At 59.8% G+C, this 114,383-nt stretch carries 105 protein-coding genes and 1 pseudogene (1 of these 106 cut by a window edge); 59 read left to right on the plus strand and 47 right to left on the minus strand.

Features of this window, described 5'->3' with window-relative positions:
* Positions 1-74 precede the first annotated feature (74 nt).
* The 6 genes from recC (at position 75) to JH25_RS08230 (ending at position 11,725) form a co-directional block, all read left to right on the plus strand.
* Complete coding sequence (recC, locus tag JH25_RS08255; protein WP_032879473.1) at positions 75-3,527, plus strand: exodeoxyribonuclease V subunit gamma; 3,453 nt, start codon at positions 75-77, stop codon at positions 3,525-3,527.
* Positions 3,524-7,195: an exodeoxyribonuclease V subunit beta gene (recB, locus tag JH25_RS08250; protein ID WP_032881222.1), complete on the plus strand. Its 3,672-nt coding sequence runs from the start codon at positions 3,524-3,526 to the stop codon at positions 7,193-7,195. Before recC ends, recB begins: the two co-directional genes overlap by 4 nt.
* A complete protein-coding gene (recD, locus tag JH25_RS08245; RefSeq protein ID WP_032879474.1) occupies positions 7,192-9,270 on the plus strand; it encodes an exodeoxyribonuclease V subunit alpha in 2,079 nt (692 codons plus the stop codon). Before recB ends, recD begins: the two co-directional genes overlap by 4 nt.
* Before the next feature lie 132 nt (positions 9,271-9,402).
* Positions 9,403-9,969, plus strand: coding sequence for a YfiR family protein (locus JH25_RS08240; protein ID WP_032879475.1), 567 nt, complete (start codon positions 9,403-9,405; stop codon positions 9,967-9,969).
* The gene (locus tag JH25_RS08235) at positions 9,966-11,228 is read left to right on the plus strand and encodes a diguanylate cyclase domain-containing protein (protein WP_032879477.1); all 1,263 of its coding nucleotides are present in this window, start codon (positions 9,966-9,968) and stop codon (positions 11,226-11,228) included. The genes JH25_RS08240 and JH25_RS08235 overlap by 4 nt, the downstream gene beginning before the upstream one ends.
* A gap of 5 nt (positions 11,229-11,233) precedes the next feature.
* Complete coding sequence (locus JH25_RS08230) at positions 11,234-11,725, plus strand: OmpA family protein (protein ID WP_032879478.1); 492 nt, start codon at positions 11,234-11,236, stop codon at positions 11,723-11,725.
* Positions 11,726-11,852: 127 nt separating this feature from the next.
* Here the strand turns inward: JH25_RS08230 and JH25_RS08225 are convergent, their stop codons facing one another.
* Positions 11,853-12,800 (minus strand): LysR family transcriptional regulator, encoded by a 948-nt coding sequence (locus JH25_RS08225; RefSeq protein ID WP_032879480.1) that lies wholly within the window; start codon positions 12,798-12,800, stop codon positions 11,853-11,855.
* Positions 12,801-12,933: 133 nt separating this feature from the next.
* On the opposite strand from JH25_RS08225, the gene JH25_RS08220 reads away from it, so the two are divergent.
* The 7 genes from JH25_RS08220 to JH25_RS08190 all read left to right on the plus strand — a co-directional run bounded on the left by JH25_RS08220 (position 12,934) and on the right by JH25_RS08190 (position 26,232).
* On the plus strand, positions 12,934-14,451 hold the full coding sequence (locus JH25_RS08220) for a CoA-acylating methylmalonate-semialdehyde dehydrogenase (RefSeq protein ID WP_032879481.1): 1,518 nt from the start codon (positions 12,934-12,936) through the stop codon (positions 14,449-14,451).
* A 15-nt stretch (positions 14,452-14,466) separates the two neighbouring features.
* The gene (mmsB, locus tag JH25_RS08215) at positions 14,467-15,354 is read left to right on the plus strand and encodes a 3-hydroxyisobutyrate dehydrogenase (protein WP_032879482.1); all 888 of its coding nucleotides are present in this window, start codon (positions 14,467-14,469) and stop codon (positions 15,352-15,354) included.
* Between the two features lie 928 nt (positions 15,355-16,282).
* Positions 16,283-20,344, plus strand: coding sequence for a BapA/Bap/LapF family large adhesin (locus tag JH25_RS28940; RefSeq protein WP_201772883.1), 4,062 nt, complete (start codon positions 16,283-16,285; stop codon positions 20,342-20,344).
* A 187-nt stretch (positions 20,345-20,531) separates the two neighbouring features.
* Positions 20,532-21,929 carry a TolC family outer membrane protein gene (locus JH25_RS08205; protein WP_050549390.1) on the plus strand — a complete coding sequence of 466 codons (1,398 nt, stop codon included), beginning with the start codon at positions 20,532-20,534 and terminating at the stop codon, positions 21,927-21,929.
* Entirely contained in the window at positions 21,926-24,109 is a 2,184-nt protein-coding gene (locus JH25_RS08200; RefSeq protein ID WP_032879484.1) for a type I secretion system permease/ATPase, read from the plus strand. Before JH25_RS08205 ends, JH25_RS08200 begins: the two co-directional genes overlap by 4 nt.
* Before the next feature lie 50 nt (positions 24,110-24,159).
* Positions 24,160-25,326 carry an HlyD family efflux transporter periplasmic adaptor subunit gene (locus tag JH25_RS08195; protein WP_032803970.1) on the plus strand — a complete coding sequence of 389 codons (1,167 nt, stop codon included), beginning with the start codon at positions 24,160-24,162 and terminating at the stop codon, positions 25,324-25,326.
* 9 nt (positions 25,327-25,335) lie between these two features.
* Positions 25,336-26,232: an alpha/beta hydrolase family protein gene (locus JH25_RS08190; protein ID WP_177327410.1), complete on the plus strand. Its 897-nt coding sequence runs from the start codon at positions 25,336-25,338 to the stop codon at positions 26,230-26,232.
* Here JH25_RS08190 and JH25_RS08185 read toward each other — a convergent pair.
* From JH25_RS08185 to JH25_RS08175, 3 genes are all read right to left on the minus strand, one after another.
* Positions 26,229-29,255 carry a UDP-N-acetylmuramoyl-tripeptide--D-alanyl-D-alanine ligase gene (locus JH25_RS08185; RefSeq protein WP_236648061.1) on the minus strand — a complete coding sequence of 1,009 codons (3,027 nt, stop codon included), beginning with the start codon at positions 29,253-29,255 and terminating at the stop codon, positions 26,229-26,231. The genes JH25_RS08190 and JH25_RS08185 overlap by 4 nt on opposite strands.
* 256 nt (positions 29,256-29,511) lie before the next feature.
* Complete coding sequence (locus JH25_RS08180; protein ID WP_005791371.1) at positions 29,512-29,712, minus strand: hypothetical protein; 201 nt, start codon at positions 29,710-29,712, stop codon at positions 29,512-29,514.
* A 505-nt stretch (positions 29,713-30,217) separates the two neighbouring features.
* Entirely contained in the window at positions 30,218-30,562 is a 345-nt protein-coding gene (locus tag JH25_RS08175) for a cupin domain-containing protein (protein ID WP_003194115.1), read from the minus strand.
* A gap of 368 nt (positions 30,563-30,930) precedes the next feature.
* On the opposite strand from JH25_RS08175, the gene kynB reads away from it, so the two are divergent.
* Together kynB and kynA are read left to right on the plus strand one after the other, a co-directional pair.
* On the plus strand, positions 30,931-31,581 hold the full coding sequence (gene kynB / locus JH25_RS08170) for an arylformamidase (RefSeq protein WP_005791369.1): 651 nt from the start codon (positions 30,931-30,933) through the stop codon (positions 31,579-31,581).
* On the plus strand, positions 31,578-32,435 hold the full coding sequence (gene kynA / locus JH25_RS08165) for a tryptophan 2,3-dioxygenase (protein ID WP_005791367.1): 858 nt from the start codon (positions 31,578-31,580) through the stop codon (positions 32,433-32,435). Before kynB ends, kynA begins: the two co-directional genes overlap by 4 nt.
* An 83-nt stretch (positions 32,436-32,518) precedes the next feature.
* Here the strand turns inward: kynA and JH25_RS08160 are convergent, their stop codons facing one another.
* The 4 genes from JH25_RS08160 to antA form a co-directional block, all read right to left on the minus strand.
* Positions 32,519-33,919, minus strand: coding sequence for an amino acid permease (locus JH25_RS08160; protein WP_005791366.1), 1,401 nt, complete (start codon positions 33,917-33,919; stop codon positions 32,519-32,521).
* Positions 33,920-33,990: 71 nt separating this feature from the next.
* A complete protein-coding gene (antC, locus tag JH25_RS08155) occupies positions 33,991-34,998 on the minus strand; it encodes an anthranilate 1,2-dioxygenase electron transfer component AntC (protein WP_032879489.1) in 1,008 nt (335 codons plus the stop codon).
* A gap of 18 nt (positions 34,999-35,016) precedes the next feature.
* The gene (gene antB / locus JH25_RS08150; protein ID WP_005791362.1) at positions 35,017-35,508 is read right to left on the minus strand and encodes an anthranilate 1,2-dioxygenase small subunit; all 492 of its coding nucleotides are present in this window, start codon (positions 35,506-35,508) and stop codon (positions 35,017-35,019) included.
* The gene (antA, locus tag JH25_RS08145) at positions 35,508-36,899 is read right to left on the minus strand and encodes an anthranilate 1,2-dioxygenase large subunit (protein WP_032879492.1); all 1,392 of its coding nucleotides are present in this window, start codon (positions 36,897-36,899) and stop codon (positions 35,508-35,510) included. Before antA ends, antB begins: the two co-directional genes overlap by 1 nt.
* Positions 36,900-37,212: 313 nt before the next feature.
* Here antA and JH25_RS08140 point away from each other — a divergent pair, with 313 nt between their 5' ends.
* Complete coding sequence (locus tag JH25_RS08140; protein ID WP_032879494.1) at positions 37,213-38,205, plus strand: AraC family transcriptional regulator; 993 nt, start codon at positions 37,213-37,215, stop codon at positions 38,203-38,205.
* Positions 38,206-38,338: 133 nt separating this feature from the next.
* Here the strand turns inward: JH25_RS08140 and JH25_RS08135 are convergent, their stop codons facing one another.
* The gene (locus JH25_RS08135) at positions 38,339-39,214 is read right to left on the minus strand and encodes a LysR family transcriptional regulator (protein ID WP_032879497.1); all 876 of its coding nucleotides are present in this window, start codon (positions 39,212-39,214) and stop codon (positions 38,339-38,341) included.
* Between the two features lie 114 nt (positions 39,215-39,328).
* On the opposite strand from JH25_RS08135, the gene JH25_RS08130 reads away from it, so the two are divergent.
* The 3 genes from JH25_RS08130 to catA are packed head-to-tail and all read left to right on the plus strand — an operon-like array spanning position 39,329 to position 41,729.
* Positions 39,329-40,456: a muconate cycloisomerase family protein gene (locus JH25_RS08130; protein ID WP_032879498.1), complete on the plus strand. Its 1,128-nt coding sequence runs from the start codon at positions 39,329-39,331 to the stop codon at positions 40,454-40,456.
* A 12-nt stretch (positions 40,457-40,468) separates the two neighbouring features.
* The gene (gene catC, locus JH25_RS08125) at positions 40,469-40,759 is read left to right on the plus strand and encodes a muconolactone Delta-isomerase (RefSeq protein WP_032879502.1); all 291 of its coding nucleotides are present in this window, start codon (positions 40,469-40,471) and stop codon (positions 40,757-40,759) included.
* Positions 40,760-40,799: 40 nt separating this feature from the next.
* Entirely contained in the window at positions 40,800-41,729 is a 930-nt protein-coding gene (gene catA, locus JH25_RS08120) for a catechol 1,2-dioxygenase (RefSeq protein ID WP_032879505.1), read from the plus strand.
* A 131-nt stretch (positions 41,730-41,860) separates the two neighbouring features.
* Here catA and JH25_RS08115 read toward each other — a convergent pair whose 3' ends face one another.
* A complete protein-coding gene (locus tag JH25_RS08115) occupies positions 41,861-42,334 on the minus strand; it encodes an Lrp/AsnC family transcriptional regulator (protein WP_032879507.1) in 474 nt (157 codons plus the stop codon).
* A 144-nt stretch (positions 42,335-42,478) separates the two neighbouring features.
* Here JH25_RS08115 and kynU point away from each other — a divergent pair, with 144 nt between their 5' ends.
* Entirely contained in the window at positions 42,479-43,729 is a 1,251-nt protein-coding gene (gene kynU / locus JH25_RS08110; RefSeq protein ID WP_032879509.1) for a kynureninase, read from the plus strand.
* Positions 43,730-43,881: 152 nt separating this feature from the next.
* Positions 43,882-45,288 carry an amino acid permease gene (locus JH25_RS08105; RefSeq protein ID WP_032879510.1) on the plus strand — a complete coding sequence of 469 codons (1,407 nt, stop codon included), beginning with the start codon at positions 43,882-43,884 and terminating at the stop codon, positions 45,286-45,288.
* Here JH25_RS08105 and JH25_RS08100 read toward each other — a convergent pair.
* Positions 45,234-46,124: a LysR substrate-binding domain-containing protein gene (locus JH25_RS08100; RefSeq protein WP_032879512.1), complete on the minus strand. Its 891-nt coding sequence runs from the start codon at positions 46,122-46,124 to the stop codon at positions 45,234-45,236. The genes JH25_RS08105 and JH25_RS08100 overlap by 55 nt on opposite strands.
* 189 nt (positions 46,125-46,313) lie before the next feature.
* Here JH25_RS08100 and JH25_RS08095 point away from each other — a divergent pair, with 189 nt between their 5' ends.
* The 4 genes from JH25_RS08095 to JH25_RS08080 all read left to right on the plus strand — a co-directional run bounded on the left by JH25_RS08095 (position 46,314) and on the right by JH25_RS08080 (position 50,655).
* The gene (locus JH25_RS08095) at positions 46,314-47,078 is read left to right on the plus strand and encodes a sulfite exporter TauE/SafE family protein (protein WP_032879514.1); all 765 of its coding nucleotides are present in this window, start codon (positions 46,314-46,316) and stop codon (positions 47,076-47,078) included.
* A 42-nt stretch (positions 47,079-47,120) separates the two neighbouring features.
* A complete protein-coding gene (locus JH25_RS08090; protein ID WP_032879515.1) occupies positions 47,121-48,017 on the plus strand; it encodes a LysR family transcriptional regulator in 897 nt (298 codons plus the stop codon).
* A 103-nt stretch (positions 48,018-48,120) separates the two neighbouring features.
* The gene (locus JH25_RS08085) at positions 48,121-49,014 is read left to right on the plus strand and encodes an NAD-dependent epimerase/dehydratase family protein (protein ID WP_032879516.1); all 894 of its coding nucleotides are present in this window, start codon (positions 48,121-48,123) and stop codon (positions 49,012-49,014) included.
* Positions 49,015-49,209: 195 nt separating this feature from the next.
* Complete coding sequence (locus JH25_RS08080; RefSeq protein WP_032879517.1) at positions 49,210-50,655, plus strand: SulP family inorganic anion transporter; 1,446 nt, start codon at positions 49,210-49,212, stop codon at positions 50,653-50,655.
* A gap of 57 nt (positions 50,656-50,712) precedes the next feature.
* On the opposite strand, the gene JH25_RS08075 is transcribed toward JH25_RS08080, so the two are convergent.
* A complete protein-coding gene (locus JH25_RS08075) occupies positions 50,713-51,093 on the minus strand; it encodes a lysozyme inhibitor LprI family protein (RefSeq protein ID WP_032879519.1) in 381 nt (126 codons plus the stop codon).
* A gap of 246 nt (positions 51,094-51,339) precedes the next feature.
* Between JH25_RS08075 and JH25_RS08070 the strand changes: the two genes are divergently transcribed.
* From JH25_RS08070 to JH25_RS08055, 4 genes are read left to right on the plus strand one after another with little or no spacing between them, the layout of a single operon-like run.
* The gene (locus JH25_RS08070) at positions 51,340-52,689 is read left to right on the plus strand and encodes a GntT/GntP/DsdX family permease (protein ID WP_228308955.1); all 1,350 of its coding nucleotides are present in this window, start codon (positions 51,340-51,342) and stop codon (positions 52,687-52,689) included.
* Between the two features lie 25 nt (positions 52,690-52,714).
* The gene (locus JH25_RS08065; protein WP_032879520.1) at positions 52,715-53,575 is read left to right on the plus strand and encodes a MurR/RpiR family transcriptional regulator; all 861 of its coding nucleotides are present in this window, start codon (positions 52,715-52,717) and stop codon (positions 53,573-53,575) included.
* A gap of 1 nt (position 53,576) precedes the next feature.
* Positions 53,577-55,040, plus strand: a complete 1,464-nt coding sequence (locus JH25_RS08060; protein WP_032879521.1) for an N-acyl-D-amino-acid deacylase family protein — start codon at positions 53,577-53,579, stop codon at positions 55,038-55,040.
* Positions 55,041-55,069: 29 nt separating this feature from the next.
* Positions 55,070-55,438, plus strand: coding sequence for a glyoxalase superfamily protein (locus tag JH25_RS08055; protein WP_032879523.1), 369 nt, complete (start codon positions 55,070-55,072; stop codon positions 55,436-55,438).
* A gap of 626 nt (positions 55,439-56,064) precedes the next feature.
* Here JH25_RS08055 and JH25_RS29415 read toward each other — a convergent pair.
* The 5 genes and pseudogenes from JH25_RS29415 to JH25_RS08035 form a co-directional block, all read right to left on the minus strand.
* The gene (locus JH25_RS29415; protein WP_370706066.1) at positions 56,065-56,928 is read right to left on the minus strand and encodes a methyl-accepting chemotaxis protein; all 864 of its coding nucleotides are present in this window, start codon (positions 56,926-56,928) and stop codon (positions 56,065-56,067) included.
* 39 nt (positions 56,929-56,967) lie between these two features.
* A pseudogene (locus JH25_RS29420) lies at positions 56,968-57,984 on the minus strand (methyl-accepting chemotaxis protein); the annotation flags it as partial.
* Positions 57,985-58,150: 166 nt separating this feature from the next.
* The gene (locus JH25_RS08045; protein ID WP_032879526.1) at positions 58,151-59,980 is read right to left on the minus strand and encodes a CocE/NonD family hydrolase; all 1,830 of its coding nucleotides are present in this window, start codon (positions 59,978-59,980) and stop codon (positions 58,151-58,153) included.
* 19 nt (positions 59,981-59,999) lie between these two features.
* Positions 60,000-61,427 carry a YfcC family protein gene (locus tag JH25_RS08040; protein ID WP_032879527.1) on the minus strand — a complete coding sequence of 476 codons (1,428 nt, stop codon included), beginning with the start codon at positions 61,425-61,427 and terminating at the stop codon, positions 60,000-60,002.
* A 107-nt stretch (positions 61,428-61,534) separates the two neighbouring features.
* On the minus strand, positions 61,535-62,431 hold the full coding sequence (locus JH25_RS08035) for a LysR family transcriptional regulator (RefSeq protein WP_032879529.1): 897 nt from the start codon (positions 62,429-62,431) through the stop codon (positions 61,535-61,537).
* Positions 62,432-62,614: 183 nt separating this feature from the next.
* On the opposite strand from JH25_RS08035, the gene JH25_RS08030 reads away from it, so the two are divergent.
* Both JH25_RS08030 and JH25_RS08025 read left to right on the plus strand, forming a co-directional pair.
* Entirely contained in the window at positions 62,615-63,838 is a 1,224-nt protein-coding gene (locus JH25_RS08030) for an OprD family porin (RefSeq protein WP_032879531.1), read from the plus strand.
* 104 nt (positions 63,839-63,942) lie between these two features.
* Positions 63,943-64,560 carry an FKBP-type peptidyl-prolyl cis-trans isomerase gene (locus JH25_RS08025; protein WP_014719893.1) on the plus strand — a complete coding sequence of 206 codons (618 nt, stop codon included), beginning with the start codon at positions 63,943-63,945 and terminating at the stop codon, positions 64,558-64,560.
* Between the two features lie 60 nt (positions 64,561-64,620).
* On the opposite strand, the gene JH25_RS08020 is transcribed toward JH25_RS08025, so the two are convergent.
* From JH25_RS08020 to JH25_RS08010, 3 genes are all read right to left on the minus strand, one after another.
* Entirely contained in the window at positions 64,621-64,878 is a 258-nt protein-coding gene (locus JH25_RS08020) for a PA4570 family protein (protein ID WP_005791321.1), read from the minus strand.
* Positions 64,879-65,037: 159 nt separating this feature from the next.
* On the minus strand, positions 65,038-65,379 hold the full coding sequence (locus tag JH25_RS08015; RefSeq protein WP_005791320.1) for a zinc ribbon domain-containing protein YjdM: 342 nt from the start codon (positions 65,377-65,379) through the stop codon (positions 65,038-65,040).
* 181 nt (positions 65,380-65,560) lie between these two features.
* A complete protein-coding gene (locus JH25_RS08010) occupies positions 65,561-66,529 on the minus strand; it encodes a polyprenyl synthetase family protein (protein WP_005791318.1) in 969 nt (322 codons plus the stop codon).
* A 239-nt stretch (positions 66,530-66,768) separates the two neighbouring features.
* On the opposite strand from JH25_RS08010, the gene rplU reads away from it, so the two are divergent.
* The 7 genes from rplU to JH25_RS07975 all read left to right on the plus strand — a co-directional run bounded on the left by rplU (position 66,769) and on the right by JH25_RS07975 (position 72,407).
* Complete coding sequence (gene rplU / locus JH25_RS08005; protein WP_003176051.1) at positions 66,769-67,083, plus strand: 50S ribosomal protein L21; 315 nt, start codon at positions 66,769-66,771, stop codon at positions 67,081-67,083.
* 34 nt (positions 67,084-67,117) lie between these two features.
* Positions 67,118-67,375 carry a 50S ribosomal protein L27 gene (gene rpmA / locus JH25_RS08000; protein WP_003176049.1) on the plus strand — a complete coding sequence of 86 codons (258 nt, stop codon included), beginning with the start codon at positions 67,118-67,120 and terminating at the stop codon, positions 67,373-67,375.
* 192 nt (positions 67,376-67,567) lie between these two features.
* On the plus strand, positions 67,568-68,791 hold the full coding sequence (gene cgtA, locus JH25_RS07995; RefSeq protein WP_032879532.1) for an Obg family GTPase CgtA: 1,224 nt from the start codon (positions 67,568-67,570) through the stop codon (positions 68,789-68,791).
* Positions 68,792-68,900: 109 nt separating this feature from the next.
* Positions 68,901-70,019, plus strand: coding sequence for a glutamate 5-kinase (gene proB, locus JH25_RS07990; protein WP_005791305.1), 1,119 nt, complete (start codon positions 68,901-68,903; stop codon positions 70,017-70,019).
* A 16-nt stretch (positions 70,020-70,035) separates the two neighbouring features.
* On the plus strand, positions 70,036-70,500 hold the full coding sequence (locus JH25_RS07985) for a CreA family protein (protein WP_032879534.1): 465 nt from the start codon (positions 70,036-70,038) through the stop codon (positions 70,498-70,500).
* Between the two features lie 101 nt (positions 70,501-70,601).
* Positions 70,602-71,084, plus strand: coding sequence for a glutathione peroxidase (locus JH25_RS07980; protein ID WP_032879536.1), 483 nt, complete (start codon positions 70,602-70,604; stop codon positions 71,082-71,084).
* A 219-nt stretch (positions 71,085-71,303) separates the two neighbouring features.
* The gene (locus tag JH25_RS07975) at positions 71,304-72,407 is read left to right on the plus strand and encodes an NADH:flavin oxidoreductase (RefSeq protein ID WP_032879538.1); all 1,104 of its coding nucleotides are present in this window, start codon (positions 71,304-71,306) and stop codon (positions 72,405-72,407) included.
* Between the two features lie 49 nt (positions 72,408-72,456).
* Here JH25_RS07975 and JH25_RS07970 read toward each other — a convergent pair whose 3' ends face one another.
* The 4 genes from JH25_RS07970 to cysZ form a co-directional block, all read right to left on the minus strand.
* Positions 72,457-72,636, minus strand: a complete 180-nt coding sequence (locus JH25_RS07970; RefSeq protein WP_032879540.1) for a hypothetical protein — start codon at positions 72,634-72,636, stop codon at positions 72,457-72,459.
* Positions 72,637-72,662: 26 nt separating this feature from the next.
* Positions 72,663-73,208: a hypothetical protein gene (locus JH25_RS28735; RefSeq protein ID WP_164699531.1), complete on the minus strand. Its 546-nt coding sequence runs from the start codon at positions 73,206-73,208 to the stop codon at positions 72,663-72,665.
* Between the two features lie 234 nt (positions 73,209-73,442).
* The gene (locus JH25_RS07965) at positions 73,443-74,621 is read right to left on the minus strand and encodes a glycosyltransferase family 4 protein (RefSeq protein ID WP_032879541.1); all 1,179 of its coding nucleotides are present in this window, start codon (positions 74,619-74,621) and stop codon (positions 73,443-73,445) included.
* A gap of 54 nt (positions 74,622-74,675) precedes the next feature.
* Positions 74,676-75,440, minus strand: a complete 765-nt coding sequence (cysZ, locus tag JH25_RS07960; RefSeq protein ID WP_032879542.1) for a sulfate transporter CysZ — start codon at positions 75,438-75,440, stop codon at positions 74,676-74,678.
* A 294-nt stretch (positions 75,441-75,734) separates the two neighbouring features.
* Between cysZ and trxB the strand changes: the two genes are divergently transcribed.
* Positions 75,735-76,697 (plus strand): thioredoxin-disulfide reductase, encoded by a 963-nt coding sequence (trxB, locus tag JH25_RS07955; protein WP_003194076.1) that lies wholly within the window; start codon positions 75,735-75,737, stop codon positions 76,695-76,697.
* 123 nt (positions 76,698-76,820) lie between these two features.
* Here the strand turns inward: trxB and JH25_RS07950 are convergent, their stop codons facing one another.
* The 6 genes from JH25_RS07950 to JH25_RS07925 all read right to left on the minus strand — a co-directional run bounded on the left by JH25_RS07950 (position 76,821) and on the right by JH25_RS07925 (position 79,814).
* A complete protein-coding gene (locus JH25_RS07950) occupies positions 76,821-77,162 on the minus strand; it encodes a HopJ type III effector protein (protein WP_032879543.1) in 342 nt (113 codons plus the stop codon).
* Positions 77,155-77,451 (minus strand): DUF1244 domain-containing protein, encoded by a 297-nt coding sequence (locus JH25_RS07945; RefSeq protein WP_032879544.1) that lies wholly within the window; start codon positions 77,449-77,451, stop codon positions 77,155-77,157. Before JH25_RS07945 ends, JH25_RS07950 begins: the two co-directional genes overlap by 8 nt.
* A gap of 84 nt (positions 77,452-77,535) precedes the next feature.
* Entirely contained in the window at positions 77,536-77,907 is a 372-nt protein-coding gene (folX, locus tag JH25_RS07940) for a dihydroneopterin triphosphate 2'-epimerase (RefSeq protein ID WP_032857710.1), read from the minus strand.
* 2 nt (positions 77,908-77,909) lie between these two features.
* Positions 77,910-78,470, minus strand: a complete 561-nt coding sequence (folE, locus tag JH25_RS07935) for a GTP cyclohydrolase I FolE (protein WP_005791285.1) — start codon at positions 78,468-78,470, stop codon at positions 77,910-77,912.
* A 20-nt stretch (positions 78,471-78,490) separates the two neighbouring features.
* Positions 78,491-79,201 carry a dihydromonapterin reductase gene (folM, locus tag JH25_RS07930; protein ID WP_032879545.1) on the minus strand — a complete coding sequence of 237 codons (711 nt, stop codon included), beginning with the start codon at positions 79,199-79,201 and terminating at the stop codon, positions 78,491-78,493.
* A 55-nt stretch (positions 79,202-79,256) separates the two neighbouring features.
* Positions 79,257-79,814 carry an antibiotic biosynthesis monooxygenase gene (locus JH25_RS07925; protein ID WP_032879547.1) on the minus strand — a complete coding sequence of 186 codons (558 nt, stop codon included), beginning with the start codon at positions 79,812-79,814 and terminating at the stop codon, positions 79,257-79,259.
* A 212-nt stretch (positions 79,815-80,026) separates the two neighbouring features.
* Between JH25_RS07925 and JH25_RS07920 the strand changes: the two genes are divergently transcribed.
* Positions 80,027-80,983 (plus strand): MerR family transcriptional regulator, encoded by a 957-nt coding sequence (locus JH25_RS07920; RefSeq protein WP_032879548.1) that lies wholly within the window; start codon positions 80,027-80,029, stop codon positions 80,981-80,983.
* 2 nt (positions 80,984-80,985) lie between these two features.
* Here the strand turns inward: JH25_RS07920 and JH25_RS07915 are convergent, their stop codons facing one another.
* Both JH25_RS07915 and JH25_RS07910 read right to left on the minus strand, forming a co-directional pair.
* A complete protein-coding gene (locus tag JH25_RS07915; protein WP_032879549.1) occupies positions 80,986-81,591 on the minus strand; it encodes a hypothetical protein in 606 nt (201 codons plus the stop codon).
* Positions 81,592-81,649: 58 nt separating this feature from the next.
* Entirely contained in the window at positions 81,650-82,117 is a 468-nt protein-coding gene (locus tag JH25_RS07910; protein ID WP_032879550.1) for a PAS domain-containing protein, read from the minus strand.
* Between the two features lie 129 nt (positions 82,118-82,246).
* Between JH25_RS07910 and JH25_RS07905 the strand changes: the two genes are divergently transcribed.
* From JH25_RS07905 to JH25_RS07890, 4 genes are all read left to right on the plus strand, one after another.
* Positions 82,247-82,702 carry a flavodoxin gene (locus JH25_RS07905; protein ID WP_032879551.1) on the plus strand — a complete coding sequence of 152 codons (456 nt, stop codon included), beginning with the start codon at positions 82,247-82,249 and terminating at the stop codon, positions 82,700-82,702.
* A 145-nt stretch (positions 82,703-82,847) separates the two neighbouring features.
* Positions 82,848-83,630, plus strand: a complete 783-nt coding sequence (locus JH25_RS07900) for a class II aldolase/adducin family protein (RefSeq protein ID WP_005791271.1) — start codon at positions 82,848-82,850, stop codon at positions 83,628-83,630.
* Positions 83,630-84,532 carry an alpha/beta fold hydrolase gene (locus tag JH25_RS07895; protein WP_032879552.1) on the plus strand — a complete coding sequence of 301 codons (903 nt, stop codon included), beginning with the start codon at positions 83,630-83,632 and terminating at the stop codon, positions 84,530-84,532. The genes JH25_RS07900 and JH25_RS07895 overlap by 1 nt, the downstream gene beginning before the upstream one ends.
* A 130-nt stretch (positions 84,533-84,662) precedes the next feature.
* A complete protein-coding gene (locus JH25_RS07890) occupies positions 84,663-85,574 on the plus strand; it encodes an SDR family oxidoreductase (RefSeq protein ID WP_032879553.1) in 912 nt (303 codons plus the stop codon).
* 403 nt (positions 85,575-85,977) lie between these two features.
* Here JH25_RS07890 and JH25_RS07885 read toward each other — a convergent pair whose 3' ends face one another.
* Positions 85,978-86,853, minus strand: coding sequence for a helix-turn-helix domain-containing protein (locus tag JH25_RS07885; protein WP_032879554.1), 876 nt, complete (start codon positions 86,851-86,853; stop codon positions 85,978-85,980).
* Between the two features lie 135 nt (positions 86,854-86,988).
* Between JH25_RS07885 and JH25_RS07880 the strand changes: the two genes are divergently transcribed.
* Positions 86,989-87,891: a DMT family transporter gene (locus tag JH25_RS07880; RefSeq protein WP_032879555.1), complete on the plus strand. Its 903-nt coding sequence runs from the start codon at positions 86,989-86,991 to the stop codon at positions 87,889-87,891.
* A gap of 14 nt (positions 87,892-87,905) precedes the next feature.
* On the opposite strand, the gene norR is transcribed toward JH25_RS07880, so the two are convergent.
* Complete coding sequence (gene norR, locus JH25_RS07875; RefSeq protein WP_032879556.1) at positions 87,906-89,450, minus strand: nitric oxide reductase transcriptional regulator NorR; 1,545 nt, start codon at positions 89,448-89,450, stop codon at positions 87,906-87,908.
* 147 nt (positions 89,451-89,597) lie between these two features.
* Between norR and hmpA the strand changes: the two genes are divergently transcribed.
* The 8 genes from hmpA to queC all read left to right on the plus strand — a co-directional run bounded on the left by hmpA (position 89,598) and on the right by queC (position 97,993).
* Positions 89,598-90,779 (plus strand): NO-inducible flavohemoprotein, encoded by a 1,182-nt coding sequence (gene hmpA / locus JH25_RS07870; protein WP_032879559.1) that lies wholly within the window; start codon positions 89,598-89,600, stop codon positions 90,777-90,779.
* Between the two features lie 221 nt (positions 90,780-91,000).
* Positions 91,001-91,507 (plus strand): disulfide bond formation protein B, encoded by a 507-nt coding sequence (locus tag JH25_RS07865; protein WP_032879561.1) that lies wholly within the window; start codon positions 91,001-91,003, stop codon positions 91,505-91,507.
* Positions 91,508-92,299: 792 nt separating this feature from the next.
* Positions 92,300-93,241: a ubiquinol oxidase subunit II gene (gene cyoA / locus JH25_RS07860; protein WP_005791256.1), complete on the plus strand. Its 942-nt coding sequence runs from the start codon at positions 92,300-92,302 to the stop codon at positions 93,239-93,241.
* Positions 93,242-93,244: 3 nt separating this feature from the next.
* Positions 93,245-95,263: a cytochrome o ubiquinol oxidase subunit I gene (cyoB, locus tag JH25_RS07855; RefSeq protein ID WP_005791254.1), complete on the plus strand. Its 2,019-nt coding sequence runs from the start codon at positions 93,245-93,247 to the stop codon at positions 95,261-95,263.
* Positions 95,264-95,266: 3 nt separating this feature from the next.
* Positions 95,267-95,893, plus strand: coding sequence for a cytochrome o ubiquinol oxidase subunit III (locus JH25_RS07850; RefSeq protein WP_005791252.1), 627 nt, complete (start codon positions 95,267-95,269; stop codon positions 95,891-95,893).
* Positions 95,893-96,228, plus strand: a complete 336-nt coding sequence (gene cyoD, locus JH25_RS07845) for a cytochrome o ubiquinol oxidase subunit IV (protein WP_003194051.1) — start codon at positions 95,893-95,895, stop codon at positions 96,226-96,228. The genes JH25_RS07850 and cyoD overlap by 1 nt, the downstream gene beginning before the upstream one ends.
* 11 nt (positions 96,229-96,239) lie before the next feature.
* The gene (cyoE, locus tag JH25_RS07840) at positions 96,240-97,127 is read left to right on the plus strand and encodes a heme o synthase (protein ID WP_005791249.1); all 888 of its coding nucleotides are present in this window, start codon (positions 96,240-96,242) and stop codon (positions 97,125-97,127) included.
* Between the two features lie 167 nt (positions 97,128-97,294).
* A complete protein-coding gene (queC, locus tag JH25_RS07835; RefSeq protein ID WP_032879562.1) occupies positions 97,295-97,993 on the plus strand; it encodes a 7-cyano-7-deazaguanine synthase QueC in 699 nt (232 codons plus the stop codon).
* A 141-nt stretch (positions 97,994-98,134) separates the two neighbouring features.
* Here queC and JH25_RS07830 read toward each other — a convergent pair whose 3' ends face one another.
* Complete coding sequence (locus JH25_RS07830) at positions 98,135-99,013, minus strand: queuosine precursor transporter (protein ID WP_032879563.1); 879 nt, start codon at positions 99,011-99,013, stop codon at positions 98,135-98,137.
* Positions 99,000-99,605 (minus strand): helix-turn-helix transcriptional regulator, encoded by a 606-nt coding sequence (locus tag JH25_RS07825; protein ID WP_005791243.1) that lies wholly within the window; start codon positions 99,603-99,605, stop codon positions 99,000-99,002. Before JH25_RS07825 ends, JH25_RS07830 begins: the two co-directional genes overlap by 14 nt.
* Before the next feature lie 211 nt (positions 99,606-99,816).
* Between JH25_RS07825 and ptaA the strand changes: the two genes are divergently transcribed.
* A complete protein-coding gene (ptaA, locus tag JH25_RS07820; RefSeq protein WP_032879564.1) occupies positions 99,817-100,911 on the plus strand; it encodes a pyoverdine biosynthesis transaminase PtaA in 1,095 nt (364 codons plus the stop codon).
* A 102-nt stretch (positions 100,912-101,013) separates the two neighbouring features.
* Here ptaA and JH25_RS07815 read toward each other — a convergent pair whose 3' ends face one another.
* The 8 genes from JH25_RS07815 to JH25_RS07785 form a co-directional block, all read right to left on the minus strand.
* The gene (locus JH25_RS07815) at positions 101,014-101,730 is read right to left on the minus strand and encodes a hypothetical protein (protein WP_032879566.1); all 717 of its coding nucleotides are present in this window, start codon (positions 101,728-101,730) and stop codon (positions 101,014-101,016) included.
* 94 nt (positions 101,731-101,824) lie between these two features.
* Positions 101,825-103,078, minus strand: a complete 1,254-nt coding sequence (locus tag JH25_RS07810; RefSeq protein ID WP_032879569.1) for a 2-aminoadipate transaminase — start codon at positions 103,076-103,078, stop codon at positions 101,825-101,827.
* Between the two features lie 114 nt (positions 103,079-103,192).
* Positions 103,193-104,206 (minus strand): diguanylate cyclase domain-containing protein, encoded by a 1,014-nt coding sequence (locus tag JH25_RS07805; RefSeq protein ID WP_032879571.1) that lies wholly within the window; start codon positions 104,204-104,206, stop codon positions 103,193-103,195.
* Between the two features lie 409 nt (positions 104,207-104,615).
* Positions 104,616-106,517, minus strand: a complete 1,902-nt coding sequence (locus JH25_RS07800) for an alkaline phosphatase D family protein (protein ID WP_032879572.1) — start codon at positions 106,515-106,517, stop codon at positions 104,616-104,618.
* Between the two features lie 126 nt (positions 106,518-106,643).
* A complete protein-coding gene (locus tag JH25_RS28740; protein ID WP_146097887.1) occupies positions 106,644-106,829 on the minus strand; it encodes a hypothetical protein in 186 nt (61 codons plus the stop codon).
* 141 nt (positions 106,830-106,970) lie between these two features.
* A complete protein-coding gene (locus JH25_RS07795) occupies positions 106,971-109,199 on the minus strand; it encodes an ATP-binding protein (RefSeq protein WP_032879573.1) in 2,229 nt (742 codons plus the stop codon).
* Positions 109,196-109,810 carry a biliverdin-producing heme oxygenase gene (locus JH25_RS07790; RefSeq protein WP_032879575.1) on the minus strand — a complete coding sequence of 205 codons (615 nt, stop codon included), beginning with the start codon at positions 109,808-109,810 and terminating at the stop codon, positions 109,196-109,198. Before JH25_RS07790 ends, JH25_RS07795 begins: the two co-directional genes overlap by 4 nt.
* Positions 109,811-110,004: 194 nt before the next feature.
* Positions 110,005-110,385 carry a response regulator gene (locus JH25_RS07785; protein ID WP_032879577.1) on the minus strand — a complete coding sequence of 127 codons (381 nt, stop codon included), beginning with the start codon at positions 110,383-110,385 and terminating at the stop codon, positions 110,005-110,007.
* A gap of 180 nt (positions 110,386-110,565) precedes the next feature.
* Between JH25_RS07785 and JH25_RS07780 the strand changes: the two genes are divergently transcribed.
* Together JH25_RS07780 and JH25_RS07775 are read left to right on the plus strand one after the other, a co-directional pair.
* On the plus strand, positions 110,566-110,997 hold the full coding sequence (locus JH25_RS07780) for a bleomycin resistance protein (protein WP_032879580.1): 432 nt from the start codon (positions 110,566-110,568) through the stop codon (positions 110,995-110,997).
* Between the two features lie 30 nt (positions 110,998-111,027).
* On the plus strand, positions 111,028-111,402 hold the full coding sequence (locus JH25_RS07775) for a c-type cytochrome (protein ID WP_032879583.1): 375 nt from the start codon (positions 111,028-111,030) through the stop codon (positions 111,400-111,402).
* Positions 111,403-111,548: 146 nt separating this feature from the next.
* On the opposite strand, the gene JH25_RS07770 is transcribed toward JH25_RS07775, so the two are convergent.
* Complete coding sequence (locus JH25_RS07770; protein ID WP_032879585.1) at positions 111,549-111,833, minus strand: barstar family protein; 285 nt, start codon at positions 111,831-111,833, stop codon at positions 111,549-111,551.
* Positions 111,834-112,060: 227 nt separating this feature from the next.
* On the opposite strand from JH25_RS07770, the gene JH25_RS07765 reads away from it, so the two are divergent.
* Together JH25_RS07765 and JH25_RS07760 are read left to right on the plus strand one after the other, a co-directional pair.
* The gene (locus JH25_RS07765) at positions 112,061-112,573 is read left to right on the plus strand and encodes a T6SS effector amidase Tae4 family protein (RefSeq protein ID WP_032879586.1); all 513 of its coding nucleotides are present in this window, start codon (positions 112,061-112,063) and stop codon (positions 112,571-112,573) included.
* Positions 112,570-112,803, plus strand: a complete 234-nt coding sequence (locus JH25_RS07760) for a hypothetical protein (RefSeq protein WP_032879588.1) — start codon at positions 112,570-112,572, stop codon at positions 112,801-112,803. The genes JH25_RS07765 and JH25_RS07760 overlap by 4 nt, the downstream gene beginning before the upstream one ends.
* A gap of 145 nt (positions 112,804-112,948) precedes the next feature.
* Here JH25_RS07760 and JH25_RS07755 read toward each other — a convergent pair whose 3' ends face one another.
* Positions 112,949-113,320, minus strand: coding sequence for a PH domain-containing protein (locus tag JH25_RS07755; protein WP_032879590.1), 372 nt, complete (start codon positions 113,318-113,320; stop codon positions 112,949-112,951).
* Positions 113,321-113,476: 156 nt separating this feature from the next.
* Here JH25_RS07755 and JH25_RS07750 point away from each other — a divergent pair, with 156 nt between their 5' ends.
* Complete coding sequence (locus tag JH25_RS07750; RefSeq protein WP_032879592.1) at positions 113,477-114,112, plus strand: LysE family translocator; 636 nt, start codon at positions 113,477-113,479, stop codon at positions 114,110-114,112.
* 8 nt (positions 114,113-114,120) lie between these two features.
* Here JH25_RS07750 and JH25_RS07745 read toward each other — a convergent pair whose 3' ends face one another.
* On the minus strand, positions 114,121-114,383 hold the 3' end of the coding sequence (locus tag JH25_RS07745) for an NBR1-Ig-like domain-containing protein (RefSeq protein ID WP_005791214.1). It continues 430 nt past the right edge of the window; 263 of the gene's 693 nt are visible here — the last part of the coding sequence; the start codon falls outside the window, past its right edge; it ends in the stop codon at positions 114,121-114,123.

Consider the following 114,383-nt stretch of genomic DNA (forward strand, 5'->3'; position numbering starts at 1 on the left):
TCAGGCTGTGTCCGCCCCATGCACCACAGTGCTAAAGTCCACCCCTCGATTTTGCTTTTCCCAAGGAAGCCGTTATGCCGGACGCGACGTCCCTCAGCCCTGGATTCATGGTGGTTCACGGCAACCGCCTGGACGAACTGCGCAGCCTGGTGGTCAGCTGGATGCGCCGTTATCCACTGGCGCCTTTGGAAAACGAAATCGCGTTGGTACAAAGCAACGGCATCGCCCAATGGCTCAAGCTGGCCTTGGCTGAAGATCCGCAAGAAGATGATATGGGCGGCTGCGGCATTGCCGCAGCAATCGACGTGCAACTGCCTGGCAGCTTTATGTGGCAGCTCTACCGCATGGTCCTGGGCCGTGATGAAATTCCACCCAAGTCCCTGCTCGATAAAGCCCCGCTGACCTGGCGTCTTATGCGCCTGTTACCCGAACTGATTGGCCAGCCGCATTTTGAGCCCCTACAGCGCTTCCTGACTCAAGACACCGACCTGCGCAAACGTTACCAACTTGCCGAGCGCCTGGCCGATTTGTTCGACCAATACCAGGTCTACCGCGCTGATTGGCTGGAAGACTGGGCCGCAGGTCGGCACCAACTGCGCAATGGTCGAGGCGAATCCAAGCCCCTCAACCCTGCCAACTGCTGGCAAGCCGAGTTATGGCGTGCGCTGCTGCTGGATGTAGGAGAGGAGGGCATGGCTGAAAGCCGAGCAGGCGTTCACCAGCGCTTCATCGAGCGCATCAACAGCCTTGAGCAAGCGCCGCCCGGCTTGCCTTCCCGGGTGATTGTATTCGGCATTTCATCACTGCCGGCCCAAGCACTGGAAGCCCTCGCTGGCCTGGCCCGTTTCAGCCAGGTCCTGCTCTGTGTACATAACCCTTGCCGCCATCATTGGTCCGACATCGTCGCCGACAAGGATTTACTGCGTAATGAATACAAGCGCCAGGCGCGCAAAGCCGGTATGCCGGTCACTATCGATCCCCAAACCTTGCACCAGCACGCCCATCCGCTACTGGCGGCCTGGGGCAAGCAGGGCCGTGATTACATCAGTTTGTTGGACAGCTACGATGACCCCAACAGCTACCGCGCCGCATTTCGCGATGGGCGCATCGATCTGTTCAGCGACAGCGAACCCACCACGCTGCTCAACCAGCTGCAGGACGATATCCTCGAACTGCGCCCGCTGAATGAAACCCGCGAACTGTGGCCCGCTGTTGATCTGGAGCATGATACGTCCATCCGGTTCCACATCGCCCACAGCGCCCAGCGCGAAGTGGAAATCCTCCACGACCAATTGCTCCAACGCTTCAGCGCCGATCCAACGTTGCGCCCTCGGGACATCATCGTCATGGTTCCCGACGTCGACAGCTACGCGCCGCACATCCGCGCGGTCTTCGGCCAGCTTGAGCGAAATGACCCACGCTTCATCCCCTATACCCTGACAGACCAAGGCCAACGCGGCCGCGATCCTCTACTGATCGCCGTCGAACATCTGCTCAAGCTTCCCGACAGTCGTTTCCCCGTCAGTGAAATCCTCGACCTGCTCGACGTTCCCGCCCTGCGTGAGCGTTTTGCTATCAAAGAGCGCGACCTGCCCACCCTGCATCGCTGGATCGAAGGCGCCGGTATCCGTTGGGGGCTGAACGCCGAACAACGTGTCGGTTTGGGTCTACCCACAGATCTGGAACAAAACAGCTGGCGATTCGGCCTGCGCCGTATGTTGCTGGGCTATGCAGTCGGCACTGGCATGGCCTGTGAAGGTATTGAGCCCTACGACGAAATCGGCGGCCTCGATGCGGCATTGATCGGCCCGCTGGTCGCCCTGCTCGATGCCTTGAATGATGCCCATCAGGCGTTATCACAACCGGCTGCTCCCAGGGTGTGGGGCGAGCGATTGCAACGCTTGATGCAGCTGTTCTTCCTGCCCAGCAGCGAGCACGATGACTACCTCTTGGGCCAGCTTGAGCAACTGAGAGAGACCTGGCTGGAAACCTGCGAATCCGTTGGCTTGCAGGACGAGTTACCGCTTACGGTCGTCCGTGAGGCATGGCTGGCCGGATTGGATCAGGGTCGCTTGTCCCAGCGCTTTCTCGCCGGAGCTGTCAATTTTTGTACCCTGATGCCCATGCGTGCGATCCCGTTCAAGCTGGTCTGCCTGCTCGGCATGAACGACGGCGACTACCCACGAGCACAACCGCCGCTGGACTTCGACCTGATGGGCAGCGACTACCGTCCCGGTGACCGTTCGCGCCGCGAAGACGACCGCTACTTACTGCTCGAAGCGCTGCTCTCGGCCCGCGACCAGCTCTATATCAGTTGGGTTGGCCGCAGCATCCGCGATAACAGCGATCGCCCTGCCTCGGTATTGATCGGCCAGTTGCGCGACCACCTCGCCAGCGGCTGGCAGCACGCCGGCAGCGATAAGCCGCTGATCGACGCAATGACCCAGGAACACCCGCTCCAACCCTTCAGCGCCCGCTACTTCCATGAAGGCGATCCACTGTTCAGCTACGCCCGCGAATGGCAATTGCTGCATGAAGCGCGGGATGTCATGCCCCCAGCGAATGTATTGCTGCAGCATCAACAGGAAGAACCCCTGAGCCTCGGTCAGTTGCAGGACTTCTTGCGCAACCCAGTCAAACATTTCTTCAGCCAGCGTCTGAAAGTATTCTTCGAAGCCGCAGAAGTGCCTCTGGCTGACGAAGAACCCTTCGTCCTCGACGCACTGCAGCGCTATAGCCTCAGCGACAGTCTGCTAAATGCTGCACTGACCCACCCCGATCACCTCGACCAGGCCCTCAACGCCCAAGCCCTGCGTTTGCAGGGCAGTGGCCTGTTGCCGATGGTCGGTTTCGGTGAGTGCCTGCGTAAGGAGTTGATCGAGCCGTTGCCTGACCTGGTGCAGCGCTATCAACAGCTTCTGGCGCTGTGGCCGACCCCACATACCGGCGCTGAACCTATCAGTTTTGAGTATCGAGGCATTCAGTTGGAAGGCTGGATCAGCGGCTTGCATCGCCGCAGTGATGGCGGCCTGTTAAGCGTTACCACCATCCCCAATAGCATTGGCTCGATCAAGACACGCAAGTGGCATCGCTTGATCCGCCCTTGGGTCAACCATGTGGTGGCCTGCGCCTGTGGCCTGCCATTGAGTACCGGCCTGGTAGCAAGTGACGACACCTTGCTGCTCGAGCCGTTGGATAAACCTACTGCCCAGGAAATCCTCGGCAACCTGCTGCTGGCTTGGCACACCGGTATGAGCACACCGCTGCCCGTTGCAGTAAAAACCGCTTTTGCCTGGCTCGGCCAAACTGACCCCGCCAAGGCCCAAGCCGCGGCCAGCAAAGCTTACGAAGGCGATGGCATCACCACTGACGGCGAACGCCGCGAAACGCCTGCTCTCACGCGGCAATTTCCCGACTACGCGGCGTTGGTCGCCAGTGAGGAATTCGAAGGCTGGTGCGAAACCCTGTATCGCCCGCTCATCAACGCACCATGGCGATCGCTTTCCAGCGCGGAGGCCAGCGCATGATCGGCAAACCCTTGGCCCTGGCATTCCCGCTTAAAGGCAGCCAGTTGATTGAAGCCAGTGCCGGCACTGGCAAGACCTTCACCATCTCCGCGTTATACCTGCGCCTGGTGCTCGGCCATGGTGGTGATGAGTCAGGCTTCGGCCGCGAACTGCTGCCGCCGCAAATTCTCGTCGTCACGTTCACCGATGCGGCCACCAAGGAGCTGCGTGAACGCATCCGCATCCGCCTGGCCGAAGCTGCGCGCTTCTTTCGCGACGAAATCGAACAGCCCGATGCGTTGATCGCCGACCTGCGCGAGCAATACGCTCCGCAGCAATGGCCGGCCTGCGCCAACCGCCTGGACATCGCCGCGCAATGGATGGATGAAGCCGCCGTCTCGACTATCCACAGCTGGTGCCAGCGCATGTTGCGTGAACATGCGTTCGACAGTGGCAGCCTGTTCACCCAGACCCTGGAAACTGACCATAGCGACCTGCTGGGCGAAGTGCTGCGCGATTACTGGCGATTGTTCTGCTACCCGATGCACGACGATGCGCTCAACTGGGTGCGTAACAATTGGGGCGGCCCCGCGGCGCTGATGCCAAGGGTGCGTGCGCTGTTCGGCAGCGAGCGGCCCACCGACGAAAGTCGCGAGCCGGCCGAACTGATCAACGCTTGTTTGCAAGAGCGTCGCGCCGCGCTGACGACCCTCAAGGCACCCTGGCAACAATGGGCGGCCGAGCTGCGCGATATCTGCCTGCAAGCCGTCGCCGCCAAAACGGTCGATGGGCGCAAGATGCAAGCGCGCTACTTCGAACCCTGGTTCGAAAAGATCAGTGCCTGGGCCGCCGATGAAACCCTGGAGCAATTGGACATCGGTACCGGCTTCACGCGCCTGACGCCCGAGGGCATGGCCGAAGCCTGGAAGGGCGAACCGCCGCAGCACCCGGGGATCGAGGCGATGGCCGGCCTCAAAGCCAGCCTCGATGCATTGCCAACGCCCGACGCCGCGGTATTGCAACATGCGGCTGGCTGGGTGGGTAAACGCTTCGAAGAAGAGAAACGTCGCCGCGCTGAAATGGGCTTCGACGACATGCTGATCCGCCTCAACGCGGCCCTTCAGGCAGACGGTGGCGAGCGCCTGGCCAGTGTGATCCGTGAGCAATTCCCGGTGGCGCTGATTGATGAATTTCAAGACACCGACCCGGTGCAATACAGCATCTTCGACAGCATCTACCGCATCGACGAAAACCACCTGGACAGTGGCCTGTTCTTGATCGGCGACCCGAAGCAGGCGATCTACGCCTTTCGCGGTGCCGACATCTACACCTACCTGCGCGCCCGGCAGTCCACCACCGGCCGCCATCACACCCTGGGCACCAACTTCCGCTCCAGCCATGCGATGGTCGAAGCGGTGAACCACGTGTTCCAGCGTGCGGAAACCGGCCGTGGTGCGTTCCTGTTCCGCGAGCCCAACGGCGAGAACCCGGTGCCGTTTCACCCGGTGCTGTCCCAGGGCCGCAGCGAGCACCTGCAGGTTGACGGCCAACCGTTGCCGGCCATGAACCTGTGGCACCTGCCTACCGACCAGCCGATTTCCACCGCGGTTTACCGTCAGCACTTGGCTGCGGCCTGCGCCACACAGATCGTCGCGTTGCTCAATGGTGGGCAGCAAGGCACAGCAGGTTTTGTAAAAGAGGGCAGCCTCAAGGGCGTATTGCCGTCAGACATCGCCATCCTCGTACGCGACGGCAAGGAAGCCCAGGCCGTGCGCGCTGAGTTGGCCAGCCGTGGCGTGCGCAGTGTGTACCTGTCGGATAAGGACTCGGTTTTCGCCGCCCAGGAAGCTCACGACCTGCTGGCCTGGCTCAAGGCCTGCGCCGAGCCGGATGTCGAGCGCCCGCTGCGCGCCGCCCTGGCCTGCGTCACCTTGAACCTGTCCCTGGCGGAACTGGAGCGTCTGAACCAGGACGAATTGGCGTGGGAATCGCGCGTGATGCAGTTCCGTGGCTACCGCGCAATCTGGCGCACCCAAGGCGTGCTGCCGATGCTGCGTCGCCTGCTCCACGACTTCAAGCTGCCTCAAACCCTTATCGCCCGCAGTGATGGCGAGCGCGTGCTGACCAACCTGTTGCACCTCAGTGAGTTGCTGCAACAAGCCGCGTCGGAACTCGATGGTGAACAGGCGTTGATCCGCCACTTGGCCGAACACCTGGCACTGTCGGGCCAGGCCGGTGAAGAACAGATCCTGCGTCTGGAAAGCGATGAGCAACTGGTCAAGGTGGTGACCATCCACAAATCCAAGGGCCTGGAATACGACCTGGTGTTCTTGCCCTTCATCTGCTCGGCCAAACCGGTGGATGGCAGTCGCTTGCCGCTGCATTACCACGATGAACACGGCAAGTCCCAAGTGAGCCTGCGGCCAACGGCCGAGCTGATCGCCCAAGCCGATGACGAGCGCCTGGCCGAAGACCTGCGTTTGTTCTACGTGGCCTTGACCCGCGCCAAACACGCGTGCTGGCTGGGCATTGCCGACCTCAAGCGCGGCAATAACAGCAGCTCGGTCTTGCACCTGTCGGCATTGGGGTATTTGCTGGGGGGCGGGACGTCGTTGGGCGAGTCCACCGGCCTGGCGCGCTGGTTGCTGGATTTACAGGAAGGTTGCCCGGCCATCCGTTATGGCCTTGTGCCGGATATCCAGGACATCCTGTTTCACCCGCCGCGCAATGAAGCGACGTTGCTTGTGCCGTTGCTGCCCAAACGCAAGGCTGCGGAAAACTGGTGGATTGCCTCCTACAGTGCTTTGCGCATTGGCGACAGCATGAGCGCCGCCAGCCTCGAAGCGCCGGAAAGCCCGCAGGCCCAGAAGCTGTTCGATGACGAACGCCTCGACCCCGATGCACCACGGGAAGTGGTGGCGTCCGGCGGTGATATTCACCGTTTCCCACGCGGGCCTAATCCAGGCACCTTCCTCCACGGCTTGTTGGAGTGGGCCGGTGAAGAGGGTTTCAACGTGACGCCCGAGGCCATTGAAAAGGCCGTGGGCGCACGCTGTAACCGCCGCAATTGGGAAGGCTGGATCGTCACCCTCAGCGGCTGGCTGGGGCATCTGTTGCAAACGCCGTTGCCGCTGTACAACGACCACGTGACCCTCAGCGGTCTTGAGCAGTACCAGATTGAAATGGAGTTCTGGTTCGCCAGTCACACAGTCGATGTGCTCGCCCTCGACAAGCTGGTGTGCCGGCACACCCACGGCGGCGTTTCCCGTGTGGCCGCGGAGCCGGTGCTGCTCAACGGCATGTTCAAGGGGTTTATCGACCTGACGTTCGAACACGAGGGGCGCTACTACGTGGCGGACTACAAATCCAACTGGCTCGGCCCCGACGATTCGGCCTACACCCAGCAAGCCATGGAGCAGTCGATCCTTGAGCATCGGTACGACCTGCAATACGTACTTTACCTGCTGGCCCTGCATCGCCAGCTCAAGGCACGCCTGCCCGATTATGACTACGACCAGCACGTCGGCGGCGCCTTGTACCTGTTCCTGCGTGGCACCCAGTCGGTGAGCCAGGGGGCGTATTTCACCCGGCCGCCCCGTGAGCTGATCGAAAGCCTGGACCTGTTGTTCCAGGGCAAGCCAATTGCGCCCAAGGTCGAGCCCGTCTGGGAACAAGGAGTGTTGCTATGAGCCTGTCGCCGTTACCGCTGGAGGAGCTGGCACCGCTGAGTCACGCCACTGACCTGGTGCAGTTGCTTGAGCGTTGGGTCGAGCGTGGCTGGTTGCGGGCCCTGGACAAAGCCTTCGTCGGCTTCCTGCACGAGCTTGATGCCCAGGCCGATCCCTTGGTGCTGCTGGCGGCCGCGTTGACCAGCCATCAACTGGGCCATGGCCACGTCTGCCTGGACCTGTTCGAAACCCTCAAGACGCCGGACTTCGCCCTGTCTTTGCCGCCCGAAGGCGACCTGCACACCGGCGCCATGCTGCTGCCGTCGCAGTTGCTGCACGGCCTGGACGGTGCCCATTGGTGCCATGCCCTGGCGGGCAGCCCACTGGTCGCGCTGGCGGTCGATGGCAGCGACGTGGCCCAGAGCCGGCCATTGGTGTTGTCCGGCAAACGCCTGTACCTGCGCCGCTACTGGACCTACGAGCGACGTATCGATCGCGCCCTGCGCCTGCGCCTCGCGAGCGTGGAGCCCGCAGCTGCCGATTTGCCACAACGCCTCAACCGCCTGTTCGACCAACCGGCGCCGGATGGGGTGATTGATTGGCAAAAACTTGCCTGTGCGCTGGCTACCCGCGGCGCATTCAGTATCGTCACCGGCGGCCCCGGCACCGGCAAGACCACCACCGTAGTGCGCCTGCTTGCGTTGCTGCAGGCGCCCGCCGTGGAGTCCGGCAGCCCGTTGCGCATTCGCCTGGCCGCGCCCACCGGTAAAGCCGCTGCGCGCCTGACCGAATCCATCAGCCAGCAAGTGCTGTCGCTGACAGTGCCCGACAGCGTGCGGGAAAAAATCCCGACGCAGGTCACCACGGTTCACCGCCTGCTGGGCAGTCGTCCCGGTACTCGCCACTTCCGGCATCACCTCGGTAATCCATTGCCGTTGGACGTGCTGGTGGTGGATGAAGCCTCGATGATCGACCTGGAAATGATGGCCAACCTGCTCGACGCCTTGCCATCCTATGCGCGTCTGGTATTGCTGGGCGACAAGGACCAATTGGCGTCGGTGGAAGCGGGTGCGGTACTCGGTGATTTGTGTCGTGATGCCGAAGACGGCTGGTACAGCCCGCACACTCGGCAATGGCTGCAAGCCGTCAGCGGCGAAGACCTCAGTGCCAGCGGCCTGCAAGAAGACCTCGACGGTAGCCATCCCCTGGCCCAGCAGGTGGTGATGCTGCGCTATTCACGTCGTTTCGGCGAAGGCAGCGGCATCGGCCAGCTGGCGCGCTGGGTCAACCAGCAAAATGCCGAACAGGCACGTCAGCTGTTGGCCGCAGGTCGTCATGACGACCTGTTTTGCGTCAGCCTCAAGGGCGAGCATGACTATGCCCTTGAGCGCCTGGTGCTGGACGGCCAGGGCGACGGCGCCCAAGGCTATCGCTACTACCTGAATCTGCTGCAATCGGCACGTCCACCCTTGGATACGCCACGTGATGACGCGGCCTGGACGCATTGGGCGCAACAGTTGCTGCAAGCCTTCGATGCGTTCCAACTGCTCTGCGCCGTGCGCAAAGGCCCTTGGGGCGTTGAAGGGTTGAATCAGCGCATCACGGCGGCCCTGCGCAAAGTACGCCTGATCGAAGGCGACGAGCAGTGGTACGAAGGTCGTCCGGTACTGATGACCCGTAACGATTACGGCCTGGGCCTGATGAACGGCGACATCGGTATCGCGTTGAAATTGCCCGAAAACGAGGGCGGCTCCCACGTGCTGCGGGTGGCCTTCCCACGTAACGATGGCCAGGGCGGCGTACGTTTTGTGCTGCCCAGCCGCTTGAATGATGTTGAAACCGTGTATGCGATGACCGTGCACAAATCCCAGGGCTCGGAGTTCACCCATACGGCGCTGATCCTTCCGGACGCTTTGAACCCGGTGTTGACCAAGGAGTTGATCTATACCGGTATTACCCGCGCCAAGCGCTGGTTCAGCTTGATCGAGCCCCGCGGTGGGGTGTTTGAGGAGGCGGTACGGCGCAAGGTCAAGCGTTTGAGCGGGTTGATGCTGGAGTTGGACGCCGTGCCTGAAAAACTGACTGATAGGTCATGAAATATTTCTGATTCAGATGTCTGATTTTTCTGAAAAAATAGTAGGCCTCGTGTCAGCCGTGCGGCATGGGGTTTCCCGCCGCTGTGCTATCGTTGCGGCATCACCCTGGAAAATACCTGAGAGAAGTGCTGCATGAACGTGGCTGTCTCGCCCACAGAGCGCAGTTTGAGCTGGAGACGGATGTTGCTGGTGGCGGTTCTGTGCCTGCTCGCACCGCGCGTCTGGGCGCAGACGCCGAGCCTCGCCGAGCAGCGCGCCCAGGCGGTCACCCAGGTCGTCCTGGGCATTCTCAGTTATGCGCGATGGCCGGTGGAGCCTGCGCAATTGCGGCTGTGTGTTGTGGGGCCGACTCAGTACACCGATGACCTGGTCAAAGGCACCACCCAGGCCACCGGTCGTCCAGTGCTGGTACGGCGCCTGCTGGTCGATCATCCGGATATCGTCAATGCCTGCGATGCCGTCTACATCGGCAAAATCACCCCCGACGAACGCAACCGCCTGTTTACCTCATTGATTGGCCACCCTGTACTCAGCATTAGCGAAGGGGGCGACCAGTGCACGGTGGGCAGCCTGTTCTGCCTGCGCGTCAGCGATGAGCAGGTGTCGTTCGAGGTCAACCTGGATTCCGTCGCCCGCAGCGGCGTGCGTATCCATCCCAGTGTGTTGCAGTTGTCTCGCCGTCGAGCGCCTGGCTCATGAGCCGCGATAAAGTGCGGCCGACCCTGCGCTCGGTGATTGCCCGCGGGCATATGATTCTGGCGCTGGTGGCGGTCACCCTGGCCAGTGTGTCCCTGACCCTGCTCGGCGTACTTGCCCTGCGGGTTTACGCCGAGCACAACCTGCACCTGATCGCCCGCTCCATCAACTACACCGTGGAAGCGGCTGTAGTGTTCAACGACAGCGCGGCGGCCACCGAAGCCCTGAGCCTGATCGCCTCCACCGAAGAAGTGGCCCAGGCAGAAGTATTCGATATCAACGGCAAGCTGCTGGCGCGCTGGGTTCGCCCGGAAACCGGCATGTTGTCACGGGTCGAGTTGCAAATAGCGCACGCCCTGCTCGAACAGCCCATCAGCCAGCCGATTCTGCGCCAAGGGCAAACCGTCGGCAGCATCCATCTGGTCGGCCACGGTGGCAGCCTGTTGCGCTTCTTGCTCAGCGGCCTGATCGGGATTCTGATCTGCACCGCCCTCAGCGCCTGGGTGGCCTTGCACTTGTCGCGGCGTCTGTTAAATGGCATCACCGTGCCACTGCAACGCCTGGCCGCCGTCGCTCACGCCGCGCGCAGCGAGCGAGACTTTGACCGCCGCGTACCCTCGGCGCAGATCGCCGAACTCGACAGCCTGGGCAGCGACTTCAACGCCCTGCTCGGCGAGATGGAGGCCTGGCAGAGCCACCTGCAAAGCGAAAACGAAACCCTGGCCCACCAGGCCAGCCATGACAGCCTCACTGGCCTGCCCAACCGCGCGTTCTTCGAAGGCCGGCTTATTCGCGCCTTGCGTAGTGCCGCCAAGGTCAACGAGCGGGTGGCGGTGCTGTTTCTCGACAGCGACCGCTTCAAAGACATCAACGACAGCTTCGGTCACGCTGCTGGCGATGCCGTGTTAGTGGCTGTTGCCGATCGCGTGCGTGCGCAACTGCGCGAGGATGACCTGGTGGCACGCCTGGGCGGCGATGAATTTGCGGTATTGCTGGCGCCGCTGCACAAGGCCGAAGACGCCCATCGCATCGCCGATAAAATCATTGCCAGCATGGACGTGCCGATTTCGCTGCCAGGGGGTACTCAGGTGTTGACCTCCCTCAGTATCGGCATTGCCATTTATCCCGATCATGGCGCCACTCCCGGCACCTTGCTCAACGCCGCCGATGCGGCGATGTACCAGGCCAAACGCCTGTCTTCAGGCGGCCAGCAAACGGCGGAGTCGGAGCATCCCGTCGTCAACGTTCAACACAGGAGTTGATTCCCTTGTTCGCTAACACACGCGTTTTATTTATTTCCTTACTCGTCGCCTTCCTGGCCCTCAGCGGCTGCCAGACGCCCCCGCCCAAGGGGCTCACCCCGGCGCAAGTCGCCGTACTCAAGCAGCAAGGCTTCGAGCTGACCGACGAGGGCTGGGCCTTCGGCCTGTCCGGCAAGGTCCTGTTTGGCAGCGACATCGAAACCCTCAATAAACCCAGCACCGACATCGTCGAACGCATCGGCCAGGCCCTGGTAGGCGCGGGCATCGAGCGCGTACGTGTCGACGGCCACACCGACGCCTCGGGCAAAGAACCCTACAACGTGGCGCTGTCCCTGCGCCGCGCCAAGAGCGTGGGCAAGGTGCTGACCCGCGTGGGTATGAAAGAAGAAAACATCCAACTGCGCGGTTTGGGCAGCAGCGAGCCGGTGGCGCCGAATACGACCACAGCAGGCCGCACCGAGAATCGCCGGGTGTCGATTGTTGTGATCGCAGACTAAGCGGGTTCACCTTCCCCCAGCTGAAATGCATTCAATATGTGGGAGCTGGCTTGCCTGTGATGGCGGTTGATCGGTAGATATAGCTTTTGCTGATACACCGCTATCGCAGGCAAGCCAGCTCCCACATTCAGCCTGCAAACCGCATCTCCCGCGTCTGCCCCATCAACAACCCTTGATTCTGCTCAGTCACCTCCCTGATGTAATCCCACAACAACGTAATCCGTTTCAACTTCCTCAAATCCTCCCGGCAATACATCCAGAACTGCCGCGTAATCGCAATCTGCTCTCCCAGCACCGGCAACAAGCGCGGATCCTGCGCCGCCAGAAAACACGGCAATATCGCCATCGACCGGCCCTGCTGCGCCGCCACGTACTGCGCGATCACGCTGGTACTGCGCAGGCTGGCGCTGGCGCCGGGCACCACGTTGGCCAGGTACAGCAGCTCCGAGCTGAAGGCCAGGTCATCCACGTAGCTGATAAACGGATGCTCGGCCAAATCCGCAGGTTTGCGGATTGGCGGGTGTTGGTCGAGGTAGTCCTGGGTGGCGTACAGCTGCAGTTTGTAGTCGCACAGTTTGCAGCACACATACGGCCCGTGTTCCGGGCGCTCCAGGGCGATGACGATGTCGGCTTCGCGCTTGGACAGGCTGATGAAGTGGGGCAGGGGCAGGATGTCTACCGAGATCGCGGGATAAGTGTCGACGAAATGGCTCAACTGCGGGGTGACGAAGAAGCTACCGAACCCTTCGGTGCAGCCCATGCGCACATGGCCGGACAGCGCCACGCCGGAGCCGGAGACTTGTTCGCAGGCCATGTGCAGGGTGCTTTCGATGGACTCCGCGTAGCCGAGCAAACGCTGGCCCTCGGTGGTGAGCACGAAGCCGTTGGTCCGGGATTTTTCGAACAGCAACGTACCGAGCGACACTTCCAGTGAACTGATGCGCCGCGACACGGTGGTGTAGTCCACCGCCAGGCGCTTGGCGGCCACGCTGGCCTTGCGGGTGCGCGCCACTTCGAGGAAAAACTTCAGGTCATCCCAGTTCAGGGCGCCTAGAGAGGTGATGTTTTTTTGCATATTGGACCGGCTTTTATGTGCGTTCTTATTAGAAGTTTGCACATCTATACTCCAAAAACAGTCCGAACGCCTCATTCTTCAAGGCGATTCAACGCCTTGGTTCTCTGCATAACTACAAGATTCTGGAGACCACATGAACGCATCTGCCGATATTTCCGTGCAACAGGTCAAGTTGCTGATCAACGGCGAGTGGGTCGAATCCAAGACCACCGAGTGGCAAGACATCGTCAACCCGGCCACCCAACAAGTGCTGGCCAAAGTCCCGTTTGCCACTGCCGATGAAGTCAACGCTGCCATCGACGCCGCCCATCGCGCCTTTCAGACCTGGAAGCTGACGCCGATCGGTGCGCGGATGCGCATCATGCTCAAGCTGCAAGCCCTGATCCGTGAACACTCCAAGCGTATCGCCGTGGTCCTCAGCGCCGAGCAGGGCAAGACCATTGCCGATGCCGAGGGCGATATTTTCCGTGGCCTGGAAGTGGTCGAACACGCCTGTTCCATCGGCACCCTGCAAATGGGCGAATTCGCCGAAAACGTGGCCGGTGGCGTGGACACCTACACCCTGCGCCAACCTATCGGCGTGTGTGCCGGCATCACTCCGTTCAACTTCCCGGCGATGATTCCGCTGTGGATGTTCCCGATGGCGATTGCCTGCGGTAATACCTTCGTCCTCAAACCTTCCGAGCAAGACCCGTTGTCGACCATGCTGCTGGTAGAACTGGCGTTGGAAGCCGGCGTACCGGCCGGCGTGCTCAACGTGGTGCATGGCGGTAAGGACGTGGTGGATGCGCTCTGTACTCACAAAGATATCAAGGCCGTGTCCTTCGTCGGTTCCACCGCCGTCGGCACCCATGTCTACGACCTGGCCGGCAAACACGGCAAGCGCGTGCAGTCGATGATGGGCGCCAAGAACCACGCCGTGGTGCTACCGGATGCCAACCGTGAACACACCCTCAATGCCCTGGTCGGCGCTGGTTTCGGCGCGGCGGGCCAGCGTTGCATGGCCACCTCGGTGGTGGTGCTGGTGGGCGCGTCCAAGCAGTGGCTGCCAGACCTCAAGGCGCTGGCACAAAAGCTCAAGGTCAACGCCGGCAGCGAAGCCGGCACGGATGTCGGCCCGGTGATCTCCAAGCGCGCCAAGGCACGCATCCTTGAACTGATCGAAAGCGGCGTGAAAGAAGGCGCCAAGCTGGAGCTGGATGGCCGCGATATCAAGGTGCCGGGCTTCGAACAAGGTAACTTTGTCGGCCCGACTCTTTTCTCGGGCGTGACCACCGACATGCGCATCTACACCGAGGAAATCTTCGGCCCGGTGCTGGTGGTGCTGGAAGTCGACACCCTCGATCAAGCCATCGCCCTGGTCAACGCCAACCCGTTCGGCAACGGCACAGGTTTGTTCACCCAGAGCGGTGCGGCGGCGCGTAAATTCCAGAGCGAAATCGATGTGGGTCAGGTCGGCATCAACATCCCGATTCCGGTGCCAGTGCCGTTCTTCAGTTTCACCGGCTCGCGCGGTTCCAAGCTCGGCGATCTGGGCCCGTATGGCAAGCAAGTGGTGCAGTTCTACACCCAGACCAAAACCGTCACCAGCCGCTGGTTTGATGACGACACGGTCAACGATGGCGTCAACACCACCATCAACCTGCGCTGAACCTGGGAGACGAGCATGAAGATTGCATTTATTGGATTGGGCAACATGGGCGCGCCCATGGCCCGTAACCTGATCAAGGCTGGGCACGCGCTTAACCTGTTCGACCTGAACCAGGCGGTACTCAAGGAACTCGCCGAACTGGGCGGCACCATCAGCAGCTCACCGCGTGATGCGGCCCAAGGCGCTGAACTGGTGATTACCATGCTGCCGGCAGCGGCCCATGTGCGCAGCGTGTGGCTGAATGAAGATGGGGTACTCGCCGGCATCGGCAAAGGCATCCCCGCCGTGGATTGCAGCACCATCGACCCGCAAACCATTCGTGATGTAGCGGCTGTGGCAGCGAAACAAGGCGTGGCCGTGGCCGATGCGCCGGTCTCCGGTGGCACCGGCGGCGCCCAGGCCGGGACGCTGACCTTCATGGTCGGCGCCAACCCGGAGCTGTTCGCCACCCTGCAACCGGTGCTGGCGCAGATGGGCCGCAACATCGTGCACTGCGGTGATGTCGGCACCGGGCAAATTGCCAAGATCTGCAACAACCTATTGTTGGGTATCAGCATGGTCGGCGTCAGTGAGGCCATGGCCCTGGGCGATGCGCTCGGCATTGATACGCAAGTGCTGGCGGGCATTATCAACAGCTCCACCGGGCGTTGCTGGAGTTCCGACACTTACAACCCGTGGCCGGGCGTGATCGAAACCGCGCCATCATCGCGTGGCTATACCGGTGGCTTTGGTGCCGACCTGATGCTCAAGGATTTGGGCCTGGCCACAGAAGCCGCACGCCAGGCGCATCAGCCGGTGATCCTCGGCGCAGTGGCCCAGCAGTTGTACCAGTCGATGAGCCAGCGCGGGGAGGGGGGTAAAGACTTCTCTGCCATCATCAATAGCTATCGCAAACCTCAATAAAGGCAAGTTCCGAGAGCCCCCCTTTGGGTGGGTTCTCGGAGGTTGGCTTGTCTATGCGTTCGCAGCATTTCAGGCGCCTTGTGCACCTGCCCCCTCGATATATCCCCTAATACCTGTCCCCATCGTGATTACAACTTTTGCTGCCTCGCATTACGCGAGCTTCGCTGCTATATGCGTTTTTATTACTAATCAACTAACTGGTTCGCATGAGCCTGTTTGAGGTGTGTACCACCTTGAAATAAATTATTACAACTTGAAAAGGTTTGATGGTTTTTCTCGGTTTTTGATCATTGATTCATCATGTGGGTCGCATATGTGGAGTGATTAATTATCATGGTGTGATGATGAAAAAATAATTGATGGGCGTCATATATGTGATGGGCATGACCGTTAATTAGGCGTGCTTAATACCTGTTTAGTTTTCCCTTTGATGTCGGCTATTGCCTCGCTAGTATCTGGCTGGCGGGAGTTTTCAGTTGGGTATGCCTCCACAGTTTTCTCCGCAGTGTTTTATTTTTTCCAGGTTGTGCAGGTGCCTTAAAAATGGCTAGCGAAAGGAAGCGGACAGCGAGTATTGCCGAGCGATCAGCTGCTTTGGCCCACACCGGTCAGGGACTCGACAAGGCCAGTCTCATGGCTCTCCATCTCTCCCGATTGCTTGAGTTGTGGGCTTGCGGGCGTACCCACTCATTGCCGGTGGCGGCGCCTTCCAGGCTTACCTGCCTGTCACATCAATTGCCGCCTGTGAGTCGCGAGTCCGAGCCCATCAACGCGCGACTGCGTGAAGAAACGGGCGTTGGGTGATCGCCACTTAGTCCGAACAGTTCACCAATAACGCAAAAACAAATTTAGCGCTCGACGGTAATCACTGTCGTGGGCATTCGCTCGCGCTGAGCTTTGTGTGTCCATAAATTGAAACGGGTGAGAGATGAAAAATATAACAATTGTCGACAAGGCGACGGGGACGGCGACGGAACATGCCTTGGGAACTACCAGCCTCAAAGGTACCAGCATTGTAAAGTTGCCCTTCGGGCCGGAAAGCGTTCAGTCGTTTCAACAGTCCGGGCAGAATCTGGTAGTCACGCTGAAGTCAGGTGAGACCGTTACGGTTCAGAACTTTTTTGTGGTGGGCGCCGACGGTGCGAAAAACCAACTGGTGCTGGAGGGTGAAGACGGTACTTTGTTGCTTGGCAACTATTCCACGCCTTATTCGGGCTTCACCTTCACTGAGATTTCGACCCTCGACGACCTGGGTGTGGCCGCCATCGCCGCAGACAGTTCCGTTCCGAACTGGGTGCTGTGGGGGCTGGGGCTCCTCGCCGTGGGCGGCGCCGCCGCAGCAATGAGTGGCGGCGGCGGAGGCGGTGGTAACGATTCGCCACCCGCCGCTCCAGGAGCCGCGAGCGGTCTGGCCGTCAACAGTGCGGGCACGCTCCTCACCGGTAAAGGCCAGGGCGGCACGACGGTAACGGTCAAAGATGCCACGGGCAATGTGCTCGGTACCAGCACCGTTGGCACAGACGGTAATTTCCAGGTCAGCCTGGGCACACCGCAGACCAATGGTGAAACGCTGCAAGTCACCCTCAAGGATGCCTTGGGCCAAGTCTCGCCGCCTGCAACTGTTGTCGCCGGTGACACCACGGCACCTGCCGCCGCTTCAGAGTTGGAGGTCAGCCCTGACGGTTTGACCGTCAGCGGTAAGGGCGAACCCAATTCCACGGTGACCATAAAGGATGCCGATGGCAATGTAATCGGCACCGGCACGGTGGGGGATGACGGCAGCTTCCAGGTCACCTTGAACACGCCGCAGACTAACGGCGAAACGCTGAGCGTCATTCTCAAAGACGCTGCCGGCAATGAATCCCCTGCCAGCCCTGTGGTGGCGGGTGATACCACCGCACCTTCCGCACCGACCGACCTGGCGTTGAGCCCCGACGGCGCAACGCTCAGCGGTAAAGGCGAACCCAATGCCACGGTGACCATAAAGGATACCGATGGCAATGTAATCGGCACCGGGGCAGTGGGAGATGACGGCACCTTCCAGGTTACCTTGAACACGCCTCAGGTTAACGGTGAAACGCTTGCCGTCACCTTGACGGACCCTGCGGGGAATGAGTCTGTCCCGACTAACGTGGTCGCCGTTGATATTGATGATACCGACGCGGACGCAGATGCGGATGCCGACGCTGACGCCGACGCCGATGCTGATGCTGATGCTGATGCTGACGCCGATGCTGATGCCGATGCCGATGCTGACGCTGACGCTGATGCTGATGCCGATGCCGATGCCGATGCTGATGCTGATGCTGATGCCGACGCCGACGCCGATGCTGATGCTGATGCTGATGCTGATGCTGATGCCGATGCTGATGCTGATGCTGATGCTGATGCTGATGCCGACGCTGATGCTGATGCTGATGCTGATGCTGATGCGGATGCCGATGCGGATGCCGATGCGGATGCCGACGCCGATGCTGACGCTGATGCCGACGCTGATGCCGACGCCGACGCCGACGCCGACGCCGACGCCGATGCCGATGCGGATGCGGATGCCGATGCTGATGCGGACGCCGATGCCGATGCTGACGCTGATGCGGACGCCGATGCCGATGCCGACGCCGACGCTGATGCTGATGCTGATGCTGATGCCGACGCCGATGCGGACGCCGACGCCGACGCGGATGCCGATGCGGATGCTGATGCTGATGCCGACGCCGATGCTGACGCTGATGCCGACGCCGACGCCGACGCCGACGCTGATGCCGATGCCGATGCCGATGCTGACGCCGATGCCGATGCCGATGCCGATGCCGACGCCGATGCTGATGCTGATGCTGATGCTGACGCTGACGCTGACGCCGATGCTGACGCCGACGCCGACGCCGACGCCGACGCCGATGCCGATGCCGATGCTGACGCTGACGCCGATGCCGACGCCGACCTAGAAGCCTTCGACGACCTCGCCACAAGCGAAGTGACCATCAAACCTGTTACATCCAACACCAACCTGGCGGATATGCGTGTCTTCACCCTGCTGGGTGTTGGCGGGATCATCCTGGGCGATCACACCAAGGCGCAGGAGTTCACGGTTGCCGAAGGTTCCAGCGGCACGCTGAATCTGCAGTTTGCCCAGGCGGATCTGGTTTCGCTGCTGGGAGGCGGTTTCACTGCGGTCCTGGAGGTGAGCGACGGCGCGGGTGGCTGGTTGCCGGTTCAACAGGGCAGTAACGGTTCGGGCTTGCTGGATCTGTTGGGCCTGTTCGGTCAAAGCACCACTGCCGAGATCGAAGGGCTGCAGGCCGGGCAGTACCGCTTCACCCTCCAGCTGGACCCAAACCTGGTCAGCATCGGTGCGGGGGCGACGGCGGTATTGAGCGTCACCAACAACAGCCTGACTGATTTCACTGGCGAAGCCGGTCCCGAAGTCTCCGGCAACGTCATCACCGACCCGGGTGTGGGAGGCACTCCGGATGTGCCGGGCAACGGCGGGCCCGTCAAGGTGCAGGTCGAGGTCGGCGGTGAATTCGTCGATGCGGACGCCACTACCGGCACGGTGCTGCAAGGCCAATATGGTCAACTGACTATTTTTGCCAATGGTGACTACAAGTACACCCCGAACGGCGATGTCGCCAACATCGGCAAAGTGGATGCGTTCGAATACCACTTGGTCAATGGTGCGGGTGGTTCTGCCGCCGCCACCTTGTATGTGCGCATCGACAGCCCAAGTGTCGACGTGACCTGGAACGCAACAGACCCATCGGCTCCAGGCACGGTCAGCCCGGTAGCGAACGATGACCTGGGCTCGGCGCAGATAGCGATCGTCAACCTGGTGACAGAAGCCAACGCGCCGGCCTTGAGCTACAACCTGCCGGCGATCGGCACGGGCTCGGGTACGGGCGAAGTCATCGTCGTGGCTGCCGACTCTACGGCTGTATTGAAGGTCGATGTCAGCGCTTCCGGCTTGACCCTGTTGCCGTCCACCACCGTCAATCTGCAAAAACTGATTGCAGGCCAATGGGAAACGCAACAGACCACCACCCAGTCGTCGCATACGTTCACCGGGCTGGACGCCGGTTCGTATCGGGTCACCGCATCCACAGGCTCGGTGCTGTCATTGTCGACCATCACGGTGGCTCAGACCTTGACTACCACCTTCACCACGCAATTTGTGGCCGGTGAAATGACCAACGCCACCGGCGACTTGTTGGCTGGCAGCCTGGCCGGACCGGATGTGCTCGGTTCGCCATTGACGGTGTTGAGCGTGCTGGTAGCCGGGGCCTATGTGGTGCCTGGGCAGACGGGGGCGCAAGTCGTCGGTGAGCACGGCACGTTGACCGTCTTTGCCGATGGCAAATACGTCTACACGCCGAATGCCGGCCTGACGCTGGATGAGATTGGCCAGGTGGATAAATTCACCTACAAACTCACCACGCCGACGGGTCAGGAGGAGACCGCAGACGTGTACATCCGCATCGACTCGCCAGACCGTGACCTGGTCTGGGACGACGCCAACCCGGGCGCGCCTGCCACTGAGGGTGTCGGCTTTGCCGCAGCCCTGGGGGCGGTGGATCAGGCCGCGGATGACGTCGCCAGCGTTGATGCTCAGCACCACGATGCGGCGGTGGTTGATGACACCGACTTCACCCACGTCGATGCGGGCGCGGGTGCAAACGGGTTGCTGTGGGAAGGGGGGGATGCTGCCATCAACCTCACCGACCTGATCGGCAAAGTCAGCGATGTGCAGAGTATCGACCTGAACGATATCAGCGCAGTGGACCTGACGTTGAGCCTGGAAGACCTGGTGTCCATCACCGGGCCTGAGTCGGATCGCTTGATGATTCAGGGCGACGATCAGGACAGCGTGCACCTGACCGGCGACTGGACTGGCGGTGTGACGCAAGTAGAGAACGGTCTGGAGTACGTGGTCTACACCAGTGCGGAAGATCAGGCCCATCAGCTTTGGGTACAAAGCGGCATCAACGTGGTGTAACGCCACTTCCCGATAACCGGGCCGCAATGCCCGGTTTTCCTTACCAACAAGCTTGCAGCGATGGGCCGTGACTGATGCCAGTCACGGTTCGTTGTTGTCCCCCTCCGGTTTGACAACAGTCAGGTGACTTGCAGTGAGGCATAAGAGTTTGGCCAACCAACTGTCTGCCACGGTTCTGGCAGTCGCAATGATCGCGCCAGGGATTGAGCCGGTCATGGCCACGTCGCTTTTCGACGATGAAGAACCCGTCAACATCATCAGCCCCAGCAACCTGGGCACGAATTTACCGGGAGGGCCAGCGGGCGTCAGCGCACCGGTGGCACCCCAGCGCAACATACCGAGCAACCTCGACCTCATGCGCGCCATTCAGTTGGCCGTAGAGTGGCACCCGGCGATTGCCGAGGCGATCGGCCAGCTGTACCAACAAAACGAGAACGTGAACATCGCCCGGTCCGGGTATTACCCGCAAGTCAGCGGTGGCTTCAATTCGGGCTATGACAGCGGCTTGAGTGGCAATGGCCAAAGCCGAGCGTTTTCGTTGTCGGCGTCGCAGATGCTTTATGACTTCGGCAAGGTTTCCAGCTCAGTGGACAGCGCACTGGCGCGGGTCAGCGGCAGCCAGGCGGCGATCTTGTTGTCGATTGACCAAGTGGCCCGCGACACCTCGTTTGCAATGATCGAACTGCAACGCTCGCAACGTTTGGTGACTGTGGCCCGCGAGCAGATCGAGGGGATTTCGGCGATTGCCGAACTGGCCAAAAAACGCAGCGACATGGGTGCCAGCACCCGTTCCGATTTGATCCAGGCCCGTTCGCGGGTCGAGGCGTCAATGGCCACCCAAATGCAGTTCACCGCGCAATTCAACCGCTGGCGCAGCGCCTTGAGCAGTTTGCTGGGGGCCCAGTCGCCGGTGAACGTGGCCAGCGGCTTTCCTGCCAGCCTGGAACAGTCCTGCGTGGGCGTGGTGCCCGATGCCGCCGTCACCCCGACGTTGCTGATCGCCCAGGCCCAGCGGGTCGATGCCTTGGCACTGATTGCACAGGCGCGTGCCGAAGCCTTGCCCACGGTGTCGCTGGACCCGTCCATCACGCACTACCTGGACAACAACGATGAAAGCAACCTGCCCGGCGGCCGCGATCGCACCCGCTACGGCGTGTTTCTCAACGTGAAGATGCCGCTGTACCAGGGCGGCGCAATCACCGCGCGCAAAACCGCGGCGCAGCAGGCGCTGCGCTCGGCCGAGGCGGCCAACGACGCCGCACGGCTTGCGGTTCGCCAGGGTTTGCTCGAAGCCCGCGACCAGATATCAAGCTTGTCGCAACGTCTGTCGACCCTGGATTTTCGTGAGCGCAGCATCTCCGAAACCCGTGACCTTTATCGCCAGCAATACCTTGAGCTGGGCACGCGGCCGTTACTCGACTTGCTCAATGCCGAGCAGGAAATCCACCAGGCGCGCATGGATCGGGAAAACACGGCGGCAGACCTGCGTCGCCTGAATATCGATTGCCTCTACAACACGGGCGGGCTTCGCACGGCGTTCCATTTGGACAACAGCACCCTGCAGGGTGTGGAGATTCGGCCATGAATGAAGCCGTGAAACTGGATGACGACTTGAGTGCAGCGCCCCTACAGCACACACCGCCGCCGACCTTTGATTACGAGGTATGGCTGGAAGCAATTCTTGGGGTGGCCCGCCATTACCGCCTGGAGTGTTCAGCGCAAAGCGTGCGCCTGGCAGCCCAATGGACCGACAGCGCGTCGGTGGAAGACGTGGTGCGGCGTATGGCGCGTCAGGCCGGGTTGAATTGCGTGATCGGCGACTTTAGCGCCTCGACCCTGATGCAACGCCAGTTGCCGCTGGTGGTGCAGTTTGCGGATGGGCAGGTCGGTGTGCTGGAGCTCATCGGTGAGGATGACAGCATCGGCATCGCCTACAGCGGTGATGGCGGTTTGCAAAGCCGTCTGGGTCGCCGCGAATTGCTTGAGCAGGCACGCAAGACGGTGATTCTGCGGCCAATGCGCGCGGTGCGCGACACTCGCGTCGATGATTACATCAAGCCGTACCAAAAGAACTGGTTCAGTGCCATCGTGCTGCGCGACCTGCGGCCGTATGGCTACGTGATGCTGGCGTCCCTGGTCACCAGCGTACTCGGCCTCGCCGGGGTGCTCTTTTCGATGCAGGTGTACGACCGCGTTATTCCCGCCGAGTCCATGCCCACCCTGTATGTGCTGTTCGGCGGCGTGATGTTGGCGCTGGTCTTTGATTTCATCATGCGCATCACCCGCGTGCGCATCACTGACATGCTCGGCAAACGCGCCGACCTGCGCGTCTCGGACCTGGTGTTCGGGCACGCCATCCGCCTGCGCAACAGCGCCCGACCCAAGTCCACCGGTTCGTTCATTTCCCAACTCAAGGAATTGGAACAACTGCGTGAACTGATCACCTCAAGCACGGCGACCGCGCTGGCAGACCTGCCGTTTTTCCTGCTGTTTCTGGTGATCTATTGGTTGATCGCCGGTCCGTTGGTCGCTGTGCCCCTGGTGGCCGTGCTGTTTCTGGTGGTGCCGGGCCTGCTGGCGCAGAAAAAACTCGCGGCGTTGGCCACTGAGTCGATGCGCGAAGGCGCGTTGCGCAGCGCGATGCTGGTTGAAACCGTACAAGGCCTCGACGACATCAAGGCCCTGCAAGCCGAGCAGCGTTTTTCGCAGCAATGGAACCATTACAACGCCACTTGTGGCGATGCCAGCCTGCGCCTGCGCCTGCTCACCAATAAGTTGGTGGCATGGAGCAACAACGTCCAGGGCTCGGTGTTTGCCGTGGTCGTCGTATTCGGGGCGCCCATGGTCATGGCCAGCGATATGACCACCGGCAGCCTGGTGGCCGCCTCGATCCTGGCCTCGCGCATGATGGCGCCGATGTCGCAGATCACTCAGGTACTCACGCGCTGGCAGCAGGCCAAGGTGGCATTGCAGAGTTTGAACCGCATCATGGAATTGCCGGTGGACCACGCTGAAGGCAGCAAGCGCGTGCATTTACCGCTGGTGCGCGGTCACTATGTGCTCAAACAGGCGGCCTTCCAGTATTGCGACGAAGCGCCGGTGCCGGCGTTATTGGTGGCGGATCTGCAGATCCAGCCGGGCGAGCGCATCGCCATTCTCGGCCGTAACGGCGCGGGCAAATCGACCTTGCTGCAGGCCCTGGCCGGGATGCTCGACCTCAAGAGCGGCAACATCAGCCTCGACGGGGTTGCCCTGGGCCACCTCGACCCGGCGGACGTGCGCCGGGATGTGGGGTTGATGACGCAAAACTCGCGTCTGTTCCACGGCACCCTGCGTGACAACCTGATCATGGGGGCGCCGCATGCATCGGATGAGGAAATCCTCCAGGCCCTGGCGGTAACCGGCGCCGCCGACTTCATCGGCAAATTCGCCGACGGCATGGACCACCTGATCCTCGAAGGCGGCTTAGGCCTCTCTGGCGGCCAGCGCCAATCGTTGCTCTTGTCACGCTTGATCATTCGCCAACCGCATATTGTCTTGCTCGACGAGCCCACCGCGTCCCTGGATGAAGCTACCGAGCGCCAATTGATTCAGAACCTGGATCGCTGGGCGGCCCATCGCACGCTGATCATCGCCACCCACCGCATGAGTGTATTGAGCCTGGTCAACCGCATCATTGTGGTCGACAACGGCCAGGTCATCGTCGATGACAGCAAGGACAACGCCATTGCACGGCTATCCAGACCCAAGGGGAAAAACCAGTGAAAACCCATGCGCTGAAAACAATCCCCCTGCTTGCCAGTGAAGACGAACACATCGGCCGCCCCCACGCGGGCGTGGATGACAGTACGGTGCTGCGCGCTACACGGGTGGTGGCGTGGGTGGCCGTCATGCTTGTCGCGTTTGGCGCCTGGGCCTACGTGTTTGAAGTGGACGAGGTGTCCACCGGCAGCGGCAAGGTCATTCCCACCTCCCGCGAGCAGATCATTCAGTCCCTGGAAGGCGGGATCGTCACGGAGCTGAATGTGGGGGAGGGCGATATCGTCAAACAGGGGCAGGTCCTGGCCAGGCTTGATCCGACCAAGACCGAATCCAACTTCGATGAAAGCGCTTCCAAGTACCGTGCGTCCCTGGCCAGCGTGGCGCGGTTGCAGGCGGAAGTGAACGGCAAGCCGTTGGCATTCCCGGCGGAGCTGTCACGTTACCCGGCGCTGATCAGCGCTGAAACCGATCTGTTCAACACCCGACGCAAAGGTCTTGAGGAATCCCTGGCCGGTGTGCGCTCTTCCCTGGGGCTGGTGCGCAGTGAGCTGGAGATTACCGAGAACCTGGCCAAGGTCGGGGCCGCCAGCAATGTCGAGGTGTTGCGCCTCAAGCGCCAGAAGGCCGAGCTGGAATTGAAACTCAGCCAGGCGCGCTCCGATTACCTGGTGCGCGCCGGTGAGGACCTGGCCAAGGTCAACGCGGATGTGCAGACGCTGTCGTCGGTGATGCGCGGGCGTTCGGATTCGGTAACCCGCCTGACCTTGCGCTCGCCGGTGCGCGGTATCGTCAAGGATATCGAGGTCACGACCATCGGCGGCGTCATCCCTCCCAATGGGCGGCTGATGCAGATTGTGCCGCTGGATGAACAGCTGCTGATCGAGGCGCGAGTCTCGCCCAGGGACATTGCCTTCATCCATCCCGACCAGATGGCCAAGGTCAAGATCACGGCCTATGACTATGCCATTTACGGCGGCATGGACGGTAAGGTAGTGACCATTTCGCCGGACACCATTCAGGACGAAGTCAAACCGGAAGTTTTTTACTATCGGGTGTTTATCCGCACCGATGCCGACACCTTGAAAAACAAGGCCGGCAAGACGTTCTCGATCGTGCCCGGCATGATCGCCTCGGTAGACATCAAGACCGGTCAGAAAACCGTGCTCGACTACCTGATCAAACCGATGAACCGGGCACGCGAAGCGTTGCGAGAACGCTAGGGAGGCAGGATGGGTAGAACGTTCGGCATCGGTGTGCTGTTGGGCCTGACGATGGCCTGTACGTCTTGGGTGCAGGCGTTCGATGAGGCGACGACCCCGCTGCGCTGGAATGCGCCCGCCGACCGCGGCACCTGCACTGAGCCGGGTTCGGCGCTGTGGGTCGAAATTGCCCGAGGCGATGCGTGCATTCGTTACTTCGCTGGCGGCGCCCTGGAGCGTGCGCCCGTGGTGATTGTGATGTTCCACGGTGATCGCACGAGCGAGATGCATCGTGCGCCGCAGGCGATTGCCGGCAACACCCTGGCCGCCAAAGTCAGCCAGGCCACGATGCTGACCAAGCGCGCGGGTGTGCCCCTGGTGATTGTAGCGCGCCCCGGCACCTACGGTTCCAGCGGCAACCACGGGCAACGGCGTCAGGCGCAGGAGTTCATTGCGCTCAATGGGGCGCTGGATCAGTTGCGCGAGCGCTATGGCATTGGGCAGTTCGTGTTGCTCGGGCACAGTGGCGGCGCTACGGTTGCCGCTGCACTGTTGACGCTGGGCCGTACCGACGTGAAATGCGCGGTGATGACCTCCGGTGCTTTCTCGCTGGTGCAGCGGGCGCAGATGATCCGCCAGAGCAAGGGCCTGCCTTCAAGGCCTGGGCGTGACACCAATGGGTTGCTGCACCCTTATGATCCGGCCCGGCACATCGATGGCATTGCCGTCGCACCCGCACGGCAGTTGTATGTGATTGGCAGCCCGGACGATCAAGTCGCACCGTTCGCCCTGCAGGAAGCTTTCTTCCAGGCACTGATGCGGGCCGGGCACCAGGCGCATTTGATCAAGGCGCTGGGCGTGCCCACGGCCTTTCACCAGTTGCGCCATGACATCGGGCTGAAGACGGCGGTGCAGTGCGCGGGCTAGACCGGCACCGCCTGTTCGCGTGAGGTCAACCAATCACACAGCTGCGACAGCCCCGTCCCGCCCGAGCTCTTGACCATGACCCAATCGCCAGGCTGAAACCACGGTTGCGGGTCGTTCGCCAGTGCCTGGTTCAGCGCCTTGGCATTCTCAAACCATTGCACTGGCAGCTCGTCACGCAACGACAGGTACAGCGCGTGCATCAACGGGCCGCACAGCACCACATGCCGTGGCGCCACCGCCCGCAAAGGCTCGGCCATCTCCAGGTGATAACGTTGGGCGTCGGGCCCGAGTTCGAGCATATCCCCCAGCACCAGCACACGGTGCTGCGGTGGGGCAGGCAGATCGGTCATTGAGCGCAGCGCGGCACTCATCGAGCCAGGGTTGGCGTTGTAGGCATCGTTGATCAGTTGGAAATGGCCGCCTGTGCAGGTAATTGACAGGGTATTGCCGCGGCCTTCGACGGGCATGAACGCGCCCAGGGTTTCCAGCGCCTGCTCGACCGCAAGCCCGCGTGCAGACAGGGCCGCCAGTACTCCCAACGCGTTGATTACCATATGCCTGCCGCGCGCCTTCAGACTGAAATTCAAGGGTTGCCCGGCAAGGAGTGCGTTGACGTTTACTTGATGGACTTCACTGTTCCAATCCAGCAAGCGCAGGTCCGCTTCGGGGTGTTCGCCGAAGCTGATCACGTGCAACTGGGCCACCTCGGCGGCTTCGGCGAACAGCTCGTAGTAAGGCATGTCGCGACAGAGTACCGCGTGACCGCCCGGGGCCATGGAGGCGAATATTGCGCTTTTTTTGCGCGCCAGGTTTTCCAGGGTTCCGTGATACTCCAAGTGCGCCGGTGCGATGCCGGTGACGACGGCGATCTGCGGGCGAACCAGCGCCGAGTTGATCGGCATACGCCCAACGGCCATTTCCAGCACCCAGAATTCTGCCGGCTCAGTCATGCTCGCCAGGTTCCAGGCAATGCCATGGGGCAGGTTGGCGTTGGCTTCGGTCTGGCCCACGTTGCCCCAGGGTTTCAACGCCTGGGCAAGCATTGCCACCACAGTGGTCTTGCCGAAACTGCCGGTCACGCCAAACACTGTTCCACTGAAGTGCTGCCGGGCGTGACGGCCCATCTGCAACATGGCCTCGCTGGTGTCGGCAACCTGCAATACCGGCAGCCCACTGCTCAGGTAGGGGGTGGGGTCTACACACAGGAAGGCTGACGGTCGACGTTCGGGTTTGGCCTGGGCCCAGCGTTGCGCCGATTGCGCTTCATTGGGGCCGACCCGGCTGGGATGGCGACTGAGGATCCGCTGCGGCTTGAAGAACTGCATGGAGGGCGTCAGCCCCGTTGCGCGCCAGCCGGGCGGCGGTGGGGTTGCCCACGTGCCCTGGGTGACTTGCGCCAGGGTATCTGCGTTCCAGGCTCGATCCACGCCGGTTGCGGCCTGGACCCAACTGACCTGAGGGGCACCATCAAGCAGATAACGGTGGTAAGCGATCAGCCCGGAAAGATAGTGTTCTACATCGTCGATCCGTACCCGGAACGCGTGATGACGAATAAAGAAGGCCCCGGCGATGCGCGCCGGGTTGGCAAAATACATCGCCAGTTCCGGCCAGAAATAGCCATTGAGCAGGTAGCGCGCGCGATGATGCAGCGCGCGGTAGAACGCGTGCAGATCAATCTCTTCAAGCAGGTGGCGCAGTGATGGTTGCTGGGCGATGCGTGTCAGCATCTGCTGCGCTGCCATCATCAACTCCAGCAACGTCGGAAAGGTGGTGATGCGTTGCTGGACGAACCCCAGATAGCCGGCGACGTTGTTCAGGCCAAAGCGAAAATATTTTTCGTCAGGTCGGTAGCGGGTCAGTTCGTTCACGCAGTAGCTGAGCCAATGGTCATGCTCGCGCCAGTGCTCTTTCTCGATGAAATAGTCGAAGGCTTTTTCCACCACGGCCAGCCAGCGCTCGTTGCGGGTCAGCCCATAGAGACGGATCAACCCGAAAGCGGCCTCGCCATCGTAGTAGATAATCCTAAATGGTTCTTTGACACTCAGGTCATGGGCATGCAAAACGTGCACAAACGCCCCGCTGACAGGATCCTGCATCCAGGCCATGCCGTTGGCGAGGGCTTCAAGAAGCGGCAGGTAACGGCGAGTGCCGGTGACTTCGCTGTACTTGACCAGTGCCAGCAGGCACACCGCATTGCCGCCCAGCTTGATCTCGTTGTCGGTGTCGATGAGAAACGCCGCCACGCTGCCATTGGGCAGCAAGGAGGGCCTGATCAGTACCTCGGCGAGGTGAGTCAGCGAGCGCTCGATCGCTGCCTTGAGCTGTTCATCGCCGGTCAGTGCCCAGGCCTCGATCATCGAGTAAGTGGTGCTTGCGTGGCGTAGCGTGTTGTAGTTTTTGATGGTTCGGTCAAAGCAGGGGAAGTAGCCGTAGATAAACTGCCCGCTGTCTTGCACCTGCGTGCTCAGGTAGCTGGATGCGCTGTTTATACACGCCCGAACATCATCAGGTGCGAGCGCTCCCAGGGCACGCCAGCCGGTTTGCGGCCCGCTGCTGTTAAGGGGGTGGGCGACGCCATCTTCGGCGCAGAACACACCGGTGGTGTTGAAGGTGAACACGCGGGTTTCGGGGGCAAGCGCTGCCACGATGGCTGCGGCCTGTGAGCCGCTGAACCGCCGCTTGGCATAGGTGACGAAGTTATTGGTGTTGAAGGTCGCGTGGGCAATGTCGCTGCCGCCGTACAGGATGGCATTGGCATTCAATTCCTGTTCGGTGATTGCCAGCTGCATATCGGCATCGAATGCAAGGCCGTGCCTGAAGTAATTGCGCTTGTGGCGCCTGAGGCGTTCGCTGAACTTTTCCCAGGTTATTGGCGTCACGTTGAACGCACGTTCGACGCGGATCCATGAACGATCGGTTTTATCAGTCCCTTGGCGTGCAGCGTGGGAGCAGAGACGTTCGAATTCAAGCTCACCCAATTGCCAGGCAGTTTCGAAGTTGTCAGCGGTAATATGAAAAACCACCGCACGGTAGGTACTATCACTTATTGAAAAAAATAAAGTGCAGGTGTGCGGGGCGTCTGTTGAGACAGTCAGCTCGTTAGCGTGTTTGCTCAAAAGAGTGTAGCAAGCGAGCAGTTGCTGTTTCACAGGCGAAACTCTCCATGCATCATAACTTGCCGACGGTTATTATTAATTGACGCTGGGTACGTCAAGAAATGCAAACTTTCTCGCAGCAGAAGTTATTGTCCGTACGTAGGCTGATGTTCGAATTTATATATCAGGAATACATCGAAGAGTCTTCCTTTGCAGGCTCTCGGACAGGTGAAGCCACGAGGTTTTCGTGCTGTTGGAGGTGATCGCGAATCAGTTTGCGAATGACCTGAGAGATAGTAAGGTCAACGTCGTTGGACAAGGACTCCAGCCGTTGTTTGGTCGGCGCGTCGATGAGGATGGTCAGGCGCGTAGTTTTATCAGGCATTTTTCTAGTCCTTTTACATACAAAAGCGCGGTCTCAACTGCCGCGGGCAGCAAGTGATACGAGAAGTGTTGAAGGCTTAGAGCCGTGCAGTCAATACACCGGGATTCTAATTCAACTCTCCTGGCATTTTCTACAGAAGGTGATTGAAAGTTCAGATAATGTGAGCTTCTGCACCTTTTACCTATATCCCTATTATCATGCGATTGTAATCCAATGAGCCTGAATACTAACAAGGCTGCAATGAAATTATACGAAGCAGGCGCAGCTGTCAAAATTAATACTATCTATAACTAAAGTAGTGTATGGGCGCGCTGATAATGTAGGCAGGCGACTTTTTTTCATTATGCCGGTTTTTTTTGGAGTGTTTCGCCGAAAAATACAACTCGAAAAAACGGCTGTTGTTTGTTTTTACTTTTTGTGGTTTGGGGGGGCAGCGGGGCAGTTGGCACGACGCCGGGGCGTTGAAGCAAAAAGGGCCAGGATGACCCTTTTTCAGGTGAAGGGATCAAGCAAAAACGAAGTACTTGCGCACGGTCTCCACTACTTCCCAGGTACCTTTCATGCCTGGCTCCACCACGAAGATATCCCCTGCGCGCAGATGAATCGGCGCCATGCCTTCAGGCGTGATCACGCAGTAGCCTTCCTGGAAATGGCAGTATTCCCACTTCACGTACTCCACGTACCACTTGCCCGGCGTGCAGATCCAGGTGCCCATGATCTTGCTGCCGTCTTCGCTGGTATAAGCGTTGAGGTTGACGGTGTGCGGGTCGCCTTCAAGCTTTTCCCATTTGCAGGCATCCAGGACCGGCAGTGGGTGGGTGTCGCGCAGTACGGTGATGGGCTTGGACATGATGACTCCGAGGCAGGGAAGGGAAAGCTCAACCCTAAGGCCTTGGGCGCTGCGCCAGTGGTCTGAACTCGACATCGGGATGTCCAGAAGCGCAGGTCATGTGATGAACTGGAAATCACCCCCATCCCTGTGGGAGCCGGGCTTGCCCGCGATAGCGGAGTGTCAGGCAATGAAGAGGCTGGCTGCGCCATCGTCATCGCGGGCAAGCCCGGCTCCCACAAGGGGCATGTCTAAACGAAAGATTTGTGCAGTAACTGACCATTTCCTCGCAGTAAGTGCGAAACATTTCCCATCTCACGCCAGATTCGCAAGAAAATTCAGAGCTGGCCCTCGTATCATTCACCCCAGTACCCAGTGAGAGCCTTGCAATGAACCCAATAAAAACGTGGTGGGATATCAGCCCGCCCTTGAGCACGGCGACCCCGACCTGGCCGGGCGATACGCCGTTCCAGGAAGAGCGCGTGTGGCAGTTCGGCCCGGAGTGTCCGGTAAATGTGGGCCGCGTAACCCTGTCGCCGCACACCGGTGCCCATGTGGATGCACCGCTGCATTACAGCGCCGATGGCGCGCCGATTGGCGAGGTTTCGCTGGATGTGTACATGGGCCCGTGCCGGGTATTGCATTGCCTGGGCAGCGGCGCGTTGGTGCAGCCGCATCAGTTGCAAGGGCGTGTGGATAACCTGCCGGAGCGCGTGCTCTTGCGTACTTATCCACAAGCGCCACTGACTGAATGGGATTCGAATTTCACTGCCATCGCCCCGCAAACCATTGAGCTGCTCGCCGGCCTGGGTGTGCGCCTGATCGGTATCGATACGCCGTCCCTGGACCCGCAACAATCCAAGACCATGGATTCCCACAACGCCGTGGCGCGCCATGGCATGGCGATCCTCGAAGGCATAGTGCTCGATGAAGTGCCGGAGGGCGACTATGAACTGATCGCGCTGCCGCTACGTTTTGCCCATCTCGATGCCAGCCCGGTCCGCGCCATTCTCCGCCCGCTCAAGGAGCCCACGCGATGAGCCAATGTCCTTTCTCAGCTGATTACCAACCGCCGGAAGAATGGCATAACGCCGAACTGAATTTTTCCGAGTCCATGAGCTATGGCGATTACCTGGACCTGGGCAAAGTCCTCAGCGCCCAGCACCCGCTGTCGCCAGACCACAACGAAATGCTCTTCATCATCCAGCACCAGACCTCGGAGCTGTGGATGAAGCTGATGCTTCACGAACTCAAGGCTGCCCGCGAACATGTGCGCCTGGGTGAGCTGCCACCAGCGTTCAAGATGCTGGCGCGGGTGTCGCGGATCTTCGATCAACTGGTACACGCCTGGGCCGTGCTGGCGACCATGACGCCGTCGGAGTACAAGGCGATTCGCCCGTTCCTGGGGCAGTCGTCGGGGTTTCAGTCGTTCCAGTACCGTGAGATCGAATTCATCCTGGGCAACAAAAGCCCGGCGCTGCTGCGGCCCCATGCTCATCGCCCGGATTTGCTGCAGCAATTGCAGGTGGCAATTGCCACGCCGTCGCTGTATGACGAAGCGGTCAACCTGATGGTCAAGGCCGGACTGGCGATTGACCCGCAGCGCGCCGAACGCGACCCGACGGCGGCCACAGTGCATGACGACTCCGTGGAGGCGGCGTGGCGCGAGGTGTATCGCGACCCGAATCGGTACTGGGACCTGTATCAGTTGGCCGAGAAGTTTATCGACCTGGAAGATTCGTTCCGCCAATGGCGCTTCCGACATGTCACCACGGTGGAGCGCATCATCGGCTTCCAGCCGGGTACCGGCGGCACAGAGGGCGTGGGGTATTTGCGCAAGATGCTCGACACGGTGCTGTTCCCTGAACTCTGGCGAGTACGTTCCACGCTCTAAACAAAAAAGCCCCGGATCTGCGGGGCTTTTCATTTGGAATGCAGCTAAAAATGTGGGAGGGAGCAAGCCCCCTCCCACAGAGGTTACTGGGTTACTGCAACTTTCCCGTTTCTGATCCGAAACCGATAGGCGATGTAGATAATTCCCACCCACACCGGCATCGCATACACCGACTCGCGAATCCCCGGAATCGCCAGCATCACGCCAATGATCATCACCATGAACGCCAGGCACAGGTAGTTGCTGAACGGGAACCAGAAGGTCTTGAACGACGGTGTCACGCCTTGCTCGCCCATGGCCTTGCGGAACTTGATGTGGGTCAGGCTGATCAGCGCCCAGTTGATCATCAACGAAGCAACCACCAGCGCGAACAGCAACTCCAGCGCACTGTGCGGCGCGACGTAGTTGACCACCACGCACAGCATCGTCACCAACGCCGAAATCGCCAGGGCCCGCAGCGGAACTCCTTGTTTGTTGAGCTTCATCAGCGCCTTGGGCGCGTCACCCTGCTCGGCCAGGCCGAACAACATGCGGCTGTTGCAGTACACGCCGCTGTTGTACACCGACAACGCCGCGGTCAGCACCACGAAGTTGAGGATGTGGGCGGCGGTGTCGTTGCCGATCAGCGAGAAGATCTGCACAAACGGGCTGCCGCTGTAGGCATCGCCCGACGCGCCGAGGGTTTGCAGCAATTGATCCCACGGGTACAGCGACAACAGCACGGTCAGTGCGCCGACGTAGAAAATCAGGATGCGGTACACCACCTGGTTGATCGCTTTGGGGATGACCTTGCGCGGTTCGCTGGCTTCGGCGGCGGTGATGCCGACCAGTTCCAGGCCGCCGAACGAGAACATGATGAAGGCCATGGACATCAGCAGTCCCATGCCGCCGTTGGGGAAGAAACCGCCGTGGCTCCACAGGTTGCTGACCGACGCTTGCGGGCCGCCAGTGCCGCTGAACAGCAGGTAGCAGCCGAGCACGATCATGCCGACAATCGCCACCACCTTGATGATCGCAAACCAGAACTCGGCTTCACCGAAGAACTTCACGTTCAGGGTGTTGATCAGGTTCACCGCAACAAAGAACACCAGCGCGCTGACCCAGGTTGGAATCTCCGGCCACCAGAACTGGATGTACTTGCCCACCGCGGTTAACTCGGCCATGCCCACCAGCACGTAGAGCACCCAGTAGTTCCAGCCGGCCAGAAAACCCGCGTAGCCGCCCCAGTATTTGTGCGCAAAGTGGCTGAAGGAGCCGGCCACCGGCTCTTCGACGATCATCTCGCCGAGCTGGCGCATGATCAGGAACGCGATAAAGCCGGCCACCGCATAGCCCAGGATCATCGACGGCCCCGCCGACTTGAGTACCCCGGCCGAGCCGAGGAACAAGCCTGTACCAATCGCGCCTCCCAAGGCGATCAGCTGAATGTGCCGGTTCTTCAGGCCACGCTTGAGGCCCACCGGGTTAACCATGTCATCCGCCATTAACATTCCCTTCTACTTGTTTTTCTCAAGGGTGATTGCACGCCGCATCGGCCCCTCAGAACTGCTGAGGGTCAGATATTACTCTGCGTAAACTTTTCGTAATACAGCTGAACGCCATCAAGTGCCTGATCCACCAGCCATTGTTGAATGGATTCGACCATTGGAGGGGGGCCGCACACGTACATATCCGCCGATCTGTCCCGCAATTCGGCCAGGTCAAAATGTTCGGTGAGGTAGCCGCGCTTGCCGGGCCATTCGGATGAAGCATCGCTGAGTACTTCGGTGTAGCGAAAGCCCGGGATTGTCCTCGCGTAGTCCTGGATACGCGCCGCTTCGCATAAATCCTCGGCACTGCGCACGCCGTAGTAGAGGTGCACCGGTTGCGAGCAGCCGTTGGCCGCCAGTTCATCGAGCATACCCAGCAACGCCGACAACCCGGTACCGCCCGCCACCAGCACCAGCGGCCGGGTGACATGCCGGAGGTAGAACGCCCCCAATGGCGCCTCCAGCAGCATCGCGTCGCCCGCCTGGCAGCGTTCGCGCAGGTAGTTGCTCATCACCCCATCCGGCAGCAGGCGCACCAGGAACTGCAGTTGGTTACCCGGCCGATTGGCGAAGGAGTAGGAGCGCCAACTGTCGGTGCCGGGCACCGCGACACGAGCGTACTGGCCAGGCAGGAAATCCAGTGGCTGGTCCAGTTGCACCTGCAAGATCGCCGTACTGGTGGAGACCTGCTGCACGTCGCTCACCGTACCGCGTACCTGCACTGGCCCGGATGCATTGCACAGGCTTGAATCGAAGTCGAAGTAGAAGGTGGCGTCGGACTGCACCCGAGTCTGGCAACTGAGCATCTTGCGTTGCTGCAGGTCGAGGCTCGAGAGCGCTTCTTCGTCGACATAGTCCTGGGTGTACTCGCCGGATTCGCAACGCCCCTGGCAAGTGCCGCACACGCCTTCGCGGCAATCGAGCGGGATCTTGATACCGTTGCGCAGGGCTGCATCCAACAGGATTTCATTGGCGCCCACCGGGAAGAACAAGGTCTTGCCATCGGCAAAGCTGAAGGCCACTTTGTGATTCATTGGAAAAACTCCCGGTGCCTATAGGTGATAGAAATCCAGCACCGAGTTGATGGTGTCGTTGAGCAGTAAGGCGTGCTTGCGCATGATCAGCCAGCTGTCGCCCGCAGGCTTCAGGTGGTACGTGGCATGCCCGTAGAACTGCTCGGACGTGGCCAGGCGATAGAACAACGTGTGCCAGTTCAAGCGCACCTCCAACGTGCCGTCAGCCTGCTCCGAAATGCGCAGGTTATTGATCAGGTGCAGAGTGCGCGGCATTGGCGTCGCCGAGGCAGCCTTGCCGGTGCGCAGGCGGAACACGCGGTCTTCCAGGCCCGAACGGTTGGCGTAGTAGATCAACGACATCTCACGTTTTGGGTCTTTGGTGTAGACGTGTTCCGAGTCCCATTGCGGCAAATGGAATTCGCTCTGGGGGTCGAACAACTGCACGTAGGCGTCCCAGTCCTGGGCGTCGCACAGTTCGGATTTACGGTAAAAAAACTGCTCGACCCGGTACTGCAATTGCGCATTCATCACTTCACCTCCCGCAGGCTCAGGGCCCGCTGGTCCAAACCCTTGAGCAGAAACTGTTGCCAATTGCGGTGCTGGTTGACGTACAAGCCTTCGTGGGTGAATTCAGTGCCGGTCATGGCCGGTTGAATGCCGATGGCTTCACTGTTGGGCGTGGGTCCGGTCTCCCAGCGGTGGCTGCCCCGTGATATATCGCTCCAGCGTTCCAGGCGGCCCTGGAAACCGCGCTGGGCTTCGCGAAACTCCACCAGGTCGTCCGGCGTGCCCATGCCCGAGACGTTGAAGAAATCTTCGAACTGGCGAATGCGGTTTTCGCGATCCGCGTCGGACTCACCCTTGACCCCCAGGCATTGGCTGATGATCTCGGTCTTGTTCCAGGCCACTGGGCGGATGATGCGCAGCTGCGAACTGATCTGGTCGAGAAAGAACAGGCTAGGGTAGATGTTCAGGTTGCGCAGGCGGTGCATCATCCATTCGGCCTTTTGCTGGCCATGTTCGGCCACCAGGCGCGGCATGATGGTGGCGTAGCCGGAACGTACGCTGGGGTTGGGCATGTCGCTGAACAACACACTGTGGCCGTTATTGAAGGCGAACCAGCCGTCATCGGTATTCGCGTCGCCGGCGCCGAGCTTGCTGTAGTCCAGCGTTGTGCTTGCGCCTGCGCCGTTCTCGGTATTGACCTGCTGGCGATGCTGCACCGTGGCCACGTAGTTGTAGTGCACGGTGCTGACGTGATAACCGTCCAGCCCGTTTTCGTTTTGCAGCTTCCAGTTGCCGTCGTAGGTGTAGGCCGACTTGCCCGGCAGCACTTCCAGCTCACCGGTCGCCGATTGCGCGACCATCATGTCGAAGAACACTTTGGCGTCGCCGAGGAAATCTTCCAGGCTGTTGGTGCCGTTTACGTCGAGGCTGATAAAGACAAAGCCTTTGTAGCTGTCGATGCGCGCCTTTTTCAGGCCGCGGGTGGCTTTATCAAACCCTTCGGGGTATTCCCCCGGCGCCTTGACCTTGACCAGCCGGCCATCGCTTTTGTAGCACCAGGCGTGGAACGGGCAGGTAAAGGTGGACTGGTTGCCCTTGCCCACCCGGGTGAGGGTGGTGCCGCGGTGCTGGCAGGCATTGATCAACGCGTTGAGCCGGCCTTCGCCGTCGCGGGTGATGATCATCGGCTGGCGCCCGGCACGCATCGTCACGAAGTCGTGGTTATTGGCCAGTTCGCTTTCGTGACAGGCATAGATCCAGTTTTTCTCGAAGATCAGTTCCATCTCCAGGTCGAACAACTCGGGTTCGGTGAACATGTCGCGGGCGATGCGGAACACTTCATCTGCCGGGCGAAAGTCCAGGCAGCTTTCGATAAAGGTTTTCCACTGCTCGACGGTTCTTGCACCACTCATGGGAGGCACCTTTTGATAATGGCTAAAACGGGTGAGCCATTAAGGCGCTGCAGAAGGGCGGTGGGCTATCCGCTTAATGGGGGAAGATGGGCCGCAAAGTTGGGCAGCAAATACTCAACACGGTGCGGCGCGGTGACGCAATGGGCTACTGTCATTGCAGGTGACGGTCGCAGAAAACCTGAATTTATCCACATAGTCGACGGTTGCTATCCACGTGGTTGCAACGGCGCCGACGTGGCTTGGAACTTGCTGTCGATGTTCAACGATGCGCCGCCAGAGCGCGCAAACGCCTAACCGCCGTGGGTGCAGCCCGATGAGTAGCCAGACACACGATATTCATATTCAACGCTTTGACCTCGAAGGTGCCCGCAGCTGGATGTCCGGCATCTGCGGGCCCCATCGCCTGGCGACGGCTACCCCCGAGCGCCTGCGATTTCATCACAGCGCCAACGTGTTCAAGTCCCGCGCCACCACCCTGGGTGTGATTGAGTACGGCACCGACGTGACTATCGACATCGAAGACGCCGAGCATTTCAGCAGCTACAGCCTGAGCCTGCCGTTGGTGGGCGAACAGGAGCTGAGCAAGAACGGTGAACGCCTCAGTTCCAACCGCGACCAGGGCGTGATCATTTCACCCAACGAGCACCAGGTGCTGGCGATTTCCGGTGACTGTCGCAAGTTGCAGGTGGTGATCACCCGTACGGCGATGAGCGAGTCGCTGGAAGGTTTGCTGCAACGGCCCATTGATGCGCCGCTGCGCTTTGAACCGGTGATGGATGCCGTGGACGGCGCCCCGGCTTCGTGGTGGCGCATGGCGCGATACTTCATCGCCGAACTGGAATGCAGCAGCGAGTTGTACGAGCAGGCAGCATTTACCCGGGACCTGGAAAGCTCGCTGATCAAAGGGCTGATCCTGGCCCAGCCGAATAACTATTCTGAAGAATTGCGCGAGGTGTTGGGGGTAAAACTGCCGCACTACCTGATTCGTGCGCGCCAGTACATCCACGACAACGCCCGTGAAGCGCTGCACCTGGAAGACCTGGAAGCGGCGGCCGGGGTGTCGCGGTTCAAGCTGTTCGATGCGTTTCGCAAGTACTTCGCCTTGTCGCCCATGGCGTATCTGAAGAAGCATCGGTTGGGGGCGGTGCGTCAGGAGATTCTTGAACAGGGCTCGGTGCGTACTATCTCTGAAATTGCGTTGGGTTGGGGCTTTACTCACCTGGGGCGGTTTTCGGCGGAGTACCGCAAGTTGTTTGATGAGTCGCCCAGTCAGACACAGCAGCGCAAGCGCATGCGCATTACTTGAACCTGATGAAGATCAAAATGTGGGAGGGGGCTTGCTCCCGATAGCGGTGTGTCAGGCACTGGAAAAGTTGACTGAACCACAGCTATCGGGAGCAAGCCCCCTCCCACATTGGATTTGTGGTGCATATGGAATCTCAGATCAACTCTTCCACCAGTTGCAGGCAATGAGTCAGCCCCGGCGACTGGTCATTCACCCGTCGGCTCAGAATGATCGGCGAGGTCGCAGTCGCCTCCACCACCGGCGTATAGCCAATATCCGCCCGATGCAGCACCTGCACCGACGCCGGTACCAGCGTTACACCCATACCGGCGCCTACCAGGCCGATGGCGGTCTGCAACTCGTTGGTCCACTGCGCCACCTTCAGGCTCAAACCGTGGGCGTCGAACAGCGCGATCACATGGTCGGCATAACTGGGGCGCGGGTTGCCTGGGTAGAGCACAAAGGGCTCGGTGGCCAACTGGGCGAGGGTGGCAGGGGCACCCAGCAAGGGGTGACCGCTGGGCAGCACGGCCACCAGGCGATCCTCCACCAATACGCGCTGGACGATGGCCGGGTCGTCGATGCGAATGCGCCCGAAACCCACATCGATGCGCCCGGCCTTGAGCGCTTCGACCTGTTGCAGCGTAGTCATCTCCGACAAGCCCAACTCCAGCTCCAGGGCCTCGTGATTGCGCAGCCTGCGAATCAGTTCCGGCAGCACGCCGTACAAGGTCGAGGGTGCAAAGCCGATGCCCAGCCACGTCTTTTCGCCCAGGCCAATGCGCCGTGTGTTGTCGCAAACCGTGCCCAGCTGTTCGAGCAGCACATTGGCGTGTTCATAGAAAAACCGCCCGGCTTCGGTCAGGCGCAACGGTCGGCTACGCTCCAGCAGCAGCACCCCCAGTTCATCCTCCAGCTGCTGGATTTGCCGGCTCAAGGGCGGCTGGGCGATGTGCAGGCGTTCGGCAGCCCGGGTGAAATTGAGGGTCTCGCCCAGCACCTGGAAATAGCGCAAGTGACGCAGTTCCATATCGACTCCTTTCATACCTTGAGGGTATCGCACAAGACCAATTCTATATTGGAAGCCCGAAAAAATGCGGAACAGAATCGACGCAAATCTATAAAGAACCCAACGGGTATTGCCATGCCGATTTGCACCATCGAGTCGATCGACACCCTCATCGTCGATCTCCCCACCATTCGCCCGCACAAGCTGGCGATGCACACCATGCAAAACCAGACCCTGGTGATTATCCGTCTGCGGTGCACCGACGGCATTGAAGGCATCGGCGAAGCTACCACCATCGGTGGCCTCAGCTATGGCAATGAAAGCCCCGACAGCATCAAGGTCAACATCGACCGCCACTTCGCCCCGCTGCTGATCGGCCAGGATGCGAGCAACATCAACGCGGCCATGTTGCGCCTGGAGCGCAGTATTCGCGGCAACACCTTTGCCAAGTCCGGCATCGAAAGCGCCTTGCTCGACGCCCTCGGCAAACGCCTGGGGCTGCCGGTCAGCGAACTGCTGGGCGGGCGTGTGCGTGACGCGTTGCCGGTGGCCTGGACCCTGGCCAGCGGCAATACCGAACAGGACATCAGCGAGGCCGAGAAAATGCTCGACCTGCGCCGTCACCGCATCTTCAAATTGAAGATCGGCGCCGGTGAAGTCAGCCGCGACCTGGCCCATGTGATCGCGATCAAAAAAGCTCTGGGCGAGCGCGCCAGTGTGCGTGTCGACGTCAACCAGGCCTGGGATGAGGCCGTGGCGCTGCGGGCGTGCAAGGTGCTCGGCGACAACGGTATCGACCTTATCGAGCAACCCATCTCACGCAACAACCGTGGCGGTATGGCCCGGCTCAACCTGTCGAGCCCGGTGCCGATCATGGCCGATGAGTCTATCGAGTGTGTCGAAGATGCGTTCAACCTGGCGCGTGAAGGCGCGGCCTCGGTGTTTGCCCTCAAGATCGCCAAGAACGGTGGGCCCCGCGCCGTGCTGCGTACGGCGGCGATCGGCGAGGCGGCAGGCATCGGCCTGTACGGCGGCACCATGCTCGAAGGCGGTATCGGCACCCTGGCGTCGGCCCATGCCTTCCTCACGCTGAACACACTGGCGTGGGGCACCGAGCTGTTCGGCCCGTTGTTGCTCACCGAAGACATCCTTGCCGAGCCACCGGTGTACCGCGATTTCCAGCTGCATGTTTCCACTGCACCGGGCCTGGGCCTGGCGCTCGATGAAGAGCGTCTGGCGTTCTTTAGCCGTGACAAATACTAAGAGGCGCCTGCCATGTTGTTCCACGTAAAAATGACTGTGAACCTGCCCCTCGACATGCATCCCGAGCGTGCCGACAGCCTCAAGGCCGAAGAGAAAACCCTGGCGCAACGCCTGCAACAAGAGGGCAAGTGGCGCCACCTGTGGCGCATCGCCGGGCACTACGCCAACTACAGCGTGTTCGATGTCGACAGCGTGCAGGACCTGCATGACCTGCTGATGCAACTGCCATTGTTTCCTTACATGGCTATCGAAGTGAATGCGCTGTGCCGGCACCCGTCGTCCATCCATGCGGACGACCGCTAAGCCGGTTTCAACCTGATAATTACAAGATGAGGAGTGCACCATGTCCATCCGCCTGTCCCAGACTGCCCACGCCCAACGCTTTCTCGAAGAAGCCAGCGGCAACCTCAATGACGCCGGCAACCCGCGCGCCAAGGCGCTGATCTACCGGATCCTGCGCGACACTGTGAACATCATCGAAGACCTGGAAGTGACTCCCGAGGAGTTCTGGAAGGCGGTCAACTACCTCAATGATCTGGGTAAAAACCAGGAAGCCGGCCTGCTCGCCGCTGGCCTGGGCCTGGAGCATTACCTGGACCTGTTGATGGACGCCGCCGATGAGCAGGCGGGCAAGTCCGGCGGTACACCGCGCACCATCGAAGGCCCGCTGTACGTGGCCGGCGCGCCGCTGTCCAAATACGAGGCACGGCTGGATGATGGCAAGGATGACGCGGTGCCGTTGTTCATGCGCGGGCAAGTGCGCGATACCGAGGGCAAGCCATTGGCGGGGGCGATTGTCGATGTGTGGCAGGCCAATACGGGCGGTACTTATTCGTGGTTCGACCCGAACCAGTCTGAATTCAACCTGCGCCGACGTATCGAGACGGATGCCCAGGGCCACTACCGTTTTCGCAGCATCGTACCCTCGGGCTACGGCTGCCCGCCGACCGGGCCGACGCAGCAGTTGCTCGATCAATTGGGGCGCCACGGGCAACGGCCGGCGCATATCCACTTTTTCATCTCGGCGCCCGGGCATCGGCACCTGACCACCCAGATCAACCTCTCGGATGACCCGTACCTGCATGATGACTTTGCCTATGCCACCCGCGATGAACTGATTGCCGAGATCCGCTTCAGCGACGATCCGCAACTGGCGCGGGAATTTGGCGTGGAAGGGCGGTTTGCGCAGATTGATTTTGACTTTGAGTTGCAGGTGGCTGATGCGCCGGTGGAGCAAAAGCGCATGCAACGCACACGGGCTCTCGAGGACTGAGCGCGGGCAGAATGTGGGAGGGGGCTTGCCCCCGATAGCAGTGTGTCAGTCACTTATTTACTAACTGATCCTCCGCTATCGGGAGCAAGCCCCCTCCCACATTTAGTTCACATTTGATCTGTAGTGATGGGTTACTTGCGCAGGACCAGATCCAGCACCTCATCCCGATCCTTGATCTTCTGCAGCACAATTTCAGAGCGAATATCCATCACCCCCGCCGTGCGGTTCAGGTGGTTCACGATAAAGTCCGAAAAGTGCTTGAGGTTGCGTGCCTGCACCCGCAGCACATAGTTGCTGGCACCGGTGATCACATAGGCGCTCGCCACCTCTGGCCAGCCTTGCACCTTCTTGATAAAGGTCTCATGCCAGTCCTCGATATCCTGGCGCAGCGACAGGTGCACGATGGCTTCGAGCTCGATCCCCAACTGTTCGGCATTCAATACCGCGCGATAGCCGCTGATGATTCCTTCACTCTCCAACAAGCGCAAACGGCGCAGGCAGGCAGAGGGTGACAGCGCGACTTTTTCCGCCAGTTCCTGGTTGCTGATACGGCCATCCTGTTGCAGAAAATGCAGGAGGCGCAGGTCGGTGGCGTCGAGAATCATGCTTGGAAGATATCCGCGTATTTTGAGATTAAATTCGAATTTCCTACAGCTTAAATAGCCGTTTACCCACCACTTTGCACGAAAATTCTCTAAAAGTTCGTTCATTATTTGGTCCATCCTCACTTATAAAAACCAGGACGACCCATGACCACTCGAAGCCATTGCCAAGCCCTCGACACCCAGGACCCTTTGGCACCCCTGCGTGCCCAATTCGCCCTGCCCGAGGGCGTGATCTACCTCGACGGCAACTCCCTCGGCGCGCGCCCGGTGGCAGCGCTGGAGCGGGCACAGCAGGTGATCGCCCAAGAGTGGGGCAATGGCTTGATTCGCAGCTGGAACAGCGCAGGCTGGGCGGATTTGTCCCAGCGCCTGGGCAATCGCCTCGCACCGTTGATCGGTGCGCGTGAGGGCGAAGTGGTGGTCACCGATACCACTTCGATCAACCTGTTCAAGGTGCTGAGCGCGGCGTTGAGTGTGCAGCGTCAACGCTCCCCGGCGCGCAAGGTGATCGTCAGCGAAGCGAATAACTTTCCCACCGATTTGTATATTGCCGAGGGCCTGGCCGAACTGCTGCAACAAGGCTATTCCCTGCGCCTGGTCAACAGCCCGGCCGAACTGCCCCAGGCCATCGACGCAGACGTGGCGGTGGTGATGCTCACCCACGTCAACTACAAGACTGGCTACATGTACGACATGGCGGCGCTGACTGCGCTGAGCCACGAGTGTGGCGCGCTGAGCCTTTGGGACCTGGCGCACTCAGCGGGCGCGGTGCCTGTGGACCTGCACCAGGCCGGCGCTGATTATGCCATTGGCTGCACCTACAAATACCTCAATGGCGGCCCGGGCTCCCAGGCATTTGTGTGGGTCAACCCGGCGTTGGTGGATGTGGTGCGCCAGCCGTTGTCAGGCTGGTTCGGGCATACCCGTCAGTTCGCCATGGAATCGAGCTACGCCCCCAGCGCCGGCATCGCGCGCTACCTGTGCGGTACCCAGCCGATCACTTCGTTGGCCATGGTGGAATGCGGCCTGGACATTTTCGCCCAGACCGACATGGACAGCCTGCGCCGCAAATCCCTGGCATTGACCGACCTGTTTATCGCGTTGGTCGAAAGCCGCTGCGACGCCCATGGCCTGGAACTGATCACGCCGCGTGAGCACGCCCGGCGCGGCAGCCATGTGAGCTTCGAACACCCCGAAGGTTACGCGGTGATCCAGGCCCTGATCGCCCGAGGCGTGATCGGCGATTACCGTGAGCCGCGGATCATGCGCTTTGGTTTCACGCCGCTGTACACAAGCTTTACCGAGGTGTGGGACGCCGTGGAAATCCTCGGTGAAATTCTCGACAACTGCACCTGGGACCAGCCGCAATTCAAAGTCCGAAACAGCGTTACTTAATAGCACCACAGACCCAATGTGGGAGGGGCTTGCTCCCGATAGCGGTGTGTCAGTTGACATATCAGTGACTGACACACTGCTATCGGGAGCAAGCCCCCTCCCACAGGATTCACCGCCAGCAGCAACCATCACAATAATAAAGGGGCACTCCAGTGACCACGCCAGACAACGGCTTTGCAGAAATCACCCACCGCGAACTGGGCCTCAGGCGCCAGCTCACTTCCGGCCAGATGAGCATGATCGCTATCGGTGGCGCCATCGGCACCGGGCTGTTCATGGGCAGCGCCTACGCCATCGGCTATGCCGGGCCCAGCGTGCTGGTGAGCTATGCCATCGGCGCCTTGATCACCTTGCTGCTGATGGGCTGCCTGGCAGAGATGACGGTGGCTCATTCCACCTCTGGCTCCTTTGGCGCCTATGCCGAGTTCTACATCAGCCCGTTGGCCGGGTTCCTGGTGCGGTATGCCTATTGGGCGGCGATTGTGCTGGCGGTGGGCGCGGAGGTCACGGCGGTGGCGATGTATATGAAGTACTGGTTCGCCAATGTGCCGGAATGGGTATGGATCGTATCGTTTTCCAGTGTATTGATTGTGCTCAATGCGATCAGCGTGAAGACCTTCGGCAACTTCGAATACTGGTTCTCGACGATCAAGATCAGCGCCATTGTCGGCTTCATCATCCTGGCGGTGTATGTGGTGTTCGGTTCTGGCAACCCGCAGTACGGCGTGCAGAACTACACGGCCCACGACGGCTTTTTCCCCCATGGTTTGAGCGGCATGTGGATCGCGGTGATTGTGTCGATCTTCAGCTACCTCAGCGTCGAGATGATCGCCGTGGCCGCTGGTGAAGCGGCCGACCCGGAGCAGGCGGTGAAGAAAGCCTTTCGCGCAACCATCGTGCGGCTGGTGGTGTTCTACCTGCTGACCCTGGCGCTGATGCTTGCCATCGTGCCGTGGAACCAGGCTGGTCAGAGCCAGAGCCCGTTCGTGACGGTGATGCAGACCATCGGCATTCCGGGCGCCACCGGGGTGATGAATTTCGTGATTCTGATCGCAGCGCTGTCGGCGATGAACAGCCAGCTCTACATCACCACGCGCATGATGTTCAGCCTGTCGCGCGCAGGTTTTGCACCCAAGTCCATGGGCGCCTTGAGCAAGAATGGCATCCCGCTGAATGCCTTGTTGCTTTCCAGCTCGGGCATTGCCCTGGCGACCCTGCTGAATGTGGTGTACCCGGAAAGCTCATTCACCCTGATGATGGCGATCTCGATGTTTGGCGCGATCTTCACCTGGTTCATGATCTTCCTCACGCACCTGTTCTTTCGCCGCTATCGCAAGCGCCATGGCGGAGCGAAGTTGTCGTTCCAGCTGCGGTTTTTTCCCTACAGTACGCTGCTGGGGTTGGTGCTGATGGGGGCGGTAATGATCACCACCTATTTCACCGAAGCGTTCAAGATGACCTTGGTATTCGGCGTGCCGTTCCTGTTGATTCTGTCGGCGGTGTATTACGGGTTCTTCCGCAAGGGCAGGGCCAAGGCGTCGAACAAAGCCCTGGCGTAACCCGGCAGTTGCTCGAACGAGCGTGCGCATAACAGCAACGAGCGACAGGCCCACTCCTCTTGCAGGGGGTGGGCCTTGAAACGGCGTTCTGACGGCCAGCGCTCCAAGGCTGCCTGCGGCACGATGCCCAGACCCGCGCCGCCGGCGACCATGCGAATCAACCCATTAAAACCGTCGGCGCGAATGCGTGTCTGCAAGCGAAAGCCTGTGTGCAGTGCCTGTTCTTCCAGATAAACCGCCAGCGCGCTGTTGGCCGCCAGGCCCACGTAGTCGTATTGCAAGCTGTCGATAAAACTCGGGCGGGTCAACGGGTGGTCCAGGGGCATGATCAGCACCAGCGGATCATCGCGAAACGCCAGGGTCTGCAAGCCGTGGGTGTCCACGGCATCGGAAATAATCCCCAGGTCGGCGGTGCCCTGGCGCAAGGCTTGGGTGATGCGCAGGCTGGGCAATTCTTGCAAGTCGATATCGAGATTGGGGTGCTCGCACAGAAAGTGTGCGAGCAATTCAGGCAGGTACTCGCTAAGGGCGGTGGTATTGCACAGCAAGCGTACCTGGCCTTTGACGCCATTGGCGTATTCGGCCAGGTCCTGTTGCAGGTGTTCGGCCTGTTGCAACAGCAGGCGAGCATGCCGAGCCAGGGCTTTGCCTGCCGGCGTTGGGGTGACGCCACGGCGGCCACGCTCAAGAAACGCGATGCCCAGTGAAGACTCCATTGCCCGGATGCGTGCGCTGGCGGCCGCCAGGGATAAATGACTACGGGCTGCACCGGCAGTGATATTGCCGCTGTCGAGGATGTGCAGATAGAGGCGCAGGTCGATCAGGTCAAAGTGCATGGCTGCAGGTTTCCGGTGACTGGGCGGGCGTCATCGCAGGCAAGCCATCTCCCACATGTTGAACTGTGAATACATTCAAGTGTGGGAGCTGGCTTGCCTGCGATGACGGCATCAGCCTCACAAAAAACAAGAGGCTGCCTCAGTATATGGCGAATTTTCAGCCTCTCTCCAGCCCTGCACAATCGGTGCATGAATACCTTCCTAGCGTTTTACCAAAACCTCGGTCCAACCCTGACAGCGTTGGTCATCACTACCTTCCTGCTGGCCGGTACGGTCAAAGGCATCATCGGCCTTGGCCTGCCCACTGTAGCCATGGGCATGCTCGGCCTGGCTATGTTACCGGCGCAGGCTGCGGCGTTGCTGATCATTCCTTCGACTATCACCAATCTCTGGCAGCTGACGTTTGGCGGTCATTTGAGTGCCTTGCTCAAACGCCTGTGGCCGATGCTGTTGCTTATTTTCTGCGGCACCGGGCTAGGCTCCGTGTGGCTGGGCATGGACGGTGGGCCGTGGGTGGTCCGCGCGTTGGGTGCGGCGTTGCTGGTATATGCGTTGAGCGGCTTGTTCCTGCCGACCTTCAAGGTCGCGCCCCGGACCGAGCGCTGGCTGGGGCCCTTGTGTGGGCTGATCACCGGCATCATCACCTCGGCCACCGGTGTTTTCGTGATCCCTGCGGTGCCGTATCTGCAAGCGCTGGGCTTGAGTCGTGATCAGTTGGTGCAGGCGCTGGGGCTGTCGTTCACGGTGTCGACACTGGCGCTGGCCGCCGGGCTGGCCTGGCGCGGAGCCCTGGGCGGTGGTGAAATCGGTGCGTCAGTGTTGGCGCTGGTGCCGGCATTGCTGGGGATGTGGCTGGGCCAAGTGGTTCGCCGACGCATTAGTGCGCTGTGGTTCAAGCGTGGGTTTTTCACGGGCATGGCGTTGTTGGGAGGCCATTTGTTGCTGGCTGGTTAATAATGACCGTGCCTGTGTCAGCCGATAAATGAAGGACCGCCCGTGAAAGCCCGTTCCGATGAGCTACAGATCTTCGTCAGCGTGATTGAATGCGGCTCGATTTCTGCCGCCGCCGAAAAGGTCGGGCAAACGCCGTCTGCGGTCAGCCGCACGCTGTCGCGCCTGGAAGCCAAGCTCGACACCACGCTGATCAACCGCACCACGCGACGCATGGACCTGACTGAAGAGGGCAAGTACTTCTTCGAGCAGGCCAAGGTGATCCTGGCGCAGATGGACGAGCTGGAAGAGCGCCTGTCGTCGCGCCAGAAAAAACCGGCCGGCCGCCTGCGTATCAATGCCGCAGTACCGTTCATGCTGCACGGGATCGTGCCGTACATCGCCGAGTTTCGCCGCTTGTACCCGGATATCCAGTTGGAACTCAACAGCGACGACTTGATCATCGACCTGCTTGAGCAAAGCACCGACATCGCCATTCGCATCGGCACCCTGGCCGACTCGACCCTTCATGCGCGCTCCCTGGGCAGCACGCCGCTGCATATCCTGGCCAGCCCCGACTACCTCGAGCAGTACGGCACGCCGACGACCGTTGCCGAGTTGGCCGATCACACCTTGCTGGGCTTCACTCACACCGAGACCCTCAACCACTGGCCGCTGCGTCATGGCGAAGGTGACCGCTGGCTGATCCAGCCCAGTGTCAGCGCATCCAGTGGCGAAACTGTGCGCCAGTTGGCGCTGCAGGGGCAGGGTATTTGTTGCCTGTCGAATTTCATGACGGTCGACGATATCGATGCCGGCCGTCTGGTGCCCATGCTGGAGGCGTTCAACAGTGGTTATCGCCAGCCGATCCACGCGGTGTTCTATCGCAACTCGCAATTGGCGCTGCGCATTCAGTGTTTCCTGGAGTTCATTCAGGCCAAGCTGGCGCGGTATGCGCGCTGATTCGTGACTTGCACGCAAGAGTGAATTGGGCCGTACGGGCTTATTCGACAGCAGTGGGGGCTGGATACTGGGTGCATCACTTACCCAGTCAGGAGCAACCTCCATGAATGTATTCGTTACCGGTGCAGCAGGGTTTATTGGCGGTTCCATCGCCACCGGCCTGGTCAACGCTGGCCATGACGTCACCGGCCTGGTGCGCAGCGCCGAACAAGCCGCCGAAATGACCGCCCTGGGCATTACGCCGGTGATCGGCACCCTCGACGACGCAGCCGTATTGACCGAGCAGGCACAGAAGGCCGATGCGGTGATCAACGCTGCCAGCAGCGACCATCGCGCCGCCGTGGAAACCTTGCTGGCCGCCTTGAAAGGCTCGAACAAGCCGTTCCTGCATACCAGCGGGTCGAGCATTGTCGGTGATGCGTCGGGCGGCAAGGCCAGTGAAGTCATCTACTTCGAAGGCAACCTGCCTGAGCCGACCGTCGACAAAGCCGCGCGGGTGGCGATCGACAACCTGATCCTCGCGGCGGCCAGTGACGGTGTGAATTCGGCGGTGATCTGCAACACCCTGATCTACGGCCACAGCCTGGGCGTGAAGCGTGACAGCGTGCAATTGCCACGCTTGCTCAAGCAGGCACGCAAGAGCGGTGTAGTGCGCCATGTGGGCAGCGGGCAGAACATCTGGTCCAACGTGCACATTGAGGATGTGGTCGCCCTGTATCTGCTGGCACTGACCAAAAACGTACCGGGTACTTTCTACTTTGTGGAAAGCAGCGAAGCGGCGTTTATCGACATGACTACGGCGATTGCCCAGACGCTGAACCTGGGCGAACCGCAGGATTGGCCGTTGGCCGAGGCTGAAGCCGAGTGGGGCTATGAAATGGCCAACTACGGGTTGGGCTCCAACAGTCGCGTACGCGGCAAGCACGCTCGCGAACTGCTGGGCTGGGTGCCCAAGCGTACGTCGGTGGTGGAGTGGATTCGCAACGAGATGGTCTGATGTTGGCTTGAGACCTGGGTGTAGCTATCGGGAGCAAGCCCCCTCCCACATTTGACCGATTTCCAACTTTGGAATGCATTCAAGTGTGGGAGGGGGCTTGCTCCCGATTGGGGCCACTCAGTTCGGGAGGCTAGCCCCACTCGCCGCAATTCCGTACCATTCCCCGCCTTATCCCTCGCAATTCCCCGGTACTCCATGAACCTCACCCGTCTGCGCGCCGACGCCCTGGCCGGCCTCACCACGTCGTTTGCGCTGCTGCCCGAATGCATCGCCTTTGCCCTGGTGGCCCACCTCAACCCGCTGATGGGGCTCTACGGCGCCTTTATCATCTGCACCCTCACTGCCTTGTTCGGCGGCCGCCCGGGCATGGTCTCGGGCGCAGCCGGCTCGATGGCGGTGGTGATTGTTGCGCTGGTGGTGCAACACGGCGTGGAGTACTTGCTGGCGACAGTACTGCTGGGCGGGTTGATCATGATCGCCTTCGGCCTGCTGCGCCTGGGCAAGCTGGTGCGCATGGTGCCGCACTCGGTGATGCTCGGTTTCGTCAACGGCCTGGCGATTATCATTGCGCTGGCGCAACTGGAACATTTCAAGAGCGGCGAACGCTGGCTAAGCGGCACGCCTTTATATGTGATGGCGGGCCTGGTTGTGGTGACCATGGCGATTGTCTACCTGCTGCCACGCCTGACCCGCGCTGTGCCGCCCGCGTTGGTGGCGATCCTTGGCGTTGGTCTGGCGGTGTACCTGCTTGGTCTGCCGACCCGTACGCTGGGCGATATGGCGCATATCGCCGGTGGCTTGCCGACCTTCGCCCTGCCGCAAATCCCCTGGACCTTCGACACTCTCGGCATCATCGCGCCCTACGCGTTCCTGATGGCGATGGTCGGCCTGCTGGAAACCCTGCTGACCCTCAACCTCACCGACGAAATCACCGAAACCCGAGGCTACCCCGACCGCGAAAGCGTGGCGCTGGGCGCAGCGAATATGGTCTCGGGCCTGTTTGGCGGCATGGGCGGTTGCGCGATGATCGGGCAAACCGTGATCAACCTCAGCTCCGGTGGGCGCGGGCGTTTCTCCGGGGTGTTTGCCGGGGTGATGATCCTGTTGTTCATTCTGTTTCTGTCACCGCTGATTGAGCGTATTCCGCTGGCGGCGCTGGTGGGCGTGATGTTTGTAGTGTCGCAGCAGACCTTCGCCTGGGCCTCGTTGCGGGTGATCAACAAGGTGCCGCTCAATGATGTGCTGGTGATCATGGCGGTGACGATCATCACCGTGTTCACGGATCTGGCCACCGCGGTTCTGTGCGGTATCGTCATCGCCGCGTTGAATTTTGCCTGGCAGCAGGCGCGAGAGCTGTACGCCGATGAACATCTGGAGGCCGACGGCAGCAAGCTTTACCGGGTGCATGGCACCTTGTTCTTCGCCTCGACCACGCCGTTCTTGAACCAATTCGACCCGGCCAATGACCCGGCCCAGGTGACGCTGGATTGCCGCCACCTGAGTGTTGTCGACTATTCGGCGATCGCTGCGCTGATGACGTTGCGCGAGCGCTATGCCAAGGCCGGTAAGCATCTGCGGGTGCTGCATTTATCCGAGCGCTGCAAGAAGCTGCTCAAACGCGCCAGGGTTCACCATGACTGAGTGAGCCCCTGTGGCGAGGGAGCAAGCTCCCTCGCCACAATAGACCGGCTCCAGCAGTCAGGGGCCTACCAGGTCTTCAAGCTCCTGGGCGCGGGTCTGGGTCATGTCCAACACGCAGCCGGAGCCGTTGACCTGATCAATGGTGCCGCCGGTGGCGCTGCCGGCGAAGGCGCAGTTGGCATCGCGGTATTTGATCCACAGGCGCTGCACGTCTTGCAGTTGCTGCTTGTGCGCGCCGTCCTGGGCGGCGAGGGCGGTCTTGTAGGCGCGGTTCAAGCGCTCGTCCTGCACCTTGGCTTGTTTGGCGTTGCAATTGACCATGTCTGCCGTGGTATTGGCGCTGTCCATGCATTTTTTCAACGCGGCATTGTCGGCGGCATACGCTGTGCCACCCAAGCAGAGAAGCAGGGCGCTGGCGACGAGTGTGGTGCGAATCATGGGCGGTTTCCTGAGCATGAGTGGATGCGCATTCTATGACTCAAGGGCGGCGCTTGAGTTTCCGGCATTCCTGATCTTCATGTAAGAACATCCCCCGTATTTTCATGGGCTGGCGCTGGACATATCTCCATGCGACAACGCTTGTCCGTGGGCGAAAATTACTTTCATGAAAATTGAAAATACTCCTCGGTAATGATTTATGAGTTTCACAACCAATTCGACGTGACCCTTTCCGAGGAGTACCGCATGGCCGCATTACCGGGCTTCGGGCTACTGGCATACGCTGCCATTGCCATCATTGCATTGATCGTTCTGATTGCACGTTACCGACTCAACCCGTTTATCGTCATTACGCTGGTGTCCATCGGCCTCGCGCTGATGGCCGGAATGCCGGCGGACACGATCATGGGGTCGTATGAGGCGGGCGTCGGTAAAACCCTGGGGCATATCGCCCTGGTGGTGGCGCTGGGCACCATGCTCGGCAAGATGATGGCCGAGTCGGGTGGCGCCGAGCAGGTGGCGCGTACGCTGATCAACCGCTTCGGTGAACGCAACGCCCACTGGGCGATGGTGTGCATTGCGTTCCTGGTGGGGCTGCCGCTGTTTTTCGAGGTCGGCTTTGTGCTGCTGGTGCCGATTGCCTTTACCGTGGCGCGGCGCGTGGGCGTGTCGATCCTGATGGTCGGCCTGCCGATGGTCGCCGGTTTGTCGGTGGTGCACGCGCTGGTGCCACCGCATCCGGCGGCGATGATGGCGGTGCTGGCCTACAACGCCTCGGTCGGGCAGACGGTGCTGTATGCGATTTTGATCGGTATCCCCACGGCGATCATCGCCGGCCCCGTCTACGCCAAGTTCATCGTGCCGCATATTCACCTGCCGGCCGAGAACCCGCTGGAGCGCCAGTTTATCGAGCGCGAACCGCGTACTCGCCTGCCCAGTTTTGCACTGACCATGGGCACCATCCTGTTGCCGGTGGTACTGATGATGATCGGCGGCTGGGCCAATGTGATTTCCACCCCGGGCAGTGGTTTCAATCAGTTCCTGCTGTTTATCGGCAATTCGGTGATCGCCCTGCTGGTGGCGACCCTGGTGAGTTTCTGGACCCTGGGCCTGGCCCAGGGCTTCAACCGGGAGTCGATTCTCAAGTTCACCAACGAGTGCCTGGCGCCGACCGCCAGTATCACCTTGCTGGTGGGCGCGGGCGGTGGCTTGAATCGCATTCTGGTGGATGCCGGTGTGACCAATGAAATCCTCGGCCTGGCCCACGCGTTCCACTTGTCGCCGCTGGTGATGGGCTGGCTGTTCGCTGCGTTGATGCGCATCGCCACGGGCTCGGCCACCGTTGCCATGACCACTGCATCCGGGGTGGTCGCGCCGGTTGCTTTGGGCCTGGGTTATCCACACCCTGAATTGCTGGTGCTGGCGACCGGCGCGGGCTCGGTGATTTTTTCCCACGTTAACGACGGCGGCTTCTGGCTGATCAAGGAATACTTCAATATGACGGTGATCCAGACCTTCAAGACCTGGACCGTACTGGAGACCCTGATTTCGCTGGTCGCCTTCGGTCTGACCTACGGCCTGTCACTGGTTTTATGAGCCAGACCCTCTAACCGGAGCCTCCATGGACATCCTCTACCAGATCCGCGCCCGCCAGGACTCGTTCAGCGCCGGCGAAGGGCGTATCGCCAAGTTGATGCTTGAGGATGTGGGCTTTGCCGCCTCGGCCAGCCTGGAGGCGTTGTCTCAGCGGGCCGAGGTCAGCACCGCGACCTTGTCGCGTTTTGCCCGCAGCGTCGGCTGCCGTGACTTGCGCGATTTGCGCCTGCAACTGGCCCAGGCCAGTGGCGTGGGCAGTCGCTTCCTGGACCCGGCGGGGTTGCCGGAACAGTCGGCCTTTCATCGGCAAATCCTGGGCGATATCGAAGCGACGTTGCGCCAGCATTTGTCAGGTTTCAACCAGCACAGCTTTGCCGACGCGGTCACTTTGCTGAGCAAGGCGCGGATGATTCACGCGTTCGGCATGGGCGGCCCCTCCAGCCTGTGCAGTGATGAACTGCAAGTGCGCCTGGTGCGTCTGGGCTACCCGATTGCCGCCTGCCATGACCCGGTGATGATGCGCGTCACGGCCGCGACCCTGGGCCCGCAACATGCCTTGATTGTCTGTTCCCTCACCGGCCGTACGCCCGAATTACTGGATGTGGTGAAGCTGGCGCGCAACTACGACGCGCGGATTATTGCCCTCACCCTCGCGGACTCACCCCTGGCCGAACTGGCGGATGTGTTGCTGCCGCTGCAACCGGCGGAGACCAGCTTTATCTACAAACCCACCGCCGCCCGCTACGGCATGTTACTGGCCATCGACCTGCTTGCCACCGAGCTGGCGCTGGCCTTGCCGGACGACAATCAGGAACGCCTGCGCCGGATCAAGCTGGCCCTGGATGATTACCGCGGCGGCCCTGACAGCCTGCCGCTTGGAGACTGATATGAAATACGACACGCTGATTCGCCAGGCGCTGGTCATTGATGGCAGCAACACCGAAGGGTTTGTCGCCGATGTGGGCGTGCGCGGTGGGCGCATCCAGGCGATGGGTGACCTGTCCGCCGACGAGGCCGCGCATGTCATCGATGCGCATGGCCGGGTATTGGCGCCGGGCTTTATCGATGTGCACACCCACGATGACACGGTGGTGATCCGCCAGCCGCAGATGCTGCCCAAGCTCAGCCAGGGCGTGACCACGGTGATTGTCGGCAACTGTGGCATCAGCGCTTCGCCGGTGAGTTTGCGCAGTGACCCGCCAGACCCAATGAACTTGTTGGGCAGCCGTGAGCAGTTCTGTTATCCGCGGTTCAGCGATTATCGCAACGCAGTGCAAGGCGCCCATCCGGCAGTGAACGTCGCGGCATTGATCGGCCACACCGCGCTGCGCAGCAACCATATGGATGACCTGCATCGCACCGCCACACCGTATGAAATCGCGGCCATGCGCGTGCAGTTGCAAGAGAGCCTGGAGGCCGGTGCCCTGGGGTTATCCACAGGCCTGGCCTACGCCAGCGCATTCAACGCCGAGACCGATGAAGTGTTGCAACTCGTTGAGGAACTGACGGCCTATGGTGCGGTGTACACCACGCATTTACGCAGCGAGTTCGAGCCGGTGCTGGAGGCAATGGATGAGGCGTTTCTGATCGGCCGACATGCCAGGGTGCCAGTGATTATTTCCCACCTTAAATGCGCTGGTGCCGGTAACTGGGGGCGTAGTCCGCAGTTGTTGGCGGCCCTGGAAGCTGCGGCAAAAAACCATCCGGTGGGCTGTGATTGCTATCCCTATGCCGCCAGCTCCTCGACCCTGGATCTCAAGCAGGTGACCGACGCGTTTCGCATCACCATCACCTGGTCGACGCCGCACCCCGAAATGGGTGGGCGGGATCTGCAGGCTATCGCTGCCGAGTGGGGCGTTTCGCTAATGGACGCTGCCCGTCGCCTGCAACCGGCGGGAGCGGTGTACTACGGGATGGACGAAGACGATGTGCGGCGCATCCTCGCCCATCCGTTGTCGATGGTGGGCTCCGATGGTTTGCCCGAAGATCCGTTTCCCCACCCGCGCTTGTGGGGGGCGTTCCCGCGGGTGCTGGGGCACTTCAGCCGCGATATCGGCTTGTTCCCGTTGCACACGGCGGTGCACAAGATGACTGGTCTGTCGGCAGCGCGCTTTGGCTTATCCGAGCGTGGCGAAATCCGCGAAGGGTACTGGGCCGACCTGGTGTTGTTCGACCCGTTGCGGGTGCGTGATGTGGCAGATTTCAACACACCGCAACGTGCAGCGGAAGGGATCGACGGTGTGTGGATTAACGGCGTACTGAGCTACAGCAATGGGCAGGCCAACGGCCAGCGGCCAGGGCGATTCCTGGCGCGCAGTGGGGATTTGCGTGGCGGCTTTTCGTCTTTATAGTGGGCGTTCTCATACACGGAGCGGTCGCCATGCACTTAGGAAAAGTCACCCCCATCCTGCGGATTTTCGACGAGACCAAAGCGTTGGAATTCTACGTCGACTTCCTGGGGTTCAAGGTCGATTGGCAGCATCGGTTCGAGGCGAATTTCCCGTTGTACCTGCAAGTGTCGCTGGGTGAGTGCGTGTTGCATTTGTCCGAGCACCATGGCGATGCTTCGCCGGGCGCGGCGGTGCGGATCCAGGCGCAAAGGGTGGATGCGTACCAGCAGCAATTGCTCGGCAAGGATTACCGCTATGCCAAGCCTGGGGTCGAGGAAACGCCTTGGGGATCGCGGGAAATGAGCATCCGGGATCCGTTCGGGAATCGCTTGGTGTTTGTCGAGGACAGCGAGGGCTAAGTGGCAAATGGCAGGCAATAAAAAACCGCCTTGATAGGGCGGTTTTTTTTGCAAACCCAGTTAGTGGCTGGGGTTGCGGCTTCACAGGAGCACTGGCGTGGTCACAATACTACTGCTGCTTTAGGGCGTTATGCAACATCAGACGAACAAGAGTTTTTCACGGCAGCATTGATCTTTTGTGTTGTTTAACTTTGCAAAAAACAGCAACAGATTTTAAGGCTAGCTGGCCGTTGTTCGTTACACCTTGGAGCAGAGTGCTGAGCTAGTATCGCCCTCGTTCTGTGTTCGTCGTGAAGTAGGTTGGCTGGGTTCGCGCGCAAATTTTGGACCGCCCGCCACGGGCTAGTAATCCGTGCCGGATTCACGCGGGAGGACCATAAGCCCAGCCGCCTCACAGGAGCACTGGTGTGCATCCAAAGGCCCACATGTTCCGGTAAGTGCGCTGGAGGTAAGGCCCAACTCACGGAGGGCCGAGTATGTCTAAGTTTGCACGACGTACATGGAACCTCGTAGTGAACTGCCTGCGTGCGTATCACGTATGGAAGTTCCTGCGGGACAGCTTCGATGACCGTTAAGGTCTGAGAGGTGGAGCCGCCTCGGTCTAGATCGAGGCGGCTTTTTGGTGTCTACACCCGGAAATGACTGACCATCTGCTGCAACTGGCTACCCAGCCGTGCCAGTTCCACACTCGACTTCGCCGTCTCGTCACTGGCCGTCGCCGTCTGCTCAGACACATCCCGCACATTCACGATACTGCGGCTGATCTCTTCCGCTACGGCGCTCTGCTGCTCGGCGGCCGCGGCAATCTGCTGGTTCATCGACTGGATATTCGACACCGTACGGGTGATGTTTTCCAGTGACACGCCGGCCTTGCGCGTCAGTTCGACACTGCTGTCGGTGAGGCTGCGGCTGTTGTTCATTACGCTGGCGACTTGTTGGGTGCCGTTCTGCAAGCCGGCCACCAGGCCTTCGATTTCCTCGGTGGATTTCTGTGTACGCTGGGCCAGGCCGCGTACTTCGTCGGCGACCACGGCAAAGCCACGGCCGGCTTCACCGGCACGCGCGGCTTCAATGGCGGCGTTGAGGGCCAGCAGGTTGGTCTGTTCGGCCACGGCCTTGATCACGTCCATCACGCTGCCGATCTTGTTGCTCTCTTGTTGCAGGTGCGTCATGGCGTCGGTGGAGCGGGCGACTTCGGCCGCCAGGCGTTCGATCTGGGCGATAGCTTCGGCCACCACCTTGTCGCCTTCGCGGGCCTGGCCGTCGGCGTCGGAGGCGGCTTGGGACGCCTGCTCGGCATTGCGCGCAACTTCCTGCACGGTAGCGGTCATTTCATGCATGGCGGTGGCCACCTGATCGGTCTCGATCTTCTGGCTGTTCACGCCGGCGCTGGTTTGCTCGGTCACGGCTGATAGCTCCTCAGCGGCGCTGGCGATCTGGGTCACGCCATCGCGGATGCCGCTGATCAACTCGCGCAGGGTCGTGCCCATGCGCTGGATGCCTTGTTGCAATACGCCCAGCTCATCACGACGGGTCACCTGGATGTTGTGGCTCAAGTCGCCTGAAGCGATGCGCTCCACCACCGCCAGGGTGTCCTGGATCGGGCGGGTGATCTGACGGGTGATGACCCAGGCGGCAATCACGCCGACCAGCAGTGCCAGCAAGGTGCTGATCAATTGCAGGCTGCGGGCCTGGGTGCTTTCAGCGTCGCGACGTTCCAGTTGGATGTCGTACAGCTTGTCGCTGATCGTCACGATATCGGCGCCCTGGGTGGTCATTTCGGCGCGGGCGGTGACGATGTTGGCGTTGGCTGCCTTGTAGCTCTGCACGGCGCTGCGATAGGCACCGAGGGCGGCTTCCAGTGCGGACAATGCGTTTTGCTGGCCGGTACCGAACGCCGCGCTAAGGCCCTTCAAACCGCCGACGGCTTTTTCCAGTTGCGCAGCAGCGCGGGCTTCGGTTTCTGCGTTGGGGCTATTGGTATAGCCGCGTACTTCGTAGCGAGCTTGCTGGAACTCATTCTTGGCTTGGGTCACGGCCAGAAATTGCGTGAAGCGCTCCGGGCTATCGGGCGCCTGCTGCACACTGGTTTCCAGTGCATTGATTTGTGCGTTGGCGACATCGGCTTTGGCGCCCATGACGTCGCGCGCAGCGTTGCCATTGCGGTAGGCCTCGCGCATTTTGTTCAGGGACTGGCGGTAAGCAGTGATGACGGCTTTCTGGTCATTGAGCAGTTTGAGGTTTTCCGGGCTCTTGAAGCTGTCCAGCAATTTCTGTTGTTGAGCTGCGAAGGCATCCAGGCTGGTCTGCACATTCTGCGCCACGGCTTCGTCGCCATTGGCCAGCATGTATTGCAGGCGTACGATCCGCAGCTTGGTCAGCGAGGCGTTGAGCTGGGTGATGTCGCTCATCCAGTTGCTGCGGTCGATCAGGCCGCCCAGGCTGGTCCAGCCGGTGAGCGCCAGAATCGAGGTGAGGACCAGCACCAGGCCAAAGCCCAGGCCGAGTTTGAGATTGACGCTGATGTTACCGAACCAGCTGTTCATCGAAAGCTCCTTGAAGAGTGATGTCTGTCTGCTGGACGGTGTGTTGTTGTTTGAGCCAGCCAAGATGTGTAGGGCTGTATCGGCGGCAAAGGATGATTCTGAAGTACTTTTCTTGCGGGGTGACGAAGGGTCGCCATTACCGTGCAGCAATGGCGATCCGATGCGCTCAGGACTCCGCCGTGTTGGGCACCACGGTAAGCCTGAGGCAGGAGGCGGCGGCGTGGCTCAGGTGCACATTATTGTGGGCAACCCGAGGGTGGCTGGCCTGGCCTGAAGGCTCGCCGCTGTTGGGGTTGACGTCAAAGCGCGGGAAATTGCTGCTGGCGATGTCCAGGCGCAACCGATGGCCGCGCTTGAACAGGTTGCAGGTGGCGAAAGGCTCGATCAGCACTTTCACTCGCTCACCCGGCGTCAGGGCCGTCGGTTGTTCCCATGAGTCGCGATAACGGCAGCGACGGATGCCGTCGGTGATGTTCATCGCAAAGCCCTCGGGGTAGTCGGCGCTGGGCGGGTACACGTCCACCAGTTTGGCGGTGAAGTCGGTGTCGGGTGCATCGCTGTCGATCCACAGCTCGATCTGCACGTCACCGGCGACGATCAGGTCTTCGTCGAGCGGCTCGGTCTGGAACACCAGCACGTCATCGCGCTGGGCCAGGGGACGGTTGTCCCCTTGGGTGCCGAAAAAATCGAGGCGCTCCCGTTGATCGAAGGCTCCGCCGACAAACACGGGGGCACCGGAGGTTAGCGCGCCGCCGATGGTCGGGACCGGGTGGGTCGGGTCGGCGCGGTAACTCAAGTGGGCGTCAGCCTCGACAGGTGCCGTGTGGCTCAACTGCCTGTGTGCATTCAGATAGAGGGTCAGTGTTTGGCTGCCGGGCAGCGGCCATTGCGTGGTGTGCAGCCAGCGGCCGCCATGGTGCAGGCGTCCGTTTTCGTCGCGGTTACCGCTGCCGCCCCCCATCAGAAACACCTGTACGCTGGCCGTTGTGGTTCGCGGCGACGGCTTGAGGGATTGCTCGAACCAGGCCAGTCGGCAACTGAGCCAATCCTGATCGACCTGGCCGTCAAAGGCGGCTTGCGGGCCGAATTCCACATCGCCGCTGTGGCTGATATTACGGTCGCCGTGCAGCCACGGGCCCATCACCAGTCGTTGGCTGGCCGTACCTTGGAGTGTGAAGGCGCGGTAATTGGCCAGGGTCGAACTGACGTAGGCGTCGTACCAACTGGACATGAACAGCACCGGGATATCGGGCAGTTGTGCGTAGTGACCTTCGGCATAGAGGCCAGACTTTTGCCAATACTCACCGAAGGTGCCCTGAGCCCATTGCTCCAACACATAGGCTTCGTATTCCGGCACATGGCGCAGGGGCGATTGCCCGGGTTGCCATGGCATACGTGTGAACCACTGATAAATATCTTCCTGTTCCAGCGCTTCACGAACCAACGGGTCGGCCAGGGCAGCAGGGCTTTCCTTGGCCTGGCGAAAGGCCCAGGTGGCCTGCTTGAGTTCGAAGGCGCCGCCCTGGCGAATCCCGCAATGGTAGGCGTTGGCGAAGCCGCCGCTGTCGAGCACCATGCTGCTCAGGCCCGGCGGGTGCAGGCAAGCCATCGCCAGTTGTGTGTGGGCAGCATAAGACAAGCCCATACTGCCGATCTTGCCGTTGCACCAGGGCTGTTGGATGATCCAGGCCAGGGTGTCGAAACCGTCTTCGCCCTCGGCGGTGTATTTGGTGAATGTGCCTTCGGAGGCGTAGCGTCCACGGCAGTCCTGGAAAATTGCGACAAAGCCTTGCTCGGTAAACCGTGCGGCCATTTGCTCACGGGAGATGTGTTGGCCGTCGAGCTGTTTTTCCGAGCGGGAGGGTTTGCTCTTGTCGTAGGGCGTGCGCTCGATCACCACCGGAAACGGCCCATTGCTGTCCTCCGGCACATAGATGTCAGTGGCCAGGTGGATGCCGTCACGCATCCGGATCATTTGGTTGTGCAGAATATGCATGGGGAGAACACTCATCGATTCAGTACCCGCTCGTTACCGCAATGGCCAGCAACACCATCGCCAGCACGGCGTAGATCAGGAACAGCGGCAGGATGTAGCGCGCCCATTGGCCCCAACCGACATTGGCGGTGGCCAACAGCACCAGCAGGCCGCTGGACGTGGGGGTGATCATGTTGGTCAGGCCATTGCCCATCAGAAATGCGAACACCGTGGTCTGCGGGCTGACGCCGGACAACTGACCCAAGGGCCCGAAGATCGGCATGGTTACCGCCGCCTGGCCGGAGGTGGATGGGATCAGCACATCCAGCCCCAGTTGTGCGAAGAACATGCCGTAGGCCGACACGATCGGACCATGGTCGCCCACCAGGTTGGCCAGGCTGTTGACGATGGTGTCCAGGACCTGGCCGGTACTGAGGATGATCTCCACGGCGGTAGCCAGACCGATCAGTACGCCGGCGATCAGCACCTTCTTCATTCCATCGACAAAGGCACTGGCGGCAACGCTGGCGCCGAGCCCGGCGATCACGCTGAAGGCCAGCGTCAGCAGCAGGTAGAACGCCGACAGCTCATGGTATTTCCAGCCCCAGCGGTTGGAGGCGTAGACCAGGAAAGCGATGCCCGTCAGCAGTACGATCAGGTTGATCAGATGGCGCAGGGGCAACGGCGTACTTTCGAAAGTGATCTGCGCCGTGGCATCGTAACCGTGCTTGCGAATACTCCACAGCACGAAGGCAATGCCCACCAGCAGGAAGCTGCAGTAGGCGAGCACACGCATGCTCAGGCCACTGAAGATCGGCAGCCCGACCATCGGCTGGGCCACGGACAGCGCCACTGGATTGGATATCGAGGCCAGGTAGCCGATCTTGACTGAGATCGTGACGATGGCCAGCCCGATCAGGTTCGACAGCCCCAGCCGATTAGCCATGGCAACCATCAACGGCACGATGAGAATAAATTCCTTGGCCAGCCCCATGAAGGTACTGCCGGCGGAAAACACCAGCATCAGGCACGGCACCAGCACATAGATATTGCCCCGTGTCAGACCCAGCATGCGCTCCAGCCCGGCGTCGATCACCCCGGCCTTGTTCAGCACGCCGAACATGCCACCGATGAACAGCACCATGAAAATCAGTGCCGCACGCTTCTCGATGCCCTGGGGAATCGCCATGAAGCCTTCCACCAGGGACACCGGGCGAGCCACGGTGTCGCCGGCTTTGCGTGGTTCCAGTGCGAACAGTTGGCTCAGGGAGTCGTGTTTTTCCAGCACCTGGTAAGAGCCCGGGATCACCAGGCCATTCTGGCGCTGGAACGTGCCCGAGTTCACGGCGTAGGTAAACGCCACTGCGAGCAGGACGATACTCAGCAGGATGATGGCGGGATTGATCTGCTTGCGTTGCGTGGTATTTCCCACCGCTGCTTGGGTGGGGATGCTCTGGGATTCGCTCATGCTAGTGGCCCCGGCTTGCGCCGTTATTGTTATAGGGGTGACACGTGTGGGGCGGACACTAGGGCAAAGTTTTCGCGGCGACAACGTTATGCGTGGGTTGGGTTGGGCTATGCGTTTTGTGCGGACAGACGCTGCTTGAGATGCTTGGCAAACGCGTTCACCAGCTGCGACCTGGGCTCGTTGGCGCGAAACGCCAGGCCGAATGCGTAGGGCAGCGCCGGGCGAAACGGGCGGGTGACGATGGGCAAGTGCCGGAAGTGGCTGGCCAGCAGACCATTGACGATCGACACCCCCAGCCCCTCGGCAACGAAGCTGCACGCAGCCCCGACCGAGTGCACCTCGACCCGCACCTGCGGCGTGAGGTTGGCGGCACGAAACACCTGGTTCAGCTCGGCCCGCAATGCCCGTTGCCGGCCGAGCATCACCAACGGCACATCGCGCAGATGCTGCACTTCGATGCAGGCGTGACGGGTCAGCGGATGGTCGGCGGGCATCACGCAGACGCCTTCGGTTTGCAGCACCGGCTCGACATCGAAGTCAGGTATTTCCGTGGGCAGGCGTACAAAGCCCAGGTCGGCGGAACGGTCCAGCACCGCACGCTCGATCGTGTCGTAAGAACCGGTCAGCAGTTCCACGACAATGTCGTCATGCTCCTTGAGAAACTGCGCCACGATGCGCGGCAACAGCTCCTGGGTCATGCTGGTGGGCACCCCGACCTTGAGCAGGCTCTTGCGTGAGCGGCCCACGCGCATTTCGTCGGCCAGGCGCTGGATTCGTTGCATGCCATCCACCAGTCCGGCGACTTCGGCGAGCAGTTCCTCGGCTTCGGGCGTCGCCATCAGGCGGCCCTTCTTGCGCAGGAACAAGGCAAAACCCAAGTGCTCTTCCAACTGGCTCAGCAGGCGGCTGACCGCCGATTGCGACAGGCCCATGCGCGTTGCTGCGCCGATGGTCGAGCCGGTGGCCATGATCGCTTTGAAGGCTTCGAGTTGCTTGAGGTTCACCGTGTTTTTCCTGTCGGTTGGGAAGGGCGGCCGGTACTTCACGCATAGCCTGATGCGCTTCTCGCATAACGTTGTGGGGCTGTCGACGAGCCGTTAGTGTCCGCTCCAACGCGACATGCCGTCCAGCCTGCCGCGCGGTGCAACTGCCCATAAAAAACACAACACGGCATTGAGGAATGGTTTATGCGTGAGTTTTTCACGAAAGGGGGAATGGTCTCGGCGGGGCTGCTGGCGAGCCTGTCACCGACATTGATGGCCCAGGGTTTCTGGGATGATTCCCACGGCCGATTGACCTTGCGCAACTTCTACTTCAACGACGGTTACCGCGACGGTGGTGAAGACCGCAAGGAATGGGCTCAGGGTTTTCTGCTTAATCTTCAGTCTGGTTATACCGAGGGCACCGTGGGTTTTGGCCTGGATGCCCTGGGGCTGGCGGGCCTGCGTCTCGACTCCAGCCCGACGCACGCCGGGACGGGCTTGTTACCTGTGCACGACGATGGTCATGCGGCCAGTGAGTTTTCCAGCCTGGGCGTCACGGCCAAGATGCGCTGGGGCGATGCAGTGGTGAAAACCGGCACGTTGCTGCCGAAAATCCCGGTGCTGGTGCACAACGATGGCCGCTTGTTACCGCAGACCTTCCAGGGCACACAAGTGGAATACAGTGGTATTCGTGACCTGTACCTGCACGCTGGGCACCTGGACAAATTCAAGTTGCGTAACTCCACTGACAGTGTGGATATTTATCCCCAGGGCTACAGCGGAAAAAAGGGTAGTGATTTCGATTTTGCCGGCGCTAGCTACGCGTTTACGCCGAAGCTCAGCGGCACCTGGTACTACGGTGAAATGCGCCAATTCTATCGCCAGCAATTCTTTGGCCTGGTGCATAAGCAGCCGTTGGGCAGCGGCACACTGACCAGCGACTTGCGCTACTTCATTAGTAACGAAGCGGGTGAGGCGCGTAACGGCGAGGTCGACAGTGACATGTTCAGCGGTCTGTTCACTTACCGCCTGGGTCCGCAGGCGCTTGGTGTTGGTTATCAGAAAGTCAGCGGCGACACAGCGTTGCCGTATGCCAGCGTGTCGACGGTGTATTCCTTCAGTAACGCCGGTGTTGGCAAGTTCATCCAGGCTGGTGAGCAGACATGGATGCTGCGCTACGACTATGACTTGACGGCGGTACTGCCGGGCTTGAGTTTCATGACCCGCTACTACAAAGGGCAAAACGGCGAGTTCAAAGGGCGCGAGGCGCGTGAGTGGGAGTCCGACACGAATCTGCGCTATGTGGTCCAGGACAGCACGTTCAAAGGACTGGGCGTGGAGTTGCGCAAGGCCACTTACCGCTCGACTTATGCCAGTGATCGGGACAACTACCGGGTGTACCTGACCTACGACCTGGCGCTCTGGTAGCCGGGGAGGGGGCTGATCATGGGCTGCTCTTGTGTGCTAGTCTGCGGGCCCTTTTAGTTCTGGGCAGCGCGGGAAACCCTGTTGTCCTACAGCGGAGCCTCTTCATGTCCGAAGTTAATCTGTCCACCGACGAAACCCGCGTCAGCTACGGTATCGGCCGTCAGTTGGGCGACCAACTGCGCGACAACCCGCCGCCGGGCGTGAGCCTGGACGCAATCCTGGCCGGCCTGACCGACGCATTTGCAGGCCAGCCGAGCCGTGTTGACCAGGAGCAAATGGCTGCCAGCTTCAAAGTGATCCGCGAGATCATGCAAGCCGAAGCCGCTGCCAAGGCTGAAGCCGCCGCGGGTGCCGGCCTGGCTTTCCTGGCTGAAAACGCCAAGCGTGATGGCATCACCACCCTGGCTTCCGGCCTGCAATTTGAAGTGCTGACTGCCGGCACCGGCGCCAAGCCGACCCGTGAAGATCAAGTGCGTACCCACTACCACGGCACCTTGATCGACGGCACTGTGTTCGACAGCTCCTACGAGCGCGGCCAGCCTGCAGAATTCCCGGTTGGCGGCGTGATCGCCGGCTGGACCGAGGCCCTGCAACTGATGAATGCCGGCAGCAAATGGCGTCTGTACGTGCCGAGCGAACTGGCTTACGGCGCTCAAGGCGTTGGCAGCATCCCGCCGCACAGCGTTCTGGTATTCGACGTCGAGCTGCTCGACGTTCTGTAAGACCTGCTGGTTACCTGTTGGGACGAACGCGTTCGCCCCAACAGGCATTTGCCAGTTTCTTCATGGATGGAACTTGCCATTCAAATCGGTCGCCGGGCGCAATGCTCGGGCATAGCAGAACAGAAACAAATTCCTCACCACTTCTTTCAGTACTCCAGGCTCACTGGAACTCAGGCCATTGACGTCCAGGTCACCCTGGTCCTGTAGTTCGTTCAGCGCTTCTTCCTCAAGCACCGCACAGACTTCGCCGGTTTCCCGATGCAGGATTCGCAGGTAAGGGTGGGGGCGATCCAGCCAGGCATCTATCAAATAAGTCATGGTCGTTCTCCTTGATGAGTTTCAATGAGAATAATTCTTATTCGTAGAATAGCAAGTATCTATTGGCGGTTTCCGGGTTTTTTTGTGTGGATATTGTTTTCGATCAATCAGGAGGGCGAAACGCCATCCCGCGGCGGGCGCGGGATGGATGCAGCAGCTTCAGACCTTGCGCACGAACTCGGACTTGAGTTTCATCGGGCCGATACCGTCGATCTTGCAGTCGATATCGTGGTCTCCGTCGCACAGGCGGATGTTCTTGACCTTGGTGCCGACCTTGACCACCAGTGAGGTGCCCTTGACCTTGAGGTCCTTGATCACGGTGATGGTGTCGCCGTCCTGCAGGACGTTGCCCACAGAGTCTTTCTTCACGGTCTCATCGCCGGCCACTTCGGCCTCGCCATTGGCGGACCACTCATGGGCGCATTCCGGGCAGACCAGTTGGGTGCCGTCTTCGTAGGTGTATTCGGAATTGCATTTCGGGCAGGGTGGCAACGTGCTCACTAAAGCTCCTTGAGATTCAGGGATGACTAAAAGTCGCACATTATATAGGGTTTTGCGGCGAGAGCGGGGAGGTCAGTGGTGAATGCGATCTAAATGTGGGAGCTGGCTTTCCTGCGATAGCGATGGTGAGTTCACTACCGTCATCGCAGGCAAGCCAGCTCCCACATTAATCAACGCGGAATCAGTGAGTACGGGCCACAGCGAACTCACTCAGTTCCACCAATGCATCCCGGTATTCACTGGCCGGCAAGGCTTCCAGGCACTGGATCGCCCGCGCCACGTAGTCACGCGCCAGTTGCGCGGTGTACTCCAGGGAACCGGAGGCTTCGACGGCGGCACGGATGGCCTCCAGGTCTTCGATCCCGCCTTTCTGGATGGCCTTGCGCACCAGGGCGGCCTGTTCCGGCGTGCCTTCGCGCATGGTGTAGATCAGCGGCAAGGTTGGCTTGCCCTCGGCCAGGTCGTCACCGACGTTCTTGCCCAGGGTTTCGGCGTCGCCCTTGTAGTCGAGCAGGTCATCCACCAGTTGGAACGCCACGCCCAGGTGATCGCCAAAGGTACGCAGGGCTTCGGCCTGTTCGGCGGTGGCGCCACACAGCGCGGCAGCGCTGTGGGTGGACGCTTCGAAGAGCATCGCGGTTTTGCCGCGAATCACTTCCATATAGGTTTCTTCGGTGGTGCTGGCGTCGCGGACCTTGGACAGCTGCAACACTTCGCCTTCGGCGATGATGCGCGTGGCCTGTGAAAGAATCTTCATCACCGGCATCGAGCCCAGTTCGACCATCATTTCGAACGAGCGCGAGTACAGGAAGTCGCCCACCAACACGCTGGGTGCGTTGCCCCACATGGCATTGGCGGTCTCGCGGCCACGCCGCATACCGGACATGTCGACCACGTCGTCATGCAGCAGGGTGGCGGTGTGCAGGAACTCGATGGTCGCGGCCAGCAAGCGCAGGTCATCGCCTTCGCGGCCCAGCGCCTTGCCACACAGCAGTACTAATAAAGGACGCAGGCGTTTACCGCCCGCCGACGTAATATAGTCGCCAATTTTGGAGACCAGCGGCACTTTAGACGTCAGCTGCTGCTTGATGATGCCGTCGACGGCGCTAAAATCGTCCGCGACCGCGCGGTAGAAAGCTTGGGGTTGCATCAGCGACAGTCGCTCCAGAAGGGTTGCGCGGCATGCTAGGACCCTGACCCCGCAGTGTCAAGGCGCGATAGACGGCCCCTTGCAAGCCTCCCATAGCTTGCGTACAATCGCGCACCCTGAACTTCCTGGGCAGCACCTGCCTTACGCAATTGCATTCGGGACGTCCATCCCATGCAGCCATGCCAGCCAATACCTCTTCTTATAAAGCGCTGGGTGAGCAGGATTATCGGAGAAATACCATGTCGTACGCAGTAATTGTTACTGGTGGCAAGCAATACAAAGTCGCCCCAGGTGAATACCTGAAGATCGAAAAACTGGAAATCGCTACTGGCGAATCCGTTACTTTTGATCGCGTTCTGTTGGTCGCCAATGGCGATGACGTGAACATCGGCGCTCCAGTTGTTGCTGGCGCTACCGTTGTGGCTGAAGTGATCTCCCAAGGTCGTCACGATAAAGTCCGCATCATCAAGTTCCGTCGTCGTAAGCACCACATGAAGCGTATGGGCCACCGCCAGTGGTACACCGAGATCAAAATCACCGGTATTCAGGCTTAATTTCAGCCTAATTCCTCACTAGGAGAATTGACTCATGGCACACAAAAAAGCTGGTGGTAGTACCCGTAACGGTCGCGACTCAGAAGCCAAACGCCTTGGCGTGAAGATGTATGGCGGCCAGAAAATCATTCCGGGCAACATCATCGTGCGTCAGCGCGGCACCCAATTCCACGCCGGTTACGGTGTTGGCATGGGTAAAGATCACACCCTCTTCGCTAAAATCGAAGGCGTGATCAAGTTCGAAGTAAAGGGCGCGTTCAACCGCCGTTACGTGAGCGTTGTCGCAGCTTAATTGCGAGATCGCTGGAAAAGCCCTGTCTTGCGACGGGGCTTTTTCGTTTGTGGAGTGAGTCTCTTGCAAAGCTGTTTGTGATGAGCTCAGGCGCAAGTTTGCGGTCGCTGATTGAGGTCGCTGCGCTCATTTTTGCAAGAGTCTTATGTCTTGGTTTCTTAAGCTCGTCCATGCGGCGAGAGGCGTTTTGTTATGAAGTTCGTTGATGAAGTTTCCATCCGAGTAAAAGCAGGCGACGGCGGTAACGGTTGCATGAGTTTCCGTCGCGAAAAATTCATCGAAAACGGTGGTCCGAACGGCGGTGACGGCGGTGACGGTGGCTCCATCTACATGATGGCCGACGAAAACCTCAACACCCTGGTCGACTACCGTTACACCCGGCACTTCGATGCCGAGCGTGGCTCCAACGGCGGCAGCACCGACTGCACCGGCAAAAAAGGTGAAGACCTGATACTGCGCGTACCGGTCGGCACCACGATCATCGATTCCGCGACACAGGAAGTGATTGGCGACCTGACCAAGGCCGGCCAGAAACTGATGGTTGTGCAGGGCGGCTGGCACGGCCTGGGTAACACCCGATTCAAGTCCAGTACCAACCGTGCGCCGCGCCAGACCACGCCGGGCAAGCCGGGCGAACAGCGTGACCTGAAGCTGGAAATGAAAGTACTCGCCGACGTGGGCCTGTTGGGCCTGCCGAACGCCGGCAAAAGTACCTTCATCCGCTCGGTATCGGCCGCCAAGCCGAAGGTCGCCGACTACCCGTTCACCACCCTGGTGCCAAACCTGGGCGTGGTCAGCGTCGACCGCTGGAAGAGCTTCGTGGTTGCCGACATTCCTGGCCTGATCGAAGGGGCTTCCGACGGTGCTGGTCTGGGCATTCGCTTCCTCAAGCACTTGTCCCGCACCCGTTTGCTGCTGCACCTCGTCGACATGGCGCCGCTGGATGACACCAGCGCTGCGGATGCCGCCGAAGTGATCGTCAGCGAGCTGACCAAGTTCAGCCCGGCCCTGGCCGAGCGTGATCGCTGGCTGGTCCTGAACAAGTGCGACCAGATCCTTGAGGAAGAGCACGAAGAGCGCGTCAAGGAAATCGTCGATCGCCTGGAATGGGAAGGCCCGGTCTATGTGATCTCGGCCATTGCCAAAGAAGGCACCGAACGCCTGACCCGCGACATCATGCGTTACCTGGAAGACCGAGCCGACCGCCTGGCGGCCGACCCGGTATTCAAGGCCGAGCTTGCCGAGCTTGACCAGCAGATCGAAGACGAAGCCCGTGCCCAGTTGCAGGCCCTGGACGACCAGCGTGCCCTGCGCCGCAGCGGCGTGAAGTCGGTCCATGACATCGGCGACGATGATTGGGACGAAGAAGACGTGGATGATGAAGACGGTCCGGAAATCATTTACGTGCGCGATTGATTCGTTGCGATAAACTTGAACGCCGCTCCCTGGAGCGGCGTTTTGGTATCCGGGTATAACGTTATGGGCGGCGCTGGGTCGCGCGGCCCTCACTCTAAGGTTGAAGATGATGCGGAGCAAAGTGACAGGTGCGCAGCGCTGGGTCGTGAAGATCGGCAGTGCGTTGCTGACGGCCGATGGCAAGGGGCTGGATCGCGCAGCCATGAGCGTCTGGGTCGAGCAGATGGTGGCCTTGCATGAGGCCGGTGTCGAGTTGGTGCTGGTGTCGTCCGGGGCTGTTGCCGCCGGGATGAGCCGCCTCGGCTGGACCGCGCGACCCAGCGCGATGCACGAACTGCAAGCCGCCGCGGCCATCGGCCAGATGGGCCTGGTGCAAGCCTGGGAGTCCAGCTTTGCCGAGCACGGCCGCCACACGGCGCAGATCCTGCTGACCCACGACGACCTGTCCGACCGCAAGCGCTACCTCAATGCCCGCAGCACCTTGCGCGCCTTGGTGGAGCTCAAGGTCATCCCGGTCATCAATGAAAACGACACCGTGGTCACAGACGAAATCCGTTTCGGCGACAACGACACCCTGGCTGCGCTGGTGGCCAACCTGGTGGAAGCCGACCTGTTGGTGATCCTCACCGACCGCGACGGCATGTTCGACGCCGACCCGCGCAACAACCCCGATGCCCAGTTGATCTACGAAGCCCGCGCCGATGACCCGGCACTGGATGCGGTCGCCGGCAGTGTCGGCGGTGCTCTGGGCCGTGGCGGTATGCAGACCAAACTGCGCGCCGCTCGCCTGGCTGCGCGTTCCGGTGCCCATACCATCATCGTTGGTGGGCGCCTGGAGCGTGTGCTGGATCGCCTCAAGGCCGGTGAGCGCATCGGTACGCTGCTATCACCGGAACGCGGCATGCTGGCAGCGCGCAAGCAGTGGTTGGCCGGGCATCTGCAAACCCGTGGCACCCTGGTGCTGGACGAGGGCGCGGTGTCGGCGTTGTCCCAAGGCAACAAGAGCTTGCTGCCGGTGGGCGTCAAGCTGGTGCAGGGCAGCTTCCGCCGTGGCGAAATGGTGGTGTGCGTCGCGCCGGACGGTCGTGAGATTGCCCGTGGCCTGGCCAACTACAGCGCCCTTGAAGCACAGAAGATAATTGGACAATCGTCTGACGCGATTGTCGGACTCTTGGGTTACATGGCGGAACCGGAACTGGTGCACCGCGATAACCTCATCCTGGTTTAAACGAAAGGAATACCCGATGCGTGTAATGAAGGGATTACTCGGCCTGTTATTGCTCATGCCACTGCTGGCCTCGGCCGAAGAAATCGCCCAGGTCTCGACGGTGTTCAAGTTTGTCGGCCCTAACGACCGGATTGTGGTCGAGGCGTTTGACGACCCCAAGGTTGACGGCGTGACCTGCTACCTGTCGCGTGCCAAGACCGGCGGCGTCAAAGGCGGCCTGGGCCTGGCCGAAGACCGCGCTGAGGCCTCGATTGCCTGCCGCCAGGTTGGCCCGATCCATTTCAAGGGCGAACTCAAGGACGGGGACGAAGTCTTCAAGGAACGCACCTCCCTGGTGTTCAAGACCATGCAGGTGGTGCGTTTCCTCGACAAGAAGCGCAATACCCTGGTGTATCTGGTCTACAGCGACCGCCTGATCGAAGGCAGCCCGCAGAACGCGGTGACGGCGATTCCGATTCTGCCCTGGCCGACCGCTCAGTAACCTGCAGGCGAGTTTTGTCACCGGCGTCTATGATTGAAGACTCGCCGGTTGTAAGCTCCGAGAGCTGCAATGCAAAGAATATGGGATATCTGGAGTTCGTCATGAGTGCTTTCCACGATCTGAAACTCAAAGCCCTGGACGGACAAGAGCTACCGCTGGCGCCCTTCAAGGGCCAGGTTGTGCTGGTGGTCAATGTGGCGTCCAAATGTGGTTTGACCCCGCAATACGCGGCGTTGGAAAACCTCTACCAGCAATACAGGGACCAGGGATTCACGGTGCTCGGCTTGCCGTGCAATCAGTTTGCAGGCCAGGAACCGGGGACCGAACAAGAGATCCGCGAGTTCTGCAGCCTGAACTACGGGGTGAGTTTTCCCCTGGGCAGCAAGCTCGAGGTCAACGGCCCGGATCGTCATCAGCTGTACCGCTTGCTGGCAGGTGAGGGCGCCGAGTTTCCAGGGGACATCACCTGGAACTTCGAGAAATTCCTGTTGGGTAAAGATGGCCGGGTACTCGCGCGCTTCTCGCCGCGTACGTCCCCGGACGACCCGACTATCATGCAGGCCATCGAAAAAGCCCTGAGCTGAAACACACCCACTGTAGGAGCGAGCTTGCTCGCGAAGATCGCCAACGATAACGCGTTGATCCTGACTTAACGCGTGTTCCCGGATTCTTCGCGAACAAGCTCGCTCCTACAGGTATTCGGCTACTTCTACCCCTTTAATCACCCAGATCAATAGTGCTACTAAGCGCTGCACACTCACCATATTATCCGCGTCATAAATCCCGTCCTGGTGGAGTGCTCCATGCCTGTCCAAGCCTTGTTCAAACCCTTCCAACTCGGTGGACTGCAACTGTCGACCCGCGTGGTCATGGCGCCCATGACCCGTTCGTTCTCTCCGGGTGGTGTACCCAACTCCAAGGTCATCGAGTACTACCGTCGTCGTGCGGCGGCCGGTGTGGGCCTGATCATCACTGAAGGCACCGTGGTCGATCACCGGGCGTCCAACGGCTACCCCAACGTCCCGCACTTCTACGGTGAGGCCGCGCTGGCCGGCTGGAAGAAAGTGGTCGACGCGGTACACGCCGAAGGCGGCAAGATTGTCCCGCAGTTGTGGCATGTGGGTAGCGTGCGCCGTATTGGCACCGAGCCTGATGCCAGCGTGCCTGCTTATGGCCCGATGGAAAAGCTCAAGGACGGCAACGTGGTTGTGCACGGTATGACGCAACAGGACATCAGGGACGTGATCAACGCCTTCGCCCAAGCTGCCAGTGACGCCCAGGCGATCGGCATGGACGGTGTAGAAATCCATGGCGCCCACGGTTACCTGGTGGATCAATTCTTCTGGGAGGGCAGCAACCAGCGCACCGACGAATACGGTGGCAGCCTAGCCAACCGTTCGCGCTTTGCCATTGAGCTGATCGAGGCCACCCGTGCTGCTGTAGGGCCGAATTTTCCGATCATCCTGCGTTTCTCGCAGTGGAAGCAGCAGGACTACACCGCACGCCTGGTGCAAACCCCTGAGGCGCTGGGTGAGTTCCTCAAGCCATTGGCTGAGGCCGGCGTAGATATTTTCCACTGCTCCACTCGCCGTTTCTGGGAGCCGGAGTTTGAAGGCTCCGACCTCAACCTGGCTGGCTGGACGCGTCAGCTCACGGGTAAGCCGACTATCACCGTGGGCAGTGTTGGCCTGGATGGCGAGTTCCTGCAATTTATGGTCAACACCGACAAGGTCGCGCAACCTGCCAGCCTCGAAAAGCTGCTGGAGCGCCTGAATAACGATGAGTTCGACCTGGTGGCCGTAGGGCGTGCGCTGCTGGTGGATCCTGATTGGGCCGTGAAGGTGCGCGAAGGGCGTGAAGGGGACATCTTGCCCTTCAGTCGCGACGCGTTGACCACTCTGGTGTAAAAGGCTGGACTCCCTGTGAGCGTCACAGGGAGTTTCTTCTCTTTAGCGATTAATACTCTGGTCGCTTATTCAACTCTTTACTGTGATCAGTCTTGAGCGTGTCTTTATGGCCAGGCTGGCCGTAGATTGGCGGTTCAGCACGGGCTTGATCCAGCCATTGTTGCTGCTGGGTCCATTGCGCGGTTGGCATGTTGACACCATTGCGTACACCCATTCCATAAATTGACATGTTCCGTATCTCCTGGGGTTGGCTGATCAATAGGGGCGTACTGGCTGCGTCAGGGTTTGGTCGTATGGATGTGTGGGTTGCTGTGGACGATGCGAGCCGTAGTCGGGGCGTGTGGGCTGATGTGGACGATGCCAGCCGTAATCGGGTTGTGAGGGTTGCTGCGGACGATGCCAGCCGTAATCGGGTTGTGAGGGTTGCTGCGGACGATGCCAGCCATAATCGGGTTGTGTGGGTTGCTGCGGACGATGCCAGCCATAGTCGGGGTGTGTGGGTTGCTGCGGACGATGCCAGCCATAGTCGGGACGTGTAGGTTGCTGCGGGCGATGCGAGCCGTAGTCGGGACGTGTAGGTTGCTGCGGGCGATGCGAGCCGTAGTCGGGACGTGTAGGTTGCTGCGGGCGATGCGAGCCGTAGTCGGGACGTGTAGGTTGCTGCGGGCGATGCCAGCCGTAGTCGGGACGTGGGGGTTGCTGCGGGCGGTACCAGCCATTGTCGGGCCCCGTAGGCCTCTGGCTGAAGGTATCGGTAGTCGGGTACCGTGGAACCATGGATTCGTTTATCAGTGTCGACATAGTTATCTCTTAAGTTTCCATCATGAATGCCTGCCTCTTGGGTGCGATCTGTAAAAGACACCCCTGATAAGACAGGTGTCATGTGGGTGGTGATAAATCCTGCAGCGTTCCAGAAATATCCTGTGTGGGGGCGCTTATTCAGGCGCTCTGGCGCGAAAAAGCCTAACGCCTGGGCCATTACTCGGGGGCTCGTCTGTCAGGCAGGTGAAGTGACTTACAGTCATTGCTGAGTCTTCAGCCTGCGTGCGGCTGTGTTGGGACGATAAAATGTTCCCCACACACACCTCGTAACTGCTGCTCGAACTGTTCGACAATCGCTGGCCAGCCCTGGCGGCTCGCGTGTTGACGCGCGTTGAGGCGCATACGGCGTAGACTCTCTGCGTCCTCCAGCAGCCAATTGGCGGCATCGCAAAACGCATTTTCGTCACCCGGCATCGCCAGCACCCCGTTGTAGCCGTGACGAATATGCTGTGTGGCGGCAGCCTGGTCGTAGGCCACCACCCCCAACCCTGACGCCATGGCCTCCAGTACCACATTGCCAAAGGTTTCGGTCAGGCTGGGGAACAGGAACACATCGCCGGACGCGTAATGACGAGCCAGTTCTTCACCGCGCAAGGCACCGCAGAAAATTGCTTCGGGAAGGTCCTTTTCCAGCATTGCTCGTTGTGGTCCATCACCGACGATGATCAGTTTCATCTGACGCAAGGGGTATCTGTTCTGCAAGGTCTCGAAACAGCGCTTGAGCAGGCCCAGGTTCTTTTCCTGGGCCAGCCGCCCTACATGCAGCACTGCGATTTGCTCATTATTCAAGGCCCAGCTTTCCCGCAGAGCGCTGTCGCGTTTGGCGGGGTGGAACAATTGGCTGTCGACGCCTCTGGCCAACATCCCCAGGCGCTCAAAATGCCGACGCTCCAGTTCCAGGCGCTGACTGGCGCTTGGTACCAGGGTCAGGCTCGATCGGTTGTGAAACCAGCGCAGGTAATGGGTGACCATGCGACTGAGCAGGCTCAAGCCGTACTGGTTCGAATACTGCTGGAAGTTGGTATGAAAGCCGCTGACAACACTGATTCCCAAACGCCGCGCCGCACGCAGAGCGGATAAACCCAACGGCCCTTCGGTGGCGATATACAACACGTCCGGGCGCTGGCGGCTCCAGCGTCTGAGCAGTTTGCGCATCGACGATTGGCCCCATTGCAGCCCTGGGTAACCGGGTAATGGCCAGCCGCGGCACAGCAGCAGTTGATCGTCACTCGGTCGGCTCTGATCAGCGCCCTGGCGTGGACGCACCAGTTCGACCTGATGACCACGCGAGCGCAAACCCTCGCACAGGCGGCCAAGGGTATTGGCCACGCCGTTGATTTCCGGCGGGAAGGTTTCGGTAATGAGGGTGATGTGAAGCGAGGCTGTCGTCATGACCCACAGTGTCACCGCGGGCCATGTCGCCATTGTGTCTGAGTGATGATGGATTTATGACGGGGTCACGGCCTGCTGCGTCATCGCCTCGGCACCTTGCTCACGCACCCAGAACAACGTCGCCCCGGCGACTGCCGCCGGCATCATCAGCAGGTTGACCACCGGCACCAGCAGCACCAGATAGACAACACCGCCGAAGCTCATGCTCTGCCAGCGCTTCTGGCGCAGCCAGGCGAGCATCTCGTTCCAGCCCAGTTTGTGGTTGTCGGCCGGGTAGTCGATGTACTGGATTGCCATCATCCATACGCCAAAGAGCAACCACAGCGGCGCAGCGATCAGGTTGACCACTGGAATGAACGACAGGATAAACAGTCCGATAGCTCGTGGCAGGAAGTAGCCCAGCTTGCGCATTTCCCGGGCCAGGGTACGCTGCACCATGGCGATCAACTCACCCCAACTGAACGCCGGAAAGTCATCGGTGCCGCGCACCACCACTTCAACCTTCTCCGAGAGAAAGCCGTTGAACGGCGCTGCGATGATATTGGCGAGCATGGTGAAGGTGAAAAACACCATCAGCACCACCAACACCACAAACAATGGCCACAACAGGTAATTCAGAAAACTCAGCCAACTGGGCAGCGTCGGCATCAGATGGTCGACCCACAGGCTGAACTGATGGCCGGCGAAATAGATCAAGCCGACGAACAGCACCAGGTTGATCGCCAGCGGCAGCAGCACAAACAAGCGCAAGCCGGGGCTCAACACCAGTTTGAGGCCTTCACGCAGGTATTGCGGACCGGAAAGAGCGGGGGCGGGCATGGTGAACTCCGAGCAGGATGACGAACGCGCCGACCTTACCGGCTTTGTATCGTGGGCGAAAGCGGCGACATCATCAGTAACATTAGGGGGAGCAATGGCGTCGATTAATCGGGCCGACTGCATAGAGACCACCTATGAGCTGGATTGTTATTCCGTATTTCCTTAATCTTGCCCCCCTCGATACGCTGCACCCATTATTTTCAGGGCCTGCGAGTTCAAGCCTTCCCCAAGTGCTTCGTGGTCCCTTTTTTATTCCAGCCGCCTTGTAGTCCGGGCGGTCGATAGGAGCGAGTCATGTCTGATACCCGCCATTCGCGAGTGATTATTCTCGGTTCCGGCCCTGCCGGTTACAGCGCTGCCGTCTATGCTGCCCGGGCCAACCTCAAGCCGCTGCTGATCACCGGCATGCAGGCGGGCGGTCAGTTGACCACCACCACCGAAGTCGACAACTGGCCGGGCGATGTCCACGGACTGACCGGCCCGGTGCTGATGGAGCGTATGAAAGAGCACGCCGAGCGCTTTGAAACCGAGATCGTGTTTGATCACATCAACAAGGTCGACTTCTCCAAGAAGCCTTACAGCCTGACCGGCGACAGTGGCGTCTACACTTGTGACGCCCTGATCATCGCCACCGGTGCCAGTGCTCGTTACCTGGGCCTGCCATCGGAAGAAGCGTTCATGGGCAAGGGGGTTTCGGCCTGCGCTACCTGCGACGGTTTCTTCTACCGCAACAAGCCGGTCGCTGTGGTCGGTGGTGGTAACACCGCTGTGGAGGAGGCGCTGTACCTGGCCAACATCGCCAGCACTGTGACCCTGGTTCACCGTCGCGAGACCTTCCGCGCCGAGAAGATCCTGATCGACAAGCTGCATGCCCGTGTGGCAGAAGGCAAGATCATCCTCAAGCTCAACGCCACCCTGGATGAAGTCCTGGGCGACAACATGGGCGTGACCGGTGCGCGCCTGAAGAACAACGATGGCAGCTTCGACGAATTGAAAGTCGACGGTGTATTCATCGCCATCGGCCACACCCCGAACACCTCGCTGTTCGAAGGCGTGCTGGAAGCCAAAGATGGCTACCTGGTGGTGCAGGGCGGCCGCGAAGGCAATGCTACCGCGACCAACATCGAAGGCATTTTCGCTGCCGGCGACGTGGCTGACCACGTCTACCGCCAGGCCATCACCTCGGCCGGCGCCGGTTGCATGGCGGCCCTGGATGCCGAGCGCTACCTCGATGGTTTGAAGGACGCTTCGTTCTAAACAACGCTGCAAAAAAATGTGGGAGGGGGCTTGCTCCCGATAGCGGTGTGTCAGCCAACTAATACTTGGCTGAAACCTGCTATCGGGAGCAAGCCCCCTCCCACATTTGGATATGTATTTGACTCAGGATTTGCGAGCCAGGGGCTGCGCGGCAAATTTTACCCCATCCAACCCATGGGCAATCAACGCCCGAATATTGCCATGGTCACTGCCCTCAGGCGTCGCCACCACCGACCGGTAATGCTCGCCAAACGCCAGCAACGCTTCCTGATCGCTCAAGCCTTCCAGCAACGCCAAACCCAGGGTCTTGCACGAACCTTCGTTTTGTCCGGCTGCGTTTTCCACATCGCCATTGGTGAACGCTTGTGGCTGGTAGTCGTAACCGTCGGCGATAAAGGCCAGGGTGTCGGCAAAGACGTGTTCGCCACTGTTGAGGCTGGCGCGCAGGGGGTTCAGATCAGTCATGGGGTTTTCCTTTGGCGAACGCGGCCTGTTGGTCGGCGTTGGCTTCTTGCTGGTATTGGGCTTTCCACTCGGCGTACGGCATGCCGTACACCACTTCACGGGCGTCATCGAGGCTGACCTCGATCTGGCGCTCATCGGCCTCGGCCTTGTACCACTTGGACAGGCAGTTGCGGCAAAAGCCGGCGAGGTTCATCAGGTCGATATTCTGCACATCCTTGCGGCTATCCAGATGGGCCACCAATCGGCGAAAGGCGGCGGCTTCAAGTTCGAGGCGTTGTTGGTCGTTCATGGCGGTCTCTTCGAGACAGCTTCAAGCGGGTAAGCTTCAAGCTGCAAGTTGTAATACGTATGGCTTCTAGCTTAAAGCTTGCAGCTAGCGGCTTGCAGCTAGCGTTATTGAAACCGACTCGGCAAAGCGCAGCGCGTGGGGCTTGTCGACTTCCACCTCGGCGTACAACACCGATTCGTTGCTCATCACCAGGTCCAGCAATTCCTGGGTCAGGCGCTCCAGCAGGGCGAAGCGGTTGCCTTCCACATGGGCGATGATCGCCTTGGTGATGGTGCGGTAGTTCAAAGCGTGGTCGATATCGTTGTCGCGCACGGCGTCCTGGGCGGCATACAGGATGGTCAGGTTGATCAGCACATCCTGCTTGTTGAGGATTTCGTCCTCGTTGATGCCAATAAAAGTGCGCAGGCACAGGTCTTTGACCCGGATGCGCGCCATGCCTGGTTGAAGTTGTGGCATTGCTACTTGCTCCGTCCAATCAATTGCAGGAACTCCATGCGCGTGGTGTTCGATTCGCGGAAGGCGCCGAGCATCACTGAGGTGTTCATGGTTGAATTCTGTTTCTCTACGCCGCGCATCATCATGCACATGTGCTTGGCTTCGATCACCACCGCCACGCCGGCGGCCTGGGTCACGTCCTGGATGGCGTCGGCGATTTGCCGCGTAAGGTTTTCCTGGATCTGCAGGCGCCGGGCAAACATGTCGACGATGCGCGCCAGTTTAGACAGGCCCAGCACCTTGCCGGTCGGAATATAGGCCACGTGCGCCTTGCCGATAAAGGGCAGCAGGTGATGCTCGCACAACGAGTACAACTCGATGTCCTTGAGGATCACCATCTCGTCATTGTCGGAGGCGAACAGCGCGCCGTTGACGATTTCTTCCAGGTTCTGCGCGTAGCCATGACACAGGTACTGCATGGCCTTGGCGGCACGCTTGGGCGTGTCGAGCAGGCCCTCGCGCTCTGGGTCTTCGCCCAGGCCCTTGAGGATTTCGCGGTAGTGGTGGGGCAGGGAAAGGGTCATACAACATCCTCGCAAACGGCTTACTTGATATGCCGCCCGCCGTTGACGGTCAGGGTGGTACCGGTGACATAGGGGTTGTCCAGCAGGTAACGCACGCTCTGGTAGATCACCTCAGGCCCGGGCTCGATGCCCAGGGCCGACTTGGCCAGGACCTTGGCGCGATAGGCCGCGTCGTCGCCTTCGTTGAACATCACCATGGCCGGCGCGATACCGTTGACCTTGATCAGCGGCGCGAACTGCGCGGCAAACGATAGCGTGAGGCTGTCGAGGCCGGCCTTGGTGGCGCAATAGGCGATGTGCTGACGGCTGCCCTTGCGCACCACGTCATCGCTGATGTGCACGATATCGGCAGGTGTCGAGCGTTGCAGCAAGGGTGAACAATGCAGGTTGATCAGGTACGGCGCAAGCATGTGTACGCTGAACATATCGATAAACGCGCGGCTTTCGTCGCCCGGTGTTTCTGCGACCCAGGCCGAAGCATTGTGGATGATCGCACGCAGGCTTTGGGTATGGGTTTGCAGCTGCGCGATGAAGGCAAGAATCCCGGCTTCGCTGGAAAAGTCGGCAAATACGCCGATGGCCCCTCGTTCACGTAGCGCCTGCACACCTGGGCGTTCGCTGCGGTAACTGAAAATCACCGAGTAGCCATCATCCAACAGGCGCTCAGCACAATGCAGGCCGACGCGCTGGCCGGCACCGGTGATCAGGATCGGTGCGTGGGTTGCAATCATGGGAGGCTCAAGTCGCTGGCAGACGCAAACTATACCAGCGACCCGGCCCCTGTGCTCATACGGCGGCTTCGGTGACTTTGCGCGGTGGCGAGGGGTGCAGCCAGTTCGCCAACAGATGCGTCGAGAGCGGAATAAAGAGGTAAACCATCAGCGGCGTCAGGGCGGCGGTGCTGACCAGTACACGGCTGAACAGGTCCAACTCGCCAAGCAGCGGGCCGAGACCGAAGTTGAACAACAATGACACCGGGAAGAACGCCAGCCAAATCGCGACCGCCTGTTTCCAGCGCGGCGGGCGTGCCCCTACGGCACCAAACCAGCCATCGATACCGCTGACACGACGCTCGCAAGGGTTGGCAAACAGCTCGCTTCCGCGACTCAGCCAGGCGCTGCGCGAGGCGGAAAATTCCCAGGCGTGCAGGGTTTTCTCATCGGCGAAGCGGAAGATGATCTGGAACTCATCATCATGGGGTGGCGGGGCGAGTACGCCGGAACCCAGGTAACCCGGGAAGTCAGTGGCCAATTGCTCGCCTTCGCGCAGCCAAGCCATCAATTCTTCGTAGCGACCTTTGGCGACGCGGCGCGCAACCATCAACGTGACGGGTGAGGTAGACATGGTGTATCTCCAGGTATCGAGTGCGCTGGGCCGGGTAAGCGGCGCACGAACGAGGCTGCGGGGTGCTGCAGCGACGTAAAAAACAGGCAAGGATTATTCCTGTTTTGCCGAAATACGCCAGAAACTTCGGATGGATCGCCGTAGATCTTGAATCATGGGCATCAATGGGCGTTAAATAAGATACAAATCCATATGGATATTGCTGACAGCTGATGCCCCAAATCATTGCTCCGTCTCTTGAAGCATCACCTGATAGTCACGCTGACCCCGAAGTGCTGTTTCCAATTCGTGAAGTGGCAAGACTTACAGGCGTTAACCCGGTGACTTTACGTGCCTGGGAGCGTCGCTATGGCTTGATTCAGCCCGTTCGCACCGAAAGTGGGCATCGGCTGTACTCAAGCACCGATATCGACACGGTTCATCGCATTCTTGACTGGATCGAACGCGGCGTAGCGGTGAGCAAAGTGGGCAAGATCCTGGCGCGTGATCAACGGCCCGGCGAGCTGGCCACGGCGTCACGCAGCGATATCGAACTGGAATGGCAGCAGTGGCAGGCGCAACTGCGGGTGGCCATCAGCGCTTTTGATGATCGTGAACTGGGGCAGTTGTACGGACAAATCTTCAGCGCTTATTCAACCACCGTCGTATTTCAGGACATCATGATGCCCCTCTGGCAGCAACTGCTGCGTCACCAGGGGCGTTTTGGCCAAGCCAGCGAATGGCTGTTTTTCGACAACTTCCTGCGTTCGCGCACCGCTCAACGGCTGCAATTGGCGTGTGCTTCACCGGCACCGAGGGTGTTGCTGGCCGCCATTGCCGGCGAGTGTCGTGAGCTGGAACTATTGGTCGCGGGTTTATTGATATCCAGCGACAAGCTCGCGGTAAAAGTCCTGGGTGTTGGCCAACCGCTCGATGAGTTGACGCTGGTCTGCGAGAGAACTCGGCCACAAGCCCTGGTGCTGTTTTCCAACCATTCTCCCGGTGCAGAACTGCCTTCGCGGCTCAGTCGCCTGGCATTGACGCTCAATTGCCCGTTGCTGTTGGCTGGCGATGCCTCGGACCTCGCCGAGCACAGCCTGGCAGGCTCATCGATAGGTTGCCTGGGCAATGACGGACGTTTGATGCAGCGCCGCTTGCAGCAGTTTCTCAGTGGTCACCTGGATACCTGACCTCAGGCGTGCACGTGGGGATGAACCAGGCGGTGCTGGTGCAGAATGAACTGGCGCAGGCGCTCGGTCTCATCTGCATCACTCTGGCTCAGGCGGTAAGCGAACAGGCCTCGGGCAGTTTCCCGCTCCAGCGTGCCGCGAAGCGCGATACGTTCGTAGCCGGAAGGGCTGAACCACAGGGAAAAGGTCTTGGGCGGTTTCGCCCGGCCGCGCACTTCTACCAGTACACCCTTGAATGATACTTCGTGCACCCACAATGCACTGGGGTAGCCCTTGACGTTTTCCAACGCCACGGGCGCTTCAAGGGCCAGGCGCCACGGGCGGATCATCGGCCCGTCTTCGAAAATGCTCGGCACGCCCAGGCGCAGATGCACCGCATGAAACTCATCTTCCACCAAGCGCAGGGGGAAGGTGAGCTGCTGGTTGTCGAACTGGGCCTGGATGGTGACTTGGTCGTGAGCGGCCAGCCGCGTGAGCAAATCACGAATCTGCGCGCCGCCATTAACCGTCAGGCTCGACCACGCATCCCGCAGATTGAGCTGCGGGTTGTGCTGCATGTCCTGGATAAAGTCCAGTTCGTCCTGCGTCAAAAGCGTGTCGCGGTGCATTGATCTAGCTCAAGGCTGAGGCATTAAAAAGCCATTATCGCTCTAAAGACTGGGTTTTTTACAGTTTGTTAATTCCACTCGTCGCCTTGAGCGCCGCGAGCTCGTTTTTAAGCTCGGCCAACTGCGTTTCCAACTGGGCGACGCGTTGCTGCGCCTTGACTTGAGTGGTGACGTCTTTTTGCACACCGACGAAATACGTTTGCCTGTCCGCCTCGTTGTACACCGTCGAAAGTGACAGCTCATTCCAGAAGTGAGTGCCGTCCTTGCGGTAGTTACGCAGGATCTCGCGACATGCGCCGCCGTTGTCGAGGGCTTCACGAATGGCCATCAGTGCCGGCTGGTCACGGTCACCGGACTGGAGGAAGCGGCAGTCCTGATAAAGGATCTCGTCCAGGGTGTAGCCGGTCAGGCGTTCGAACGCAGGGTTGACGTAGATCAGCGGTTTGTCCTTGCCCTCACGCTCGGCAACGACGATCCCATCGTTGGAGGCATTGACGACCATTTGCAGCAGCTTGGCGTTAATCATTGAGCGGTCCATGGCTTGTGTTTGACGGTGCAAGTTTAAGGCAAGTCTTGATTCTTGCACGCTGCGCGCTGAATTATCGGCACAGACTGCTAATATCCCAGGCTTTGACTCAACTACAGGATCAGATTGATGAAAGTCGCCATCCTTTCCGGCTCGGTCTACGGTACGGCTGAAGAAGTCGCTCGCCATGCGGAAAAAATCCTCAAGGACGCCGGTTTTGAAGCCTGGCACAACCCTCGCGCCAGCCTGGGCGAGGTGCAGGCGTTTGCTCCCGATGCGTTCCTTGCGGTGACCTCGACCACCGGCATGGGCGAGTTGCCCGATAATCTGCAACTGCTGTACTCAAGCATTCGCGACCAACTCCCCGCCGCCTGGCGCGGGCTGCCGGGCGCGGTCATCGGCCTGGGTGACGCCAGCTATGGCGATACGTTCTGCGGTGGCGGCGAGCAAATGCGCGAACTGTTCGGCGAGTTGGGCGTGCGTGAAGTGCTGCCGATGCTGCGCCTGGACGCCAGCGAAAGCGTGACCCCGGAAGCCGACGCCGAGCCTTGGCTGGCTGAACTGGTCGTCGCGCTGCGCGGTTGAGCGAAGGGGCGGCCGTTGTACTATTCTCTTGGCTGACTCGCTCAGTCATCAAGCTGGCTGCGAAGGCAACTCCTTGTGCCACGGCGTCTGACTAGACTGGCTCTCACTTAGACACAATAACAAGTGCGCCAAGGAGGACGTTGCCGTGAGCCTAGCCCCTGCATCATCGCCAGAAAACATCAAAGCCCAGGTCAGTGCTGCCGAATGGCAAACCCGCGTTGACCTGGCGGCCTGTTATCGCCTGGTGGCGATGCATGGTTGGGATGATCTGATCTTCACGCATATTTCCGCCAAGGTGCCGGGCACGGAAGATTTCCTGATCAACCCTTATGGGCTGATGTTCCACGAAATCACGGCCTCAAGCCTGGTCAAGGTTGACCAGGCCGGCAACAAGCAAATGGACAGCCCCTACGAGATCAACCCCGCGGGCTATACCATCCACAGCGCCATCCACGAAGTGCGTCATGACGTGACCTGCGTGTTGCATACCCACACCGCTGCCGGTGTGGCGGTTTGCGCACAAAAGCAAGGCGTATTGCCCATCAGTCAGCAGTCGCTGTTTGTGCTGTCCAGCCTCGGCTATCACGCCTACGAAGGCGTAGCGCTGAACCATGAGGAAAAAGCCCGTTTGCAGGCGGACCTTGGGCAAAACAATTTCCTCATGCTGCATAACCACGGCTTGCTGACCTGTGCTGGCACCATCGCCGATACCTTCCTGATGATGTTCACCTTCCAGCGCGCCTGCGAGATCCAGGTGCTGGCGCAAAACGGCGCAGCGCAGCTGATTGCCATCGAGCCGCAAATCCTGGCTGGCGCCAAGGCGATGGTGGCGGCTGTCACAAAAAGCGCCCAAGGTATGGGAGGTGCGCTGGCCTGGCCGGCGCTGCTGCGCAAATTGGACCACCAGAACCCCGGGTATAAAAGCTGATGCCACTCGCCGAGATACCGCTCAGAGCCTGGCGCAAACGCGGCCAGGACTTCGTCTTTCGTGGCCGTACCCTGCGTTACTGGGTGGCCGGGCAGGGCACGCCTCTGCTGCTTATTCATGGCTTCCCCACCGCCAGTTGGGATTGGCATTACCTGTGGCAGCCCCTGGCCCAGCGCAATCTGGTGATTGCCTGCGACATGCTCGGTTTTGGTGACTCGGCCAAGCCCCTGAACCACGACTATTGCCTGTTGGAGCAAGCCGACTTGCAACAGGCGTTGCTTGAACACCTGGGAGTGGAGCAGCCGGTGCATGTATTGGCCCATGACTACGGCGACAGCGTCGCCCAGGAGTTACTTGCCCGGCATTACGAAGGCCGCTTCCAGATGGCCAGTTGCGTATTTCTCAACGGCGGGCTGTTCCCGGAAACCCACCGTCCCACCCTGGTGCAAAAGTTATTGCTCAGCCCGTTGGGCTGGATGATCGGCCGGGCTTACGGGCGCAATGCCCTGGCCAGCAGTTTCAGCCAGATATTCGGCCCGCGAACGCGGCCCAGTGAAAGCGCTCTGGATGATTTCTGGAGTTTGATCAGTTGCAATGACGGGCCGCGTATCCTGCACAAACTGATCGCCTACATTCCCCAGCGTCGACGCCTGCGTGATCGCTGGGTGGCCGCCATGCAGCACGGCAGCGTGCCGATGCGGGTGATCGACGGTGAGGTGGACCCGATTTCCGGCGGCCATATGGTCGAGCGCTTTGAGCAACTGGTGCCCCACGCCGACACGGTATTGCTGGCCGATATCGGCCATTACCCGCAGATCGAGGCGCCGGTGCAGGTGCTCAGGCATTACCAGGCCTTTCGTGATCGCATCGGCCAGCCTTCGCCGCAAGCGGTCTATTCCTGAGCCTGGCTTCTCCAGCGGGTATCATCCTGCTGCCTTATCGAGCACCATTCAGCCTCGGCCGTCTTTATTGTGACCAAAGGCGCTGTGCGTGACACTCTGCCTATTCCCATTGTCGCCAGCGGAGTTCGGTATGAGTGAATCAGTGCAGTTCCAGGATAAGGTCGTGATCGTCACCGGTGCCGGCGGTGGCCTGGGCCGTGCTCATGCACTGCTGTTCGCCAGGCACGGAGCCAAAGTGCTGGTCAATGACCTGGGTGGCTCCACCCAGGGCGAGGGCGCCAACGCCTCGGCGGCCGACCGGGTGGTAGCAGAGATTCGCGCGGCAGGCGGCATTGCCGAGGCCAACCATGACTCGGTCACCGACGGTGACAAGATCGTACAGAACGCTCTGGATGTCTTCGGCCGGATCGACGTGGTAGTCAACAACGCCGGGATCCTGCGCGACAAGACTTTCCACAAGATGGACGACAGCGACTGGGATCTGGTTTACCGGGTGCATGTCGAAGGCGCCTACAAGGTTACGCGTGCCGCCTGGCCCCATCTGCGCGAGCAAGGTTATGGCCGGGTGATCTTCACCGCCTCCACGTCAGGCATCTACGGCAACTTCGGCCAGTCCAATTACGGCATGGCCAAGTTGGGCCTGTATGGGTTGACCCGCACCCTGGCGCTGGAAGGGCGCAAGAACAATATCCTGGTCAACGCCATCGCCCCTACCGGCGGTACGCGCATGACCGAAGGGCTGATCCCGCCCCAGGTATTCGAGCGGCTCAAGCCGGAACTGGTCAGCCCGTTGGTGGTGTATTTGGGCAGTGAAGCCTGCCAGGAAACTTCAGGGTTGTTCGAAGTGGGTGGCGGCTGGATCGGCAAGACCCGTTGGGAGCGCAGCCTGGGGGTGGGGTTTGATCCCGAAGCGGGCTTCTCGCCGGACGAAGTGGCGGCGCATTGGCAGCAGATCTGTGATTTCGAAGGGGCTGCACATCCCAAGGACAACATTGAGGCATTGAAGGAGATGATGGCCAACTTGCAGAAGTTCAGCCTCTGATCATTGCCGGAACATCACTGAATCTCGCGGGGCGTCGATGACGCCCCTTTTTATTTCAGGCATAAAAAAGGCCGCTGCATAAGCAGCGGCCGAAGTAAGACGTTGGATCAAGGAGCGACAAATCAACGTCAGTGAACACCGGTAACAGACTGAATACGGGATCAATCCGTTGTAAATCTGCTGTTCTCCCCCAGCAGGGAGCGGGCCATTTGCCCTGAAAGCGAGGTAAGAATAGTCGCTTGTAACAAAATGAGTAATAGCAGTTCAGGACAAGGACTGTTACCAATTACGCAACAGTTGTGCGGCGTTCATCGACTCTTCTGATAACGCCCTATCCACCCCATTCATGCGCAATCTTCACGCCACAGGCGGTGGCCAAGGCGACGACGCTGGGCTTGATGGCCTAGGCGCGTAATGCCTGGCGGTATTCGCCCGGGGTGGCCCCCAAGGCCTGGCGAAAGCGCTGGTTGAAATGGCTGGCGCTGGAAAAACCGCACCTCAAAGCCACTTCACCCAGGGGCAGCGTGCTGCTGCGCAGCAGGGTCTTCGCCCGCGCCAGACGGCGTGCCAGCAGGTATTGATGGGGCGGCACGCCGAAACTCTGACGGAACATCCGGGCGAAATGGTATTCCGACAGCGCGCACATCGATGCCAACTGGCCGAGGCTGATGGGGTCTTCGACATGGTGGTCGATGTACTCCACCAGACGCCGCCGTTGGTGCGCCGCCAGCCCGCCTTTGAGGCGCAGGCCCTCGCGTACGCCGACCTGGTTGAGCAGGGTGTGGCTGAGCAACTCATGGGCCAGGCTGCTGGTCAGCAAGCGCTCTGCGGGTTCGAGCCAGTTGAGGCTAATCAGCTGGTGAAAGCGCCGGGCCTGGCGGGCGTCTTCAAGGAAGGTCGTCTCACGCAACTGCAATTCCCGCGGCTCGCGGTCCAGCAGGGTGACGCAGCCGAGGGCAAATTGCTCCGGGCTGAAATACACGTGGGCCAGGCGAATCTCGCCATTGATCACCCACGCCGACTGGTGCTCGGCCGGCAGAATGCACAATTTGTCGGGGCCGCCCTTGGTACCCGGTCGGTCGCGACGAAAGGTGCTAGTGCCGCCGCCGATATAGCAGGACAAGGTGTGATGGCTGGGCGCCTGATAGTCCTGGGCATCGTGGTGGTTGCTCCACACGGCCGCAGACAAACCGTCACCGAGCTCGGCGCAGGCTTCCAGGCGTGCGTGGGGCGAGCGGTTGAGGGATTGAAAGACGTGCAGCGATTCCAGCTCTGGCATGGTGTGTTCTCCGACGCCTTGCATCCTACTCCCGGCGGCGAGCGCTGTGAGCCCGTCACCCGACAAAAGCGCAAGAATGTGCAAGAACTCAGGGCGATTAACCGCAACACTGTGGCTCAATCGTCGGAGCCTGCTATGAACCTCTTCTTGTACTTACTCACGGTGCTGATTTGGGGTACCACCTGGATCGCGCTCAAATGGCAACTGGGCGTGGTGGCGATTCCCGTGTCGATTGTCTATCGCTTCGGCCTGGCGGCGCTGGTGCTGTTCGCGCTGTTGCTGCTCAGCCGCAAATTGCAGGTGATGAACCGCCGCGGGCACCTGATTTGCCTGGCCCAAGGGCTGTGCCTTTTCTGCGTCAACTTCATGTGCTTTCTCACCGCCAGCCAGTGGATCCCCAGTGGCCTGGTCGCCGTGGTGTTTTCCACGGCGACCTTGTGGAATGCCCTGAATGCCCGGGTGTTTTTCGGCCAGCGGGTTGCACGTAACGTATTGACGGGCGGCGCGCTGGGGCTGCTGGGCCTGGGCTTTCTGTTCTGGCCGGAACTGGCCGGGCATACCGCCAGCCCGCAGACCTTGCTCGGGCTGGGCCTGGCGCTGCTGGGAACGCTGTGTTTTTCGGCGGGCAATATGCTGTCGAGCCTGCAACAGAAGGCCGGGCTCAAACCGTTGACCACCAATGCCTGGGGCATGGCCTATGGGGCAGCCATGTTGGCGACCTATTGCGCAGTGCGTGGCATTCCCTTCGAGATGGACTGGAGCGCACGGTATATCGGTGCGCTGTGGTACCTGGTGATCCCGGGCTCGGTGATTGGGTTTACCGCCTACCTCACCCTGGTCGGCCGCATGGGGCCGGAAAAAGCGGCATATTGCACGGTGCTGTTTCCGGTGGTGGCGTTGAATGTGTCCGCATTCGCCGAGGGCTACCAGTGGACGGCGCCGGCGTTGGTGGGGCTGGTGCTGGTGATGTTGGGGAATGTATTGGTGTTTCGTAAACCCAAACCGGTAAACCCGGTTTTCCAAGCGAAACACATTTAACCGAGTTGCCTGGTCTATTTCAGGCCCAGGCGCTTGGCCATGCGCCCAAGGTTGGCGCGGTCCAGGCCCAGTTCGCGGGCGGCGCCGGCCCAGTTGTGCTGATGACGTTCCAGACAGGCGCTGATGATCTGGCGCTGATAGTGCTCGGTGGCCTGGCGCAGGTCGCCAGTGGCGATGGGCGCGGCTTGCACTGGTACATCAATCACCGCTGCACTGACGTCAGGCAAGTCCAGGTCCTGGGCGCTCAGGCTGAGAATCTTCGGGCGTTCGCGACAGTTGCCCAAGGCTTTGAGCGCGCTACGTCCGATCAGGTGTTCCAGTTCGCGCACATTGCCCGGCCAGTTGTAAGCCAGCAGCGCCGCCTGGGCGTCACTGGTCAGGCGCAAGCTACCCAGGCCCATGCGCGACCGGTTCTGTTCGAGGAAAAAGCCTGCCAATAGCAGCACATCCCGTCCGCGCTCACGCAGCGCCGGCACTTGCAGCGGGTACACGCTCAGGCGATGGTAGAAATCGGCGCGGTAGCGGCCATTGCGCACCTCTTCGGCAAGGTCGCGGTTGGTGGCGGCAATCAGGCGCACGTCCACCTGGTGTTCCTTGTCCGAGCCCAGGCGCTGCAACTGGCCGCTTTGCAATACGCGCAGCAGCTTGGCCTGCACGCTCAATGACAGTTCACCCACTTCGTCCAGGAACAATGTGCCGCCGTTGGCCAGTTCGAATTTGCCCCGTCGCTCATTCAACGCGCCGGTGAAAGCACCGCGCACATGGCCGAACAGCTCGCTCTCTACCAGGGTTTCCGGTAGCGCGGCGCAATTGAGGCTGATCATCGGCTTGTCGGCACGCGATGACGCGGCATGGATCGCCTGGGCCACCAGTTCCTTGCCGACCCCGGTTTCGCCGGTGATCAGCACGGTCAGGTCGCTGCCGCCCACCAGCTTGATTTCCTCGACCAGCCGTTTGTGCGCTTTGCTCTGGCCGATCATTTCCTTGTGCTGCTGACCGCTGGCCTGGCGATAGATTTCGGCGCGCTGGTGCTCGTCCTCGGCCCGTAGCGCCAGGCGCTCAATGCGTTCAGCCACATTGACCGTGGCCGCGGCCAGGCTGGCGAAGGCTTGCAGCGCGTCCAGTTCGACCCGTTCAAAGCGTTCGTTGTCGAGGGCGTCAAGGGTCAGCAGGCCCCAGGGCTGGTCGTCGATAAACAGCGGGCAGCCCATGCAGTCGTGGACTTCAAGGTGGCCGTGCAAGCCAGCGACCAAGCCGTCATAGGGGTCGGGCAATTGGCTGTCGCTGTCGAAGCGGGTAGGGCCGGGGCTGCTGAGCAATATTTCAAAGCGCGGGTGTTCGCTGATCTTGAAACGGCGGCCCAGGGTATCGGCGCTCAAGCCATCCACCGCCAGTGGCACCAGCCATTCGCCATCCAGGCGCAGCAACGCGGCGGCATCACACGGCAGCAGGGCGCGCATGGCTTGCAGCAGGCGGCGGTAGCGCTCGCCTTCGGGCAATTCGCGGGACAGGTCGGCGACCAGCGGCAGCAGGGCGGTGAGCAGCGATTTTGCAGTCATAATGACTCCTTGTAGTCGATATGACTATAAAGCGTAAGAAGTCATATTGACTACAAAATATCTAAGCTGTTGAAAATTAAGAATTTATTAGTTGGCACGAATACTGACTACCTAAAGGTAATGAGTAAAAAGACCCAGGAGTCTGCCATGCTAAGTGCCCAAGACCGTGCCATCGTCAAATCCACTGTGCCCCTGCTGGAAAGCGGCGGCGAAGCACTGATTACCCACTTCTACCGCATGATGCTGTCCGAGTATCCCGAAGTCCGCCCGCTGTTCAACCAGGCCCACCAGGCCAGCGGCGACCAGCCCCGGGCCTTGGCCAATGGCGTGCTGATGTATGCGCGGCATATCGACCAGTTGGACCAGTTGGGTGACCTGGTGGCCAAGATCATCAACAAGCACGTGGCCTTGCAGATCCTGCCGGAGCATTACCCGATTGTGGGTGCCTGCTTGCTGCGGGCTATTTCCGAAGTGCTGGGCAGCGAGATTGCCACCCCTGAGGTGATGAGTGCCTGGGGCGCGGCCTACGGCCAGTTGGCGGACATTTTGATCGGTGCCGAAGCGGCCATCTACGACGAAAAAGCCCAGGCGCCCGGCGGCTGGCGGGGGGCGCGACCATTCCTGTTGGTCAAGCGCGTGGAGGAGAGTGACGAGATCATCTCCTTCTATTTCGCCCCAGTGGACAATGGCCCGATCCTGGCTGCCGAGCCCGGCCAGTACATCGGCCTGAAGTTGGTCCTCGACGGCGAAGAGGTGCGTCGCAACTATTCCCTGTCGGCCCTCACTGATACCGGCATGTACCGCATCAGCGTCAAGCGCGAAGCCGGCGGGCGAGTGTCCAACTACCTGCATGACCAGATGCACGTTGGCGCGACGGTTGACCTGTTTCCACCGTCGGGCGAGTTCACCCTGGCTGCCAGCGATAAGCCGCTGGTGCTGATCAGCGGCGGGGTGGGCATTACGCCAACCCTGCCGATGCTCGAAGCAGCCCTGGCGAGCGAGCGGCCGGTGCACTTTATTCACTGTGCGCGTAATGGCGGGGTGCATGCGTTCCGTGACTGGGTGGACACCCTGGCGGCCAAGCACCCGCAGCTCAAGCGCTTCTACTGCTACGCCGAGGATGACGGTATCAGCCCGGCGGCGGACAAGATCGGGATGCTCAATCAGGAGCAACTGGCGGCCTGGTTGCCCGAAGACCGTGATATCGATGCGTACTTCCTGGGGCCCAAGGGCTTCATGGCGGCGATCAAGCGTCACCTCAAGGCCCTGGGTGTGCCGGATAAGCAGGCTCGCTATGAGTTCTTCGGCCCGGCGGCGGCGCTTGAATAGATTTTAGCCCATTGACCGTATCGGCATCATCCCGGGCAAGCCCGGCTCCCACATTGGAATGCGTTCTCTGTGGGAGCCGGGCTTGCCCGCGGTGGCGTCCGCATAATCACTACATTTACCATGATTAATCCGCTGTTAACCCCTCTCTGTTTTAACCACTGCCTGTGTGTAAACTTGTTGCCATCAGGCACAACCATAATCAGAGAAAGGGAAAGACGGGGATGATTGACGACATGCGTTTGGGCAGGGAGCGGCGCTTTCTGGTGTTGCTGGGCATTATCTGCCTGGCGCTGATTGGCGGCGCGCTGTACATGCAAGTGGTGCTGGGCGAAGCGCCGTGCCCGCTGTGTATCCTGCAACGCTATGCCTTGCTGCTGATTGCGGTCTTCGCGTTTATCGGTGCCGCCATGCGCACCAAAGGCGCGGTGACCTTCTTTGAAGGGTTGGTGGTGCTCAGCGCCTTGGGCGGCGTGGCCGCCGCCGGCCACCATGTGTACACCCAGTTCTTTCCTCAGGTCAGCTGCGGCATCGATGTGTTGCAACCGATCGTCGATGATCTGCCCCTGGCCAAAGTGTTTCCCCTGGGGTTCCAGGTCGATGGTTTCTGCAGCACCCCTTACCCGCCGATCCTCGGCCTGTCCCTGGCCCAATGGGCGCTGGTGGCGTTCGTGCTGACAGTGGTCCTGGTACCCCTGTGTATCTACCGCAACCGTCATCCCAAAGCCTGACCCCTCGCAGCGACAAAACGCTCCGGCCTTCTTGAGTAGGCCGGAGCGTTTTGGTTTGTAGGGATTTGTGAAAGCGCTGTGACGAGGGGCAACTTAAGGTGCGCGCAGCGTGCGACATGTTGTCACACGGACGCTGTCGCAGGACGTTTCTGACCCGCCGAATCGACCCTTAAATTTGCACCCGGCGCACAAATTGTGCTGTCAGTTCGTGGGCCTGGCCGTGCCGTGACGGGCGCGAGTCTGGAGAGCTTGATGGATCTGCGAATCCCTTGGTTTATGGGCACTTGCATCCATTGGTCATGCCCTTACAGGCTGTAAGGGAAGTGGCAATCTGCCCAATAACACGGCAATTTTTGTGGTTTTTGTTGAGAATCGAACGCGATAAGATCGCGAATCTTTGCAACTTTGGTGAAGGATTGTTGCTGGAATCGATAAAAATTATTTCTTTATAAGACATGGTTTATACATCGCTAGCTAACTACAATCGCCCGCACTGAATGTCCGGTGCTGTTCAATATTTGAGCATTGGAGCGGTCGAGGAGCAGATGGAAGGCTCTGTGCGACCCCAGGTTCCGGCAGCCTTTCAACTATCCGCACCAAATGGAATTGGTCTGTAACAAGGCCTTTAGCCACGAAATCGAATAAGAACTCACTGCAGGTCCGTGAAACGTACAGTTATGACGTGTCGGGCAGGCTCTTATTCAATCGAAGAGAAATGCCAACCCTTGGCAGGGTGAAGTGTTGGCGATCAAAACCCAACTGCATTGCGCAAGCTGCTTTAGAGGTCGTGAGATGAGTAAAAACAGGTACCCCCGATTACTAGGCTTTTTGCCGCTGCTTGGCATGTTTTTAATGCTGGGAGGCTGCAAGTGGACCTTGCTCGACCCAAAAGGACAGGTCGGTCTGGATGAACGAAACCTGATCATCACCGCTACCCTGCTGATGTTGCTGGTTGTGGTTCCTGTGATCGTGATGACCTTCGCCTTCGCCTGGAAATACCGCGCGTCCAACACCAGCGCCACCTACGCGCCGAAGTGGTCGCACTCCACCAAGATCGAAATCGCGGTGTGGCTGGTCCCGATCCTCATCATTATCGCCCTGGGTTACATCACCTATAAGTCGACCCACGCTCTGGACCCGTACCGTCCACTGGAATCCGACGTGAAGCCTGTGAACATCCAAGTGGTCGCGCTGGATTGGAAGTGGCTGTTCATCTACCCGGACCTGGGTATCGCCACCGTCAACGAGATCCGCTTCCCGGAGCACACCCCGCTTAACTTCCGGATCACCTCCGACGCCGTGATGAACTCGTTCTTCATCCCTGCACTGGGTGGCCAGATTTACGCGATGGCAGGCATGCAGACCCGCCTGCACCTGATCGCCAACCAGAAAGCTGAAATGGAAGGCATCTCCGCCAACTACAGCGGCGCTGGCTTCACCGGCATGAAATTCAAAGCGATCTCGACAAGCCAGGAAGATTTCGACGCCTGGGTAGCTGCAGTCAAGGCCGCACCTAAACAGCTTGATCAAGCTGAATACGACGCCCTGACCAAACCAAGCCAGAACAACCCTGTCGCCTTGTACTCCGCGTATGAGCCGGACCTGTTTCAGAAAATCGTCGACAAGTACGAAGGTATGAAGCCAGGCAAGCCGGTCAAGCACGAGAAGAAAGAAGTGGCCGCGGTTGAAGGTTCTGATACAGGCGCGCATTCAACTGCTGGGGCAGAGGAGTAAACGATGTTTGGTAAATTAAGTTGGGACGCGGTCCCATTCCACGAGCCGATCGTGATGGTGACCATCGCCATGATCGCGCTGGGTGGTCTGGCACTGGTTGCGGGTATTACGTACTTCAAGAAGTGGTCCTACCTGTGGACCGAGTGGCTGACCTCGGTCGACCACAAGAAAATCGGCGTCATGTACGTCATCGTTGCCATGGTCATGCTGCTGCGTGGTTTTGCCGACGCCATCATGATGCGTACCCAGTTGGCCATGGCCACCGAGGGTTCGCCTGGCTACCTGCCACCTGAACACTATGACCAGATCTTCACCGCCCACGGTGTGATCATGATCATCTTCATGGCGATGCCATTCTTCACCGGCTTGATGAACCTTGCCTTGCCGCTGCAGATTGGTGCGCGTGACGTTGCCTACCCGTTCCTGAACTCCCTGAGCTTCTGGCTGCTGGTTTCCGGCGTGGTGCTGATCAACGTTTCCCTGGGCGTCGGCGAATTTGCCAAGACCGGTTGGGTTGCGTATCCGCCATTGTCGGGCTTGCAATACAGTCCGGGCGTGGGTGTGGACTACTACATCTGGGCCCTACAGTTATCAGGACTCGGGACGACATTGACGGGGGTCAACTTCCTGGCCACCGTCCTGAAAATGCGCGCCCCTGGCATGAAACTGATGGACATGCCGATCTTCACCTGGACCTGCACCTGGGCAAACGTGCTGATCGTGGCTTCGTTCCCGATCCTTGCCGCTACCATGGCGCTGCTGTCGCTTGACCGTTACCTGGATTTCCACATTTTCACCAATGAACTTGGTGGCAATCCAATGATGTACGTGAACCTGTTCTGGGCATGGGGTCACCCTGAGGTGTACATCCTGATCCTGCCAGCGTTCGGTATCTTCTCCGAAGTGATCTCGACCTTTACCGGCAAGCGCCTGTTCGGTCACCACTCGATGGTCTACGCATCGGGCGCGATCTCCGTACTGGGCTTCATGGTGTGGCTGCACCACTTCTTCACCATGGGCTCGGGGGCCAGCGTCAACGCCTTCTTCGGCCTGGCGACGATGCTGATTTCCATCCCGACGGGGGTGAAGCTATTCAACTGGCTGTTCACCATCTACCACGGTCGTCTGCGCATGACCAGCCAGGTCCTGTGGACCCTGGGCTTCATGGTGACCTTCGCCATTGGCGGCATGACCGGCGTACTGCTGGCCATCCCGGGTGCTGACTTCGTGTTGCACAACAGCCTGTTCGTGATCGCCCACTTCCACAACGTGATCATCGGTGGTGCGGTATTCGGCTACATCGCTGGTTTCAGCTTCTACTTCCCGAAAGCGTTCGGCTTCAAGCTGCACGAAGGCTGGGGCAAGGCTGCATTCTGGTTCTGGATCTCGGGCTTCTTCGTCGCGTTCATGCCGCTCTATGCACTGGGCTTCATGGGCATGACCCGTCGTCTGAACGCCACCACCAACCCTGAGTGGGTACCGTACCTGTACGTTGCCATGTTCGGTGCGGTGATGATCGCTGTGGGCATCGCCTGCCAGTTGATCCAGCTGTACGTCAGTGTGCGTGATCGCAAGAAGAACATGTGCGAGTCCGGCGACCCATGGAACGGCCACACCCTGGAATGGTCGACCTCGTCGCCACCACCGTTCTACAACTTCGCTGTGATCCCGACTGCGAACACCATTGATGCCTTCACCGAAGCCAAGGAAGACGGTACTGCGTACCAGAAGCCCAAGCACTACGAGCCGATCCACATGCCAAACAACACCGCCACTGGCGTGGTGATGGGTGCGCTGTTGACCGTGTTCGGTTTCGCGATGATCTGGCACATCTGGTGGCTGGCAATCGCGAGCCTGGTGGGCACTATCGGTTACTTCATCATTCACGCTGCCCGTGATGATCAAGGCTACATGGTGCCGGTCGAAACGATCGAACGCATCGAAGCCGAGCAGCACGCTCGCCTGGTAGCCGAGAAGAAGATTCCGGCCAACCGTGTAGAAACCTCGTTGGAACAGGCTTAAACCATGTCGAACTTAGTGACCAATGCTGGACACGCCCATGTCGATGACCATGGGCACGATGACCATCACCACGACTCGGGGCCAATAACCGTCTACGGTTTCTGGCTCTACCTGATGACCGACTGCATCTTGTTTGCGTCGATCTTCGCGGTGTACGCGGTACTGGTAAACAACGTAGCGGGTGGCCCGTCGGGCCACGACATCTTCGAACTGCCTTACGTGCTCGGCGAAACCGCCTTGCTGTTGTTCAGTTCGATCACCTACGGCTTCGCCATGTTGGCCTTCTACAAAGGCAACAAGAAGGGCGTGCTGACCTGGCTGGGCCTGACCTTCCTGTTCGGCCTGGGCTTTATCGGCATGGAGATCAACGAGTTCCACCTGCTGATCTCCGAAGGCTACGGTCCTAGCCGTTCCGGTTTCCTGTCGGCGTTCTTCACGCTGGTCGGCACCCACGGTCTGCACGTAACCGCAGGTTTGCTGTGGATGGCGGTGATGATCTATCAGGTCAACAAACACGGCCTGACCAACACCAACAAGACCCGCCTGAGCTGCCTGAGCCTGTTCTGGCACTTCCTGGACGTGGTCTGGATCTGCGTATTCACCGTCGTTTACTTGATGGGGACTCTGTAATGGCTAATGCACACTCCCATGACAGCCACGATTCGAGCCACGGCAGCGTAAAGTCTTACGCTATCGGCTTCATCCTGTCGGTCATCCTGACCCTGATCCCGTTCGGCCTGGTGATGTACCCAACCTTGCCGAAGTCGATCACCTTGATGATCGTCCTGGCGTTCGCGGTGATTCAGGTCCTGGTGCACCTGGTGTACTTCCTGCACCTGGATCGCTCCAAAGAGCAGCGCGAGAATGTGATCGCGTTTGTGTTCGCAGGCCTGGTGATCGTTCTGCTGGTTGGTCTGTCGCTGTGGATCATGTTCAGCATCCACACCTACATGATGGCGAAGTGAGGTAAGACCCGATGTCGCTTAAGCACTTTATCCAAATCACCAAACCGGGGATCATTTTCGGTAACGTGCTTTCTGTGGCGGGCGGTTTCTTCCTGGCCTCCAAGGGACATGTCGATCTGGCCATCTTCCTGGCTGCGATGATCGGTACGTCCCTGGTGGTTGCTTCCGGATGCGTGTTCAACAACTGCATCGACCGTGACATCGACATCAAGATGGAACGCACCAAGAATCGAGTGCTGGTCCAGGGGCTTATTTCCCTGAAGCTGGCGCTGATCTTCGCGACCATCCTGGGTGTTGCGGGCGTAGTGTTGTTGTACAAGGTGGCCAACCCGTTGGCGGCGCTGTTTGCCGTGATCGGTTTTGTCATCTATGTCGGCCTCTACAGCCTGTACCTCAAGCGCAAGTCGGTTCACGGCACGCTGGTGGGCAGCCTGTCGGGGGCGATGCCGCCGGTGATTGGTTATGTGGCTGTAACCAATAGCTTCGACATGGCCGCGCTGGTGCTGCTGGTGATGTTCAGCCTGTGGCAGATGCCGCATTCCTACGCCATCGCGATTTTCCGCTTCAATGACTACCTGGCTGCGTCGATTCCGGTATTGCCGGTCAAGCGTGGTATCCAGGTGGCCAAGAAACACATCCTGCTCTACATCCTGGCCTTCCTCGTGGCGACCTTGATGTTGACCTTCAGTGGCTACGCCGGCATGAGCTACCTCGCCGTAGCCGCCGCCATGGGCATGTACTGGTTGTACATGGCCTGGACCGGTTACAAGGCGGTGGACGACACCGTCTGGGCGCGCAAGCTCTTCGTGTTCTCGATCTTCACCATCACCGCGCTCAGCGTGATGATGTCCCTGGATTTCCAGGTACCGAAAGAGCTGTTGCTGACCTACGCGCACTGAGTGGTCTTGCAGTAAAAAAGCCCCGCCTTCGAAAGACGCGCGGGGTTTTTTATTGAGCGCTGCGCTAAACCGGATACGCTGCGTTATCGTTGACGTTTTTCGTGAGCAAGGGCTAGCCGCCCGCCTCGCTCCTACACCCCAATTCTACAAATGCAGGAAGCAATGCAATGAGTAAAAAAGCCGTGATGGTCTTCAGTGGCGGGCAGGACTCGACCACCTGCCTGATCCAGGCATTGAAGCAGTATGACGAAGTGCACTGCATCACCTTCGATTATGGTCAGCGCCATGTGGCGGAAATCGAAGTGGCCCGCAAGTTGGCCAAGCAATTGGGCGCCACCGTGCACAAAGTGATGGATGTGTCGCTGCTCAATGAGCTGGCGATCAGCAGCCTCACCCGTGACAACATTCCGGTACCGACCGTTAACAGCTCAGGCGAAAGCCTGCCGAGCACTTTCGTGCCGGGCCGCAATATCCTGTTCTTGACCCTGGCTGCGATCTACGCCTACCAGGTCAAGGCCGAGGCCGTGATTACCGGTGTGTGCGAAACCGACTTCTCGGGCTACCCCGATTGCCGTGACGAGTTCGTCAAGGCATTGAACCAGGCCCTCAAGCTGGGCATGGAATACGACGTGAGCCTCGACACCCCGTTGATGTGGCTGAACAAGGCCGAAACCTGGGCCCTGGCCGATTACCACAACCAACTGGAACTGGTGCGCGAGCAGACGCTGACCTGCTACAACGGCGTCATTGGCTCCGGCTGCGGCAACTGCGATGCGTGCAACCTGCGTGCCCGGGGCTTGAATGACTACCTGCAAAACAAGGCGGATGTCATGCAGAGCCTGAAGCACAAGTTGCAACTGAAGTAACCGCATCCAAGGCCCGCCAGGCTCTACCTGATGTATGAAGTCCAAATGTGGGAGGGGGCTTGCTCCCGATAGCGGTGTCGAGGCAAATACATTCTTAGCTGACCCACCACCATCGGGAGCAAGCCCCCTCCCACATAGGTTTCATGTGTTGGCAGTGGTCAGGTAGCGCTTGAACAACGAGCGCGCCCCATAGGCAGGCAGGATGTTGAAGAACGCAAAACCGACTTTGATCGCAATCTGCACATAGATCATGCTCAGGATATCGCTGGTCTGCATGGCGCCGTAGAAGGCAATAAAGCAGAACAGAAAACTGTCGATGATCACCGCAAAGAAGGTGCTGAAGAAAATCCGCAGGTACAGGTACCTGGAGTTGGTCAGTTCTTTGATCTTGCACAGCAGGTAGGAGTTTATATTCTCCGAGACCAGGAACGACACCGAAGAGGCCACCAGCACCGACGACACTTGCAGGATCACGTCGTTATACGGCCCATCGAGTTTCCAGCCCGGCAGCCCCGGCAGGAACGTTGAGCCATACAACAGGATGATGATCATCGCATTGCTGGCAAACGCAAACATAATGGCTCGCCGGGCCAGGCGCAGGCCGAAGTTCTCGTTCAGCAGATCCACAATCAAGAAGGTCAGCGGGTACAAAAAAGTGCCCGGCGTCACAATGATGCCCATGGATTCCAGGTAGATCGGTTTGGTCGCGGCGATGCTGGTGAAGATGTAAAACGTGAACAGCAACAGGTTCAGGATGATGTAGATCATCCACGAGTTTTCATTGCGGTCGTTAATGTCGTAGGCGGTGAGTGCTCCTGCTTGTGAATAGAACTTCTTGTAGAGGTTCTTGATTTCCAGCTTGTTGAAGTTGTCCATCATTTCGCTGTTGAGCACCTCACTGAGCTTGATTTTGACGACCTTGCCCGTGGCGATCACCATGATCACTGCCAGGCGCTTGTCATTTTCAAAGCCCAGCAACTTGTATTTGCTGTTTTCCACGGCGCCTTCAAAGGTTGTCATTGAAGCGCTCCTCAAGAATATCGCCGATGACGCACAAGCGGTCTGAGTTGCCGCAGGGTTCAAGGGTGATGAACAGCTTCTTGGTGGCGCGGTCGTACACCAGCTTTTCTTTATCGTCGCTCGATGCGCCTTTCTGCACGATCAGCAAGTCCCCCGGCTCATTGATGCCGGGAATCGCATGCTCCAGGCGAACGCCGATCAAGTTGCAGGAGTTGCCGAAGTAGTAAGTCAGTGGGTAAAGCGTGGCCAGTTCGCCGATGCGCTTGCCCAGGTTCTGCATCAGCAGGCTTTCCTTGAGCACAGGCACTGCCGCCGGGTTCTTGTTGCCCAGGGGGGAAACATTGCTTTCGATGACTTCCTTGGCTTCAAAGTTGACGGTCTCGATTTCTTCGTACGAAACGCCGAAGAAATCAGAGATCTTGCGAATGGTCGACTGTTGCACTTTGACGACCTTGCCTTCCAGGATGTTGTAGATGGTCGTCCTGGTCACGCCGGCGGCATTGCTTAACGAAAGCTGGGTTTCGCCACGACTTTTGATCAAGTACTTGATATTGCTCTTCAAGTGCTCGGTTTTTTCTCGTCTGTGTATCAAGTGCTCACCACTTCCATTTAGTCATCAGTCCATACCCGGCAGAACGTCTAGTTCCAGGCCCGCGGCAGCGCAGTGTTGCATGGGCTCGCGTTGACAATAAAGTACTGAGTGCAGGGATACGTCCCGACGCTAAATCAGGCAACTGCTTTCTCGTCATACCGTTATATCCGACCTGTGCGAATCCCTCGCACTTCGACAAGGAGTAGTCACCATGGTCAGCTTCAGCCGTAGGTCCCTTCTCGCGCTTGGGGCGGCGTTACCTGTACTTGGCCAGCTGGATTGGGCGGTTGCCAGCCCGGTGCCGGCTCAATCCGACAAGGTACGGCTCAACTACAACGAAAGCCCCTACGGCCCTTCAGACGCCGCCCGTGAGGCGATGCAGCGAGCGATTGCAGCGTCTGGGCGCTATCCCTACCCGGACATGTACGCCTTGGCCGCGCAGTTTGCCCACCAGCAGGGGGTTGCCGAAGAAAACGTCGCGGTGTTTGCCGGCTCGATGGCGGCCCTGCGTTTTGCGGTGCTGGCGTTTACCAGCCAAACCCGTGGCCTGGTCATGGCGACACCGTCCTATGAACTTGTGCGTCAGGCGGCCGAGTCGATCAAGGCACCGGTGCATGAAGTGAACCTCGACGCCGGTCATGCCCATGATGTACCGGCCATGCTCGCGGCAGACCCACAGGCCGGCATGTTGTACCTGTGCAACCCCAACAACCCCACCGGCACCCTGACCCCTACCGAGGCCATCCGCCAAGCCTTGGCGAACAAACCCCAAGGGAGCGTGCTGGTGGTGGACGAGGCGTATATCGACTTCTGCGATGCACCCAGCTGTGTGAGTTGGGTCAACGACCACGACGATCTGTTGGTGCTGCGTACGTTCTCGAAAATCTACGGCATGGCCGGAGCGCGTCTGGGGCTGGCAATCGGTCATCCGGCGCTGCTGGAGCGGCTGGCGGTGTTCGGCGGTGACAACGTCCCGGCCGCTGCCAGCCTATTGGGCGCACGTGCCAGCCTGGAGGACACCACGTTGGTGGGCCAACGCAAAGCGCTCAATGCCAGGTTGCGTGATGAGACAGTCGCCTGGCTCAAAGGCCGGGGCTTTAGCTGCACGGCTTCCCAGAGCAATTGCTTCATGATCGATGTAAAGCAACCAGCTGAGCAGGTGGTTGAGCGGCTGGCCGCACAGAATGTGCTGGTGGGGCGCGTATGGCAGAACTGGCCGCAATGGGTGCGGGTGACAGTGGGCAACCAGCAGGAGATGGAACGCTTTCGCGAGGTGTTTGCCGCGCAGATCGCGCCTGTTGGCTGAAACATTACCTGCAGCCAGCCATGACTGTGGCGAGGGAGCAAGCTCCCTCGCCACAGTGTGCTATCTCTTGAAAGTGATGTTTAGTCCAGCGGTGTTGCCGCGTTACTGCTGGGCAATGCTGTAGCCGGCAAACGCTGTCTGCTGCTGCAGCGCAGTAATCACACTTTTGCGGCTCAACGGCTGTTCATTACCGGCGTTATCCACAAAGCTTTCCACTTCCAGTTCGGCCTCGTCGCCTTCACCTACGAAGTTGAACCCCAGGAACTCGAATGCTTCGCGGTCCACGCTGAGCCTGGAGCGCGGTGTGCGCAGCGGCAGGGTGACGCTGATGCCATCCTTGCTGATCACGAACACCTCGGCTTCTTTCTTGGCACGTGCTGCCTTGCCCTTGCCGGCACTTGGGTTGCTGATGGCCTGGTGCGACTGGTTCAGCACCTTGAGGGCCAGGCCATAGACCAGTTCCTGAAACTGGGGATCGTCCTTGAAGCTGGACAGGATGCGGCTGATCGAGAACTTGCTGCTCAGGTCTTCGAGGGCGGCGTTATCGGCGGCTTCGGCGTCCTTCAATTGTTTGAGCTGGCCCATCAGGTCGTAGGCTTTGTCATCGTCGAAGGCGTCATGGGCCTGGCGGATGGCGATGCGCAGCTCGCGGATCTGGTCGCTTTCTTTGGAGGTATGAAACGCGTCCAGCACCATCTCGCTGATGATCTTGGCCGCTGGCACATGCTGTGAAAGATTGATGGCGTTTTCGTATTCGGCTTTGGCATGCAAGGCGGTTACGGATTCTTCGGCGGATTCTGCGGTGTAGGAATCAGGCATTAAAATTTCACTGCGTAGTAAACGGGGAGACAAAAACGTCGGGCATTTTCGGCGGGGTGGGGGATCAGGTCAAGACAGGTTCGGGCAGGTGACGTTATTGGTCCAGTTGCGCGAAGCACGCCTGGAGAATATCCAGGCCCTCCTCCAGCACCCAAGGCTCGATGGTCAACGGTGCCAGCAAGCGCACAATGTGCCGCGACTTGCCGCTGGGCATCAACAGCAAGCCGGCGTCTCGCGCCAGGCCCAGCAACTGAGTGAGTTGCCTGGAGGCCGGAGTGCCATCGACATTCACCAGTTCAATACCACGCATGGCGCCGACGCCGGTGAGGCGGCCCAGGTAGGGCGACAGTTGTTGTGAGCGCCAGCTTTCATGGCGGCTGACAATGGCCGCCTCCTGCTGTGCCCCCCAAGCTTGCAGATGTTCATCGGTCATCGCCTCAAGGGTAGCCAGTGCCGCCGCGCAGGCGATGGGGTTGCCGGAGTAGGTGCCGCCGAGGCCGCCCTTGGGCAGGTTGTCCATCAGCGCCTTGCGCCCCACCACAGCACCCAACGGCACGCCGCCAGCGATGCTTTTGCCGAGCAGCAACAGATCCGGTTCGATGCCCAGGCGCGAAAAGGCAAAGCGCTGCCCCGTGCGACCAAAGCCGGACTGGATCTCATCGACAATCAGCAGAATGTTGTGCTCGTCGCAAAAGCACCGCAGGGCTTGGGCAAACTCGATATCGAGAGCGAGGAAACCGGCTTCGCCCTGCACCGGCTCGATGATGAAACAGGCCACATCGTTTACGTCGATTTCCACGCTGAACAGACGGTCCATCGCCTTCAGCGCTTCGGCGCAGGTCACGCCGTTATCGACACTGGGGTACGGCAGGTGATACACCGGGCCAGGCAGTACGCCGACCTTCTGCTTGTAAGGCACCACCTTGCCATTGAGGTTGAGGGTCGCCAGGGTTCGGCCGTGGAAGGCTCCATCAAAGGCGATCACCGCCGTTCGCCCGGTGGCGCCGCGGACGATCTTCAACGCATTTTCCGCCGCTTCCGCGCCACTGTTGGTGAGCATGCCACTGACCGGGTAGTGCACCGGGATAAACGCCGTCAGGCGTTGCATCAACTCGATGTAGGGCGTATGCGGTGCGGCGTTGAATGCGTAGTGGGTAAGCCTGGTTGCTTGCTCGCGAATCGCCGCCACTACGCCCGGATGGCAATGGCCCAGGTTGAGCACGCCGATACCGCCGACAAAATCGATGTAGCGTTTGCCCGCGGTGTCCCACACCTCAGCGTTTTTACCGTGGCTGAGGCTGATGGGATGGACGATGGAAATCGATTGGCTGATGCTGGCGTGGCTCATGAATCGCGTACTCGACAAGGCTGGGCGTGGTTTATCTAAGCCGCGCACCGGGCCTTGCCGCAAACGAAATAAAGTCGCCGGGTCATTCCAAATCGGAAGGAGCGCTTGTCTGCATTAATCCGACACCCCATCTTTGCCAGCCGCCTTGGACCGATATAGCGCTCGGTCAGCCCTTGCCACCAGCGCGGCGGGAGACTCACCCATGCGCCGCTCTACAATCCCCAGGCTCAGGGTGACGTTGAGGTCGTTGACGATAGGCGACTGTTTGATTGCACGGCGAATCCTTTCGGCCAATTCCTTCGCCGTGTCCAGGTTGCTTGCAGGCAGCACCACCATGAACTCATCGCCGCCCCAGCGAGCCAGCAGGTCAGTTGTGCGTACGCAGCTTTCCAGACGTTCCGCCACCCCTATCAGCGTCTGATCACCGACGCCGTGACCGTATCGGTCATTGACCGGCTTGAAGTCATCGATGTCCATCGCCACCAGCGCCAGGGGCACACGAAAGCGTTCGGCGCGGTCGCATTCTTCCAGCAGGCATTTTTCCAGGCGATAACGGTTGGCGATGCGTGTCAGCGCGTCGCGCTCGGCCAGGGAGCGGTTTTCGTCCAGCTGTATCTGCAATTGTTGATTGACCCGCGATAGCTCAAGGGTACGTTCTGCCACCAGTGCTTCAAGGGATTGGTTGCGCTTTTGCAAGCGTTCAATGGAGCATTTACGCGTATGAATGTCGCGGTGCGCGCCCACCATGCGCGCCACTGAGCCGTCGGGGTTGCGTGCAATGATGTAGCCACGATCCTCGATCCACAGGTAAGTGCCGTCTTCTTTCCGGCAGCGGTATTCGGCGCGGTAAAGGGGCGAACGTTGACTGATGTAGTCATCAAACAACGCCATCACGCGCGGGTAATCCTCGCTATGGATCACGCTTTCCCAGGTGAACACGTTGTTTTCCAGCGAGTCTCGGGAGTAACCGAGCATTTCGTACCAGCCGGGGTTGCGGTAGACGTAGCCAGTCGTGGCGTTCCAGTCCCAGATCCCGTCACTGACCAGTTCCATGATGGCGTGCAGCAGGTCGGCGTTGAGTTCGGAAAAGTCATTGCGTAGTGGCTCGTTGCCGGGTGTATCGTCCATCAGCGCGCTCCCTGCAAGGGCTGGCTTCTAGGGGGCGTTCTCAATTAGTTTCCCCGTCGCGCCGGGTCTGCTGTTGTGCAGGGCAAGGCGCGAGAAGCGTGGTTTGGTCATTCCAAATAAGCTTCGAGCAACGCAGCCCTGCACAACAGCAGGCCCGGCCCTTCGGGTTGTGCCTTAAAGCGGGCCAGCCTGCGTTGCAGGCCTTGGAAAGGGAACAACCATTCCCTGCGGCCTGCGCCTTGCCTGGCCCGCTTTAAGGCGACAACGCGGCGGGGAAACTAATTGAGAACGCCCCCTAGGGGCCAGTTATTATTGGTGACGCCGATACTCCGTGGCTGGCGCTACTCTACCTCGCTGCTTGCACGGTTTGAATAGGGCGGATGTGCTGCTTTCGGATAGTGGCGTTTGGCTATGGTTCGGGCGCCAGCATCTTTGTTCGAGGCTTTCCATCCGCGTTGTGTTGGTAAATCTCATCCGGCTGGCCCTGTTCATTGAAAAACACCTGGCCAATTCCCGCGCTATTCCACAGCCGCTCACCCGCCTCGGCATGGTCCGGAATATACGGGACTACCTGCATGGTACGGCGGCGGGTAAACCAGTTGAGCGGCGAGCGTGGGGAATACAGCCAGCGGTTGAGACGGTCGAACCATTCCAGCAGGCGCGGCGGGAACTCATTCTTGATGCCGCTGCTGGTGATTTGCCAGATCCTCGGGCCGCCGTTGCGGTGACGGATCAGCACCTGGTAGACGAACGAGTAATGCACATCGCCGGAGAGGATCACGTAGTTACCGGGCGTGCGCGAGTGGCGGAAGATGTTCAGGATCACTTGGGCGGCGCCGCGATGAGCCATCCAGTTTTCGGCGTCCACCAGCAGTGGGAAGCCGCACCAACTGAAGACCTTTTGCACCGTTTCGATCAGCTTGACGCCAAAGATCGGCGCAGGCGAGACGATAATGGCCGACGGATGGTCGAGCAGCTCCTGTTGCAGTTCGCTCAAGGCTTCCCAGTCCAGCAGGCCGGAAGGTTGCTTGAGGGTAAATTCGCTGCGCCAGCGCCGAGTACGGGTATCGAGTACCACCAGGGCAGGGGTGGTGGGCAAAACGTAATGCCATTGCTGGAATTTCAGCAGCGCCTCCAGCAGATCATCCTGGGCAGCAGCGTCCAGATGATTGCCCTGCGCCTGGCCAGTCAGTGCCTGGGTCTGGGTCAGCAGTTCGCCGAACACCTGGGGTTGGTTGCCCCAGCCCTGGCATAACAGGTACGCCAGCAAGGCATTGCCGATGATGCGTTTGGAGAAGGGATGGCCGTAGGCGGTTTGCTCCCACTGAGCGCTGAGGTTCCAATCGTCGGTGATGTCGTGATCATCGAAGATCATCAGCGTCGACAAGTGGGCGAACACCCGGGCTACCCCCGGCAAGCCGGTGCGCAATTGATCGATCTGCACTTGTTCGCGGGCATAACGCAGTTGTTCTTGCGCGCTCAGTTGCGGCGGTCGTGGTGTGATCAGCGTCCACGGGGTGGGCGACCAGACCAGCAGGTACATCGCGATGACTTCGGCGAAGGTCACCAGGTGATTGTCAGCGGTGCTGCTGGTGAAGATCGGCTTCTTCACGCCGCCGAAAAAGCGTTCGCGCAGGGTCTCGTTACTGTCCAGCGCCGGAAGCAGGTCGGCGCGGTGGTAATAGCTGGCGCGATGCCCATAGAGGCTGACGCTGTCGTCTACCACGGCGCCCTCCAGGAACTCGTCGAACAGGCCCAGGTGCGCGATCAGCGCATGGATGGCCCGCAGCATGGGCCCGGCGACATCGTCGGCGTAGACCTGGTCGCCGCTCATCATCAGCAAGGCGGGGCGTTCGAGCGGGGTGCGGGCCTGCGCCAACAGGCGGTCGACGCACAACAAACCTTCATCTGCACGGTGATGGGGTTTACGGCAGGAGCCATGTACCAAGTGGTTGATGCGGCTATGCAGCACGAAGCTCGGCGTTGTGGCGTCGGCATACAGCAAGTGCGGCGCCCATTGTGCGATGCCGATGCCGTCGACGATCAGGTCGTAACCGATGACCTCGTCCTGGGGCAGAGCGTCGCTCAGCGCTACGTCGATCAAGTGGATAACGGCATGGCGCCCGACGGGCACGACTTGGCAGTGCGTTGCATCGAGCGGGATATTCAGCGTCTCGCCCTGGGGTAATTGCAGCCTCAAGCACAGTGGCAGGGCGCGACTGCCCACCAACCAGATAACCAGGCGCTGCGGTTCAAGGCGCCTTAGCAGGGGACCTGCGATGACGGCAGGCAGGATGTCGGGTTGATGCATGAAAAATGCAGCTCATACCAAGTGGGACTGGAGAGGATAACGCAGAGGATGTCAGTGTTTTGTTAACGCAAGTGCAGCGCGGTGCGCTGCACTGCACTGCACTTGTTGCCGGTGACCCGTAACGGTTTAAGTCAGTTTGCCTCCTCCGAGAGAGGTCATACCCGAACCTTTGGGTTTTGGTTGCGTGTCCTGCCCCTGTGGGGGGCCGTCAAGCGGCGAAGAAGTTGGTGCGGGATTGGCTGGAGGCTGGTTATCTTTTAAGCCTTGCTGGATGTTATAGCTGAAGCTGTGAAACGAATTGCCGATGAACATGGTAAAACCCCTTACTCAATTGGAGGACTGTTGTCGCATCAATACTCCCTTTGAGTGCGCACTGATTGAGTGAGGCTGGCCGGGTTTTTCGTTCCCGGCCATAGGTAACCATATGTTTGGCTAGTAGGAATTTGGTGTGTCTCAAGCAGGCTTAGGCACCGTAAACCTGAATTCACTGCCGCGCCCCAATTCACTGTCGGCTTCGATCCGACCACCATGGGCCTGGACAATCCCCTGGGTGATATACAGCCCCAGCCCGCTGCCGGTGGGATTGTTCTCGGACTGGGTCCAATAGCGGTCGAACACATGGGGCAAATGATCCGGCGCAATGCCTTCACCGGAATCGCGTACCGAAAACACGATCTCTTCGCCGTTGCTCATGGCGCTGATACCGATGTTGCCCTGGCGGGGAGTGAATTTGATGGCGTTGCCGATCAGGTTCGACAGCACTTGGAACAAGCGCTCCGGGTCGGCGCTGATCTGCAGGCCAGGCTCGGCGTTGAACGACAGGTCGATACCTTTTTCCGAGGCCAGTGGCGACAGCAGCGAATATGCCTCTTCAAATATCTGGCTGACGTCCAGCGCAACCGGCTTGACCACATAGCGTCCGGCTTCGATTTTCGAGGTGTCGAGCAAGTCCTCCAGCAGCACATTCATGCGCCCGGCGGCCTGTTGCATGGTGTCGATGGCCGAGGAAATCCGCCGTGAGGTGTGTGGGCCGTCGGAGCTGAAGGCTTTCTGCATCATGCCGCAGAGCATGGAAATAACTGTCATCGGGTTGCGCAGGTCGTGGGAAACCACTGCGACCAGCTCGTCACGGGCACGCACCGCTTGTTGTTCGCGCAGCACCTGGCGGGCCAAGTCATTTTCCAGGGCCGAGCGGCGCAGGTCATTGGCGGCAAACAGGTCGCCGTGGCTCCACTTGGTGGAAATGCCGGCCATTTCCACTTTCCAGATTTCAAACGACGTGCGTGGGCGAAGGCGTAGGCCAGTGTCAGAAGTTTCCAGATTTAGCGGCTTGCTCGGGTCACCGCTCCAATTGATGTTCTCTTTGACTTCCGGGCGAAACCACAACACACCGTTATCCACAGGCTTGGGCAGGCTCATGGCGAGCACACCACTGGCCACCGCCTGATACTCGGCGGCCGGTGGGTACACCGAAGCCAGGTTGTGGTTGGAAAATACCGGCTGGCCCAGCGTTTGCAGCCACTTGTGCAGCGCCCGGATTTGCGCTGGTTCCGGGCAGTTGCCGTAACGGTGCAACTGCTTGTCTTCGATGATCGCCACACCGCCCGACAAGGTCAGGTCCATCAGTTTTTTACCGTGGTGGGCCAGGCTGTCGAACACATTGTCGTCGCTGGCTTTCATCGCCCGATCAAGCAACGCCAGGGTTTCGACTTTCTCCTCTCGCTGGCGGCTTAACTCCAAGGCTTCCATGGCACTGATCTGCAACGACAGCACCTGACCGATGGTCTGGCAGGTCATACGCAGATCGTTCGGCACCAGCAGCGGCTCGCGGTTGCCGCAGCTGATCAGGCCCCAGAGTTTGTCGCCCTTCATCAGCGAAATACTCATGGACGACAACACGCCCATGTTCTGCATGTATTGGCAGTGAATCGGCGACACGCTGCGCAGGGTAGCGAAGCTCAGGTCCAGCGGTTGGCCGGTGTCCGGGCGCAATTTTGGCAATAGCGGTACGGGTTCGTAGGACGCATTCGGGATGATCCGAAGCCAGTTGGTGCGATACAGCTCACGGGCTTGTTCGGGGATGTCGGACGCGGGGAAGAACAGGCCGTTGAATAATTCCATGGCCGGCGCCGAGGCTTCAGCGATTACCTGACCATGGCCTTCGTCTTCGAAGCGATAGATCAGCACTCGGTCATAACCGGTCATGGCCTGGATTTCATCCACGCTGATGGCGTACAGCGCTTGCAGTGTCTTGGCCGATTGCAGGCGTTGCAGCATTTTGCTCAGGTTGCTGGTGAGACCATTGCGTACCTGGGGTTTGAAATCCGCGAGCAAGGGTTCGAATTCCAACACCAGCACGTTCTGATGACGATGCAGCAAACCTTCGAACTGAGCACCGTTGAGCGTGACATGCAGGGGTGGGGCGTCGATAAAGGTATTGTGCTCGGCCATCGACTGCACCACCTGAGCGTGTTCACTGCCAATCAACGTGTGCAACGGTTGATTCAACAAGGCCTCGGGCGTGTGGCCGAACAAGGTGCCGACGTTGGCACTGACCTGAATGATGTTCAGCTCAGGCTCCGACAGCGTCAGCAACACGCCATGAGGCTGGATTGCCCCGGGGAAGCGGATGGGCTCGTCGGCACAGTTGGCAAGCAGCTCTTCAAAATCTTCGGGTTTCATAGCAGTACCTCCTGGCGTTCGAGCCATTGCTCAAAGCCGCTGAAAGTGGACCGGGCAGCCATCACTGCGCGCGCTCGAGCGCTCGCATCCAGTGGCTGATGAGCCAGGTAGTCGAGAAAGTCTTTCCAGCGCCGGCCGGTCTCGGCACCGTAGACATCGAGAAACGCACCGCCGTTGTCGGCTTCGATCGCCAGGCGTGACGCCATCTCCCGGCGTAATACCTGGCCGCCGAGCGTTGCACCTTCCAGTACATACAGGGCGCCGAGGCAAGCGGCAGGAGTGTCCAGCGCGGGGAGTTGGGTGCAGCGGGGAAGGGCATCTAGGGTGGGACTATCCAGGCCCAGAGCGCGCAGATCGTTAACCAGCGTCGGCGTTTTCACACGTGACGCAATATCAATTCCATCCGGAATCAGGCCACCGTCGTACAGCGCCGCCTCCATGGGTTGATAAAAACCGTAGTACGCCTGCAGCAATCGCCGATACCACTGGGCATCCAGGCGTTCGGAAAAAAACGGCAAACGCTTTTCCAACGCGACATGCAACAGGCCGGTACCCGTGCGCAACGTTTCCAGCAAGGATGGCGCACCAACGTCATGGGCCTGTGAGTGCATTCAATGAGCTCGAACTGTGGGCCTGTCGGCCAGGAATGACGCATGAAAATGGGCGACAATTCTACACAACTCGTTGTCGTCAGCTGAGCGCAAGAAGCGAAAAGGCTGACCAGTGGATCAGAAAAGTCGCTCCCTGTATTCCAAATGACCCCACGGCACGCCACGAGTTCGGTCCGGATGATATCGCGACGCTATCAATGCATGGGCGGTCCCTGCTGGGTCAACGCCGTTTGCACGCACTCAAGCAAGTGATCGGTGCTCCATGGTTTAGGCAGAAACCGCACCGAGCTGCCCAATTGAGTGGCGATCTTCGTATTGCCGGAAGTCAGCACCACCTGCACCTCAGGCCAGCGATGAGCCACTACGCGGCTCAAGTCGTAGCCATTGAGCAGGCCGGGCATTTGAATATCACTGACAATCAAGTCCACAGGGTCGTCGCCCCGCTCCAGATAAATCATCCCTTCATCCGCCGAAGGGAATGAAGTCACCACCGCACCGAAATCCTCCAGCACATCCACCATTAACGCCCGAATGATCTCGTCGTCTTCCAATACTAAAATCGATGGCTGAGCCATGATCCTTACTCCACCATCAGGGGTTCAGTAAGGTGGAGTGGGGGTTGGGTATATAGGTTCGATTGGATGTTTTTTAAACGATGGGTGGTCATTCGGCTGGTTCCAGCATGTGGTCTTGCCCCACGCCGTCAGCACGATAATCCGTTAAGGTAAGCGCCACTGCGACGTCCAAGGAATGCCATGTTTAAGCGTAATCCCCTCGTGCCAGAACTCATCGTTACCCACCTCGGTGCCAGCCTGGCATTCTGGGTTGACCAGTTGGGTTTCGGCATCGCCTATCAGCGCGCTGAAGAAGGCTTTGCCTACCTCGACCTGCACGGTGCGCAAATCATGCTGGAACAATACGAGCCGCACGCCGGGCAGTGGTTGACCGCGCCCTTGCAGCAGCCTTTCGGGCGTGGCGTCAACTTGCAAATCGACGTGCCTGCCGTAGCGCCTATCTTGCGGCGCCTGTCGGAGATCGGCCGCCCGTTGTTCCGTAACGTCGAGGATGCCTGGTACCGCGCGGGCGACGTAGAGGCCGGGCAGCGCCAGTTCATCGTGCAAGACCCGGACGGTTATCTGGTGCGCCTGGTGGAACGGCTGGGGGAGCGGCCGTTCAAGCAGGCATAATTGACGGCAATAACCCATAGGGAGACCCTGATGATGTACGTGTTATTGACTCTCGCCCTCACCGTTGTCGCTGCACCCGCGTTTGCAGCTGGCGACGCCGAAGCGGGCGGCAAACTCTTCACCAAGACCTGCGGCGGCTGCCACAGCATCGGTGAAGGTGCGCGCGGCGGTTTTGGGCCGCAGCTGAACGGCATTATCGGCCGACCTGCCGGTACGACCCCGGACTATCAGTATTCGGATGCGATGAAGAATTCGGGAGTGGTTTGGACGCGGGACAAACTAACGGCCTACATCGAAGACCCGAAATCGGTGGTAAGTGGGACGCGGATGATTTTCTGGGGAATCAGTGATCCGCAGAAGATTGAAAATATCTTGGCGTACTTAGATACATTCCAGCTCAAGTGAGCTGCCCAGGCTGACGGCTACCACCGGGCACAACGCGATCAGAAGGTGGCGGGGCTTGCCGTCATGCCAGTCAGTTAAGCGCAGGCTCCCACATTGAACTGGGTTCGGCTTAAGGTATCGCCGTCGGTTGTCATTAGGCTCAAGCATCAATAGCGAACCCGCGACGCAAGCTCCGGGTAATGGGTCGCAAGCTCAGCCAAGCACTGCCGCAGCATCTTGGCATCGTGGGGTAGGTGCTCTGAAAAAATATCCCAACCAGAAAACTCAAGCGTCTCCGGCATTTCTACCAAGCCGCTGATGGCGTCCCAAAAGGCATCCCAGTTTCGGCCATACCAGTTGGGGAAGTTGAGTGAAGTGCACAGTGTGGCGTGAAGTTCTTTGGGGTTTTGGATGCGGCTCAGGTTTATTTTGATGATGGATGATCGGGTCACTTGTGCACCATTTGCTGATTTACAGGCGCCTTGAATATAACCAGGACAAATGCACCCGTCCTCATGTTTCACAGCACGTGATTTTAGGCCTTTCATTAACATTATGAGCCTTGGCCTGCATCCAAAGCCTACACCCAAGTAGGACCGTTCTGATTTGCGCCTGACCTCAGTATTAGCGGCAAAGCGTTTGCTACGTTCGTGTGAAAAATACGCGATGGAAGCGCTTAATGCTGACGTTCAACTCCCTATGGAAAAACCATCCGGAAATCTTCGGAGACGCCGCCCCTTGTAGAACCAACGGCGCCAAAAATTTCAGTGACCAATGCGCCATTAACCTGGGCGTAGCACTGCGCAGGTCAGGCGCCGACCTGAGCAGGTTGAGAGGTGTGCGCTATTGTTGGCAGCATGCCAAGAGTGAGGGCCATGTGTTGGCAGCTGAGGAGATGGCCAAAGCTCTAAGTGACGCGAATATCCCCGGTTTGCAGCGCCCGAAGAAGATAAAACCTGAGGATTTCGAAGAGGTGTTGGCGGGGCAGCAAGGCATTATCTTTTTCAAAGACTTTTGGCGCCGAGGGAATGAGACGTCTGGCAATCGCAGTGGTGACCACATTGACCTTTGGAATGGGCGGCGGTTGACGAATTGGCTGAGTTATCCGCGTATTCAGTTGGGGTTTTCGATTGAGGGGACGTTCTCGGACTATTACGAGTCCAGGGAGATAGGGTTTTGGAAAGTCATATGAAGGTGGTTAAGGGCGTGCTCTTTGTGATCGGGATGGTTGTGGTGGCGCTGACGGTGTTTAACGGATTGGTTGTGGCAGTGTCGGCTTATTTCGGGCCGTTTTATGAGGGGGATGCGCAACAGAATCGAAATTTTGGATTTTGGTTGGTGGGTAATGGGGTTGTGATGCTGGCTACGGTGTTGCTGGGAGTGGGTTGGTATCGCAGATATTTGCGCAGGCGTGGGGTGTGAGTTCTCAAGTGTTCGGCGGATCATGTATTCATGGGAGGGCGCCATCGGGAGCAAGCCCCCTCCCACATTATGATCTGGTACATCTGTTGAATCGTGTAGGCAAAAAAAAGGCCTTGGTGCGCCAAGGTCTTTTTTTGCCCAAGGTTCAGGTCAGCAGATGCTTTGAAATCAGCCGCGAGATCTCCACAATCGAGGTTTTCCCAGTGAACTCGAACTTCACCTTCCCCAGCGACGAAAAGTAAATCTCCAGCTCCGAATCCAGATCAAACGTCCCTGACGTTTCCACCGAATACGCCACGATGTTTTTGTAAGGCAGCGAAGTGAAGTCCTTCTTGCTGCCGGTAATCCCCTGCACGTTCACTGCGATGATGCGCTTGGTGGTGAAGACCACGCCGTCGCGCATGGCCTTGTACGCGTCGACCACTTCTTCGCCGTCCATCAGCAGGGCCGAAACGCGTTCGGCGTATTCGTTGTTTTGTTTGAGCTTGAAGAAGCCTTTGTTGTTGAAGTCGATCATGTGCCTGTCCTGGTTGAAGGGTGCCGCTGGTGTATGGCGTTTTGCTCGCGGATCTGTATCTAACGGCTGAGCCTGCAAGGCTCTAGCATGGCGCGTAACACTACAGTGCTGGCGAAGGATTTTACGCCGGCAGCATAAAAATCCAGGAGCTAAACAATGCCCGATATATCCAGCTTGCTTGCCTACGGCCTGATTTCACTCGGCATGGTGCTCACGCCCGGGCCGAATATGATTTACCTGATTTCCCGCTCGATCTGCCAGGGGCGCACCGCAGGGCTGATCTCACTTGGCGGGGTGGCGCTGGGCTTTTTGATCTATATGGTGTGCGCGGCGCTGGGTATCACCGCGCTGGTGATGGCGGTGCCGCTTGCCTACGACGTGCTGCGGTTCGGCGGTGCGCTGTATCTGGTGTACCTGGCGTGGCAGGCGGTCAAGCCGGGCGGGCGTTCACCGTTTCAGGTGCGGGACTTGCCCAAGGACAGCCCGCGCAAGTTGTTCACCATGGGCGTGGTGACCAACCTGCTCAATCCCAAGGTGGCGGTGATGTATCTGTCGCTGCTGCCCCAGTTCATTGAACCGAACGGCCATGGCAGCGTGCTGTTGCAATCGTTGGTGTTGGGCTCTCTGCAGATTTTCATCAGCGTCAGCGTCAATGCGGTGATTGCTTGTATGGCCGGCTCCATCGCGGTGTTCTTCGTGACTCGGCCGGGGTGGCAGGTGGTGCAGCGCTGGGTGATGGGGTCGGTGCTGATGGGGTTGGCGGTACGGATGGCGGTGGAAGGGCGCAAATAAGGCTGCTTTCAGCGTGCCATGACGTTGACAATCACATGCAGGATGAATGCAGGTCCATAGCAGGGGCGCCCGTGTTCATCTTCGATACGCCATATCGAAGTGACCGTGCAGGTCTCTTTCGGCGCTCCAAACTCTACGGTGATATGCACCGGTTGGCCGGGCAGGGTTTCGGCAATCGGTACCTCGTTGTTAAGGCTGCGCAGGTGGCTGTCCATCACCACTTCCAGGGGCTCGCCTGTAGCCGTGCGACGGGCGATGACGTATTCACCGT

This window comes from Pseudomonas sp. BRG-100 (genome assembly GCF_000737955.1).
GTDB classification, from domain to species: Bacteria; Pseudomonadota; Gammaproteobacteria; order Pseudomonadales; family Pseudomonadaceae; genus Aquipseudomonas; species Aquipseudomonas synxantha_A.

Excerpts from the sequence above, each read along its gene's own strand:
- recC (WP_032879473.1), top strand. The coding sequence starts at position 75 with ATGCCGGACGCGACGTCCCTCAGCCCTGGATTCATGGTGGTTCACGGC.
- recB (WP_032881222.1), top strand. The coding sequence starts at position 3,524 with ATGATCGGCAAACCCTTGGCCCTGGCATTCCCGCTTAAAGGCAGCCAG.
- recD (WP_032879474.1), top strand. The coding sequence starts at position 7,192 with ATGAGCCTGTCGCCGTTACCGCTGGAGGAGCTGGCACCGCTGAGTCAC.
- JH25_RS08240 (WP_032879475.1), top strand. The coding sequence starts at position 9,403 with ATGAACGTGGCTGTCTCGCCCACAGAGCGCAGTTTGAGCTGGAGACGG.
- JH25_RS08235 (WP_032879477.1), top strand. The coding sequence starts at position 9,966 with ATGAGCCGCGATAAAGTGCGGCCGACCCTGCGCTCGGTGATTGCCCGC.
- JH25_RS08225 (WP_032879480.1), bottom strand. The coding sequence starts at position 12,800 with ATGCAAAAAAACATCACCTCTCTAGGCGCCCTGAACTGGGATGACCTG.
- JH25_RS08220 (WP_032879481.1), top strand. The coding sequence starts at position 12,934 with ATGAACGCATCTGCCGATATTTCCGTGCAACAGGTCAAGTTGCTGATC.
- mmsB (WP_032879482.1), top strand. The coding sequence starts at position 14,467 with ATGAAGATTGCATTTATTGGATTGGGCAACATGGGCGCGCCCATGGCC.
- JH25_RS28940 (WP_201772883.1), top strand. The coding sequence starts at position 16,283 with ATGAAAAATATAACAATTGTCGACAAGGCGACGGGGACGGCGACGGAA.
- JH25_RS08205 (WP_050549390.1), top strand. The coding sequence starts at position 20,532 with ATGATCGCGCCAGGGATTGAGCCGGTCATGGCCACGTCGCTTTTCGAC.
- JH25_RS08200 (WP_032879484.1), top strand. The coding sequence starts at position 21,926 with ATGAATGAAGCCGTGAAACTGGATGACGACTTGAGTGCAGCGCCCCTA.
- JH25_RS08190 (WP_177327410.1), top strand. The coding sequence starts at position 25,336 with ATGGGTAGAACGTTCGGCATCGGTGTGCTGTTGGGCCTGACGATGGCC.
- JH25_RS08180 (WP_005791371.1), bottom strand. The coding sequence starts at position 29,712 with ATGCCTGATAAAACTACGCGCCTGACCATCCTCATCGACGCGCCGACC.
- JH25_RS08175 (WP_003194115.1), bottom strand. The coding sequence starts at position 30,562 with ATGTCCAAGCCCATCACCGTACTGCGCGACACCCACCCACTGCCGGTC.
- kynB (WP_005791369.1), top strand. The coding sequence starts at position 30,931 with ATGAACCCAATAAAAACGTGGTGGGATATCAGCCCGCCCTTGAGCACG.
- kynA (WP_005791367.1), top strand. The coding sequence starts at position 31,578 with ATGAGCCAATGTCCTTTCTCAGCTGATTACCAACCGCCGGAAGAATGG.
- JH25_RS08160 (WP_005791366.1), bottom strand. The coding sequence starts at position 33,919 with ATGGCGGATGACATGGTTAACCCGGTGGGCCTCAAGCGTGGCCTGAAG.
- antC (WP_032879489.1), bottom strand. The coding sequence starts at position 34,998 with ATGAATCACAAAGTGGCCTTCAGCTTTGCCGATGGCAAGACCTTGTTC.
- antB (WP_005791362.1), bottom strand. The coding sequence starts at position 35,508 with ATGAATGCGCAATTGCAGTACCGGGTCGAGCAGTTTTTTTACCGTAAA.
- antA (WP_032879492.1), bottom strand. The coding sequence starts at position 36,899 with ATGAGTGGTGCAAGAACCGTCGAGCAGTGGAAAACCTTTATCGAAAGC.
- JH25_RS08140 (WP_032879494.1), top strand. The coding sequence starts at position 37,213 with ATGAGTAGCCAGACACACGATATTCATATTCAACGCTTTGACCTCGAA.
- JH25_RS08135 (WP_032879497.1), bottom strand. The coding sequence starts at position 39,214 with ATGGAACTGCGTCACTTGCGCTATTTCCAGGTGCTGGGCGAGACCCTC.
- JH25_RS08130 (WP_032879498.1), top strand. The coding sequence starts at position 39,329 with ATGCCGATTTGCACCATCGAGTCGATCGACACCCTCATCGTCGATCTC.
- catC (WP_032879502.1), top strand. The coding sequence starts at position 40,469 with ATGTTGTTCCACGTAAAAATGACTGTGAACCTGCCCCTCGACATGCAT.
- catA (WP_032879505.1), top strand. The coding sequence starts at position 40,800 with ATGTCCATCCGCCTGTCCCAGACTGCCCACGCCCAACGCTTTCTCGAA.
- JH25_RS08115 (WP_032879507.1), bottom strand. The coding sequence starts at position 42,334 with ATGATTCTCGACGCCACCGACCTGCGCCTCCTGCATTTTCTGCAACAG.
- kynU (WP_032879509.1), top strand. The coding sequence starts at position 42,479 with ATGACCACTCGAAGCCATTGCCAAGCCCTCGACACCCAGGACCCTTTG.
- JH25_RS08100 (WP_032879512.1), bottom strand. The coding sequence starts at position 46,124 with ATGCACTTTGACCTGATCGACCTGCGCCTCTATCTGCACATCCTCGAC.
- JH25_RS08095 (WP_032879514.1), top strand. The coding sequence starts at position 46,314 with ATGAATACCTTCCTAGCGTTTTACCAAAACCTCGGTCCAACCCTGACA.
- JH25_RS08085 (WP_032879516.1), top strand. The coding sequence starts at position 48,121 with ATGAATGTATTCGTTACCGGTGCAGCAGGGTTTATTGGCGGTTCCATC.
- JH25_RS08080 (WP_032879517.1), top strand. The coding sequence starts at position 49,210 with ATGAACCTCACCCGTCTGCGCGCCGACGCCCTGGCCGGCCTCACCACG.
- JH25_RS08075 (WP_032879519.1), bottom strand. The coding sequence starts at position 51,093 with ATGATTCGCACCACACTCGTCGCCAGCGCCCTGCTTCTCTGCTTGGGT.
- JH25_RS08070 (WP_228308955.1), top strand. The coding sequence starts at position 51,340 with ATGGCCGCATTACCGGGCTTCGGGCTACTGGCATACGCTGCCATTGCC.
- JH25_RS08065 (WP_032879520.1), top strand. The coding sequence starts at position 52,715 with ATGGACATCCTCTACCAGATCCGCGCCCGCCAGGACTCGTTCAGCGCC.
- JH25_RS08060 (WP_032879521.1), top strand. The coding sequence starts at position 53,577 with ATGAAATACGACACGCTGATTCGCCAGGCGCTGGTCATTGATGGCAGC.
- JH25_RS08055 (WP_032879523.1), top strand. The coding sequence starts at position 55,070 with ATGCACTTAGGAAAAGTCACCCCCATCCTGCGGATTTTCGACGAGACC.
- JH25_RS29415 (WP_370706066.1), bottom strand. The coding sequence starts at position 56,928 with ATGGGCACGACCCTGCGCGAGTTGATCAGCGGCATCCGCGATGGCGTG.
- JH25_RS08045 (WP_032879526.1), bottom strand. The coding sequence starts at position 59,980 with ATGCATATTCTGCACAACCAAATGATCCGGATGCGTGACGGCATCCAC.
- JH25_RS08040 (WP_032879527.1), bottom strand. The coding sequence starts at position 61,427 with ATGAGCGAATCCCAGAGCATCCCCACCCAAGCAGCGGTGGGAAATACC.
- JH25_RS08030 (WP_032879531.1), top strand. The coding sequence starts at position 62,615 with ATGCGTGAGTTTTTCACGAAAGGGGGAATGGTCTCGGCGGGGCTGCTG.
- JH25_RS08025 (WP_014719893.1), top strand. The coding sequence starts at position 63,943 with ATGTCCGAAGTTAATCTGTCCACCGACGAAACCCGCGTCAGCTACGGT.
- JH25_RS08020 (WP_005791321.1), bottom strand. The coding sequence starts at position 64,878 with ATGACTTATTTGATAGATGCCTGGCTGGATCGCCCCCACCCTTACCTG.
- JH25_RS08010 (WP_005791318.1), bottom strand. The coding sequence starts at position 66,529 with ATGCAACCCCAAGCTTTCTACCGCGCGGTCGCGGACGATTTTAGCGCC.
- rplU (WP_003176051.1), top strand. The coding sequence starts at position 66,769 with ATGTCGTACGCAGTAATTGTTACTGGTGGCAAGCAATACAAAGTCGCC.
- rpmA (WP_003176049.1), top strand. The coding sequence starts at position 67,118 with ATGGCACACAAAAAAGCTGGTGGTAGTACCCGTAACGGTCGCGACTCA.
- cgtA (WP_032879532.1), top strand. The coding sequence starts at position 67,568 with ATGAAGTTCGTTGATGAAGTTTCCATCCGAGTAAAAGCAGGCGACGGC.
- proB (WP_005791305.1), top strand. The coding sequence starts at position 68,901 with ATGCGGAGCAAAGTGACAGGTGCGCAGCGCTGGGTCGTGAAGATCGGC.
- JH25_RS07985 (WP_032879534.1), top strand. The coding sequence starts at position 70,036 with ATGCGTGTAATGAAGGGATTACTCGGCCTGTTATTGCTCATGCCACTG.
- JH25_RS07980 (WP_032879536.1), top strand. The coding sequence starts at position 70,602 with ATGAGTGCTTTCCACGATCTGAAACTCAAAGCCCTGGACGGACAAGAG.
- JH25_RS07975 (WP_032879538.1), top strand. The coding sequence starts at position 71,304 with ATGCCTGTCCAAGCCTTGTTCAAACCCTTCCAACTCGGTGGACTGCAA.
- JH25_RS07970 (WP_032879540.1), bottom strand. The coding sequence starts at position 72,636 with ATGTCAATTTATGGAATGGGTGTACGCAATGGTGTCAACATGCCAACC.
- JH25_RS28735 (WP_164699531.1), bottom strand. The coding sequence starts at position 73,208 with ATGTCGACACTGATAAACGAATCCATGGTTCCACGGTACCCGACTACC.
- JH25_RS07965 (WP_032879541.1), bottom strand. The coding sequence starts at position 74,621 with ATGACGACAGCCTCGCTTCACATCACCCTCATTACCGAAACCTTCCCG.
- cysZ (WP_032879542.1), bottom strand. The coding sequence starts at position 75,440 with ATGCCCGCCCCCGCTCTTTCCGGTCCGCAATACCTGCGTGAAGGCCTC.
- trxB (WP_003194076.1), top strand. The coding sequence starts at position 75,735 with ATGTCTGATACCCGCCATTCGCGAGTGATTATTCTCGGTTCCGGCCCT.
- JH25_RS07950 (WP_032879543.1), bottom strand. The coding sequence starts at position 77,162 with ATGACTGATCTGAACCCCCTGCGCGCCAGCCTCAACAGTGGCGAACAC.
- JH25_RS07945 (WP_032879544.1), bottom strand. The coding sequence starts at position 77,451 with ATGAACGACCAACAACGCCTCGAACTTGAAGCCGCCGCCTTTCGCCGA.
- folX (WP_032857710.1), bottom strand. The coding sequence starts at position 77,907 with ATGCCACAACTTCAACCAGGCATGGCGCGCATCCGGGTCAAAGACCTG.
- folE (WP_005791285.1), bottom strand. The coding sequence starts at position 78,470 with ATGACCCTTTCCCTGCCCCACCACTACCGCGAAATCCTCAAGGGCCTG.
- folM (WP_032879545.1), bottom strand. The coding sequence starts at position 79,201 with ATGATTGCAACCCACGCACCGATCCTGATCACCGGTGCCGGCCAGCGC.
- JH25_RS07925 (WP_032879547.1), bottom strand. The coding sequence starts at position 79,814 with ATGTCTACCTCACCCGTCACGTTGATGGTTGCGCGCCGCGTCGCCAAA.
- JH25_RS07920 (WP_032879548.1), top strand. The coding sequence starts at position 80,027 with ATGCCCCAAATCATTGCTCCGTCTCTTGAAGCATCACCTGATAGTCAC.
- JH25_RS07915 (WP_032879549.1), bottom strand. The coding sequence starts at position 81,591 with ATGCACCGCGACACGCTTTTGACGCAGGACGAACTGGACTTTATCCAG.
- JH25_RS07910 (WP_032879550.1), bottom strand. The coding sequence starts at position 82,117 with ATGATTAACGCCAAGCTGCTGCAAATGGTCGTCAATGCCTCCAACGAT.
- JH25_RS07905 (WP_032879551.1), top strand. The coding sequence starts at position 82,247 with ATGAAAGTCGCCATCCTTTCCGGCTCGGTCTACGGTACGGCTGAAGAA.
- JH25_RS07895 (WP_032879552.1), top strand. The coding sequence starts at position 83,630 with ATGCCACTCGCCGAGATACCGCTCAGAGCCTGGCGCAAACGCGGCCAG.
- JH25_RS07890 (WP_032879553.1), top strand. The coding sequence starts at position 84,663 with ATGAGTGAATCAGTGCAGTTCCAGGATAAGGTCGTGATCGTCACCGGT.
- JH25_RS07885 (WP_032879554.1), bottom strand. The coding sequence starts at position 86,853 with ATGCCAGAGCTGGAATCGCTGCACGTCTTTCAATCCCTCAACCGCTCG.
- JH25_RS07880 (WP_032879555.1), top strand. The coding sequence starts at position 86,989 with ATGAACCTCTTCTTGTACTTACTCACGGTGCTGATTTGGGGTACCACC.
- norR (WP_032879556.1), bottom strand. The coding sequence starts at position 89,450 with ATGACTGCAAAATCGCTGCTCACCGCCCTGCTGCCGCTGGTCGCCGAC.
- hmpA (WP_032879559.1), top strand. The coding sequence starts at position 89,598 with ATGCTAAGTGCCCAAGACCGTGCCATCGTCAAATCCACTGTGCCCCTG.
- JH25_RS07865 (WP_032879561.1), top strand. The coding sequence starts at position 91,001 with ATGATTGACGACATGCGTTTGGGCAGGGAGCGGCGCTTTCTGGTGTTG.
- cyoA (WP_005791256.1), top strand. The coding sequence starts at position 92,300 with ATGAGTAAAAACAGGTACCCCCGATTACTAGGCTTTTTGCCGCTGCTT.
- cyoB (WP_005791254.1), top strand. The coding sequence starts at position 93,245 with ATGTTTGGTAAATTAAGTTGGGACGCGGTCCCATTCCACGAGCCGATC.
- JH25_RS07850 (WP_005791252.1), top strand. The coding sequence starts at position 95,267 with ATGTCGAACTTAGTGACCAATGCTGGACACGCCCATGTCGATGACCAT.
- cyoD (WP_003194051.1), top strand. The coding sequence starts at position 95,893 with ATGGCTAATGCACACTCCCATGACAGCCACGATTCGAGCCACGGCAGC.
- cyoE (WP_005791249.1), top strand. The coding sequence starts at position 96,240 with ATGTCGCTTAAGCACTTTATCCAAATCACCAAACCGGGGATCATTTTC.
- queC (WP_032879562.1), top strand. The coding sequence starts at position 97,295 with ATGAGTAAAAAAGCCGTGATGGTCTTCAGTGGCGGGCAGGACTCGACC.
- JH25_RS07830 (WP_032879563.1), bottom strand. The coding sequence starts at position 99,013 with ATGACAACCTTTGAAGGCGCCGTGGAAAACAGCAAATACAAGTTGCTG.
- ptaA (WP_032879564.1), top strand. The coding sequence starts at position 99,817 with ATGGTCAGCTTCAGCCGTAGGTCCCTTCTCGCGCTTGGGGCGGCGTTA.
- JH25_RS07815 (WP_032879566.1), bottom strand. The coding sequence starts at position 101,730 with ATGCCTGATTCCTACACCGCAGAATCCGCCGAAGAATCCGTAACCGCC.
- JH25_RS07810 (WP_032879569.1), bottom strand. The coding sequence starts at position 103,078 with ATGAGCCACGCCAGCATCAGCCAATCGATTTCCATCGTCCATCCCATC.
- JH25_RS07805 (WP_032879571.1), bottom strand. The coding sequence starts at position 104,206 with ATGGACGATACACCCGGCAACGAGCCACTACGCAATGACTTTTCCGAA.
- JH25_RS07800 (WP_032879572.1), bottom strand. The coding sequence starts at position 106,517 with ATGCATCAACCCGACATCCTGCCTGCCGTCATCGCAGGTCCCCTGCTA.
- JH25_RS28740 (WP_146097887.1), bottom strand. The coding sequence starts at position 106,829 with ATGTTCATCGGCAATTCGTTTCACAGCTTCAGCTATAACATCCAGCAA.
- JH25_RS07795 (WP_032879573.1), bottom strand. The coding sequence starts at position 109,199 with ATGAAACCCGAAGATTTTGAAGAGCTGCTTGCCAACTGTGCCGACGAG.
- JH25_RS07790 (WP_032879575.1), bottom strand. The coding sequence starts at position 109,810 with ATGCACTCACAGGCCCATGACGTTGGTGCGCCATCCTTGCTGGAAACG.
- JH25_RS07785 (WP_032879577.1), bottom strand. The coding sequence starts at position 110,385 with ATGGCTCAGCCATCGATTTTAGTATTGGAAGACGACGAGATCATTCGG.
- JH25_RS07780 (WP_032879580.1), top strand. The coding sequence starts at position 110,566 with ATGTTTAAGCGTAATCCCCTCGTGCCAGAACTCATCGTTACCCACCTC.
- JH25_RS07775 (WP_032879583.1), top strand. The coding sequence starts at position 111,028 with ATGATGTACGTGTTATTGACTCTCGCCCTCACCGTTGTCGCTGCACCC.
- JH25_RS07765 (WP_032879586.1), top strand. The coding sequence starts at position 112,061 with ATGCTGACGTTCAACTCCCTATGGAAAAACCATCCGGAAATCTTCGGA.
- JH25_RS07760 (WP_032879588.1), top strand. The coding sequence starts at position 112,570 with ATGAAGGTGGTTAAGGGCGTGCTCTTTGTGATCGGGATGGTTGTGGTG.
- JH25_RS07755 (WP_032879590.1), bottom strand. The coding sequence starts at position 113,320 with ATGATCGACTTCAACAACAAAGGCTTCTTCAAGCTCAAACAAAACAAC.
- JH25_RS07750 (WP_032879592.1), top strand. The coding sequence starts at position 113,477 with ATGCCCGATATATCCAGCTTGCTTGCCTACGGCCTGATTTCACTCGGC.